This window comes from Lacticaseibacillus thailandensis DSM 22698 = JCM 13996, assembly GCF_001436135.1.
GTDB classification, from domain to species: domain Bacteria; phylum Bacillota; class Bacilli; order Lactobacillales; family Lactobacillaceae; genus Lacticaseibacillus; species Lacticaseibacillus thailandensis.
In genome coordinates this window covers 307,838-423,180 of record NZ_AYZK01000001.1, presented here as the reverse complement: position 1 = coordinate 423,180, position 115,343 = coordinate 307,838, and the positions used below count along the sequence as shown (strand labels likewise).

The 115,343-nt window shown below is 53.7% G+C and carries 101 protein-coding genes, 1 other RNA gene, 2 pseudogenes and 1 riboswitch (2 of these 105 running past the window's edge); of the genes and pseudogenes, 25 read left to right on the top strand and 79 right to left on the bottom strand.

Translation table 11 applies throughout. From position 1 onward, the window contains the following. Positions 1–453, top strand: partial view of a MalY/PatB family protein gene (locus FD19_RS01905; protein ID WP_056968993.1) — the end only. 732 nt of this gene lie to the left of the window's left edge; 453 of the gene's 1,185 nt are visible here — the last part of the coding sequence; the start codon falls outside the window, past its left edge; its stop codon occupies positions 451–453. A gap of 330 nt (positions 454–783) precedes the next feature. Here FD19_RS01905 and FD19_RS01900 read toward each other — a convergent pair whose 3' ends face one another. Both FD19_RS01900 and recU read right to left on the bottom strand, forming a co-directional pair. Continuing rightward, entirely contained in the window at positions 784–3,090 is a 2,307-nt protein-coding gene (locus tag FD19_RS01900) for a PBP1A family penicillin-binding protein (protein WP_056969144.1), read from the bottom strand. Between the two features lie 25 nt (positions 3,091–3,115). Continuing rightward, complete coding sequence (recU, locus tag FD19_RS01895) at positions 3,116–3,736, bottom strand: Holliday junction resolvase RecU (protein WP_054749418.1); 621 nt, start codon at positions 3,734–3,736, stop codon at positions 3,116–3,118. A gap of 124 nt (positions 3,737–3,860) precedes the next feature. On the opposite strand from recU, the gene FD19_RS01890 reads away from it, so the two are divergent. The 7 genes from FD19_RS01890 (at position 3,861) to FD19_RS01865 (ending at position 10,891) form a co-directional block, all read left to right on the top strand. After that, positions 3,861–4,433: an SLOG family protein gene (locus tag FD19_RS01890; protein ID WP_054749417.1), complete on the top strand. Its 573-nt coding sequence runs from the start codon at positions 3,861–3,863 to the stop codon at positions 4,431–4,433. A 50-nt stretch (positions 4,434–4,483) separates the two neighbouring features. Next, a complete protein-coding gene (gene gpsB, locus FD19_RS01885) occupies positions 4,484–4,870 on the top strand; it encodes a cell division regulator GpsB (protein ID WP_054749416.1) in 387 nt (128 codons plus the stop codon). A gap of 40 nt (positions 4,871–4,910) precedes the next feature. Next, positions 4,911–5,273, top strand: an RNA gene (gene rnpB / locus FD19_RS09545) — RNase P RNA component class B. A gap of 365 nt (positions 5,274–5,638) precedes the next feature. After that, positions 5,639–6,766, top strand: coding sequence for a THUMP domain-containing class I SAM-dependent RNA methyltransferase (locus tag FD19_RS01880; RefSeq protein WP_056968992.1), 1,128 nt, complete (start codon positions 5,639–5,641; stop codon positions 6,764–6,766). A gap of 91 nt (positions 6,767–6,857) precedes the next feature. Beyond that, positions 6,858–8,759 (top strand): M13 family metallopeptidase, encoded by a 1,902-nt coding sequence (locus FD19_RS01875; protein WP_056968991.1) that lies wholly within the window; start codon positions 6,858–6,860, stop codon positions 8,757–8,759. Between the two features lie 325 nt (positions 8,760–9,084). Next, positions 9,085–10,602 carry a helix-turn-helix domain-containing protein gene (locus tag FD19_RS01870; protein WP_056968990.1) on the top strand — a complete coding sequence of 506 codons (1,518 nt, stop codon included), beginning with the start codon at positions 9,085–9,087 and terminating at the stop codon, positions 10,600–10,602. Further along, a complete protein-coding gene (locus FD19_RS01865) occupies positions 10,559–10,891 on the top strand; it encodes a hypothetical protein (protein WP_156639584.1) in 333 nt (110 codons plus the stop codon). The genes FD19_RS01870 and FD19_RS01865 overlap by 44 nt, the downstream gene beginning before the upstream one ends. Before the next feature lie 46 nt (positions 10,892–10,937). Here FD19_RS01865 and FD19_RS01860 read toward each other — a convergent pair whose 3' ends face one another. Further along, on the bottom strand, positions 10,938–11,336 hold the full coding sequence (locus tag FD19_RS01860) for a ribonuclease HI family protein (RefSeq protein ID WP_056968988.1): 399 nt from the start codon (positions 11,334–11,336) through the stop codon (positions 10,938–10,940). A 31-nt stretch (positions 11,337–11,367) separates the two neighbouring features. On the opposite strand from FD19_RS01860, the gene FD19_RS01855 reads away from it, so the two are divergent. The 8 genes from FD19_RS01855 (at position 11,368) to FD19_RS01820 (ending at position 21,068) form a co-directional block, all read left to right on the top strand. Further along, complete coding sequence (locus FD19_RS01855; RefSeq protein WP_056968987.1) at positions 11,368–11,760, top strand: hypothetical protein; 393 nt, start codon at positions 11,368–11,370, stop codon at positions 11,758–11,760. A gap of 47 nt (positions 11,761–11,807) precedes the next feature. Continuing rightward, complete coding sequence (locus tag FD19_RS01850; RefSeq protein ID WP_056968986.1) at positions 11,808–13,481, top strand: formate--tetrahydrofolate ligase; 1,674 nt, start codon at positions 11,808–11,810, stop codon at positions 13,479–13,481. A 144-nt stretch (positions 13,482–13,625) separates the two neighbouring features. Beyond that, positions 13,626–14,084 carry a signal peptidase II gene (lspA, locus tag FD19_RS01845; RefSeq protein ID WP_054749412.1) on the top strand — a complete coding sequence of 153 codons (459 nt, stop codon included), beginning with the start codon at positions 13,626–13,628 and terminating at the stop codon, positions 14,082–14,084. Between the two features lie 4 nt (positions 14,085–14,088). Continuing rightward, positions 14,089–14,994 (top strand): RluA family pseudouridine synthase, encoded by a 906-nt coding sequence (locus FD19_RS01840; RefSeq protein ID WP_054749411.1) that lies wholly within the window; start codon positions 14,089–14,091, stop codon positions 14,992–14,994. 273 nt (positions 14,995–15,267) lie between these two features. Then, on the top strand, positions 15,268–15,816 hold the full coding sequence (gene pyrR, locus FD19_RS01835) for a bifunctional pyr operon transcriptional regulator/uracil phosphoribosyltransferase PyrR (RefSeq protein WP_054749410.1): 549 nt from the start codon (positions 15,268–15,270) through the stop codon (positions 15,814–15,816). Beyond that, positions 15,809–17,098 (top strand): uracil-xanthine permease family protein, encoded by a 1,290-nt coding sequence (locus tag FD19_RS01830; RefSeq protein WP_056968985.1) that lies wholly within the window; start codon positions 15,809–15,811, stop codon positions 17,096–17,098. The genes pyrR and FD19_RS01830 overlap by 8 nt, the downstream gene beginning before the upstream one ends. A 27-nt stretch (positions 17,099–17,125) precedes the next feature. After that, entirely contained in the window at positions 17,126–18,226 is a 1,101-nt protein-coding gene (locus FD19_RS01825; protein ID WP_054749409.1) for a carbamoyl phosphate synthase small subunit, read from the top strand. Next, on the top strand, positions 18,219–21,068 hold the full coding sequence (locus FD19_RS01820; protein WP_056968984.1) for an ATP-binding protein: 2,850 nt from the start codon (positions 18,219–18,221) through the stop codon (positions 21,066–21,068). Before FD19_RS01825 ends, FD19_RS01820 begins: the two co-directional genes overlap by 8 nt. A 95-nt stretch (positions 21,069–21,163) precedes the next feature. Here FD19_RS01820 and FD19_RS01815 read toward each other — a convergent pair whose 3' ends face one another. After that, positions 21,164–22,870: an NFACT RNA binding domain-containing protein gene (locus tag FD19_RS01815; RefSeq protein ID WP_056968983.1), complete on the bottom strand. Its 1,707-nt coding sequence runs from the start codon at positions 22,868–22,870 to the stop codon at positions 21,164–21,166. Positions 22,871–23,044: 174 nt separating this feature from the next. Between FD19_RS01815 and FD19_RS01810 the strand changes: the two genes are divergently transcribed. From FD19_RS01810 to FD19_RS01800, 3 genes are all read left to right on the top strand, one after another. Next, a complete protein-coding gene (locus FD19_RS01810) occupies positions 23,045–23,911 on the top strand; it encodes a DegV family protein (RefSeq protein WP_054749404.1) in 867 nt (288 codons plus the stop codon). 207 nt (positions 23,912–24,118) lie between these two features. Then, positions 24,119–24,688 carry an NUDIX hydrolase gene (locus FD19_RS01805; RefSeq protein ID WP_056968982.1) on the top strand — a complete coding sequence of 190 codons (570 nt, stop codon included), beginning with the start codon at positions 24,119–24,121 and terminating at the stop codon, positions 24,686–24,688. A gap of 32 nt (positions 24,689–24,720) precedes the next feature. Then, positions 24,721–25,014, top strand: a complete 294-nt coding sequence (locus FD19_RS01800; protein WP_054749403.1) for an ArsR/SmtB family transcription factor — start codon at positions 24,721–24,723, stop codon at positions 25,012–25,014. A gap of 1,500 nt (positions 25,015–26,514) precedes the next feature. Here FD19_RS01800 and FD19_RS01795 read toward each other — a convergent pair. The 4 genes from FD19_RS01795 to parE all read right to left on the bottom strand — a co-directional run bounded on the left by FD19_RS01795 (position 26,515) and on the right by parE (position 33,240). After that, positions 26,515–27,444, bottom strand: coding sequence for a manganese-dependent inorganic pyrophosphatase (locus FD19_RS01795; protein ID WP_056968981.1), 930 nt, complete (start codon positions 27,442–27,444; stop codon positions 26,515–26,517). Between the two features lie 45 nt (positions 27,445–27,489). Further along, the gene (locus FD19_RS01790; protein WP_054749402.1) at positions 27,490–28,452 is read right to left on the bottom strand and encodes a LysR family transcriptional regulator; all 963 of its coding nucleotides are present in this window, start codon (positions 28,450–28,452) and stop codon (positions 27,490–27,492) included. Between the two features lie 300 nt (positions 28,453–28,752). Beyond that, complete coding sequence (gene parC / locus FD19_RS01785) at positions 28,753–31,212, bottom strand: DNA topoisomerase IV subunit A (protein ID WP_056968980.1); 2,460 nt, start codon at positions 31,210–31,212, stop codon at positions 28,753–28,755. 6 nt (positions 31,213–31,218) lie between these two features. Then, positions 31,219–33,240: a DNA topoisomerase IV subunit B gene (gene parE, locus FD19_RS01780; RefSeq protein WP_056968979.1), complete on the bottom strand. Its 2,022-nt coding sequence runs from the start codon at positions 33,238–33,240 to the stop codon at positions 31,219–31,221. A gap of 212 nt (positions 33,241–33,452) precedes the next feature. On the opposite strand from parE, the gene plsY reads away from it, so the two are divergent. Beyond that, positions 33,453–34,076, top strand: a complete 624-nt coding sequence (gene plsY / locus FD19_RS01775) for a glycerol-3-phosphate 1-O-acyltransferase PlsY (RefSeq protein ID WP_054749401.1) — start codon at positions 33,453–33,455, stop codon at positions 34,074–34,076. Between the two features lie 92 nt (positions 34,077–34,168). Here the strand turns inward: plsY and FD19_RS01770 are convergent, their stop codons facing one another. The 9 genes and pseudogenes from FD19_RS01770 to FD19_RS09950 all read right to left on the bottom strand — a co-directional run bounded on the left by FD19_RS01770 (position 34,169) and on the right by FD19_RS09950 (position 43,854). Beyond that, positions 34,169–35,041 (bottom strand): aldose 1-epimerase family protein, encoded by an 873-nt coding sequence (locus tag FD19_RS01770; RefSeq protein WP_054749400.1) that lies wholly within the window; start codon positions 35,039–35,041, stop codon positions 34,169–34,171. A gap of 24 nt (positions 35,042–35,065) precedes the next feature. Next, positions 35,066–36,469, bottom strand: a complete 1,404-nt coding sequence (hslU, locus tag FD19_RS01765; protein WP_056968978.1) for an ATP-dependent protease ATPase subunit HslU — start codon at positions 36,467–36,469, stop codon at positions 35,066–35,068. A 10-nt stretch (positions 36,470–36,479) separates the two neighbouring features. Then, a complete protein-coding gene (hslV, locus tag FD19_RS01760) occupies positions 36,480–37,001 on the bottom strand; it encodes an ATP-dependent protease subunit HslV (protein WP_056968977.1) in 522 nt (173 codons plus the stop codon). A 100-nt stretch (positions 37,002–37,101) separates the two neighbouring features. After that, positions 37,102–37,998 carry a tyrosine recombinase XerC gene (xerC, locus tag FD19_RS01755; protein ID WP_054749398.1) on the bottom strand — a complete coding sequence of 299 codons (897 nt, stop codon included), beginning with the start codon at positions 37,996–37,998 and terminating at the stop codon, positions 37,102–37,104. A 302-nt stretch (positions 37,999–38,300) separates the two neighbouring features. Further along, positions 38,301–40,382 (bottom strand): type I DNA topoisomerase, encoded by a 2,082-nt coding sequence (gene topA / locus FD19_RS01750; protein ID WP_056968976.1) that lies wholly within the window; start codon positions 40,380–40,382, stop codon positions 38,301–38,303. A 94-nt stretch (positions 40,383–40,476) separates the two neighbouring features. Further along, complete coding sequence (dprA, locus tag FD19_RS01745) at positions 40,477–41,328, bottom strand: DNA-processing protein DprA (protein WP_056968975.1); 852 nt, start codon at positions 41,326–41,328, stop codon at positions 40,477–40,479. A 105-nt stretch (positions 41,329–41,433) separates the two neighbouring features. Beyond that, positions 41,434–42,198, bottom strand: coding sequence for a ribonuclease HII (locus tag FD19_RS01740; protein ID WP_054749397.1), 765 nt, complete (start codon positions 42,196–42,198; stop codon positions 41,434–41,436). Further along, entirely contained in the window at positions 42,185–43,042 is an 858-nt protein-coding gene (gene ylqF, locus FD19_RS01735; protein ID WP_054749396.1) for a ribosome biogenesis GTPase YlqF, read from the bottom strand. Before ylqF ends, FD19_RS01740 begins: the two co-directional genes overlap by 14 nt. A gap of 589 nt (positions 43,043–43,631) precedes the next feature. Further along, positions 43,632–43,854, bottom strand: a pseudogene (locus tag FD19_RS09950) (DNA-binding protein). 157 nt (positions 43,855–44,011) lie between these two features. Between FD19_RS09950 and FD19_RS09535 the strand changes: the two are divergent. Then, positions 44,012–44,236: pseudogene (locus FD19_RS09535) on the top strand (NAD(P)H-binding protein); the annotation flags it as partial. Between the two features lie 51 nt (positions 44,237–44,287). Here FD19_RS09535 and FD19_RS01730 read toward each other — a convergent pair. The 14 genes from FD19_RS01730 to FD19_RS01670 form a co-directional block, all read right to left on the bottom strand. Beyond that, positions 44,288–44,689 carry a TMEM175 family protein gene (locus FD19_RS01730; RefSeq protein WP_268872334.1) on the bottom strand — a complete coding sequence of 134 codons (402 nt, stop codon included), beginning with the start codon at positions 44,687–44,689 and terminating at the stop codon, positions 44,288–44,290. After that, complete coding sequence (locus tag FD19_RS09920; protein ID WP_268872333.1) at positions 44,673–44,819, bottom strand: TMEM175 family protein; 147 nt, start codon at positions 44,817–44,819, stop codon at positions 44,673–44,675. The genes FD19_RS01730 and FD19_RS09920 overlap by 17 nt, the downstream gene beginning before the upstream one ends. A gap of 814 nt (positions 44,820–45,633) precedes the next feature. Next, positions 45,634–46,500 carry a sensor histidine kinase gene (locus FD19_RS09780; RefSeq protein WP_162205156.1) on the bottom strand — a complete coding sequence of 289 codons (867 nt, stop codon included), beginning with the start codon at positions 46,498–46,500 and terminating at the stop codon, positions 45,634–45,636. A 26-nt stretch (positions 46,501–46,526) separates the two neighbouring features. Then, complete coding sequence (locus FD19_RS01720; RefSeq protein ID WP_054749393.1) at positions 46,527–47,186, bottom strand: response regulator transcription factor; 660 nt, start codon at positions 47,184–47,186, stop codon at positions 46,527–46,529. A gap of 12 nt (positions 47,187–47,198) precedes the next feature. After that, on the bottom strand, positions 47,199–47,969 hold the full coding sequence (locus FD19_RS01715; RefSeq protein ID WP_056968973.1) for a P-loop NTPase family protein: 771 nt from the start codon (positions 47,967–47,969) through the stop codon (positions 47,199–47,201). Then, positions 47,966–48,886 (bottom strand): ABC transporter ATP-binding protein, encoded by a 921-nt coding sequence (locus FD19_RS01710; RefSeq protein WP_054749390.1) that lies wholly within the window; start codon positions 48,884–48,886, stop codon positions 47,966–47,968. The genes FD19_RS01715 and FD19_RS01710 overlap by 4 nt, the downstream gene beginning before the upstream one ends. 686 nt (positions 48,887–49,572) lie before the next feature. Then, positions 49,573–50,208: a nitroreductase gene (locus FD19_RS01705; protein ID WP_054749389.1), complete on the bottom strand. Its 636-nt coding sequence runs from the start codon at positions 50,206–50,208 to the stop codon at positions 49,573–49,575. A 191-nt stretch (positions 50,209–50,399) separates the two neighbouring features. Next, positions 50,400–51,803: a hypothetical protein gene (locus FD19_RS01700; protein ID WP_054749388.1), complete on the bottom strand. Its 1,404-nt coding sequence runs from the start codon at positions 51,801–51,803 to the stop codon at positions 50,400–50,402. A 173-nt stretch (positions 51,804–51,976) separates the two neighbouring features. Then, positions 51,977–53,452 carry a S41 family peptidase gene (locus FD19_RS01695; RefSeq protein WP_225353405.1) on the bottom strand — a complete coding sequence of 492 codons (1,476 nt, stop codon included), beginning with the start codon at positions 53,450–53,452 and terminating at the stop codon, positions 51,977–51,979. 17 nt (positions 53,453–53,469) lie between these two features. Beyond that, positions 53,470–53,691: a YozE family protein gene (locus FD19_RS01690; protein ID WP_054749387.1), complete on the bottom strand. Its 222-nt coding sequence runs from the start codon at positions 53,689–53,691 to the stop codon at positions 53,470–53,472. After that, positions 53,688–54,212, bottom strand: a complete 525-nt coding sequence (msrA, locus tag FD19_RS01685) for a peptide-methionine (S)-S-oxide reductase MsrA (protein ID WP_156639602.1) — start codon at positions 54,210–54,212, stop codon at positions 53,688–53,690. Before msrA ends, FD19_RS01690 begins: the two co-directional genes overlap by 4 nt. A gap of 10 nt (positions 54,213–54,222) precedes the next feature. Continuing rightward, positions 54,223–54,894, bottom strand: coding sequence for a YpmS family protein (locus FD19_RS01680; protein WP_056968971.1), 672 nt, complete (start codon positions 54,892–54,894; stop codon positions 54,223–54,225). Continuing rightward, entirely contained in the window at positions 54,894–55,706 is an 813-nt protein-coding gene (locus FD19_RS01675) for an SGNH/GDSL hydrolase family protein (RefSeq protein WP_235804137.1), read from the bottom strand. The genes FD19_RS01680 and FD19_RS01675 overlap by 1 nt, the downstream gene beginning before the upstream one ends. A gap of 204 nt (positions 55,707–55,910) precedes the next feature. After that, positions 55,911–56,753 carry a DegV family protein gene (locus FD19_RS01670; protein ID WP_054749384.1) on the bottom strand — a complete coding sequence of 281 codons (843 nt, stop codon included), beginning with the start codon at positions 56,751–56,753 and terminating at the stop codon, positions 55,911–55,913. Between the two features lie 179 nt (positions 56,754–56,932). On the opposite strand from FD19_RS01670, the gene trhA reads away from it, so the two are divergent. Beyond that, positions 56,933–57,583 carry a PAQR family membrane homeostasis protein TrhA gene (trhA, locus tag FD19_RS01665; RefSeq protein WP_156639600.1) on the top strand — a complete coding sequence of 217 codons (651 nt, stop codon included), beginning with the start codon at positions 56,933–56,935 and terminating at the stop codon, positions 57,581–57,583. 74 nt (positions 57,584–57,657) lie between these two features. Here trhA and FD19_RS01660 read toward each other — a convergent pair whose 3' ends face one another. The 20 genes from FD19_RS01660 to FD19_RS01570 all read right to left on the bottom strand — a co-directional run bounded on the left by FD19_RS01660 (position 57,658) and on the right by FD19_RS01570 (position 81,279). Next, positions 57,658–59,568, bottom strand: a complete 1,911-nt coding sequence (locus FD19_RS01660) for an ABC-F family ATP-binding cassette domain-containing protein (RefSeq protein WP_056968969.1) — start codon at positions 59,566–59,568, stop codon at positions 57,658–57,660. An 18-nt stretch (positions 59,569–59,586) separates the two neighbouring features. Continuing rightward, on the bottom strand, positions 59,587–60,786 hold the full coding sequence (locus tag FD19_RS01655) for a CCA tRNA nucleotidyltransferase (protein WP_056968968.1): 1,200 nt from the start codon (positions 60,784–60,786) through the stop codon (positions 59,587–59,589). A gap of 65 nt (positions 60,787–60,851) precedes the next feature. Further along, positions 60,852–62,132, bottom strand: coding sequence for a tetratricopeptide repeat protein (locus FD19_RS01650; protein WP_054749383.1), 1,281 nt, complete (start codon positions 62,130–62,132; stop codon positions 60,852–60,854). 165 nt (positions 62,133–62,297) lie between these two features. Then, on the bottom strand, positions 62,298–62,573 hold the full coding sequence (locus FD19_RS01645; RefSeq protein WP_054749382.1) for an HU family DNA-binding protein: 276 nt from the start codon (positions 62,571–62,573) through the stop codon (positions 62,298–62,300). Between the two features lie 233 nt (positions 62,574–62,806). Continuing rightward, positions 62,807–64,114, bottom strand: a complete 1,308-nt coding sequence (der, locus tag FD19_RS01640) for a ribosome biogenesis GTPase Der (RefSeq protein WP_054749381.1) — start codon at positions 64,112–64,114, stop codon at positions 62,807–62,809. 70 nt (positions 64,115–64,184) lie between these two features. Next, on the bottom strand, positions 64,185–65,468 hold the full coding sequence (rpsA, locus tag FD19_RS01635) for a 30S ribosomal protein S1 (RefSeq protein ID WP_056968967.1): 1,284 nt from the start codon (positions 65,466–65,468) through the stop codon (positions 64,185–64,187). 99 nt (positions 65,469–65,567) lie between these two features. After that, the gene (gene cmk / locus FD19_RS01630; RefSeq protein ID WP_054749380.1) at positions 65,568–66,263 is read right to left on the bottom strand and encodes a (d)CMP kinase; all 696 of its coding nucleotides are present in this window, start codon (positions 66,261–66,263) and stop codon (positions 65,568–65,570) included. 93 nt (positions 66,264–66,356) lie between these two features. Beyond that, a complete protein-coding gene (locus tag FD19_RS01625) occupies positions 66,357–67,013 on the bottom strand; it encodes a LysM peptidoglycan-binding domain-containing protein (protein ID WP_056968966.1) in 657 nt (218 codons plus the stop codon). A 48-nt stretch (positions 67,014–67,061) separates the two neighbouring features. Beyond that, the gene (locus FD19_RS01620) at positions 67,062–68,516 is read right to left on the bottom strand and encodes a RecQ family ATP-dependent DNA helicase (protein ID WP_056968965.1); all 1,455 of its coding nucleotides are present in this window, start codon (positions 68,514–68,516) and stop codon (positions 67,062–67,064) included. Further along, positions 68,506–69,504: a helix-turn-helix domain-containing protein gene (locus tag FD19_RS09530; protein ID WP_082619489.1), complete on the bottom strand. Its 999-nt coding sequence runs from the start codon at positions 69,502–69,504 to the stop codon at positions 68,506–68,508. Before FD19_RS09530 ends, FD19_RS01620 begins: the two co-directional genes overlap by 11 nt. A 204-nt stretch (positions 69,505–69,708) precedes the next feature. Then, positions 69,709–70,299: an ECF transporter S component gene (locus FD19_RS01615; protein ID WP_054749378.1), complete on the bottom strand. Its 591-nt coding sequence runs from the start codon at positions 70,297–70,299 to the stop codon at positions 69,709–69,711. A 104-nt stretch (positions 70,300–70,403) separates the two neighbouring features. Further along, positions 70,404–70,529: riboswitch (FMN riboswitch) on the bottom strand. Positions 70,530–70,581: 52 nt separating this feature from the next. Further along, entirely contained in the window at positions 70,582–71,304 is a 723-nt protein-coding gene (locus tag FD19_RS01610; protein ID WP_056968964.1) for a pseudouridine synthase, read from the bottom strand. Then, complete coding sequence (scpB, locus tag FD19_RS01605; protein WP_156321810.1) at positions 71,305–71,910, bottom strand: SMC-Scp complex subunit ScpB; 606 nt, start codon at positions 71,908–71,910, stop codon at positions 71,305–71,307. It lies immediately after the preceding gene. Between the two features lie 2 nt (positions 71,911–71,912). After that, positions 71,913–72,641 carry a segregation and condensation protein A gene (locus FD19_RS01600; protein WP_056968963.1) on the bottom strand — a complete coding sequence of 243 codons (729 nt, stop codon included), beginning with the start codon at positions 72,639–72,641 and terminating at the stop codon, positions 71,913–71,915. Positions 72,642–72,644: 3 nt separating this feature from the next. Then, positions 72,645–73,007: a hypothetical protein gene (locus FD19_RS01595; protein ID WP_056968962.1), complete on the bottom strand. Its 363-nt coding sequence runs from the start codon at positions 73,005–73,007 to the stop codon at positions 72,645–72,647. A 31-nt stretch (positions 73,008–73,038) separates the two neighbouring features. Beyond that, the gene (xerD, locus tag FD19_RS01590) at positions 73,039–73,920 is read right to left on the bottom strand and encodes a site-specific tyrosine recombinase XerD (protein ID WP_054749376.1); all 882 of its coding nucleotides are present in this window, start codon (positions 73,918–73,920) and stop codon (positions 73,039–73,041) included. Between the two features lie 6 nt (positions 73,921–73,926). Beyond that, positions 73,927–74,808: a S1-like domain-containing RNA-binding protein gene (locus tag FD19_RS01585; protein WP_054749375.1), complete on the bottom strand. Its 882-nt coding sequence runs from the start codon at positions 74,806–74,808 to the stop codon at positions 73,927–73,929. Between the two features lie 264 nt (positions 74,809–75,072). After that, positions 75,073–76,839, bottom strand: coding sequence for a pyruvate kinase (gene pyk / locus FD19_RS01580; protein WP_056968961.1), 1,767 nt, complete (start codon positions 76,837–76,839; stop codon positions 75,073–75,075). Positions 76,840–76,900: 61 nt separating this feature from the next. Beyond that, positions 76,901–77,860, bottom strand: coding sequence for a 6-phosphofructokinase (gene pfkA, locus FD19_RS01575; RefSeq protein WP_054749374.1), 960 nt, complete (start codon positions 77,858–77,860; stop codon positions 76,901–76,903). A 113-nt stretch (positions 77,861–77,973) separates the two neighbouring features. Continuing rightward, positions 77,974–81,279 (bottom strand): DNA polymerase III subunit alpha, encoded by a 3,306-nt coding sequence (locus FD19_RS01570; protein ID WP_056968960.1) that lies wholly within the window; start codon positions 81,277–81,279, stop codon positions 77,974–77,976. A gap of 194 nt (positions 81,280–81,473) precedes the next feature. Between FD19_RS01570 and FD19_RS01565 the strand changes: the two genes are divergently transcribed. Beyond that, entirely contained in the window at positions 81,474–81,668 is a 195-nt protein-coding gene (locus FD19_RS01565) for a YjzD family protein (RefSeq protein ID WP_054749371.1), read from the top strand. A gap of 90 nt (positions 81,669–81,758) precedes the next feature. Here FD19_RS01565 and FD19_RS01560 read toward each other — a convergent pair whose 3' ends face one another. The 11 genes from FD19_RS01560 to FD19_RS01510 form a co-directional block, all read right to left on the bottom strand. After that, entirely contained in the window at positions 81,759–82,604 is an 846-nt protein-coding gene (locus FD19_RS01560) for a hypothetical protein (RefSeq protein WP_056968959.1), read from the bottom strand. 101 nt (positions 82,605–82,705) lie between these two features. Next, positions 82,706–83,272: a DUF1836 domain-containing protein gene (locus FD19_RS01555; RefSeq protein ID WP_054749369.1), complete on the bottom strand. Its 567-nt coding sequence runs from the start codon at positions 83,270–83,272 to the stop codon at positions 82,706–82,708. Positions 83,273–83,400: 128 nt separating this feature from the next. Then, positions 83,401–83,589 carry a 50S ribosomal protein L32 gene (gene rpmF / locus FD19_RS01550; RefSeq protein ID WP_054749368.1) on the bottom strand — a complete coding sequence of 63 codons (189 nt, stop codon included), beginning with the start codon at positions 83,587–83,589 and terminating at the stop codon, positions 83,401–83,403. Positions 83,590–83,665: 76 nt separating this feature from the next. After that, positions 83,666–86,269, bottom strand: a complete 2,604-nt coding sequence (clpB, locus tag FD19_RS01545; RefSeq protein WP_056968958.1) for an ATP-dependent chaperone ClpB — start codon at positions 86,267–86,269, stop codon at positions 83,666–83,668. A 172-nt stretch (positions 86,270–86,441) separates the two neighbouring features. After that, on the bottom strand, positions 86,442–87,233 hold the full coding sequence (locus FD19_RS01540) for an SDR family NAD(P)-dependent oxidoreductase (RefSeq protein ID WP_056968957.1): 792 nt from the start codon (positions 87,231–87,233) through the stop codon (positions 86,442–86,444). Next, entirely contained in the window at positions 87,233–88,165 is a 933-nt protein-coding gene (rnz, locus tag FD19_RS01535) for a ribonuclease Z (protein WP_054749367.1), read from the bottom strand. The genes FD19_RS01540 and rnz overlap by 1 nt, the downstream gene beginning before the upstream one ends. A 194-nt stretch (positions 88,166–88,359) precedes the next feature. Beyond that, positions 88,360–90,318 carry an acyltransferase family protein gene (locus tag FD19_RS01530; RefSeq protein ID WP_054749366.1) on the bottom strand — a complete coding sequence of 653 codons (1,959 nt, stop codon included), beginning with the start codon at positions 90,316–90,318 and terminating at the stop codon, positions 88,360–88,362. Between the two features lie 210 nt (positions 90,319–90,528). Beyond that, positions 90,529–91,827 carry a GTPase ObgE gene (gene obgE / locus FD19_RS01525; protein WP_056968956.1) on the bottom strand — a complete coding sequence of 433 codons (1,299 nt, stop codon included), beginning with the start codon at positions 91,825–91,827 and terminating at the stop codon, positions 90,529–90,531. Between the two features lie 68 nt (positions 91,828–91,895). After that, complete coding sequence (uvrC, locus tag FD19_RS01520; RefSeq protein ID WP_056968955.1) at positions 91,896–93,677, bottom strand: excinuclease ABC subunit UvrC; 1,782 nt, start codon at positions 93,675–93,677, stop codon at positions 91,896–91,898. 231 nt (positions 93,678–93,908) lie between these two features. Then, complete coding sequence (locus FD19_RS01515; protein ID WP_056968954.1) at positions 93,909–94,658, bottom strand: amino acid ABC transporter ATP-binding protein; 750 nt, start codon at positions 94,656–94,658, stop codon at positions 93,909–93,911. Beyond that, positions 94,648–96,105, bottom strand: coding sequence for an ABC transporter substrate-binding protein/permease (locus FD19_RS01510; RefSeq protein WP_054749365.1), 1,458 nt, complete (start codon positions 96,103–96,105; stop codon positions 94,648–94,650). The genes FD19_RS01515 and FD19_RS01510 overlap by 11 nt, the downstream gene beginning before the upstream one ends. A 149-nt stretch (positions 96,106–96,254) precedes the next feature. Here FD19_RS01510 and FD19_RS01505 point away from each other — a divergent pair, with 149 nt between their 5' ends. Further along, on the top strand, positions 96,255–96,440 hold the full coding sequence (locus FD19_RS01505; protein ID WP_054749364.1) for an SPJ_0845 family protein: 186 nt from the start codon (positions 96,255–96,257) through the stop codon (positions 96,438–96,440). Between the two features lie 105 nt (positions 96,441–96,545). Here FD19_RS01505 and FD19_RS01500 read toward each other — a convergent pair whose 3' ends face one another. From FD19_RS01500 to rpsO, 9 genes are all read right to left on the bottom strand, one after another. Then, positions 96,546–96,842: a nucleoside triphosphate pyrophosphohydrolase family protein gene (locus FD19_RS01500; protein ID WP_054749363.1), complete on the bottom strand. Its 297-nt coding sequence runs from the start codon at positions 96,840–96,842 to the stop codon at positions 96,546–96,548. Further along, positions 96,832–97,437, bottom strand: a complete 606-nt coding sequence (gene yihA, locus FD19_RS01495) for a ribosome biogenesis GTP-binding protein YihA/YsxC (protein ID WP_054749362.1) — start codon at positions 97,435–97,437, stop codon at positions 96,832–96,834. The genes FD19_RS01500 and yihA overlap by 11 nt, the downstream gene beginning before the upstream one ends. 94 nt (positions 97,438–97,531) lie before the next feature. Beyond that, positions 97,532–98,032: an NUDIX domain-containing protein gene (locus FD19_RS01490; RefSeq protein ID WP_054749361.1), complete on the bottom strand. Its 501-nt coding sequence runs from the start codon at positions 98,030–98,032 to the stop codon at positions 97,532–97,534. Between the two features lie 120 nt (positions 98,033–98,152). Continuing rightward, positions 98,153–99,403, bottom strand: a complete 1,251-nt coding sequence (gene clpX / locus FD19_RS01485) for an ATP-dependent Clp protease ATP-binding subunit ClpX (RefSeq protein ID WP_054749360.1) — start codon at positions 99,401–99,403, stop codon at positions 98,153–98,155. Positions 99,404–99,526: 123 nt separating this feature from the next. Continuing rightward, positions 99,527–100,867, bottom strand: a complete 1,341-nt coding sequence (tig, locus tag FD19_RS01480; RefSeq protein WP_056968953.1) for a trigger factor — start codon at positions 100,865–100,867, stop codon at positions 99,527–99,529. Between the two features lie 174 nt (positions 100,868–101,041). Beyond that, positions 101,042–102,232, bottom strand: a complete 1,191-nt coding sequence (tuf, locus tag FD19_RS01475) for an elongation factor Tu (protein WP_056968952.1) — start codon at positions 102,230–102,232, stop codon at positions 101,042–101,044. A gap of 198 nt (positions 102,233–102,430) precedes the next feature. Beyond that, a complete protein-coding gene (locus tag FD19_RS01470; RefSeq protein WP_056968951.1) occupies positions 102,431–103,363 on the bottom strand; it encodes a tetratricopeptide repeat protein in 933 nt (310 codons plus the stop codon). 23 nt (positions 103,364–103,386) lie between these two features. Next, positions 103,387–105,069 carry a ribonuclease J gene (locus tag FD19_RS01465; protein WP_056968950.1) on the bottom strand — a complete coding sequence of 561 codons (1,683 nt, stop codon included), beginning with the start codon at positions 105,067–105,069 and terminating at the stop codon, positions 103,387–103,389. Positions 105,070–105,460: 391 nt separating this feature from the next. Next, entirely contained in the window at positions 105,461–105,730 is a 270-nt protein-coding gene (rpsO, locus tag FD19_RS01460) for a 30S ribosomal protein S15 (RefSeq protein WP_054749357.1), read from the bottom strand. A 240-nt stretch (positions 105,731–105,970) separates the two neighbouring features. Here rpsO and rpsT point away from each other — a divergent pair, with 240 nt between their 5' ends. Then, complete coding sequence (gene rpsT, locus FD19_RS01455) at positions 105,971–106,225, top strand: 30S ribosomal protein S20 (RefSeq protein ID WP_054749356.1); 255 nt, start codon at positions 105,971–105,973, stop codon at positions 106,223–106,225. Positions 106,226–106,292: 67 nt separating this feature from the next. Here rpsT and holA read toward each other — a convergent pair whose 3' ends face one another. The 8 genes from holA to FD19_RS01415 form a co-directional block, all read right to left on the bottom strand. Further along, a complete protein-coding gene (gene holA, locus FD19_RS01450) occupies positions 106,293–107,336 on the bottom strand; it encodes a DNA polymerase III subunit delta (RefSeq protein WP_056968949.1) in 1,044 nt (347 codons plus the stop codon). Positions 107,337–107,391: 55 nt separating this feature from the next. Beyond that, positions 107,392–109,554, bottom strand: a complete 2,163-nt coding sequence (locus FD19_RS01445) for a ComEC/Rec2 family competence protein (protein ID WP_056968948.1) — start codon at positions 109,552–109,554, stop codon at positions 107,392–107,394. After that, positions 109,551–110,237, bottom strand: coding sequence for a helix-hairpin-helix domain-containing protein (locus FD19_RS01440; RefSeq protein ID WP_054749349.1), 687 nt, complete (start codon positions 110,235–110,237; stop codon positions 109,551–109,553). Before FD19_RS01440 ends, FD19_RS01445 begins: the two co-directional genes overlap by 4 nt. 232 nt (positions 110,238–110,469) lie before the next feature. Beyond that, positions 110,470–111,528 (bottom strand): SepM family pheromone-processing serine protease, encoded by a 1,059-nt coding sequence (locus FD19_RS01435; RefSeq protein WP_054749348.1) that lies wholly within the window; start codon positions 111,526–111,528, stop codon positions 110,470–110,472. Next, complete coding sequence (coaD, locus tag FD19_RS01430; RefSeq protein ID WP_054749347.1) at positions 111,525–112,022, bottom strand: pantetheine-phosphate adenylyltransferase; 498 nt, start codon at positions 112,020–112,022, stop codon at positions 111,525–111,527. Before coaD ends, FD19_RS01435 begins: the two co-directional genes overlap by 4 nt. Then, positions 112,019–112,579 carry a 16S rRNA (guanine(966)-N(2))-methyltransferase RsmD gene (rsmD, locus tag FD19_RS01425; protein WP_054749346.1) on the bottom strand — a complete coding sequence of 187 codons (561 nt, stop codon included), beginning with the start codon at positions 112,577–112,579 and terminating at the stop codon, positions 112,019–112,021. The genes coaD and rsmD overlap by 4 nt, the downstream gene beginning before the upstream one ends. Then, positions 112,566–112,892 (bottom strand): YlbG family protein, encoded by a 327-nt coding sequence (locus FD19_RS01420; protein WP_082619469.1) that lies wholly within the window; start codon positions 112,890–112,892, stop codon positions 112,566–112,568. The genes rsmD and FD19_RS01420 overlap by 14 nt, the downstream gene beginning before the upstream one ends. Positions 112,893–112,916: 24 nt before the next feature. Continuing rightward, a protein-coding gene (locus FD19_RS01415; RefSeq protein WP_056968947.1) for a pyruvate carboxylase crosses the window boundary here: on the bottom strand, positions 112,917–115,343 show its 3' portion. 1,002 nt of this gene lie beyond the right edge of the window; the window shows 2,427 of its 3,429 coding nt (coding positions 1,003–3,429); the start codon falls outside the window, past its right edge; the stop codon is at positions 112,917–112,919.

Here is a 115,343-nt window from a genome sequence, read left to right as displayed (position 1 = left end):
TCGTACGCCCTCATACCAAACTCACTAGATAGAGAGCTATTCTTGCACAGTTTGAAGCAAAAAAATGCCCTTTCTTCGGTACCATACCTCGGAATGTTAGCAACCATCGAATGTTATAACCATCAAGAAGACTGGTTGCGCCAACTGAATAACTATATTGACAACAACTTTGACTTCACCAAGCGGTTTTTGAAAGAAAACCTAGATTTGAATTATCAAATACCTTCTGCCACTTATTTGGGCTGGATCAATGTTTCGCCTTTAAATATCAGCATGAAACTACTTCAACACGAATTGGTTAAAAATCAAAAAGTAGCCATCATGGACGGCAGCGTTTATGGTAACGGAGGTCACAACTATTTGCGTTTCAATTTGGGCGCCCCCAAGAGCAAAATTGAGGACGGACTAAATCGATTGGCCAAAGCTGTCCATGCGATTCAGGACACACAATAAAAAGCTAACTCCGACAGAAAAAGCCGAAAGGTTTGAAGTTTGAAGGAAGAAGGAAAAAGCCGCCATTCATCATCCAATCATCATCTAAAAAAGAATTTATACTCACAAATAAATCGGTGGTCGTCTTGTTGCATGTTATTTTGGACTCTACAACTGAATAGAATCTGTTTCTATTTATTAATAAAAAGCTATCATTAACAAAAGCTATAATAAAAGCTATCAAAAAGACTACGCTGTTCATGCTAAAAATCATCTACCAGAACAACCCACAGAAAAACCCAAAATTACCCCCGGGCCAACTAGCCGGGGGTAATTGCTGTCTAAACACCATTATTGTCCTTGTTGCACGCTACTTGCTGCAGCTCCAGCACCGTTAGATGATTGCTGAGCCGCTGGAGTTGATGCACTACTACTACTGGAGTTAGAACTTGCGCTTGACCTTGTGCTTGACGATGACGATGACGACGATTCGCTACTGCTACTGGAAGAGCTCGAACTTGAAGAACTGCTTGAGCTCGAACTGGAGCTGGATGAGCTATGCGAGCTCGAGGAAGACGACTTGCGTGAGCTAGAACTGCTAGTGTCGCTCACCTCATTGGCACCACTGGCGGCGGAACTGCCCCGCACAAACAGCTCAGAACTCTTCTTGCCCAGTACCGATACCGTCTTGCGCAGAACCGTATCTGGCTTTGTCCAGTTGGTGTTGCTTACGCCTTCGTCCTGGTATACGTAACTCATCAGGTACTTGTAAATGTATGCGGCAATGCGGTCCTGCGTGCCGGTCACTCCGTACTTAGTCGACTGGTCATAACCAGTCCAAACCGAGATGACGCGTTGCTTGGTATAGCCAGTAAACCAACTATCCTTCACGGCATCTTCAGCCTTGAGCATGGGGTTCTCTGCCAATACCGTGTCGGAATAATCCGTGGTCCCGGTCTTGGCTGCCGCGTACAGTCCCGAAATGGCGCCGGACGTCCCAGTACCTTTGGTCAGCACACCCTTGAGCATATCCGTGATCATGTAGGCGGTGTAACCAGACATGGCCCGCTTCCCCGTGGAACCATAGTGAGTGGTTAACCCGTCGGACGTGGTGATTTTCCGAATATACGTCGGTTTGTAATACGTCCCGCCATTGGCGAAGGCGCCGTAAGCACCCGCCTCGGTCAGGGTCGACATGCTGGCACCAATGGCCGCCGAGTAATACTGCTCATTCTTCGGCAGCGTTACCCCCAAGCCGGAAGCAAAGGTGAGGGCTTTACTCAGCCCAACCTTGGCCAGCGTCTTGACCGCCGGAATGTTACGGGATTGCTCCAAGGCGGTGCGCATGGTCATCCGTCCATCATAACTGTTATCCCAGTCGTTAACGGCGGTATTCGTGCCAGGATAGTCATACGCGGAGTCATCCAAAATGGTGGCGGTGGATTCTTGCAGGTACTCAATGGCGGGACCATAGTCAAGAATTGGTTTCATCGTAGAACCATTGGACCGATCGGCCGCAATGGCCCGGTTATATGCGAGACGAACGTTACCGTTCTTGCGCCCACCAATTTGGGCCAGCACCTTACCGCTGTTAGGATTAGTCATCGTGACGGCCGTCTGAAACTTGTTGTCCGGGAAGGTGATGTACTCGTCACTATTAACCAAATTGTACAACCGGGTCTGGGCCTTCATGTCGAGGTTGGTGTAAATCTTCATCCCCGACGTGTAGGGGTTCTCCCCGGTCTTCTTCTTAACTTCCTTGATTACGCCAGTCACGTAACTATCAACGATTTTGTCGGTTTTGGTAGTGTTCTTCGTCGTCTGCGATTCGGACACCAACCCGCTACTAATGCTCGTGGCCTTGGCCTTTGCAGCCTCACTGGCGGAAATTTCCTTTTCCCGCAACATGGCGTTGATCACTTCGTTGCGCCGGGTCGTAGCAGCGGCCGGGTGTGCCACCGGATCGTACGAGGCCGGTGCTTGCGCGAGCCCAGCGATGAAGGCCGTTTGGGCCAAAGTCAGTTGACTGAGCGACTTGTTGTAGTAATACTTTGCCGCCGTAGCCATCCCGTACTGACCGTGGTTCATGTACACCTTATTGATGTAAAATTCCAAAATCTGGGATTTACTGTAGTTGCGCTCCACCTTAAAGGCCAACCAAGCCTCCTGGGCTTTCCGCTTGAGGGTTTGGTCCGAAGCTTTAGTGGAAAAGTACGACAACTTCACCAACTGTTGCGTCAACGTACTAGCACCCTGGAGGTTACCAGAGTGGGTGAGGTCAGAAACCGCGGCTTGGGCGATTCGCAGCGGGTCGATCCCCAGTTTTTCGGAGTAGAAGTGCCGGTCTTCAATGGCCACCACCGCCTGTTTGAGCTGCTTAGGAATCTTATTGCTGGTAACGTAAGTCCGATTTTCTAGCCCCAGTGTCGTGATTTCTTTGCCCTGGGCATCATATAAGATGGAGCTACCATCACTCTTGAGTTTGGATTCAGAAAGGGTGGGGGCATCCTTGGCGTACCAAGCAAAAAGCCCCACACCCAGCAAGAAGAGCACGGCGACGACGCCAACTAACCACTTGATCAATCGCCGCCAAGTAAAGCCGCGCTTAGTCGGGGATTGCTTGGGTGTTGCGCGTTTTTGTGCACGTTTGCGCGCCATGCGCGATGGTTCTTGTTCGCTATGTTTAGCCACGTGGGGCACCTACTTTCTGTGATATCAACCAATCTACGCCGTCGAGATAAGGAATGCGCGGCTGGATCTTGGGCGTGAGTTCAAAACCGTCGCGTTCAATCGTCGCGAGGGTAATCGATTTACGACCACCGTGAGCTTGCGCGTCCCACGCCGCAATAAGTGGGGTAGCGGGGTACACAAAGAGCCGTTCCAACCGCACAAACCGCATCACCACAAAGCAAATACCGTCTTGCTGCAGGCACGCCCGCATGTGGTCGACCTGGTGTTGGTGGAAATTTTTGAGGGGAAAGCTGGCTTTGTTCTTGGTTTCTTTGGCTTCAAAGTCTAGGTAGTATCCGTGATAAATGCCGTTATAGTCGGTCGTGGATGGCGTCTTAAAGTAGCCTTCACGAATTACCGCCTTGCTGCGCTGCGGATAGTCAACTTTGACAATCTGAATGGGTGTGGGCTTTTTATGCACGACGGCCCGCCCAGTTTGTAGATAATAACGATTACTACCATTTAACTCGTCTTCAAGGGTCATACCCCGGCCGCCATACATGGTCGTATGCGCGTGCGGGGTCGACGCCGCGTGGTGCTGGTACGCGCCACCATTCGGATAATGTATAGTCATGTGCGTCACACTCCATAGGCTGATTATAACAAAAATTCTTCATACAAAGGGCACAAAACCGCCAGTAATAGGCCCAACCTTGAGCTATAATAAAGTTACGAGAATAGCAAAGGAGTCAGCGGAAATGCGTAAGCGCGTATGGGTCACCGGATACAGAGCCTATGAATTGTCCGTTTTTAATGACAACGACCCCAAAGTTGCTGTCATTAAATATTCGTTAAAGAGCCAGCTAAACCAATTACTGGACGAGGGTCTAGAGTGGATAATTACCGGTGGGCAGCCTGGTGTGGAGCAATGGGCTGCTGAGGTTGGTCTAGAACTCAAGCCTGATTATCCGCAGTTGCGGGTTGCTATCATGATTCCGTTCACCGACTTTGGTAACCGTTGGCAGGAAGAGCGCCAAGCCCAATTAGCTGCGCTACGTTCGCAGGTTGATTTCTCCGCGTCGGTGAGTGGCGCGCCCTACTCACAACCGCGACAACTCGTGAACTATGGTCAATTTATGAGTATGCACACGGATCTGGCCCTCATGATTTACGATCCCGAGTTTCCCGGGAAGGCGCAGTATGACTACGCCCGGGTGCAGCAACAGGCAGCAAGGCGGGATTATCCGCTAATGTTAACGACCATGGACGATTTACAGGAAGCAGCGAATGAATATGGGGAACTGCAAAATGACCGTTCCCAAAACGAATAGTTTATGATAAGGTTATTGATGGCCTGATTGATTATGAACGGGGTGGAACGATGGATTCACAAAATGACGGACAAATGAATGTCCACTATACGCCACAGGATATCTTGAACAAGCAGTTTAAGAGTAAGATGCGTGGGTACGACCAGGATGAAGTAGATTCGTTCCTCGATGACATCATCAAGGACTATGAAGCTTTTGAAAAGGAGCTCACTTCGACTAAGGAAGAAAACGCCCGGTTGATCAGTCGTGTGGACGAGTTGACTAAGCAGCTGAATGTTTCAAAGGGTGTCGCAGCGCAAACGCCACAGGCGAACGTCGCGGCAACGAACTATGATATTTTAAAGCGCTTGAGTAACTTGGAACGCCACGTATTTGGTAGCAAGTTGAGTGATGGTGGGGCACACGCCTCGACGCCCAACAACCAGCGTCCAGAGTAAATAGGTAGTTAACCAACTTACTAATGAGCTGGTACCTGTAAGTCTTGAGTAATCGCGGTCTACTTTGGTAGGCTGAGGAAAGTCCATGCCCGCACAGGCTGTGATGCCTGTAGTGTTCGTGCCAGGCCCAATAAGCCTGGGTACCGTGCAAACGGTAACGGCGGCGGAAAGTGCTAAAGCTTCGGCCATGTGCAAGTACGTTTGAAAGTGCCACAGAGACGATGCCAACGGGAAACTGTTGGATTGGAACGCGGTAAACCCCGCGAGCGAGTAACCCAAACTTTGGTAGGGGCGCTTTGCCATGGGAATTGAACCAACGGCAAAGCAGTAGAAATACTGAGATAGATGATTACTGAAGGGTGACCTGCCTGAGGCCACCTGGAACAAAACATGGCTTATAGAGACTTACAGGCAGGCGGGGACCCAGTGATGGGTCCTCTATTTTTTTTACACAGCGAGTTGGCGCTTTAGCGCCTTACTCGCTGTTACTCGGAGGCTCCGCGCAGCTGAGCCGAGAGACTGTGGCCCGATACCAGTTAGTTGCCAGAACGAGAACAGTAACAGATCATATCCGCCCGGCTTGAGCACTTACTCTCCGCCACTCGGAGGCTCCGCGCAGCTGAGCCGAGAGACTGTGGCCCAATACCAGTTAGTTGCCAAAACAAGAGTAGCAATAGCTCGGGCTAGCGCTAATCGTCACCATAATTCGCGCCCCACCCAGAACACTGTTAAAATAGTCCATAGCATTAATAACGAGGAGAAAACAACATGCAATTTAAGTTGATGGCCACCATGGCCGCGGGGCTCGAAGCAGTCACCGCAAAAGAATTACAGCGTTTGGGCTACCAGACGCGCACAGAAAATGGGCGCGTCTACTTTGAAGGCGACGAAAGTGACATTGTCCGCACCAATGTGTGGTTGCGCTCAGCCGACCGGATCAAAATTATCTTGAAGCAGTTCAAGGTGCTCACCTTTGATGAACTGTTTGAAGGGGTTAAGGCTATTCCGTGGGCTGACTACCTGCCACTTGATGCCGCCTTCCCGGTCGCTGGCCGCGCCGTCCGCAGTAAGCTACATTCCGAGCCCGACGTTCAGGCCATCACTAAAAAAGCGGTAGTGGAAAGTATGGCGACCACTTACCACCGGCACGGACGTCTACCAGAAACGGGCAACAAGTACCAGCTGGAGGTATCCATCCTGAAGGACATCGCCACCATTACAATTGACACGACGGGTAGCAGTCTATTCAAGCGGGGCTACCGGGTCGCCAAGGGCCCGGCACCACTCAAGGAAAACTTTGCTGCCGCGTTAGTCCTTCTCACTAATTGGCACAACAACATGCCATTTTATGACCCGACGACTGGTTCCGGAACCATCGCCATCGAAGCAGCGATGATTGCGCGCAACATGGCGCCCGGTCGCACCCGAGACTTTGCCTTTAGCGGCTTTAGTTTCATGGACCCCAAACTACTGGACCAGGAGCGTGAGCGGGCCGAAGCCGCCATCACTAATCCTGATTTAATAATGATCGGTGGCGATATCAACCAGGATATGATCGATATTGCACGGGTCAACGCCCAAAACGCCGGCGTACTGCATGACATTCAGTTTAAGCAGCTGGCCGTGAAGGACTTCAAAACCGATTTGGAAGATGGGGTCATCATTGCCAACCCACCATATGGTCAGCGCCTTCAAGATGCTGATGCCGCTGCGAAGATTGCCAAAGAAATGGGCGCGGTCTACGGACCACTTACCACCTGGAGTAAGTATATTCTCTCGGGCGATGCCAATTTTGAACGGTATTACGGCCACAAAGCGACAAAACGGCGCAAACTCTACAATGGGGCCATCAAGGTCGACCTGTACCAGTACTGGGGTCACCGGTCCCGTCATTAATTGAGGGTTGCGTTTATCCTCATAAATAGTAAAATTATGTTAATCGCTATCTAATTTAGTTTTAATTTATGAATGATAAGGGGGAGACAGAATGGCTGCAAAGAGCAGTTTTAAGGACGATTTGTACCTAGCAGTTAACGGTGAATGGGAGGCCACCGCCGTCATTCCTGATGACAAACCCACAACGGGTGGATTTAGCGACTTAGCCGATGGGGTTGAAAAGCACCTAATGGCTGATTTTGCCGCATTTCGCGACGGCCAGGCCACGCCGCCAAACGAATTGATTCAGCGAGCCACCGATTTGTACCGCATTGCCGGTGATTTTGGACGCCGTGACCAAGAAGGCATGGACCCCCTGACACCACGACTAGCCAAAATTGAACGGTTGGCCTCGCTCACGGCGTTGAACCAGCAGGCGGCGGATTGGGATCGTGACGGCTTGCCGCTACCGTTTAATATCGGTATTGAACCCGACATGAAGGACACCGCCAAAAACGCCGTGTACCTGTACGCATTGCCGACCATCTTGCCTGACACAACGTACTACGCTGAGGATAATCCAGCCAAGCAGCCACTATTAGCAGCTTACCGGCAGACCGCGGCAGGCCTACTCAGCCACACGAATCTAGATGACGACACCCAGTCGGCGTACATTGAAGCCACGCTCCGATTCGATGCCACCATTGCCGTGCACGTAAAGAGTAACGAGGACAAAGCCGACTACCCGTCACAGTACAACCCACAGGACCGAGCGACCGTGGCCCAAAAGATGGCCCCATTTGCCTGGGACGAGTACCTGCAGGACTTACTACCAAGTGAACCGCAACAGATTATCGTGACCGATCCAGGGTTCCTGGACGCCTTTGCCTCAATATACAATGACGACACCTTTACCGATTTTCGCGCTTGGGCCTACGTTAATGAGTTGCTCAGTGACGCCAGCTACCTTAGTGAGGAATTACGCCAGGTTGCCGGTACTTACCGCCGTGCCTTAACTGGATTATCGGCGCTGCCGAACCAGGATAAGTCTGCCTACCGCATCGCTAATCAGGTATTTAGCGAACCCATCGGTATTTACTATGGGCGCAAGTATTTTGGCGAAGCCGCGAAGGCTGACGTGACCAAGCTGGTACAGCGCATGATTGCCACCTACAAACAGCGCATCAGTGACAACGCGTGGATGTCGCAGCCAACTAAGGATAAAGCCATCGTGAAGCTCAACACCATGGTGCTGAAAATGGGATATCCGGACAAAGCTAACGAGCGTTACGACCACTTTCAGGTCGACAAGGATGCCAGCTTGTTAACCAACTTGCTGGCCATCCACCGTGCTGGTGCTGCTTACGCAGTCGCCCAGTTGGATCAGCCCGTTGATCGCGGGGAGTGGGGCATGCCTGGACAATTGGTGAACGCATGCTATGACCCGTCACGTAACGACATTACGTTCCCCGCTGCAATCTTGCAGGCACCATTCTACAGCTTGGGACAAAGTAACTCGGAGAACTTTGGGGGCATCGGCGCCGTCATCGCGCACGAAATCTCACACGGCTTTGACAATAATGGGGCCAAATTTGATGAATTTGGCAACCTGAAAAACTGGTGGCAGGAATCCGACTACAAGGAATTCAAGCGCCTGACGCAGGCCATGATTGATGAATTTGACGGGCGCGATTACGCTGGCGGTAAGGTCAACGGCAAGTTGATCGTCAGTGAGAATATCGCCGACTTAGGTGGTATGGCGGCTGCGCTGTCGACGGCTCAGCAGGACGATAACGTGGACCTGAAAGCCTTCTTTACCAACTGGGGCCGTATTTGGCGGCAGAAAGCCCGGCCTGAATACGCCCAGTTGCTCCTGAGTAGCGACGTCCACGCACCCAACCGGTTACGGGCTAACATTCAGCCGCAGAACTTTGATGAGTGGTACACGACGTTTGATGTACAACCAGGGGACGGTATGTACCTGGAACCAGAGCGACGCGTGGCAATTTGGTAACTAACAATTGATTGTGGTTATCCCAATATGGGGTAGCCACTTTTTATGTCCGATCAAATTTATGTCCGATCAAAATGGGAGTAAGGTAATGGCGGCTAGATAGAAACTAGTTACGTGGCACAGGAATAACACTGCGCATGGATGTCTTGACACAATTTAGTCAATGTAAACGATAAGTTGAAGCCGATTTTTGCAGCTTTTGCAAATAAAATAGTCAAATACTGGAATTTTGGGCACTTTTGTTTGGCCTGTAGCACTGGGCTTCGTATAATCAAAGTACAGATAGTTAACGCTAGTGGGACAACCATTCACGAGGATGAGATACATGCCTGCATACGAATTGTTTTTGAGCCAAAAAGAACTAGCCAAGCTCAATTTCTACCAAATGGTGATGGACCTGCCACCAAATGAGCGCACGTGCGCGCGGTTTGCCGACCAGCTGCGCGTCAGTACCACCACAATTTACCGGAACTGGCAAACCATCACGAACGACCTACACCAGTTTATCCGGCCCAATGAACAGCCACCCAAATTATTGGAGGCGAGTAGTGCACCACCGGAACACGACATTCCCGCCGCGCGCTATGCGGTGTATTTGATGCGCCATTCACTTGTGGGGGACTTTCTGCGGTCAGTCCTCACGCACCCAGAACGCACCCTCGACGATATCGCCAAGGCGCACGAACTGAGCACCAGCACGGCTACCCGCCGATTGCGGCCATTACGCAATTTCTTAGCTAAGTTTGACGTTAACCTGACGTACTCGCCCATTGGCATTGAAGGTTACGAACCAGTCGTACGGTTGACCCTCAGTCAGTTGATCTGGCAAATTGACCAAGACGGGGTGACCTTGTTCCCGTACGTGGAAGCACAGGCCCAGAAGGTTACGCGGCAATTACGGACAGCGCACCTAGTGGTCAACAATTGCCCGTTCCTGCGCGTCCAAAACATGGTCACGATTGCCATCCTCCGCAACCAGCAGGGCCACGCCATGCCCGCGTTGCCACCACTACACAAGATCCTACAGGTGACGGGGTACAACGGTATCGTTGGGACCCGTACTGAATTTGTAGCCAAGCATCCGGCTGATACCGCACTAATTCACCTCGAAAGTCTGCTCATTGGTAACTTTCACAGCGAAGCCGATCCCGACCTGCAACGCTTGCTGCAGTACCATAACAAATCCAACTCGGCCAGTTGGCGCCTGGTATCGGGAATCACCCAGCGGGCACGTACCCTAGTCGGTTTTAGTGGCTCCCACCGAAATAAAGTGCTCCTGGCCAACATGCTGGCGGTTACTGTTGTCCTGGAAATAATTGACCACAAGGTCCCGACATTTGACCCATTAGCCCTCGGCGGTCAGCGGCCAACATCACCAGCCCTCGAGCGAATGCTCAGACAATACTTTGCAACCTTACCACCGTCAATGGCTCGCTTTCAGCATATTGCGAGCAGCCTAATTGTCCGCTACATTCCGCTCATGACTAGTGTCGTCAATCTCGGTGTACCTACGATTGGCATTGCCCTGGACCCCGAACAAGAGCAACAAGTTTATTCCGCGCTGATTGAAATTGCGCGCAGCGTGCCCAGCGTCCAGATCGTGGCCAACCCCCGGGATGCTGACATCGTAGTGACCACGCGTCTCAACGCCGATCCCCGCTACTTTACGTTGGCACCTCATAGCCGTTCGTCATGGCTAGCCCTCGAAAAACGGGTCCATGATTGCGTAGGTCACAAAAGTGGGCTAGCCAAGCGCCCCGAGATTGCCTATACTGTTATCGAACGGGGTGAGTATAGTAATGAGCAAAAAGACGAAAAAAATGGAGCAAGCAGTCCTAATTGATATGGACATCACGCTGATTGCGTCCGCTGAACGGCACGTTCAGGGGTTGGAAGGCCATAACGCCGTGTTGAACGCTGTCTTGGACGCTACTAAGAACGGGCTCGACGGGGTGGACGATTTGTTCCACGACGGTGGGATGGTTCGCGAAGATATTCGGGCCATCGCCACGGGCTTCTTGCGCGATGCCACTGACCTAGAGGGAACCGCCCTTGAAGACCGGGTGGACGAAATGGTGAGTGGGGCCGTCAAGTACCTGCACAGCCATCAAGGTGACTTTAAGAACATTTAATTACCACTGGCATAAAGGCCGGGCCCAACGGCCCGGCCTTTATTAGCTAAGATGCTGCTTCTGCCCGGTGCAACGCTGTTTGTGCGAGCTCATGAGCACGACGATTGACGTGATCATTTTGCCAGGTGGGAATCACCAGGGTGATCTGATCAGCCAGCGCCATAATCCGCGCCACTTCGGCGGCAAAGTGCTTGGCATAGCGTTTGTCCAGGGCGTCCACGACAATCTGGCTATCGGTAATCAGCGCCACTTGTTCGTGCTGCCAACCGCGATCAATCACGGCTTGCAGACCCAAGGCAGCAGCCTGAAACTCAGCTTGATGATTCGTCATGACGGCCAGGGGCGTACTCAGTTCAACAGTATCACCATGACCAACAATCAGGATACCAGCACCACTAGGCCCCGGGTTGCCTTTTGTAGCTGCATCTGTGTACAATTTAAGCATTGAAATCTCCTTGAGAATGGAAAGTGATTATTTGAAACACCAACTAGCATACCAACCAGCGCCGGTCGATTGCGTGATTTTTTGGGGACTCATCGTGGCGGGACTAGGTTTGACGGCCGTCGTCCAGTTGGAGCTCCTCGGTTTGTCACCCATCACGTTAGCCATTGGTGCCGTGACCGTCATTTGTGCTTTAGCCCAACTGTGGCGTTACCGTATCAGCGTTACCGCGCACACCATCAGGTTAGGCCGGGTCCTACCCGGCAATTCCATTATTTTGGATACAAACCAGGTGACTATTCAGGTCCAGGGGCCGCACACACTGATTTTTAACACTCAGCGTTATGGGGTGCTCACCATTTCTACGTGGCGGCGCTCCAGCGTGGTCGCCAGCCAACTACAGGCGTGGTTAACCACCACTAAATAAACCATCAAGTCGCAACGCAGTCAACTCACAGAGTGGAGGTATTTTCCGTGGAAGATATTGAAATTGCCCAGCGTAATGAAGCCAACGAAATTCAACCCATCACCAAAATTGCGGCCGACCTCGGCTTAACTGCCGACGAGGTTGAGCAGTACGGACCGTACAAAGCCAAAATCAGCACCGCGGCTTTGCAACGAATGCGGAAGCGCCCCAACGGCAAGTTGGTGTTAGTCACGGCCATTAACCCTACACCTGCGGGGGAGGGCAAATCAACCGTGGCTGTGGGCCTAGCCGACGCGATGCACCGTATGGGTCAAAAAGCTGTCCTCGCGTTGCGTGAACCATCCCTCGGCCCCGTTATGGGCATGAAGGGGGGCGCTACCGGTGGCGGCTACGCCCAGGTGGTGCCAATGGCTGACATTAACCTCCACTTTACCGGCGATATGCATGCCCTGACGAGTGCGGTCAACACGCTGGCAGCATTGATCGATAACCACTTGCAGCAGGGCAACGCGCTACACATTGACCCGCGACGTATCCAGTGGAAACGGGTGCTCGACATTAATGACCGTGCGTTGCGCCACGTGAACATTGGTCTGGGTGGCCCCACGTCGGGCGTGCCCCGTGAAGACGGCTTTGACATTACCGTCGCTAGTGAACTGATGGCCGTGTTGTGCCTAGCTGAAGACCTCGCCGACCTCAAACAACGCATTGCGCGTATCGTGGTGGCCTACACCTACGACCGCACGCCCGTGACCGTGGACATGCTGGGGGTAACCGGGGCAATCACGATGTTGCTCAAGGACGCCATCAAACCCAACCTGGTACAGACGCTGGAGCACACCCCGGTCCTGATTCACGGCGGCCCCTTTGCCAACATTGCGCACGGCTGCAACTCCGTCGTAGCCACGCGCACCGCGCTCGAATTAGGCGACGTGGCCATTACCGAAGCCGGCTTTGGGGCCGACCTCGGTGCGGAAAAATTCCTCGACATCAAAGCTCCGGTGCTCGGCAAGACGCCAGACGCCGTAGTCCTGGTCGCCACGTTACGTGCCCTTAAGTATAACGGTGGCGTCGCTCGGCGGGACCTACAAGCTACTGATCCCGCGGCGGTGCGGGCCGGCTTTGCCAACCTACAGCGGCACATCCACAACCTCCAGCAATACGGCTTGCCCGTGGTGGTGGCCATCAACGCCTTTGCCAATGACGACCCCGCAGAAATGCAACTGGTCCAAGACCTCTGTGCGGATCAGGGGGTCAAAGCCGTGCCGGTCACCGTCTGGGCGGATGGGGGCGCCGGTGGGGCCGCTTTGGCAACGGCCGTCAATGACGCCCTCAGTACCCAGCACCAATTCCAGCCACTGTACACCGACACCATGCCGGTGGAGGATAAAATCCAGACGGTGGTGCAGAAAATTTATGGTGGCCGCGACGTCGCGTACGCCCGCAAAGCGCAGCGCGCCCTCAAAACCATTAAGGCCAACGGGTGGGACCATCTTCCGATTTGCGTAGCCAAAACCCAGTACTCCTTCTCTGACGACCCCAAGCTACTGGGCGCCCCAACTAACTTCACCATCCACGTGAGTGATATCATCCCCAAAGTGGGGGCCGGCTTCCTGGTCGTCATGACCGGAACCGTGCTAACGATGCCCGGGCTGCCCAAGCACCCGGCGGCCAATGATATCGATATCGACGCTAACGGCCACATTACCGGTTTGTTCTAAACCAGGCCGTTAATAGGCTCGCAGCAACCCGCACGTACGGGGAAGTATGCTACAATCAATTCAAGCCGAAACGTCCCGGTCCGACTGACCCAGTGATGGTTGGACGGCCGGGACTTTTCTTTGCACTGTAGGAGGATTACCAGTTTGATTATCTACGTTTTGATTGCCATCGCGCTGATTGTTATCGACCAGTTAGTGAAGGCTTGGGTGGTCGCCCATGTCGCTTTAGGGGGCTACGCAACCTTCATTCCTGGCATTGTGAGCATCACGCACATCAAAAATACGGGCGCCGCATGGAGCATGTTCCAGGGCCAACAATGGTTCTTTTACATTGTGACCCTGATTGCACTCGCCGTCGTGGTATGGCTGTGGCGTGATAGCGCCCACAAGCCGTTTTACCGGCTTGGTCTGACCCTGATTACGGCGGGGGCGTTGGGTAACTTTATCGACCGGGTGCACCAACACTTTGTCACCGATATGTTCCAACTCGACTTTGTGAATTTCCCGATTTTTAACGTGGCGGACATGTGTCTCACGGTCGGGGTCGTGCTAGTCATCATCTACGTACTCCTGCTGGATGGCCGGGAACGGCGGGGGAGGTAAGCGCATGAAACTCACGATGATGGTTACCACCGAACATGGTCGCCTGGATCGCGTGATTACGGATTACTTCGACGACGTCACGCGGTCACAGGCGGACAAATGGCTTCACGCCGGGTTGGTCACGGTTAACGGCCGTCCCGCCAAGGCTAGTTACAAAGTGGCGGCAGATGACCAAATCGTCATTGCGGCGCCAGAGCCGACCGTACTCAGTGCCAAGCCACAAAATATCCCCCTCGACATCGTCTATGAAGATGACGACGTGCTGGTAGTCAACAAACCGCAGGGCATGGTCGTACACCCAGCTCCGGGGCATCCCGATGGCACCTTGGTTAACGGCTTGATGTACCACACCACGCTGTCACCCATTAACGGGGTATTGCGTCCCGGCATCGTACACCGCATCGATAAGGACACGTCTGGACTGCTGATGGTGGCAAAGACGGCGACGGCCCACCAAAGCTTAGCCGCACAGCTGAAGGCGAAGACCACGGACCGCGAATACCTTGCCATTGTCCACGGCAATATCAAGGAGGCCACGGGGACGATTGACGCACCACTGGGTCGGGACCCGAAGAACCGTAAAAAGCACGCGGTGGTGCCGAACGGTCGCCACGCGGTCACGCATTTCGAGGTCGTGGAACGTTTTGGTAGCTACACGCTGGTCAAGTGCCGACTGGAAACGGGGCGGACCCACCAGATTCGGGTGCATATGGCGTACATTAAGCATCCGGTAGCAGGGGACCCGTTGTACGGCCCCAAGCACACGCTACCAGGAAATGGTCAGTACCTGCACGCCGCGACGCTCGGGTTTACGCACCCCGTAACGGGTCAACACCTCGAGTTTAGCGCCCCGTTACCGGACTACTTTGAAGCGATGCTGACGCGGTTGCGGTATGGCGCCTTCAATTAGGCCTACCGCATAAACGTCCGGGAAACCGTTGACAAGGTGCCTTCACTCAACTAGACTTAAACCAATTAAATATTTGCCTTTAACTAAGTCCAGAGAGGCTTGGAAGGAATCGTGCCTCCGCGGGGGCAACTAGGTCGCAGAGCGCCTTCCATCCAGAATCGGGACGGGGGCGTTTTTTTATCGCGCGTTATCGCGCGGAGCCCCCAGGTTAAAGACCATACCATCAACTAGAGCAAGCACTTGTTCCAGGTTGGTCAAAGGAGGAACTATTTTATGTCCAAAGAAGTTGTCGACGCTGTCACCATGCAGCGCGCACTGACACGCATTACATACGAAATTATCGAACGCAACAAGGGTTTGCGGGACCTCGTCTTTGTAGGAATCAAAACTCGCGGGGTGTACTTAGCTCAGCGCCTGGCGACGCGCATGGCCCAACTAGAAAACGTGACCGTGCCCGTGGGCTCCCTCGATATCAGCAACTACCGGGATGACCGGGAACCAGCCGATGGCAACGCCGCCGTCGATACCAGCGAGCTACCCGCCAAAATTAACGGGCAACACGTCATTTTGGTGGACGACGTGCTCTACACCGGCCGCACCATTCGCGCAGCGCTCGACGCCTTGATGGCATACGGGCGGCCGCGCATGATCTCCCTGGCAGTACTGGTCGACCGCGGTCACCGCGAATTACCGATCCGTCCTGACTTTGTGGGCAAAAATATTCCGACGGCCCTCGATGAACAAATCAAAGTCAACGTCAGCGAAATCGACGGTCATGACGGCATCACCATTAGCAACGGCAAGGAGGCCCACCATGAGTAAAACTAACCCTAATGACGGCATCGTCCTAGGTATTCACGACCGACCGACTTTCGGCCAGTGGGTCGGGCTGTCCATTCAGCACCTCTTTGCCATGTTCGGTTCCACCGTATTGGTGCCGCTGATGGTCGGTATGGATCCGTCCATCGCGCTGTTTAGCAGTGGCGTCGGGACGCTCATGTACATCCTCATTACCCGTGGCAAGATTCCTGCCTACATGGGTAGTTCGTTCAGCTTCATCACGGTCATGGCTGCACTCATGAAGGGGGCCGGCTATCCGGCAATTGCCCAGGGTGTTGTGGCAGTCGGCGTAGTATACTTAATAGTGGCCTTGATTGTGAACGCCGTCGGCAGCAAGTGGATCGACCGGGCCTTACCACCAGTCGTGGTGGGTCCCATCGTGATGGTTATCGGGCTGTCGCTAGCATCCACGGCCGCAACCGACGCAACTATGCGGACCACGGCCAGTGGCGGCAGCGTGTACGACCTGCGCTACTTTGCCGTAGCTATGATCACTTTGGCACTGACGATTATTTACAACATGTTCCTCAAGCGTTTCATTAGCCTGCTACCGATCCTGTTGGGCATCATCAGTGGCTACATTGTGGCCATTTGTTTCGGTTTGGTCAATTTTAGCACGGTCGCCCAGGCACACTGGTTCAGCTTGCCACACTTTCAGATCCCCTTTGTGACGTACCACCCGCAATTTTATTGGGGAGCAATTCTGTCCATGGCACCAATTGCGTTCGTCACGATGACCGAGCACATGGGCCACATCATGGTACTGAATAAGTTGACCAACCAAAACTTCTTTAAGGACCCCGGCCTCAACCACACACTCGCTGGTGACGGGACCGCGTCCATCATTGCGGGCCTTGTTGGCGGTCCGGCCGTCACGTCTTATGGTGAAAACATTGGCGTTATTGCCATGACCAAGGTCCAAAGTGTCTGGGTCCTCGGCGGGGCGGGGTTCTTCGCCATCGTCTTTGCCTTTATTGGCAAGCTATCCGCCTTGATCGAATCTATTCCCGGACCCGTTATTGGGGGCATTAGTTTCCTGCTCTTTGGGGTGATTGCTAGTAACGGGCTGCGGGTGTTGATCGACAATCACGTCGATTTCAACCGTAAACGTAACCTGATGATTGCCTCGACCATCCTGGTTATCGGCATTGGTGGCGCTAGCCTGCAATTTGCTGGCTACACGTTCTCCGGTTTGGCCGTAGCGACGGTGCTAGGAATCGTGCTCAACTTTGTTTTGCCCGCCAAGGCCGCTAATGAACAATAAATTTTCCATCCAAAAGGGGTGAACCCCATGCAACGCTATCTTATTCTCGAAGACGGTACCGCGTTTGTCGGCACCGGCTTTGGTGCGTCCATCGTTTCGTCCGGTGAACTGGTGATTCAAACCGGTATGACTGGCTACCAGGAAACCATCACCGACAAAGTAAACACCGGCTGCATCATTGCCTTCACGGCACCGACCATCGGCATGGTCGGCATTAACCGTGATGATTACGAAAGCATTGACCCATCCGTGCGTGGTGTCGTCGTGAACGAACTTGCCCAGGTGACCGCCCACCAGGGAGGTAAAATGTCCCTGGCGGAGTTTCTCAGCCAACTGGGCATCCCTGGCATTACACATATTGACGTCCGGGCACTGCGTCGGCATATCGACGCGACCGGTCCACAAAAAGCCAGCATTGTGGACGCAGCTGACGAGCACGCCTTTGACCAGTTACGGGCGCTCGTGCTGCCCCACAACCAGGTGCAGCAAGTTTCCACCGAGCGGCCATACCCGTCACCGGGTACCGGCCGCAACATCGTGGTCGTCGACTTTGGCCTCAAACACAGCTTATTGCGCGAGTTCGCCGTTCGTGACTGCAACCTGACCATTGTACCGGCTACGACTTCCGCCGATCGCATTCTCACCCTGGATCCGGACGGGGTCGTGCTCAGTGACGGGCCCGGCGATCCGGAGGACACCCAAAACGCGTTGCCGATGATCCATGGCATTCAAGGACACTTACCGCTCCTCGCAATTGGTCTTGGCTACGAACTGTTCGCCATGGCCAATGGTGCCACCACAAAGCGGCTCGCACATGAACACCACGGCCTCAACTTTGCCGTGCGCGAAGTGGCCACCGGCCGTATCGACATCACGTCGCATGATCACAGCTTCACCGTGGACCCGGCTAGCCTAGAACACAACGACCAACTGCTGATTACGCACCTGAACATCCTCGACAAAACGGTGGAGGGGTTACGGCACCGCCAGTACCCTGCATTTGGTGTGCAATTTCAGCCAGAAGGTGCGCCGGGTAGCAAGGATGCCGATCACGTGCTGACCGAATTTATGGAATTAATTGACGCTGAGCAATCCAAAGCTGAGAAGGGGGCCAACCAGCATGAGTAATACCGTACAAAACATTCTGGTCATTGGGACTGGCCCCGTGGGTTCGGCCCAACCGACCTCCTTTCCAGCCGCCGTCGCGACCGCTTGTCAGGTTCTGACCGCCGCTGGGAAGGACGTAACGCTGGTGACCAGCGACCCCAACGCGCCACGGGACAACCACATCGCTAGTCGTATCTTTGTGGCGCCCTTAACGGTGGAATTCATCAGTCAGGTGATTCGACGTGAACGGCCTGACGCCATTTTGGGTACCATTGGGGGACAAAGTGCCGTGCACATCCTCCGGCAAGTGCAGCAAAGTGGCCTCCTGCGTCAGCTACACATTCCGGTGCTTGATACCACCGATACCATTCTTAATACACTGGAGGACGGCGAAGCCTTTCGGCACTTCCTGGGTGAACAACACCTACCCAACCCCGAATCGACATACATCAAGGTTGATAGCCAAGCCACTGAAGTTGCCGACAAGATCGGTTACCCCGTGCTGATGCGGCGGGGCGCCAACCGGGGCATTGCCAACAACGCCGACGAACTACGGCAGTTGATCAGCACGACCGACCACTGGGGCAGACTCCGTATTGAACGGGCCATCAATGGTTTGAAGGCCGTGGAGTGCGTCCTGGTGCGTGATAATAACAACACCAAGTTGCTGATTGGAACGAGTGAAAACTTTGACCCGGTGGGGGTAAACCCCGCCAACACGATCGTCTTGTCACCGGCACAAACCATTACCGACCGTGAACGCAACGTGCTACGAGCCGCCGCTTTCCGGGTACTAGACGCCCTGGATATCCGGGGGACGGCCACGTTTTCCTTTGCCCTGGATGAGACTAGCAACGACTGGTACCTACTCAAAGTGCGGGTGGGGACCACCTGGGCTACCGAACTTTCCCAGGCGGCGACGGCCTACCCCGTCACGGAGGTGTCCACCCAGATTGCGCTGGGTTTGAACCTGGACGATATCCGCATTGGGGCAGGAATTCCCGCTGTGATTGAGCCCACCCAGGACGCCATTATGGCGCGCTTCCCACAGTTTGGTGAAGACCACCTCAACGGAGCTACCCTCGGTCCCCAGTTGGTCGCCAGTGGCGCCATCTTGGGAGCAGGGGCCAACGCCGAGAGTGCCATTATGGAAGGACTACGTATCCAGTTGGGGCCTAAACTGACAGCGGACGTATTGCCCGCTACCATCACCAACTGGACGGATGACGAATTGACCCAGCACATTATTCGGCCTAATGGTCTCCGGTTAGCGACCATCTGGTCTGCTTTTGCTCGCGGTTATTCGCTCAGTGAACTGGTTGAATTGTCCCATATCAACATTGGGTTGCTAGCCATCGTGCAACACTTGGCCCAACTCCACCAGGCACTCAGTCAACACCCCGGGGACATGGACTTGCTTAAAGAAGCCAAACGCTACGGTATCACCGATGCCAGCATCGCGCAGCGTTGGGACATGACGGCCGATCAAGTGGCCGCTTTGCGTGATGAGTTGGCCGTTCAGCCGACATTTAAGGCCATCGACGGGGGCGGGCAGATCATCAACGCCTCGCGGTCGTACTACGCTAGTTTTGGTGCCGAAAACGAACCACGAGTGGGCACTAAACCCCGCGTCGTTATCGTTACCCCCACGAGTACGCACCTGTGGCTGAATGAAGCGCAGGGGGCCGTCACGGCCGCATTGGCCGACGCCATCGCCCATGCTGGTTACGCACCGGTCATCATTACCAACAGCACGGTCAAACAAAACGTTGCTGGTGTACGCCGCTACCTGGCAACAAGTAGCACGGAGGAAATTCTCAGCATTATCCATCATGAAGACCCCATCGGCGTAATCTGTCAGGCTAGCGGTAACGATGGCGCGGCCTTGGCGGGCCGGCTTCGGGCCGCTGGAGTTAACGTCTTGGGAAGTAACGCTGATTGCGTCACCACCTTTGACCAATCCCAAGCCGGCGCGGCCGTCGCTAATGAATCTGACAGCGACTGGCAGGTCAGCTTGGACTTTACTGCCGCGATCAAGCCCGACAGTACGCACCTGGCCGTGGATGCCATCAGTGACGGCGACACCGTGGCGGTGCTCGGTGTCATCAATAGTTTGGAGCGTAACGCTGACGTTGCTGGCACCGTGCTCGCCGTTACGCCACCACGTCGCGGGGTAGCCGCACTGACGCGTCGAGTCACCGCCATCACCGTCAACCTGGCCAAAATGTACGGACTGATCGGCTTTGTGCACACCGAGTTTGTCGTCAACGACCACCAGATCACCGTCCGCCGCGTCGCACCCACCGTTAACGCCACCGTGCCGTTCCTCGCCAAGACGACGACCGTGGACTATGGCTACCTGGCTGCCCACGTTTACTTAGGCAACAAGCTAGCGGACCTTGGCATCAGCTCAGGGCAGTTAGCCCAAGCAGACGGGGTGCACGTCCTCTTGCCGGTCGTACGGCAAGGACTGCCCACGCCGGGTACCGACCGCCCCGAAATGGTGCAGACTGGCGTGGTCATGGGCAGTGACAATTCACTGGGTAAAGCGTTGATCAAAGCCTTTGCGGCCGCCCACCAACCGTTACCTGATCACGGTCCAGTACTACTCGACCTGGGCACCGATAAGTCCCAAGCTTTAGCGGGCCGACTACGAGCGCAGGGCTTCCAGGTTCAGCCGGCGGGCACACGCATCACGCGTGCCAACGTGCGGTTGGTCATTACTGATAACCCATCGACGGACACCCGAGCGCAGGCCACGGCGCGGACAATTCCCATCATTAACAGTGTCTGTGCGGACGCGATGTTACGGGTGTACGAAGCTCGGGCCTTTTCGCTCGAACCACTTGCACCAATTTCGTAGTAAGCCAAAAAGGAGACGGTCAGTACGTTGCGTGTTGTCTACGCAGTAATGACCGTCTCCTTATTGTTATTTAGTTTGTTATCAGTGCATTTACTTTACATGGTTGGTTGGTGCCGTAACTTATCTACAAGCTCGACGGTCGGGGTGACCGCCAGGGTCCGCTGCCCCGTATACACGACAAAGCCGGGCTTGCTGCCGTTGGGTTTGCGAATTCGCTTAACGGGAATATAGTCCACCGGAACGTTGGCGGATTGCCGGGCTTTAGAGAAGTAGGCAGCCAGAGAGGCAGCCTCTTGCAGGGTCCGGTCGCTGGGATCTGCGTCCTTGATGATGACGTGGGAACCCGGAATATCCTTAGCGTGTAGCCAAATATCGTTCTTTGCGGCGGTGTGCAACGTCAGTTGTTCGTTTTGCAGGTTGTTCTTGCCGACCAGAATGACGGTGCCATCGCTAGCCCAGAAGCGTTCCGGTTGTGCCACTTTGGGCTGCCGTTGCTTCTTGGCTTTGCGTTGCTGGCGAATGTAACCTGCATTGGTAAGCTCCGTCTGGATGTCCACCAAGTCCTGCGGGGCGGCAATTTCCACCATAGCCTGCACGCCCTGCAGGTAGTGGAGTTCAGACTCGGCCTCCGCCATCTGCTCGTGCACGTGGCTGACGGCTTTACGCAGTTTTTGGTAACGGGTGAAGTACTTCTGCGCGTTCTGGTTTGGTCCCAGTTCCGGAGCAAGTTTGATCTTGATGGGTCGCATGTCGTCGTAAAAATTCGGTAGCTCCACCGACTTGGCGCCGCGCGGCACATCACGTAGGTAGGTCGTCAAAATTTCACCCCGGATGCGTAACTCGTCCGCCCGGTCACTCTCATCGAGGGTGTGCTGCAATTTCTTGAGCTTTTTGGACAACCGTTCCGTATTCGTCCGCAGCACCCGAATTAACTTGCTACCCACTTCTTGAACGCGGGCGCGCTCAGCCCGTTGCGCGTAGAACGCGTCGAGCAGGGCGGATAGCGTCGGGTAACTGTGCTGTTCGCCACTGATGGTGCGCAAGGGGGTAGCGGCAAACTGCGGTTTGGCCGCATCGATTAGCACCGGCTCAGGGTGATCAAACGCATCCATGAAGCCCGTCCACGCCGCTTGCGGCAAACCGTGTTGCAAGCGGGTTGCCATCTCGAGGGCAGCATCGCGGCCAAAACCCTGGTAACGGGTCTGAATGGCCTTGGCTAAACCAGCAGTGTCGGTGCCAAACTGCTCGACTAGGCTGGTATAGTCAGTTGCTTGCGCCATGAATGGGTCCAGTTTATCCTGGTAGGGTGGATCGACATATTCGGCTCCCGGAAGTAAGATGCGGAAGCGGTTCTCATCGGGGTGCACGTGGCGAATCAGTTCGAGAATTTTGTGTGTGCGCTGATCCACCAGAATGACGTTGCTGTGACGGCCCATGAGCTCGACCACGAGGCGCAAGGACACGGAATCACCAAGCTCATCCCGCGTGGCAAAGTCAAAGTAAATAATACGGTCAGCACCAACCTGTGTAATGGCCGTCAGGGTAGCCGCGGCCAGGTATTTACGCATGGCCATAGTAAATGGCGTCGGTACTTTAGGGTTCGCAAACGGAATCGTCGTGATCTGAACGCGTGCAAGTTCTGGGTTAGCCGACAGGAGCAGCGTCTGGTTATGACGATTAGCACGAATGCTCAGCATTAGTTCGTAAGGGTAGGGCTGTGAAACTTTCATCACCCGCCCAGATTGTAATGCGGCTTGCAATTCGCGCACCATTGCGTGGGTAAATAATCCGTCAAAGGACATAATATACCTCCTTAATTAGCTCATTCCATTGTACTAGTAGTTGCGCCCACGTGCAAAAGTATGTTTGGTCCGGCACACAGGCCTACCGAACGGAGTGAGCGGGGGCGTCATGGCCTTCACTCAGGTTATGTGTTATAGTATTTTGGTATAATTTTGAAGGAGCTGGTTCAACTTATGAAAATTGCCATTGTGACCGACAGTACTGCTTATCTTTCTGATGAAGAAGTACAGGCCAACAATATTACTGTCGTACCCATTCCCGTGATTCTTGACGGGCAAGTGTACGACGAAGGAAAGGACATTACGCCAACTGAATATTACGCGAAACTGCGGTCGGCCAAGACTTTTCCGAGCACGAGCCAGCCACCCGTTGGTGAAATGATTCATCTTTACGAAAATCTCCGCAATGAAGGTTACGACAAAGTCATTAGCATTCACTTAGCAAATACCATTTCTGGTTTTCAGCAAACCCTCCGGACCATCGCCACCGAAATTGATGGACTTGAGGTCACCGTGTACGATTCACAAATTACGGTCAAGCTGATGGGGTGGCTCGTACTGGAAGCCGCACGCATGGTGAAACAAGGCGCGGACGTGCCCACCATTGTCGCCCGTCTTGACGATCTGCGTGCCTCCATGGGTGAATACTTTATCGTCAACGACCTCCAAAATCTGGTTCGTGGGGGCCGTTTATCCAACGCTGCCGGCTTCATTGGTGGCATGCTCAAGATCAAACCGTTATTAACGTTCGACGATGAATCCCATAAAATCGTGGCCATCGAAAAGATTCGCTCCATCAAAAAGGCTTACGCGCGGGCAGAGACTTTGTTCCAAGCCGCCTTGGATAAAGTTGATTATCCAGTACGGGGATTGGTTATTCACGCGAACGATCCGGATGCAGCAGCTAAATGGCAGGCTGAACTGGAAGCCAAGTTTCCGGATGTTCCGTTTGAAACTTCCTATTTTGGCCCGGTCATTGGGACCCATCTAGGTGAAAAGGCCATCGCCATTGCTTGGATGAAGGACTTCACACGCGTATAATTGACGTCGGCAAAATTGACGTCGGCAAATGCAAATGGATGTAATTACAATTAACAATTACAACAATTACAATTAGTAGAACACTTAGTTGAACACTGGTTGGTAGGACACTGTTAAATCGCAATTATAATATTGTATAATGTAGGCGCAATTGTAGCGCCTATTTTTGTGCTCATAAAATTATCGAACTAAGGGGTAACCATCATCATGCTTAAGCGACCACAAACGACTGGCAACATTCTCAGCAGCAAAGAAGTCTACCGGGGGCCTATTTTCAAAGTTTTACAACAAACAATTCAAACACCAGACGGGCTGACGGTCAAGCGCGACTTCGTGGAACATGGTGCAGCCGTGGTCATGTTAGCCATGACGGCAGACCGACAGCAGGTCTTGGTCAACCAGGAATACCGTGTCGGCATCAACGGTGAGGCCATCGCGTTGCCCGCTGGATTGATCAATGATGGCGAAACGCCACTCGTGGCCGCCAAGCGTGAGTTGGCCGAAGAAACGGGGTACGTTGCCACCGAACTGCGGCCGTTTACCGTCATGATGGCTTCCGAGGGTTTTACCAACGAGCGGATCACCGCCGTCCTAGCGACCATCGATCCCCAACAGCGAACCGATCGCCACTTTGACCACGATGAGTTCGTCGCAACGAGTTTGGTACCGATGGACGACCTGATTGAGGCCGTACGTGACGGCGAAGTCACATCATCACAGACCATTGCAGCAGTGAGCTACTACTTGGCGTTTATAGCACATCGCGACACAAATTGATTGAACAGCAGCGTTAAACGAGGAGATTAGCCATGAACATTAAGCAGACCATCAGTAACGATGAACTACGCGTCAAAATCTTCAAGGCGTTGGCGGATGAAAGTCGGTTAGCCATTGTTCGGTTACTACACAGTGAAGGTCACGAATTAGACTCCACATCAATTGGCCAGCAATTGGGTATCAGCAAGTCAACTTTGTCATACCATTTGAAGCTCCTCCGCGAAGCTGGACTAACGAATACACGGCGTGCTGCGCAAACCCGGTACGTCAGTGTGAACAACCAAGTCTTTGCTGCGGTGCTACCAGGATTTCTGAACACATTGTGATGAGTATGCCATCAACAGAGTCGCAACACTTGCCGTACGTTATTAATGCACGAGTGATTAATGCACGAGTGGGGGGCTCGGCTGATGGCATGACTAATCGTTTAATTCTAGTTTACATAATATATATTATACGAAGAAAACACTGCGGAAGATTATTAAGTTAAATGCGATCAATCGCCGCGTTAACCTCCCGCCTACACGTGCACCAACATCTGGCGTCTAAGTTGCAATGCATGCATGAACTCTGTCGCTCATTGACTATTGCCAAACCGAGGAATTCCAACTACTCAATTAGGTTCTTGACGTTTACGTTGACTAGACTCTAAAACTCAGCACCAACAAACGCATGTCCTAACGATTAAAATCCCGACCAAACCAGTGCTTATTCTTCACGCCAGCAAGACTATATTTAGTTCAGGCATTGCACTTGATTTCATCATCATCATAATGATAATGCGCTTATGTCCAGCGACGATCAGCCGCGCACTGACGGTCAACTGACCGTCTATCAGTTTGAAATTGCACCAGAATCGTCCTCTGGGCACACCAAAATCCAACAATGTCTATTACCGGCAATTATCAGCCCCACGAATGACCTGAACTACGATTTGCGCGATCAATTATTTCAAACATCATGCAGCTATCGCGTAGCGCGCATCTTGTGTTCAGAACAATCCCAGCCCACGCCTTCATCCATTAAAACTATCTGTAACAACTAACTACGACTTAACTACAACTACTAACTAATAACTAACTAATAACTAACTAAAACTACGCTGTACAAAGAACCTGTGGCAGCTCCGTTTATAGTGACTTTTTATAGTGACTTTGCCGCACACAAATGTAATTTATGACAACAATCCAGACTCAGCAGTACGTTTTTACTAAATTTTTTACTAAATAACGTAGTGGCTGTTGTTCCGCAACGAGCAGTACATACATCAAAATTTCAATTTTGGCCCAATTTTTGGTTGCGTGCACACATATACCATACGCGCTTAAGCAACGAAATTCATCCTTGATAGCTGGCACATAATTGACCGTCAAGCCACATTTTCAATAACGCTAGCTCTTCCGACGATTTCAGCTCAGCATTACTTTTGTCCTTAGTGCCGTTGTCGTTATTGGTAGCATTTGCGTTCTTTTACCGATTAATTCACTAGATTTAAAACCTGATGACATTCAAAATTAATTCCATAAACCCTATAAAATCAGACTACAAGGTTTGGTTCCCAGATCCAACTGCTTCGCAATCTGCTTTTGTATTTACCCTGACTCACAAACCGTTTAGCTCATCAATTCCCCTTTTTAGCGTTTAAATAACGAGTAACATCAGATGTTTTCTTCCAGGTTACCCTTTATTTTCCTCCCATTTTGCGAGTGCCACTCCCCTATACCAATGCTAATGGGGCAGGTGACAACCACACCCATTTAACCAAAAAAAGCGATGTGCACCCCGTTCGGTACACACCGCAATAAGAATTCAAGTATCGCTGGACATTAGCCCTTGTAGGCAGCCGTCAATGGTGGCACAACCTGCTTCTTCCGGGAAACTACACCTGGTAGCGCAATCCGGTCTTGATCATCAAACTTCTTGCCAAAGGCTTCCTCAACCTTGCTACGGTCGCCAATAACAAACCCGACCGAGTTGCTGTTTAAGATATCAGTGGCGATAACGAGGAACAGGTCGTAGCCTTCCTTGTCTGCTTCAGCCTTCATGGCGTCCTGGATAGCTGACTGACGGTCGTAGATTTCGTTAAGGTCAACGGTGTTGATCTGGTCGATCCGCACGTTGGTACCGTTCATGTCGAAGCTCTTGGCGTCACCATCAATCAGATCCTGATCACTGCGAGCGCTAAGGTTAGTCCCGGCCTTGAGCATCTTCAGGCCGTATTCGTTCAAATCGATCCCAGCCAATTCCTGCAGCTCGGCAAAAATACGCCGGTCTTCATCCGTAGTCGTTGGGCTCTTCAGCAACAACGTATCAGAAATTAAGCCAGAAGCCATCAAGCCCGCAATCTGGGGACTGATCTTAAAGCCAGCTTCTTTGTACATGTGGAAGATTACGGAGTTGCAACTGCCCAGAGTTTCCATACAAATGTTTACTGGCGCGTCCGTCTCAAAGTTGGCGACCCGGTGGTGGTCAACCACGTACTGCACCGTGACCTGGTCACGGTCCGGCACTGACTGCTGGGCTTCGTTGTGATCCACCAGCATAACACTGTCCGTTTCGTTGGCCGCAGTCTTGATGACCCGCGGTACGGACTGCTTAAAGTAGTCGAGCGCGAACTTAGTCTCGGCATTAGGTTCGCCTAGCGCAACAGCCTCCACGTCGGTGTTACCAGCCTGGCGCTGGTATTCCGCAAAGGTAATGGCACAGGTAATAGCATCAGTATCAGGGCTTTGGTGTCCAAAAATCAAAGTTGTCATGAAATAATTGCTCCTTTATGTTTAATTAACGGCTTATGCAACCTTTTATAGTCTACCACGGGTCCCACTGATACGAGCGTAGTAATCCTCCTCGTCCAGATATTCTTTGAACTCATCCAGGAAGCCCGCAATCCGCGGAATCTGGTCCTTCCCCCGCCGGTAGACGTAACTTAATTCAAAGTGAATGCCCGGCTTAAACTGGGAAGCCTCCGCGTCGATGGCGTCCTTGTGGGCACCGTAAAAGCTGGGCGGCAAAGCGGTGTTGACGCGCGTCGCGTTCGAGAACTTTGCCAACTGGTACGGTGTGGTGAAGCGGGCCACGGGTTCCGGCATCGTCACCAGCTGGTTCTTGTACGTCTCTGCCAGTAAGTGGGACAGAAAGTAATCATCCGGGTAGGACACCCATGGGTAGCTAGCCGTTTGCTCAAAGCTGATTCGCTTCTTGCCCTCCAACTTGGCGCCGTGGTGCAGGTACAACAATTCTTCATCAAAAATCTTACGTGATTCGTACGGCTTCCAGTTCTTGATGGAGTCGTCAGGCAGATACATGACCGCCAAATCGATCCGGTTGTTTTCAAGGCTTTCCCAAATTTCGCGTCGAGTCATGATCCGGAAAGTCACGGTAATATCTGGATGCTCTTCGTAATATTTAGCGATGAAGTCCGCAAACACCGCATCCTCAATGGACGACAGAAAACCAATTGAAATTTCACCGGAATTAGCACTCGTCGTCCGCTGGATTTCATCCGTGGCGTTGTTCATGACCTGGTAAATTTCCTGAGCTGCCGTCAACATCGTTGCCCCGGCATCAGACAAGTGTAACTTCTTCCCCACAGAGAAAAACAGTGGGGCGCCAACGGACTGCTCCAGCTTTTTGATTTGCTGGGTCAACGCTGGCTGCGTAATGCCCAGCAACTGGGCAGCCTGCGTATAGTTCATCGATTCTGCTAGTTGCATGAAGTACGCCAAAGTCTTAGCTGAAAACAAGGCATCATGATTTGTAGCCATAAGCTAGTCTCCTCTAATTTTGTTTAGCCACCCCGGTTCCAGACTACCTCGCCACAACTACCACGGGGCATCCCGGCACGGCCCTTCCATTTACATTCTAATAGTTAGAATAAGTTATTCGGCCTTTAAAAACAATAGCTTACGATTATTTTCTTATAACTTTTTTGACTGTGCAGTTATATTTAGCCACTGGTGGTAACGCTAACACGCTGTGGCTAACAAAAAAGTCGCCAACGGTTCACCGTTGACGACAGTTCCTTAATTCTGGTACCAACCTACTTACTTAACGGCACGCGCCGCCTACTGCTGGTTATCATCATCCGTAGTCGGGGTCACCTGAGGCACTACGGCCACGGGCGTCCCCTGCGTGTCCGTATCGATTACAAACGACCCGTTACTATAGCGGTCACTCAACGGGTGGTCCATCGGGTTCAGGGTAATTTGCTGTCCCTGATCAGTCGTCACAGCCAACGTCATGCCACTACTCAGCAGCATCATCGCTACAATGCGGTGTGGTGACTTCTTCAGTTCCCGCAAAATCTGCAAGCCTCGTTTGGCCCGGCTAGTAACTGGCACCTCGCTGACCCGCATCCGCTTAAACGCCCCGCGCTGAGTCAAAATACCCACCACGGCGTTGTCAGGCTGTGTAAACACGGCAAAGTTGGCCACGTGGTCCGCCGGCTTGAGGTTAATCAACTTGACCCCCGCCGCCCGGGCACCGCTCACTGGCACTTCATCGAGCGCAAAGGTTAAGCCGTAACCACCATACGTGGCGACAAAAACGGTCAGAGCGTCCGCACCCGCTGCGTTGAAATACACGTTAGTGACGGTGGCATCAGCATCTTTGAGTTTGATCGCTACAATGGCCTTACTCTTGTACGTCCGCGTCGGCTGCAATTCGGACAGCAACGTCTGCTTGATGTAACCGTCGCTGGTGCCGATGGTGAACGCACCGTCACCATCCAGTTGGTCAAAGGCAAAGACCGACAGCACCTGTTCGTCTGGCGCCAAACCCACGGTCTGGCTGAGGTGTTCACCTGAGTCCTTCCACTTAGTATCAGCGAGTTCGTGCACCTGCCGGTAAATCATGTTGCCCTTGGTGGTAAAAATGTACAGGTGGGTCAAAGTCGACAACTGAGCCGTATAGACCGGCGCGTCCTCGTCCTTGAGCCCGTTACTATCCGGACTCACCGCCTGATAGCTACGCAAGCTACTACGCTTGACGTACCCATCACGGGAGACTTGGACCATTACTTGTTCATCGGCCACCAAAACCGTCGTATCTACCTGGAGGTTTTCCACCTCGGCTTCAATCTCGGTCAACCGGTCCGAACCGTACGTCTTACCGATGGCTTGCAGCTCATCGGTAATCACCTTGTCCCGCACAGCAGGTTTACTGATGATGTCCTGCTGCCGAGCGATAGTTTTTGCTAACGCGGCCGCTTCCGCCTGTAACGCGGTCACGTCAGTGTTGGTCAAACGGTACAACTGTAAGGAAACGATGGCTTCCGCCTGCGCAACGGTGAAGTCATATTCCCGCACCAAGTTGTTTTTGGCGTCAGCTTTGTCCTTGCTACCGCGAATGGTCTTGATCACCTGGTCCAAGATGGACAGGGCCTTAATAAGACCTTCAACGATGTGCGCCCGCGTCTGGGCCTTGGCCAAATCGAACTTAGCCCGTCGTACCACCACATCGCGCCGGTGTTCAAGGTACGCCGTGAGCATGGCCTTCAAACCTAACTGCTGCGGCTGTAAGTGGGCAATGGCCACCATGTTGAAGTTGTACGATACCTGCAAGTCAGTGTTCTTAAACAGGTACGTCAGAATACCCTCCGCGTTGGCGTCTTTTTTCAGCTCAACGACCACGGACAACCCGAAGCGGTCACTTTCGTCCCGCACCTCGGCAATGCCGTCGACCTTCTTGTTGATTCGTAGTTCGTCGATACGCTTGACCAATTCGGCCTTATTAACTTCGTACGGTAACTCCGTCACAACGATCTGCTGGCGGTGACCGCGCATTTCTTCAATATGGGTCTTGGAACGCACGACGATCTTCCCGCGACCAGTCTCATAAGCTTGGCGAATCCCCGCCAAACCCTGCACGATCCCGCCCGTAGGAAAGTCGGGACCCTTGACCTGGGTCATCAGGTCATCCAGCGTGGCATCGGGGTTGTGCATTAAAATCAGCAAGGCGCCGATGACTTCGCGCAGGTTGTGCGGTGGAATTTCCGTGGCGTAGCCGGCTGAGATCCCGGTCGCCCCGTTAACCAACAGGTTCGGAAATGCTGCAGGCAGCACGGTCGGCTCTTGCTCGGTGTCATCAAAGTTGAGCACCATGTCGACGGTATCTTTATCGATATCCTTCAGCAACTCGCCCGAAATTTTAGACAACCGGGCCTCGGTGTAACGCATGGCAGCCGGCGGGTCCCCATCCATGGACCCGTTATTACCGTGCATTTCCACGAGTGGTGCCCGCAGTTTCCAGTCCTGGGACAAGCGCACCATGGCTTCATAAATGGAACTGTCACCATGGGGGTGAAAGTTACCCATGACGTTACCCACCGACTTGGCCGACTTACGGAAACCGTGATCGTAGGTGTTACCATCCTTGTTCATTGCAAAGAGGATACGCCGCTGGACGGGCTTCAACCCGTCACGTACGTCCGGGAGCGCCCGTTCCTGAATGATGGACTTGGAATACCGGCCAAAGCGGTCACCCATAATGTCTTCAAGCGTTAATTCTTGAACGTTATTGGCCATAACTCACTACTTTCCTTTCCGTTTATTCAACTGCTTGGTAATGGCTTGCTTACCAAACTGCATGTCGGCGTGGTCCGTATCAGATTCCAGAATCGAACCCTCATCGTCCAGCGTGAACTTGACGTTGTGTTCGATCCATTCACGCCGGGGCTCAACGCGGTCACCCATTAAGGTCGTGACGCGCCGTTCCGCGAGCGCCGCGTCATCAATCCGTACCCGAATCAACGTCCGTGTTTCCGGGTTCATGGTGGTTTCCCACAGTTGGTCGGCATTCATTTCACCCAGCCCCTTGAACCGGGTCAGGGTGTAGCCCTTACCCATCTTCTTGGCTTCAGTTTCAAGTTCCTCATCAGTCCACGCGTACTGGATGCGCGTCTTGTCCCGTACCCCTTTGGACAACCGGTACAACGGCGGCAACGCGATGTAGACCTTGCCGGCTTCAATTAGTGGCCGCATGTAGCGGTAGAAGAACGTCAGCAACAAGATCTGAATGTGGGCCCCGTCGTCATCGGCATCGGTCATGATGATGATCTTATCGTAGTTCGAACTCTTCACGTCAAAGTCGCTGCCGACCCCAGCACCAACCGTGTAGATGATAGTGTTGATTTCAGCGTTCTTGACGATATCATCCAACCGGGCCTTCTGCGTGTTCAGTACCTTTCCCCGCAACGGGAGGATGGCCTGAAAACGGCGGTCACGCCCTTGCTTGGCGGACCCGCCGGCCGAATCACCTTCGACCAGGAACAGTTCGTTCTTGGCCGCATTTTTACTTTGGGCAGGGGTCAACTTACCAGATAATAGCCCCTGGTCCTTTTTACGTTTCCGACCATTACGGGAGGCGTCCCGAGCCTTGCGCGCGGCGTTTCGCGCTTCACGCGCCCGCATGGCCTTTTTGACCAACTCCTGGGCGGCATCCCCGCCCTCCATGAGCCAGTAAGTCAGTTGCTCGGTCACAACGCTTTCGACGACCGGTCGCGCTTCGGGGCTACCCAGCTTGGCCTTGGTTTGGCCTTCAAACTGCAACAGCTCCTCTGGCACCCGGATGGCGAGCACGCCGGCTAAGCCTTCACGCACATCGCTACCCTCCAGGTTTTTGTCCCGCTTCTTGAGCAGCCCCACCTTGCGGGCAAAGTCGTTGAAGGCGCGCGTCATGCCGGCACGCATCCCCGCCTCGTGGGTCCCCCCATCAGGCGTCCGAACGTTGTTGACGAACGATAGGATGTTTTCGGAGTAGCCGTCATTGTACTGGCCGGCAAAGTCGACAATGATGCCTTCCTTTTCCCCTTCAAAGTGCATGACCTGAGACATCGTGTCTTTGCCTTCGTTCAGGTACTCCACAAAGCTCTTCAGCCCCTCCGGGTAGTGGTACTCCTCGACCCGGGGTTCATCTGGCCGCTCATCGGTCAGTGTGATTTTAATATCTTTCAGTAGGAACGCCGACTCACGTAGGCGTTCCGCCAGGGTATCAAAGCTGTAGGTCGTCGTTTGAAAAATGGTTGGATCTGGCTTGAAGGTAATGGTCGTCCCGTTCGGTTCGTTGACCTTACCCAACTTTTGTAGCCCGTTACCGTCCGGGTGCCCGCCGTTCACGAACGTCTCCGTGAAGGCGTGCTTATCGCGAACCACGCGCACCGTCAGTGACTCACTAAGGGCGTTCACGACGGATGAACCCACACCGTGCAGCCCACCACTGGTTTTATAACTATCCTGGGAGAATTTACCCCCAGCATGCAGCACGGTCAGAATGACCTCAATGGTTGGGCGCCCACTGGCGTACATCCCCGTCGGCATTCCCCGTCCATGGTCCTTGACGGTGATGCTGTTATCCGGATGAATCGTCACGGCGATGACATCACCGTAACCGGCCAACGCTTCGTCGACCGCGTTATCTACAATTTCGTACACCAAGTGGTGCAACCCACGTGCGTCGGTGGAACCGATGTACATTCCGGGCCGCTTCCGTACGGCTTCGAGGCCTTGCAGCACCTGAATGGACGAATCATTATACGCATCTACTGGTTTCGCCATAAATCGACAACCTTTCCTTTTACACAATAATGTTACTTTACACCACTCGGACGACCCACTCCAATCATTTCGGTGGCGAAAGTATGTTCGTATTGACCTAACAATTTTACCCGGGTGCCGCGTAACTGTCAAAATAATCGCATCCGTTACACCCGGTGCGGTGCGCACCCACCCCAAACATGCTAAAATGTTAGCTTGAAAGGAGTGGCAGCATGCTACTTGTACTAGCTTTTATTCTCTCATACCTATTGGGCTCAATTCCGTCCGGGGTATGGGTCGGTCAAGCACTATACCACAAGGACGTCCGCACCGCGGGCAGTCATAATATTGGGACCACCAACGTGTACCGGGTCTTAGGCCCCGTCGCCGGCACCATCGTGCTGGTGATGGATATCCTCAAGGGCACGCTTGGCGCTAGTCTTCCCGTACTGTTTGGCTACCAACACCACTGGCTGGTGTTGGTCTGCGGGGTCGCCGCCGTGATCGGTCATACTGCCAGTATCTTTATCGGTTTCAAAGGTGGCAAGGCGGTAGCAACTAGCGCCGGAATCCTGCTCGCATATAACCCAGGCTTCTTCCTGATTGCCTCGGCCCTGTTCGTTTCGTTCATCCTGCTAACCTCCATGGTTAGCATTGCCAGCACGAGCGCCATCACCATCGTGACGATCATTAGCTGGTTTGGCTACCACGATCCGTTGCTGACGGCCATTGCGGGAATCCTCGCGGTGGTGTTCTTCATCCGTCACCGCGCCAACTTTGCCCGGATCCGGCGCGGTCAGGAAAACTTGGTCCCGTTCGGTTTGTACTACTGGTACCGTCAACGCCACCAATCCTAATTGAATTCCATGCTTTCCACGACAGCGATAGCGCTGCGTGGACACACCAAAAAACCGCGGTTGCCCGCGGCTTTTTGATTGTCTTCAAGGAGCTAAAAAGTCTTGATCGTGTAGCCCTGAACAAAGGTACCACCTGGGGCGAGGCGGTTAATGCCCCGCTTCTCCGTCAAGTCGCCGGAAGCGTCCGGCGCGTCGGCAATCCCCCACCACGGTTCGATGCAGCAGAAGTTGCCGGTAACAGGGTAGGCAGACCACACGCCGACGTATGGTGCGTCGCTGACAGTCAGGGACACGCCGTGACCGCCACGCTGCGACTTCAACGTCATGGTCGTTTCGTCGCCATTCAGTTCGTAGATCAACGCGTCGTCTTTGAACAACTCGTGCGTCAAGGACAACTGGTTCACGTCGCGCTGGTCGCGCTGGGCGTAATCCGCGTACTTACCAGCCAACGGAATGTGGGTCCGCTGCTCGGCGGGATCGAAACTCAGCGTGTAGTCCTCATACTGGGACTGGGCGTCTAACGGCAGGTGGAACGCCGGGTGTGCCCCGATACTAAAGTACAGGTCATCGCTGGCGCTCGGGTTGTTAACACTGTAACCAACCGTCAGACTCTTACCGGTCAACCGGTAGCTGATTACCAGCCGGAATGCAAACGGGAACTTTGCGCGGGAAGCATCATTATCGGTCAGTACCAGGTCGACGGCGTTATCTTCCTGATGCAGCACCTCAAAGTCCATGTCGCGAGCAAAGCCGTGACGCGTCATGTGGTACGTCTGGCCCTGATACTGGTACTGGTCGTCCTTCAGTGCCCCCACAATGGGGAACAATACGGGCGCGTGCCGGGCCCACACTTTGGGGTCGGCATCCCACATGTACTCCGTACCGTCCGTGCTCTGCAGGCTGGATAACTCCGCACCATGCAGATTGATCTCCGCCTGTAAGTTCTCGTTTGCAATCGTTACCATGAAAAAAGTCCTCCTCAACTATCGTTAAAAAATGTACTTGCTCATATCATCATCAGCCGCAATGTTACCGACCTTATCCAGGACGTACTGTTCGGTGATGGTGATGGCACCCATTTGCATGTCAGGCCCCTCGTACAGGATGTCCTCCAGTAGCTTTTCCAGGATGGTGGCCAGCCGCCGAGCCCCGATGTTCTCCTGGGTGGTGTTGACCGTCGCGGCAATGTGCGCAATGGCCTGCACGGCTTCCTGGGTGAACGTGATTTTGACCCCATCGGCCCCGATCAACGCCATGTACTGCTTGGTGAGCGCGTTGTCCGGCTCGGTCAGGATCCGGACAAAGTCAGCCTCAGTCAGGTCGGACAATTCGACCCGGATTGGGAAGCGCCCCTGCAGTTCGGCGATCAAATCGCTCGGTTTAGCGTCCGCAAACGCCCCAGAACCGATAAACAGGATGTGGTCGGTGTTGATCATACCGTACTTGGTGTTGACCTGTGACCCTTCAACGATGGGGAGAATGTCACGCTGCACCCCTTCACGAGAAACTTCGCCACTGCCATTCTTGGTTCCTTTGGCAATCTTGTCAATTTCATCAATGAAGATGATTCCAGAATTTTCGGCCCGCCGAATTGCGGCGGCGTAGATGTCAGCGTGGTTAACTAACTTGGCGGATTCTTCCCGAATAAAGGCTTCACGGGCTTCCCGCACGGTCATTGTGCGTTCAACCTTCTGTTTGGGCAACATGTTGCCCAGGGCCTGACCCAAGTCAATGCCCATCTGGCCGTACATATCGTTCATACCACCGTTGGCCTTCTTCTCATCAGTTACAGCCACAGTCAACTCGCGGTCTTCCAGTAGTCCCTTATCCAGCTGCTCAGCGACCGATAACCGCTCGTCACGGATCTGATCCGTGACTTCGCCTTCATCTTCATCTTCCTGCGGTGCCCCGCCGTTTTGCAGATTGTTGAACATCGCCATCAAGTCGGCCATGTTATTCTGCCGCTTTTCCTTCTTGATACCAGGCACCAAAAGCTTGACTAAGCGTTTATTCGCGGCTTTTTCGGCGCGGGTGCGGACCTTGGCGTACTGCGCCTTCTCTTCCATCTGGACGGCCACATCCACCAGGTCGCGGACCATGGACTCCACGTCCCGGCCGACGTAACCGACCTCAGTAAACTTAGTGGCCTCAACCTTAACGAACGGTGCGTCCACGATTTTTGCTAACCGCCGGGCAATTTCCGTTTTCCCCACCCCGGTTGGCCCGATCATTAACAGGTTCTTGGGGGTAATATCTTGTTGCATCTTCGGGCTCAGTTGCATACGTCGCCGCCGGTTGTACAGCGCCACGGCCACGGCTCGCTTAGCCTCGTCTTGACCAATTACGTACTGGTCCAGCTGGGCGACAATCTGTTTTGGTGTTAAATCGCTCATGGTCACCCTCCTATAATTCACTCACTTTAATGTGTTCGTTAGTAAAGATATCGATGCCGCTAGCAATACCCACGGCTTCTTTGGCAATCGCGCTGGCGTCCATCTCCGTGTGCCGAATCAGCGCGACCGCCGCGGCTTGGGCAAAGTTGCCGCCACTACCGATAGCAAGGACGTCCTCATCAGGCGCAATCACCTCGCCATTGCCGGAAACCAGCAACAAGTCCTTCCCGTCCATGGCAATCAGCATTGCCTGCAATTTTTGCATGGTCGAATCCTTGCGCCAATCCTGCGCCAAGGCAACCGCCGAACGCTGTAGGTTACCCTGGAACAACTCGAGTTTCTTTTCAAACCAATCCTGAAGCGTCACGGCATCCGCCACGCCCCCGGCAAAACCGACCACGACCTTGCCACCGTAAATGGGCCGAATCTTTTCGGCGGTGCCCTTCATGATGACCTTTTCGCCACCAGTGACCTGGCCGTCACCAGCAATCGCGGTGTGGCCGTTCCGACGTACTGCTACAATTGTTGTCATTACTTAATCTCCTTGTTGTTCGTGCTCACCCATTATCGATGGTGTGTTCATCATAACGGTGACACGCTGTCATATCATCATACTAAAGTCTGAATCTGCCTTATTGATGTTCCGGAAAGTACTTTTGGTAATCCTTCACCAGGTGCGCGGTCGTCACGTGGGTGTAGATCTGCGTCGTCGACAAACTACTATGTCCCAGAAGTTCCTGCACGGTCCGCAGATCCGCGCCGTGGTTCAACATGTGCGTGGCAAAGCTGTGACGCAGCATGTGGGGATGGATCTTAGTCGTCAGGCTCGTACGCTCCACCACGCGGTCCAACACGTACTCGATACCGCGAGGGGTGATCGGCCGACCATGCTGATTGAGGAACATCCGGTTCGTCCACAAGCCGCTGACGGCCATCAGGTCAGCCCGTACGGTGTCGACGTAACACTTGATGGCGGTAGCCGCCTGGTCACCAAACAGCACGTAACGGTCCTTGTTGCCTTTCCCGTGGACCAGGATGGCGTGCATTTGCAGGTCTACCTGTTCCACGGTGAGGTTAGCCACCTCGCTGACCCGCATACCGGTGTCGTACAGCACTTCGAGCAACGCCCGGTCGCGGATATCGGCGGGGTCGTCGCCCTCAACGGCTTTGAACAGCTGCGCAATTTCGGGCTCGTAGAAGAACTGCGGCAGCCGCCGATGCTCCTTTTTAGTCTCGACCATGGCAAAGGGATCGTGATCAGCCTGGCCGACGCGCATCAGGTAGCGGTAAAAGCTGCGCAAACTACTCAGCTTCCGCGCCGTAGTGGCTCGACTATAATGGTGATCGTTCATATCGGTCATGAAGGCGGCCACGGTCACGTTATCGACCTGGTCGTACCCATCAAAGCCGCCACTGTCCTCACAAAACTGCCGAAACGCGGTAATATCGTTACGATACGCGCGCTGCGTGGCGGGCGAGTAGTGGCGCTCAACGTTGAGATAATTAATAAACTCATCCAATGGTTCCATTTGCTCACCTCTGTCTCAATTATCGTATCACAGAACGTACGAATGCGCTTACGTAAATGTGCCAATGCCGCCATCCCTAAGTCAAGCAACCCGCTAAATATTTACGCCGTCAATGCAACTAGTACCGGATAAATTCCAACGGGGCATTGTGGTAAAAAATTGATTAATTGCCCACCAAAATAGTCCTGCAAGTCGCGGCAGTGCGGCACACTAACCACTCACTGACGCATAAGCGTTATCAACGTCACCGTGCGCAAACACAAAACCCCGGCTAACGTGGGTTAGCCAGGGTTACGTAGTCTTTACTTTTGCACTGCTTCTTCGTAGTCACCGGTGGGGCAAACGACCTGCACACCGCCGCGGCTGCGTTTTTCAACCAAGAAATGACCATCCTTGGGGCAGTTACGCCCAACCGGCTTATCCCAGGACACAAAGTCACAGTCGGGATAGCGTGAACAGCCATAGAATGTCCGGTTTCGCTTGCTCTTACGTTCAACAACCTGTCCCTGGCCACACTTTGGGCACACCACGCCAATTTCCTTGACGATGGCCTTCGTGTTGCGACAATCAGGGAACCGGGAACAAGCGTAAAACTTTCCGTAACGGCCCATCTTGATGACCATCGGGGCGCCACAGATGTCACAATTAAAGCCGGCCGGTTCATCCTTGAGCTGAATCTTTTCAATTCCCTCTTCGGCGTGGGCGACTTCTTTGGCAAATGGCTTGTAGAACTGGTCGATGACCTTGACCCAGTTAGCGTCACCCGTTTCGATGGCATCCAGCTCACCTTCAACGTTGGCCGTAAACTTAATGTCCACGATGTCCGGGAAGAATTCCACGATGAGTGAGTTGACGATTTCACCCAGCTCAGTGGGTTCAAAGCGCCGCGCGGTCAACTTCACGTAGTACCGCTTCTGAATGGTTTCAATCGTCGGCGCGTACGTCGACGGCCGGCCAACGCCATTTTCTTCCAGCGCCTTAACTAAGTTGGCTTCGGAATACCGGGCTGGTGGTTGTGTGAAGTGCTGGGCCGGATCGGTCTTGGTTAACTTCACCTGGTCACCTTCCGCTAGTTCGGGCAACTCACGGTCCTTCTGGTCGGAATCCCGAGAGGACACATACAAAGTTGTGAAACCCTGGAACTTCGTGTGACTACCGTTGGCACGGAACTCGGCACCACCTTGGTGCAGTTTGACCGACACTGTGTCTACCACGGCGGGCGTCATTTCACTGGCCACAAAACGAGACCAGATCAACTGGTACAACCGCATTTGGTCCTTGGTGAGCACCTTGGCCAAACTCTTGGGCGTACGGTACGTCGAACTAGGCCGAATGGCTTCGTGGGCGTCCTGCGCTCCTTCCTGAAGCTTACCCTGACGGATCTTGGTGGCGGCGTAAGCCTCACCATATTCTTCGTGGATAAACTTACTGGTTTCCGCTTTGGCCACACTAGAAACACGCGTACTATCAGTACGCATGTAGGTGATCAGCCCGACCGTCCCGGCCCGGCCACCAAGGTTGATCCCTTCATACAGCTGTTGGGCCAACATCATGGTCTTCCGCGTCCGAAAGTTTAGCTTCCGGTTAGCTTCCTGCTGTAGGGAACTAGTAGTAAATGGTGGTGCGGGGAACCGTTTGCGTTCTTTTTTCACTACGCTGGTGACGTCAAACGGCTTGCTCTTATCCACGCGGCTAAGCACGTGCTGAACCGCATCGTTGTCTGGTAGCTTGGTTTTCTTGCCGTCCAAACCGTAAAAGGTGGCCGGGAAGGCTTTGCCCCGCCCCTTTTTGAACTCGGCATCGATCGTCCAGTATTCTTCTGGCTTAAAGTCATTGATTTCTTGTTCACGGTCAATAATGAGCTTCAACGCAACGGATTGCACCCGTCCAGCCGACAGGCCCTTCTTGACCTTTTTCCACAGTAACGGGCTGATGGAGTAACCCACCAGGCGATCCAAAATTCGCCGGGACTGTTGGGCCTCAACGAGTTTTTCGTCAATGCTGCGTGGTTCCTTGAACGAGTTTTTCACTGCGTCCTTGGTAATTTCGTTGAACACCACGCGGTTCTTATCGTGGGGGTCCAAGCCCAACAGGTAGCTCACGTGCCAGGCAATAGCTTCCCCTTCACGGTCCGGGTCGGCTGCCAGGTACACGTGGTCGACCTTCTTGGCCTCGCGCTTCAAACTTTTGATGACGTCGCCCTTACCACGGATGGAAATGTATTTAGGGGCATAATCATGCTCAATGTCGACCCCCATCTGACTCTTAGGTAAATCACGCACATGGCCCAGGCTCGCAATCACCTTGTAATTTCGACCTAGGTACTTTTCAATTGTCTTGGCCTTCGCGGGTGATTCCACGATGACGAGATTCTTGGCGGACATAAACGTCCTCCTTTCAATAGTACGGTGCGTCGTCATCTGCGACACACAAAATCAAGGCCAATCTTAGGCCATTACGCGGGGCCCTGTCAAACTTTTACGCAAAATATTGTAATTCCGCCACAATATCCGCCGCCTGACGCACCAACGTTGCCCCTTGTTGGATCAACTCGTTGGGGCCCACCCCCAGCGGCGCGTCGATGCGGTTAGGGAGGACACAAACCGTCCGGCCGGCTTCCAAAGCCATGGTGGCCGTGATCAAACTGCCGCTCTTGTGGCGAGCCTCCGTGACTAACAGCGCGTGACTTAAACCCGCAATGATGCGGTTACGCGCCACAAAACGGTACGGTAGCGAACCCGTGCCTGGTGGATATTCAGATACTAATAATCCGTGCTGGGCGACGCGTTGTTGCAACTGCCGGTGCCGCGGTGGATAAAACTGGTCCAGGCCGGTCGCAATGACACCAATGGGTGGTAATCCTGTCGTCAGCGCCGCCTGGTGCGCAATGCCATCTGCACCTTTGGCTAAACCGCTGACCACCGCCACGTTCCGGGGCAATTCCGGCAACATGTAGGCGAGCGCTTGCTGCGAATACTCGCCGCCAGAGCGGGCGCCCACGATGCCCAAACACGCTAGCCGCAGTAACTCCGGGTGACCCGCGTAAAACAACACCAAGGGCGGTTGCTCAATCATGCGCAACCGCTCCGGATACATATTATCGGTCACCGTTAAGTACGGTTGCCCACACAAATGGTGCCACCATTCACGGTGCGCCGGGACTGCTAGCCAAGCAGTCAGCCGCGCGCGGGACCGGTCCGGGGCAGCTGCCACCAGGGTCGCCTCGACCGGCGGTGCTCCCGCCGCCAACGCTTGCATGACGTTCCGCGCCACCGTGGGACTAGCCCCCGTCGCCACGTGGGTCAGTAATAGGAACTCCCGTAAGTCCATCTGCGTACCTCCACTGTTTCTACAGGGAGATTTCGCGCAAACGGACCATTTGTCTACTACTAATAAGGGATAGGCAATTTCATGCCGCTCACCCGCTCATCCCGGTTAGCACATACCTCGCAATGCCGCGCGCACCGGGCTAAATGAGCGTCGATGAATCGGCGTCACGCCCAACTTGCGTAACCCGGCTAGGTGCTTAGCGGTCCCGTAACCCATGTTGTCCGCCAAATCATACCCAGGATAAACTCGGTCATAAGTCATCATGAGGCAATCACGCGCCACTTTGGCCACAATGCTGGCCGCACCGATACTAATGCTGCGCGCATCCCCTTTGATCAACTTCGTCTGCGGAATGTTCACCGGCACCGTCATTGCGTCGACTAGCAGGTAGTCGGGCCGCACCCGTAAACCGTTGACGGCGGCCGCCATCCCCAGCTCCGTGGCGTGATAAATGTTCTCGCGGTCAATGGTCGGGGCGTCTTCCACCCCTAAGCTAACCGCCACGGCTTGCGTCAAAATTTGGGCGTACAACTCGCTCCGCCGGTGTGCCGTGAGTTGCTTACTATCGTTGACGGGCACGTTAAAACGGTCATCAATGATGACCGCCGCTGTAACAACGGGCCCGGCTAGCGGACCGCGTCCCACTTCGTCGATACCAGCGATTCGCGGGTACTGGGGCCATAATGACCGTTCAAACTGTAACCGTTCCTCAAAGTTGGCCCGGGCCGCCTCCTGCCGGTCTTGACGCCGCTGATACTGGCGTAGGAGTTGCTGTGCCCCTTTGTGCGGGTCAGCCGCCAATGCCGTTAACACTTCGGGGGCCACGTTGCCCGTAGCCAATAATTGCCGGTAATCACTAAGCGTCGGCATGGTCCGCCTCCGGTACTTCGAGTGTGTAACGGCCCAGTTCACCTTTGCGTACATCGTTGATGAACCGCGTGGCCATGCGGTCGTACTCCTCACCAAAGCCGAGTTTATCACTCAGGTGCACCATCAAGTCGTTGGGCGCTAAGGCCAGATCAGCATCATTGAGCCCGTACGCCTTACGCAACCGCGCCGGATATTCACGCATAAAGTACTCCAGGCCCCACAGTGCCACGTCATCATCGTTAAACACCGTATCCGCGATCGCACCGCTGAGCGCCAGACGCAACCCGACCTGCTGGTTTTCAAACTTCGGCCACAAAATGCCGGGGGTGTCCAACAAATCCAGGTTATCGCCGGCCTTCAACCACTGCTGGTTTTTCGTGACCCCCGGACGGTTGCCGGTCACCGCAATGTTTTTGTGGACCAGGCGGTTCAAGATGGTCGATTTACCCACGTTGGGGATGCCGATGCACATTGCCCGAATGTGCGGGTTCTTAATCCCCCGCGCCTTTTTCCGCGCAATTTTATCCGCTAACTGTTGCGTTGCTAATTGCGCCACTTGCTGCAGTCGGTTGGCGTGCTGCGCGTCGATGGCTAACGCCGACTGACCAGCCGCTTGGTAGGCCGCCAACCACTGCTTGGTGCGGTTTGGATCAGCCAGATCCGCCTTGTTCAAAATGGCGATGCGTGGTTTTTGGTTCAACATGGACAATAGCATCGGGTTGCGGGAACTCTCGGGTACCCGGGCGTCAACCACCTCGAAAACAATGTCCACTTGCTTGATGCGTTCCGCGACTTCACGCCGAGCCTTTTGCATGTGGCCGGGGAACCAATTAATGTTTGTCATAGTTTGTAACTCCTTTAGTACCAAGGGTTTGAGACCCTCGGGTGATCATTTTTCGTTAACGTGGGCAAAACGTGGACAGCGTGGCTAAATTACCAAACACTACCGTTCAAAATCACCCAATTTTTTTAATGAACCGCGTGCTGGTCTCAACCGACTTGCCTTGATTGCCGTCAAGGGTATGGGTACAACCATCTGCGGTTGCGGTCCACACATGCCGGACTCGCTTTTTGCACTTCCTTAAGTGAAGTTGTCGGATCGTCGCGCAGCACCGCAATATGCATGTGATGTAAACCATGAGGAACCGCGTTCTTCGTCCATGCAAAGCCATACCATTTTTGACAGTGCTTCGTCAGCGACTGGTTGATTCGTGTCAGAATCTCACGGCAACCGTGCGAGGTGAGAAGAAAACTTGACGAATTCTTGTTTTGCTTTACCAGTCAGCGAATCAACATAACGATCCACTGCGTAATAAATTGACTTACCGTTCTTACTTTTTTCTTCTTCAAAATACATGCTTTACCCTTTCCGGGTAAGACAAAGGGCAAAACTGAGTCTTTATTAGCAGATTCTATTTTAACATCCAAACCCCTTATTTTCTGCGCAATTTTGAATGGCCGTGCGTCTTCCAGTACCAGAAGTCGGCGAATACTTCGAAATTAATGAAGACGAGCTTGTGCGTTGGGTTCAGGACCTCATCCCGCTACCGCCTGTTGTCGCGCATCTCACATAGCTAGCGATTTGTTCAAACCATCGTATCGGCTCAAAATGGCTGCCTTATTTTGGTCGTCGTGGTGTCCCCCAAGTCGGTGCATTCAGCGTCCGGCCCTTCTAACCAAAGCATCTTCGACTTCGCCTTGACCGATGATGAAATGGCAAGCTTGGTGGTACTAGATAAAGGGCAAAGGCACACGATCCTGACGCCCTTGGCACAGACGCTTTGAGCAATTCGCCATCAGTGTTCGAACAGCTGCCGGCCTGACCTACACGATACTGCGCCTACCGTGGTTCAGCGACCACCCAGAAGCGAACTACATGGTCACCAGCCGTGACGAACCTTACGTCGGCGTGTCCGGCTCACGCCAAAGCATCGCCAACGTCATGCTAAAAATCGTCGCTGATCCCACTGACACCGCCAACAACAGCATCGGTATAGCCGGCCCTGACACTGCCGGAGAAAACCGGCCGATCTACTAAATACAAAATCGCCGGCAAGGTTGTGTCCCTGCCGGCGATTATTTCGTATCGTCAGATCTCCTTGACGCTCATGATGGCCCAAAAAACGCCGGCAATCAGCGTGACAAACATGATCGTGGGTGGGTACAGGGCAGACAACCCAAGTGCCACGCATTTGATCACGATGTCCCAAACCAGCCAACGGTTGCGCCGTGCGGTCCGAATCACCGACCGGTAAAGAAACAGGTTGCTGACGGTCACGGCAATCACGACCATGCCATACAGTGCTTGCGCCTCAAAGTTCATGAAGTGACCAGAGACAATCTTGGTCGCATATGGAAAAAGTGAGCTGAAAAAAAGCAAGATCACGGCCAGCCAAGGCGTCGAACGCCGAATCGTCTTCACGGCATTCCAGTTGTTATGCAACCCAACCCACATAGTGCCTACCCAGAAGAAGCTAATGAAATAGGCCACAAATTGGTCCCGAAGCGCCCAAAAAACCTGCCATCGTCACTTGATCAGGTGCCTTCAACTCCAACACCAAAATCGTCATCACAATTGCCAACACTGCATCAATAAATACGGTCACGCGTTCTTTTGTCATTACATCATCTCACCACTGCACGTTTCACTTAATATCTTGAATAGCTTGATTATCTCACACTTCGAAATCAATATCGGATAACTGAAAATGCGGAATAATAGCCAGTTTACATAACAAAGGCACATGGCCAATCAAGACTCACGTAAATGCCCTGGAACCGATCAACGCAGTGTGTGGGCAAAAACATGGGCCAAATATGAGTATATTTGCCAAGATTGCCTTACGCATGGATGGCATTGTTTGCTGATTTGCCCAGTAAGCGCCAATCTCGAGGACCACTCGCTCCATCAGTGGAGCTTGCCTATCAATCCGCGCCCGTGTTCGGCTGCGGTCAAGCGATTCTGGAACCGCGGTGATGATCATGATCGGTACATCATTGCCAATTATTATTGGTTAGGCAGTCCCATCGCGGCTCACCTTTTTGAGCGTCCACAAAGCGCAGTTAGCGTTTGATGATGCCAAATATTGGGCATTTTTCATTACGGTAACTAAGCAAATCATTGACTGCTTTTTCATAAAGACAGAAGCACAACCCAAAGTATAACGTGATGCTCGTTTCATCACGTCGTTCATACCCAGGCAGTGTTTAAGCAATCATATCAGGTTGCACCCCTACTTGGCAGAATGATGTCCACTTGACGGCAGCCCTGCCCGTGCAGTTCTAGCCGCGTACCCAACTCCGCAACACCAATGGGACAAGGAATAAGGCTCACCGCTAGTTGTGCGCCTTATTCTTTGCCCCCGGGATAATACGGGTTTTATTTTCTGTTTAAAATATAGGCCCTAAACCCCCAATACCCTGCTACTACTTAGTTTAGTGATCAGTTCTCCGAAATACCAAGGTGACCGTGAACCAACCATCTTCGACGGACAGCCCCAAAGTTCCATTCAACCGGGTCATCAAATTTGCGACGATGCTTAAACCTAACCCCTTACTGTCGCTACGTGCCACATCATTCGTATAAAACCGTTCCACGAGATGGTCGATATTTTCGACGGGCACCGCGGTCTGATTGGCTAAGGTTAACTCAATATGAGTGGCATCTTTTTCCCGAAGTGAGACACGCACGTTTTCAGTCGCATATTTCAACCAATTGCCAATCAGGTTTTGCAATATGCGGGTAATCAACGAGGCATCACTAATTAACTTGATATTTGTACCTAAAGACGGTTTAAGCTGTAGATGCTTTTCATTGAGATCGTCGAAAACATCAAACAGCTGCTCTTGAACTAAGGTTGTTAAATTGATTTCTGCCAGATCAAGCTTGTTTGATTGCTCTTGAACCACGTCGAAATCCATTAGGTACCGCACATAGTAATTAACTGCGGTCAGATTATGAGCGATACGCACCAAACGTTGACTATCCGGCGCGTCTCGCTGCATTAACTGCACATACCCACTGGCCACCGTTAATGGGGTTTTAATGTCATGCGTGAGGTTGGTTAAGAGCTGATGTATCTGTGCCTCTTGCTGGGTCTGTTGCGCCCTTAAATTACGCGATTGTACAAGTGAGTGATTAACAGCCGCAACCAAACGGCGAATGACGGGCCAACGAGTGGCGCTGGTTAGCTCCGCATTTGTTTGCCGAGAGTTGATATACTCAAGTTCGTTGATCACCCGCAACAATTCAAAGATCAAAATAACTACCACAAGCACACACGCAATTACAATTGCGATCATGCCTAGTAAAAGCCACCCATTAGCACTCATACCAACCGGACTCCAATACCCCATACCGAGGTCACGTACTGCTTTTTACCAATATTCAGCTTACTCCGTAGATGGCTCAGGTGGACGTTCAATGTGTTCTCTGCGTCAAGATAGGGCTCATGCCAGATGGCCTGGTAGATATCTTCTTTTGCAAACACCTGATGTGGATTTTGCATGAGCAGTGCTAATAATTCAAACTCCTTGCGCGACAGCTCGATTAACTGCCCGTCTACTTTGACCGTATGCGTTTGGGGGTCAAGAACAATGCCCTCAACGTTTAATGCTTGGGTTGCGTGAGTATGCTGTGTGCGCAGTTGAACACGGACCCGGGCAACCAACTCATCAATATCGAATGGTTTAGTCAGGTAATCATTTGCGCCCGCATTCAGTACCGCCGCAATATGCTCCTTATCACGAATAGCCGTGAGCACTAAGACTGGTAAGTTAGATGTCTGCCGCAAAGTCTTTAGAATACTTTCGCCACTAACCCCCGGCAACATGAGATCTAAAATCATCAAATCAAACGACTGTTGCTTTAACAAAGGTAAGGCTTGTGCCCCATTGGTTGCAGCCGTTAATTGATAATCGGGCTCTAATACGGCGCGCAGTAACGCTTGAATATCTTGATTATCTTCTACAATTAAGAGCCTTTTCATTGAGTCCGCCTTTTACAATTCTTGTTTTCGCATGATCATGCTTGATGCAACTATGCTAACTATTAACAATACTAGACTAACAGTCACACTGCGCCAAGCATCATTTAAAGACAAAGTCCTTAAACTGATTCCAGTAGCAGCATTAAAAAAGTCCAGGTAAATTAACCAGTGCCACGCCGTCACCAAGCGCACAATTGATAAACCAACTGGCCACACCACAACAAACACTGCGGCAATTACGAGAGATTTGGTGGCAATCAGAACAATAATTGCTAAGCTAAATACGACGCTAATGAAGAAAGTTATTACAAATAGGCTCGTTCCGGTAAAGTTGGCTAATTGCCCAATTGTAGAGCCCAGCGTGCGTCCTGCAAGCATGCCGGTCACGAGCGTGACAGCAAAATACCATACCATCGCCGCCAATATATCAATCAACATCACCACATACTTACTCAGCACAAAACTCAACCGCGAAGCTCCCGATACTAGGGTGCTTTTGTACGTGTGTTGACTGAACTCGTAGCCGATAACGATCACAAAAAACGCAATGAATAAATACAACAAAATGGAACTTGAAAGGGTAGCACCGCGAACGCCATCATATATGCTCCAATCGTTTTCCGTCAGTTGATTCAACAATTTTGTTTGGCCATTAATCATAATGCCGCCGGGGGCCTGGCATCCGCAAGTTATCGCCGCATACACTGCGATCACAATAACCATTAATGCGATACCACGCGTATGCAGCTGCCGATAAAAATCGGCCCGAATTTGATTAATCATGCGCAACCGCCCCCCTTTTTAATCAGTTGTGTGAAGTACTCTTCCAACGATCTTGACTGTTGGGTAATACTTGTCACCGCAATACCGGCTTTAACCAACATGGCGTTTAATGCGGGGGCCTCAATTTGACCAGGTGCTACTGATATTTCATGATCGTTAATCACTGTAAATTGCTTGATACCTTGTACATCCAATAGTTCAGCGGCACCTTCGACCGAATCGACTACTAAGCGTAATCCACCCGCATTTTCTTGGTCCAGCGCCTGCTTGCTCAGCTCTTTAATAATCGTGCCATTTTTCAAGAATCCAAAAACAGTTGCGACTTGGTAAAGTTCGCCCAAAATATGACTGGAAATTAAAATCGTCGTCCCAAATTCGGCGTTAAGGCGGTGCAAAAGCTGTCGAAATTCGACGATACCTGTGGGATCAAGCCCGTTAATTGGCTCATCAAGAACCAGAAAGTCAGGGTGAGCCAAAATTGCTGTGGCCAGCCCCAGTCGTTGCTTCTGCCCCAAAGACAAATGACCGGCCTTAGTTTTACGTTTTTCCGTTAACCCAACAAAGGCAATTGCACGCCCAATTTCTTGATAGTCACTGAGACCGTGTTGGATTGCGGTGAGGTGCAAATTCTGAGTAACCGTTAGTTTAGAATAGGCAGCTGGGGATTCGATGATTGCCCCCGTCCGTCTGAGTGCCATGCGGTAATGCCGTGCATCTTCGCCCAACAACATGATTGCGCCCTGCCGTAGTGGTGACAAACCGCAGATCAAACGCATAAGGGTCGTCTTCCCCGCACCGTTTTCGCCAATTAAGGCATAGATGTCACCACGGTGTACCGTCAATGATAAATGATTAAGCACCTGGTAACGGCCAAATCGTTTGGATACATCTTGAACCGACAAAACTGTGTCTACCATTTTGAGGCCCCCTCTACATTTTTTAGTATAGTGGCCAATTCTTAACTGCTTCGTGAAATAAACCTTAATTCCTTCTTAATTGCAATCGTTTACTTTCATGAATACGAACTGCCGTTATTTTTGTAGACACGGTACTTGCCAAACCGAGTATTAACAACTCCATGACCGACGGTCGTTTAAATTGTGTTGTGCAGACTCACCTGGCCTTCTTGATAGTGGTAGTCCCTGGATACACCCTTAGGAATCAGATTCATTATATGCATCCTGTATTTGACATATTTTCCAGCAATTCACGCAACGGAGTGACAGCAAAGCGCACGGTAGATTCAACTGTGGAAAATAAGTATAAGCATGTGCGTATTCAAAAAGCCCGAATTAACGGACTTTTTGCTAATTATATTCAGATGTGTCAGAGGTGTCCTATCCAATACGAGTCGCATTGCCAACCGGCCTTGTTTCAATCATTTAATGTTTGCCAAGGCTAATACTCTCACAGTTAGTTATTGCGATAGTTGTACCGATTTTCGTCGGGACTGTAAAGGCAACGCGGGCGGGTTACCGCAACGGGGAAAAACTACCAAAAGCCCGCGTGGTGCGCCCATCAATCATCAGGACCCACCACGCGGGCGTGTATTAATTTTCATGGCTGTACGTAACACTACCTATTTTTTTGTCTCGAAGCCACGCTAGTCCTTAAACTGCGCGACCTGATCCAAAGTGTTACGCCCAGTAACGAACTTGTTGACGGGCGCGTCCACGGGGTAGCCCAAACCGATGCCCATCAAGATGGATTCATCATCCGGAATTTCAAACTCCGCACGGATCTCTTTGGGGTAACGGACAAGTTCAAAGGCGGGAATGCCACTCACACCGCGTTCCGCGGCTGCCAGTAAAATACCATAACCGTAAGCACCCGCATCATAAGCCGAGTAATTCGACGCGTCTTTGGCCACGGTGATATACACAATAGCGGGTGCGTTGAACAACTTGCCGTTCCAGCTACCTAACTGGTCGCCGTGCGGGTCTTGCTGCAAATGCTGCTGCCAATCGGCAATGTTGCTAGCAGGATACTTACCCCAGCTTTGCGGTGGGACAACTTCCGTCCAGCTCTTGGTGCCGTCCTTACGCGCCCGCTCGTGAGCGGCACGGATGCGCGCTGCCGTTGCTCCCATAGCAACATATGCCTTCCACGGTTGACTATTTTCCCATGACGGTGCTTGCTGAGCCTCCGTGAGAATTGCGTTCAAGACATCACGGTCAATTTGGCGGTCCGAGAACTGCCGCGCAGAGTGACGCTCAGAAATAAAACTTGCTTCAACCAAAATGATAACCCCCTACACACATTTTATTGATGCCCGTAAACTGGCAGGAAATATTCCTACCGTTGCTTACTAAATATAAGTATATACTACTATAAGAAAATTTGCCAATTGCTGACTTGACGGACTGCTGACACGCTAACACAAAAAACACCACCTACCACTAATCCTCGTTGGTAGATGGTATTGTGAGGTTACGATTGTTGGTTGCGCCATTCATTGACCACGCCCAGTGGATCCGCTTTGCGCAAGATTGCCTTTGTACGGTCAGGCGGAAACGGAGCCTCGCTCGGCGCGTAGTACTGTAAGTTAACAATGATACCATCGGCTTCTCCATCCCCACCGACCGGGACCACGACGCGGTCACCCACCACGTAATCGGTGGTGGCCAAGTAACTATACGCACGATCGCCATGGGGGAATAGGACCTGCGCATACAAAATTTCATCCTGCTTGGCTGTCGGCAGATTGATGACGTGCGGATCCAACATCGCCGGTGCTACCGATGACATCCAGGTACGCAAGATAGCGGCCACCTCGCCCCAGGCAGGTATTGGGTGATCCTGATTGAGGGTCCCATGGACCGACTTAGCCGCCTTATCTCGATAATTCCACGTGACCGTCAAGTTGTCCGCAGGGTCAGCCAATAGCGTCACTTCAGTGGCGGACGAATCTGCTAGTAAATCAAGTAGCCGTCCCACTGACTCATCCACCACGCGTGTTTGCACCTGTCGGGTCGGTCCTTGGTGCGTGAAGGACACCGATTGGTCACCCCGCCGCAGCACCAAGTCTTCTTGCACTTTCGCCGCAGGTTGATAGTGCGCACTAAACCGTTGCAACCGGTGCGGTGCCCCATCCATCAGCAGCAAGCCGGACACGTGGAGCAGGTCGCGCAACCGTTCAGACAATCCCTGATCCTCGCCCACGATTAAGGGACCCGTGCGGCGCTGACGCCCGGTAGTGCTGACCACCGTCAGTTCCCAGTTACCCGCATCCATGACCGACCAATCATCCGTGCCAGCACCAGCCAAGTCCGCCAGCGCCGTGAGTAAAGGGGCCAACGCCTGCGCATCCACCTGTCCGTGATGGGTCCGCGGCGGACCTTGCACGGGCTGGTCGACCTTCACCATACTTCCGTCGCGATTCACCGTTACTTTCTGAGCCACAATCGCGTCCTCAGTGCGGCGACCAAACGCACCATCGAACGACTCAATGATGATGGTGCGAATGTCGACCAAGGGCAACGTTAAAGTAGCCAGCCGCTGAAACGCCCGGGTTAACCACCACCAGGAAGAATGATCCAGTTCACCATCGGCAAGCCAATGACTAATTTGCTCCCACCGGGCCGCAATGCTATTGCCCAGAGCCAGTGGATCGTCAAAGGCGTCCAGGAGGGCCACGGCGGCGGGCCCATCATCAAACACTAAGTGCGCCCGAAATGCCACCGGCACTGACACAAAATTATCCGCCACCAAACCCGCACCCTGCAGTTCGTCCGTGAGGTTGATATTACTCACTGGCGCGTCCCGATTATCGCTATCCGCAAACCATGATGCCCACCGTTGCGCCAGTTCGTGTAAATCCTTTCGACTTAGCATTGGTCGTGCCCCCTCTAATCGTGTGATGACCCCACTACTCACGTTACTGGCATACTAACACATCAACCAGGCGGCAGGAACATTCTCGGGAAAGCTGGGGTTAACAATTTGCACGTATCAAAAAAGCCCTCCCGTTACGAACGGAAGGACTGTTTACAACCATGATCAGTGGCTTAGTGCATACTCTCGACTTTGGTCAACGCCGCCTTCATGACGATGTCGTTGGCACTAATTTTGGCGCTCAATTTGGTGACCAGCTCACTGATGGTATCTTCATTGGCGACCCCAGTGGCTGCCAATCCTGTTTTACTCTGGAAGGCTTTGACCGCTGCCGTGACGGTACTGCTGTAATAACCGTTGGCCGTCCCGGCGTTGTAGCCCAACGCATTCAGTGCCCGCTGGAGGGACTTCACACTCTTGTTGGCGTCTCCTTCCTTCATGCTCGTCACCGTAATGGCGGGGATGTTGGCGTAGCTAGGGTTGGCCACATGTTCAGTTGGCTGGATACCCTTATGGTTGATCCACGTGCCGTTTGGCGTTAGCCACTTGGCAATCGTCAGCTTGAGTTCGTTGCCGCCGCCCATATCCGCAACGGTCTGAACGGTCCCCTTACCAAAGCTCTTCTGCCCAACCAGCGGAATGTGGGCTTGCTCGTTGAGCGCGGCGGCCGTAATTTCGGCAGCGGACGCGGAATCACCGTCGATCAGTACGACGGTCGGCTCCGTGATCTTGAAGCCGCCATCGTACTTCTTGCCAGCCTTGTACACCTCCGCCTCGGCCCCACGTGACTTGACCTTCAGGATCGTCTGGCCATTCTTCAGGAACATCGAGTCAATCGCGAGCGCTTCGTCGAGCACCCCACCTGGATTGCCACGAAGGTCCAGAACAAACTTCTTTGCCCCCTCTTGGCGCAGTTTCTTAACGACCCGCTTCATTTCCTTACCGGAGTTATCCGTAAAGGTGGTAAAGGTGATGATCCCGACCTGCTTGTTGCTGCTATCGAGTTTACCCGTGATGCTGGCCACGGTCACTTTGGCCCGTTTCATGGTGAAGGTCATGGTGTGACCGTCACGCTTAACGCCCACGGTCACCTTGCTGCCGATCTTGCCACGCACCTTAGCCACAATTTTATTCAGGTCTTGTTTCGTGACCGACTGACCATTGACGCTCACAATCTGGTCACCAGCCCGGATGCCCGCCTTCTTAGCGGCACTATCAGCGTTGACCGATTCAACAAAGACGCCACTACTCCGCTGCTCCATGGTGGCGCCAATCCCACCGAAGGACCCGGAGATTTCAGTGTTCAAACTGGTCGCATCCTGGTTTTGCAGGTAGACCGAATAGGGATCCTTCAACGAGTTCACCATGCCACTAATGGCACCATTAACCAGCTTCTTGCTGCTGGTCGTTTGATAGTAATTCTGCGAAATCGTTTGGTAGGCCTTGACCACTTTGCTCATGTCGCTCGGGACGGCCGCCGTGGTCGTCGCTTGCTGCGCATTGTGGATGGCTGATGCACCGTAGCCAATGCCCCCACCTAACACGAGGGTCACGACCATCCCCACCGTGGCAGCCCAAACGGGCACGCCATGACGGTGTGGGGTATCTTGTGGTGCTGGTTGTTGCTGCTGTTCGTCTTCGTTACTCACGCTTGCCTCCGTCGCCCTTAGGAACGCCGTTCACGGTACAACTGGTATGCCGCGTCGAATACGTCCATGCTGGGCAGGTAATTACCATTTAGTTCGAGATAGTTACTCAATGTATCAAAATCCGTTTCCTGCTTGGGGAAGGCCTGATCCAAAAACGCGTTCTGGGCAAAGGTGGCCAGTTCCCCGTGATCGTTGGGATTACGCAACGTCATCAGGAAGCGATAAAACGGTTCGGTCATTTGTGCTCCTTCCAGTGCGCATCGACAAACTCCTGGCGCTGTGCGTGTTCGGCCGCATACCGCCGGGGATTCTTTGCGTAAAACTGCTGGTGTTCGGGCTCAGCCGGGTAAAATGGGCCCGCATCCTCGATTTGCGTCACGATGGGCTGATCAAACATCCCGGACGCTTCCAGCTTGGCTTTGGACGCCTCCGCAATCCGGCGCTGCTCCGGTGAGTTCACGTAAATGACCGGGCGGTAGTTGTCGCCACGATCCTGAAACTGCCCCATAGCGTCGGTCGGGTCAGTCTGCTGCCAGTAAATTTCCACCAAATCAGCGTACGAAATCACGTCCGGATCAAAGGTGATCTCCACTGCCTCCGTATGGCCCGTGGTGTGACTCTTGACTTGCTCGTACGTCGGGTTGGGTACGTGACCCCCAGTATAACCCGACACCACATTTTGGATGCCCGGCTGTTCCTCAAAGGGTTGCACCATGCACCAAAAACATCCACCCGCAAAAATTGCTGTTGCCATATGAATACCCTCCTGTCTACTTCGCGGCCTTGACCGTGTAGCCCGTGACGTCAATTTCGTCGTGGACCAGGTCGATTCGGTCCGCGCGTACGCGTAGCCCGTTGCCTAACTTGAGTTTGTTTAATCTTAGCACAATCATCTTACGCTTGGTATTAACTTCCACCATCCCCGGTAGCTTGTAGTTGTTCGCCACGTAACTCATGACGTAGCTAACCGGGACGCCTAGTTTACCAACGTTGATCTGGGTGACTTTCAGTAGCACGTTGCCATTCGTTTGCACGTACGGATCCAGTACCATGCCGAAGTGGACTTGGGTACCAAAGAATTTGAAGGTACCCTTTAAAACCGCGTGGTTACCAACTGAGAACGAGTACTTCACGTCACCCGCCTTCAACTGGTGGCTGAGGTAGGTGGCAATCAGGCGGTTGACCTCTTTCTTGGTCATACTGACGTGCATGACGTCGCCCGCCGACTTGACCGGTTTAACCGCAGTCGTCGTTTCGACTGGACGTGATGCTTTGTACACCAACGTGCCGCTGGCACCAACGACCAGTCCCAACAGAACGATAAACGCCCAAAACCACCAACTGATATGGCGCCGTGGCTTAGTACTGGTAGTCGCCGCCGTTTGCGCGCGATTGTGCTCTCGCCGTGATGCTTGCTTGGGTGTGTGCTCATTGTTTGCCATTATTCCCATTCATCCTCCGTTGCTGACATTGCTGACCATAACTTGGCCGTCATCTTGACGTAACCCGCGTTGTTCGGGTGGAAGTGATCCTTGGTGTAAATTAGGTGGTTAGTCAAGTTCGACTTACCCGCCTTCATCGACCGTTGATCGGCCGCCGTCCCCTTCGACAAAACCGCGTTAATATCCACAAAGTGGACCCGGTGAAGCGTGGCTGCCGTCTTCTTGGTCGCCGCGTTCCAATTATTGACGCTGGTCTGCATCTTCGTCAGATTCGGGAAGTACACGTAAAACGGGTTGTAAATACTAAACAAGTAAATCGGCGCATTTCCATTATACTTGCGAATAGTCGCAATTAACGTCTGCACGTGCCGCTGGAACAACTGAATACCATGGTTCACATCCGCCGTATTGATGTTGTTGAGGTTATTTTGTAGGATGTGCATCAGGTCGTTACCACCCACCGTTAGCGTAATGGCGTTGGCCCGTTTGAGCTGGGCCTGCATTTTGGTGTTGTTGCGGACCCGTTTGAGAATTTGCAGCGACGTGTCCCCGGTCACCCCATAATTACTGGTGTGCACCGTGGCCCCCGTCTCCACGCGAATATCCTCCGCAATTAGTGGCACGTAACCGCCTTGGCCGGTCGTATCGCCCACCCCATGAGTCAATGAATCACCCACGGCGACCACGTTCACCGCACCGGTCGTTGAGTTACCGCCACCAGTTGCTAATGGTTGCGCGTTATGCACGAATAGGGTAGTACAGCCAACACCGACCACTACGGCCATCGCTAGCACCACCAGCGCGCGTATCATCCGTTTCAATATCAAATTATTCATCCCTCGTTTACGCAAACTGTCCTCAAAACAGCTACTAATAATTATAATTTATGGTAGCACAAAATGGCCCCTGGCTCAGTGGTCACCTGCTGGTTTAAGAATTTTCTTGTCCCCAGTCTTAACACGCGAAAAAAGCCATTCCTCAACGGAACGACCCTCTTCACGCATTAGCTGCGCAATTTAATCTTCGTAATACATAATCGCAAAGGCGCCTTTGCCGGCGTGGGTAGCGACAATGGGGCCCGTCCGGCGTACCAAGACGTCAACCCCGGGCACCGCCGCCCGAATTTGTTCAGCAATAGCATCAGCCCCTGACGTCTCATCAACGTACGAGACCCCGATTGACTTGATGCCCGGTTTTTGACTCATCGTTTGCACCACGTCGTCCACAAACCGCTTAATGGTCTTCATGCCCCGGCCCTTTTTCAGGATGCCCAGCTCACCATGTTCCATGGTCAACGCAATCTTGATGTTCAAAACCGACGTAATCATGCCCGCCGCCCGGGATAGACGACCACCCTTAACGAGGTTGGTCAAATTGACGACGCCCATCCGTAAGGTTGTGTGGTCCTCAACGGTCTTGCACCGGGCCACAATGGTATCCACATCAGCACCTTGGGCCGCCAGTTTCGCCGCCTCAATGACTTGAAACGCCATTGCGCGGTCGGTCAGACCGGAATCAATCACCGTCACGTCACCATCCACCATTTCGGCAGCCTGGCGCGCTGCGTTCACCGTCCCGCTCAGGCTCTCCGCCAAGTGGATTGAAATGACCTGGCTTCCATCCGCCGTGAGCTGCTCGTACTTCTCCACGAACGACCCAATCGCCGGCTGGCTGGTCTGCGGTAGGTCCTTGGCCGTGAACATCTTGTTCACAAACTCATCACGCGTAATGGTTTCTCCATCAGTATAAACGGTGCCGTCGATCATCACGGTCAGCGGGATAATGGTTACCTGATACTGAGCGATTTCTTCGGGAGTCATCTGCACCGAAGAATCGGCCACAATTTTGATATTGGTCATCTGTACGCCACTCTTTCTGGTCTTTGCTTAGTTTGTACCATGTCAGTATACCGAAACCAGGGGCTAAAATCTAGCATAGATTAAATAGTTTTCAAAACTAGCTGTAGTTGACTTTGAAGTCGCAACCCGCTAGGATGTAGTTATGGGAACCAGTTAACCTTGGGGGTAGATGAATGCAAATGACCGCTAACCGTTTAAAGTCTCGCCGCTACTTAATCAAAAATGAAGTGTGGAGCGCCGTTACCCACGGTGTTGGCATTGCGTTGGCCATTACCGCCCTGGTCCTTCTGCTTGTGCGGGCCGTACCAACCGGTGATTGGACCCGTATCTGGTCGTTTGCCGGCTTTGGGATTGCCCTCATCGTGCTGTACACGTCCTCCACGCTGTTTCACGCGTTGTACTTTACGCGGGCACGCAAAGTGTTTCAGGCACTAGACCACTCCAGCATTTACGTACTGATTGCCGGGTCCTACTTACCCTACTGCCTGGTAGCCATCGGGGGGCCACTTGGTGTGGGCTTGCTCATCACCATTTGGGCCTTGTGCCTGACTGGCATCCTATTAGACTGCCTGGCGGCCAGCAAGCGACTACACAAAATTGAAGTGGCTATCTACGTGCTGCTCGGCTGGTTGTGCCTGATCGCGATGGTACCATTGTGGGAACACCTCGGCGTGATCGGCTTCTGGTTGCTGGTGGCTGGTGGCGTGGCCTACACGGTAGGGGCCTTGATCTATACCCGCCGTAGCATCCCCTATATCCACGTGGTGTGGCACGTCTTTGTCATGGTGGGCTCCGCACTCATGTTCGTGTCCATTTATCTGTTCGTTTAACCACTTACCGCACCCAATCAAAAATGCAGGTCGCATCCGTTCTGACAGATGCGACCTGCATTTTTGGGCTATTCTTAATCGTCTACATACTCATCGAGTGCTAAATACCGTTCCATCAGCTGGTCTTCCTGAGCGTTCAATTCATCCAACCGTCGTTGCTGACCCGCCAACGTCTGGTAGTCATAGCCATCCGTTGCGGCCATAGCGGCCTGCAGATCACTAATTTGTTGGTCTAGGGCATCAATTTGTGGCATCAAGCCCTCGTACTCCTTTTGCTCCGCGTAAGTGAGCTTGACCTTCTTCTTGGCCGTTGGGGCACTGGTCGTCGTAGACTCGCGCTTGCGCGGCTGGTCCGTGCTCTTCGTGGCGGGGGTGGCAGCATTTGCTTGTTCCTGCTGCCGCCGCAGGTAATCGGTGAACCGCCCCACGGCACGCTCGATGTGTCCCTCACCGCCAAAGATGAACAGCTGCTCCGCCACTTTATCCAGAAAGTACCGGTCATGGGACACGGTGATTACCGTACCCGGAAAACTATCGAGATAGTCTTCCAGGACGGTCAGCGTCGCAATATCCAAATCATTAGTTGGTTCGTCCAGTAACAGCACGTTGGGTTGCTGCATCAACACTTGTAACAGGTATAACCGCCGGAGTTCGCCACCAGACAACCGGTCGATCCGCTCACCGTGCATGGCGCGCGGAAACAGAAAGGCATCCAATAATTGCGTCACGCTCTGGTGCTCACCGCGATTGTTGGTCACCCCTTCACCGACAGCCTGAAGGTAACTAATGACCCGTTCATTCCCGTCCATTGGTGGCATCTGCTGCCGGTAATAACTGAACTTGACGGTCTCGCCAATATCCAAGGTTCCGCTATCTAGCGGAATTTGACCGGTAAGCACGTTCAACAGCGTGGACTTACCGGCTCCATTGGCGCCCGTGATACCGATGCGCTTACCGGGTTGCACTAGCCAGTTAAAGTCGTCCAGAATCACGTGCCCACCTAAGCGTAGGTTGGCCCCGGACATCTCGATCACCTTTTTGCCCAGCCGTTGGGAGCTGATGTCAATATCAACCTTAGCGGTCGGCCGCTCCTGCTGACCGTTACTCATGTCCTTGAAGCGGTTGACCCGCGCATTTTGTTTCGTCGTGCGGGCATGGGCGCCCTCGCGCATCCAGGCCAACTCGTGTTTATAGAGTTGCTGTTGCTTGTGCGCCATGGCGTCTTCGCGTTCATTCTGCTCAGCCTTTTGGGCAACATAATCTTGATAGTTACCAGTAAACGCCTGCAAGTGCCCGCGGTCGAGTTCCCAAATCTGGTTGGCGACGCGGTCCAGGAAGTACCGATCATGGGTCACGACCAGTAGCGCACCCTTGTAAGCCGCCAGATACTTTTCCAGCCAGGCTACGGAATCAAAGTCGAGGTGGTTCGTCGGTTCATCCAGCATCAAGAGGTCGGGCTGCTCGATCAACACCTGGGCGAGGCCGACCCGCTTAGCCTGGCCACCGGAGAGCGTGCCGATTTTCTGACTCAAATCATCCAGGTGTAATTGCGTCAAGATCGTCTTAATCTCGGTCTCGGCATCCCACCCATTAGTCTGGTCCATCTTGGCCATGGCCTTGGTGTAGCGTTCCTGTACCGCATCGCTCATCGGCGCATCACCGTACGCCGCCAGCGCGGCCTCGTATTCACGAATGGCCGCAAAGACGGGGGCGTCACCGCCGTACACTGCATCCATAATCGTGTCACCTTGAGGCAGTGCTGGCTGCTGGGCCAGATAGGCAATCCGGTAATTCTTGGGGGTGTCGACGGACCCCGCATCAAATGGTGCGGTGCCGGCTAAGCCCGCCAACAGGGTAGTTTTGCCCGTACCGTTGACCCCAATTAGGCCAATACGGGTACCCTCATTGATCAAAAAATTAACGTTTTGTAGTAACTGTTTGTCGCCATACGCCTTACTAATATCGGTGGCGGTTAATGTTTGCACTAATACTTACCCCTCTCACTAATCTGCTTGGTCCGCGGCCTGCACGTAGGCCAACAAGGCCGTACGCGTGTTGGCTACCGTCCCGGTCACCACGGCTCGTTCCGCTCGCCGTAACGCTTGGCCCATCGCGCGGCCAGGCTGCATGCCCGCCGCAATCAAATCACTGCCGCTCAACGCCAACTCATCTTTGTGATGAATACTAAGTCCATCATAGGCAGCACGAATGGCCGTCACGTCACGATCGGGGTGGGCACACCCATACGCCGTTAGGGCGACCGTAACACCACGCGTACCAGCAGCATACAACGTCCAGTTATCGGGCACCGTGCCGCCTAGCGCTGGCCACATGGATGTTGCCGCTTGCACCGCTTCAATCAGGTCGTTCGACTGCTTCCACGCCCGCAAAAACTTGCGCGGCGCAACACCCAAGGTGACCACCAAGAGCGTCCAAGCGACCGCGGCGTTAGGCCACTGACTAGCGGGCAGTGCCGCCAGTTGGGCCAACGCTGGTCCCGCCGCCGCAAACTGGGGGCAATACTGGTACAGACCGGAGTCAATCAGGGTGCGCAAACCCGCGCGCCGGTCAATTCCCAGTAGCAAGCGCGTAAATTCCGTCGCAATGCGCTCCACCGCAATGTGCTGTAGCAACGGCGCGTTGTCACTGATGCCCTGGGCCGTGGCTGGTTCCAAGGTAAACCCGAGCTGGCTTTCAAACCGCACCGCCCGCATCATGCGCAAGGCGTCTTCACCAAAGCGGTCATCGGGGTTGCCGACGGCGCGCAACACGTGGTCATGTAGATCGGCCAACCCGTTAAAATTATCGATGACGGTGCCGTCGTGCCGTGCAGCCAACGCGTTGACGGTAAAGTCCCGCCGTAACTGGTCCTCCTTGAGGGACCGCACAAACTGCACGCTGTCCGGACGCCGAAAATCCTGGTAGCCCGACTCCGTTCGGAAAGTGGTGACTTCATAGCCCGCGCCATGGTCGAGCACCGTCACGGTCCCGTGCTGGATGCCCGTGTCGACGGTACGCCGAAAAATCCCCTTGACTTCAGCCGGATAGGCAGAAGTCGCAATATCCACGTCATGAATCGGTAACCCTAACAGGGCATCACGCACACAGCCACCCACAAAGTAAGCCTCAAACCCCGCATCCTCAATACGCTGTAGAATTGGGATGGCCGCCTGAAATTGTGGGTTACTTAAATCAACCTGCATGAGTTACCTACCTCCGTTAATCATTCATTTCATCTTTGCGTTTGCGCAATGTAACTGCGCGCAAACTAAGCCTGCGTATCCGAATCATTTAAAACGTCCAACCGCTCCTGTGCGTCGACATCGTCGGGCTCCAGCTGCACGAGCCGCTGTAAGGCTGCCCGCTCTTCGGCCGCAGCCGCCGTTGTCCGAAAGAACTGGGCAATGTCCCGCAGGAATGCGGGGCGATCCTGAAAGGTACTAAACGCCAACAGGTAGTTAGCCCGCGCCTCGTCGTAACGTTCCAATTGCTCCTGCGAACGCGCCAGGTTCCAGTAGAGCTGTGGATCACTGTTGCCGTCCGCATCCAGGGCGCCGAGAAATTCAACGTTCTCTTCGTGCCGACCCTCATGTAACAAGAAGTTACTCCAATCCAACCGGTGTGCCTGGTTGTTGGGGTCGATCTTTAAGGCCGCTTGCAGGTACCGTTCGCCGGTCTCAGTGTCCTCCAAGTCCAGGGCTAAGGTGCCACCCAGCGCGTATAAATCGGCGTTGGTATCGTCCTGGGCGACCCCGGCCTGAACGGTTTGTAACGCACCACTGGTGTTGCCCGCAGCCTGCTGGGCCTGAGCTAGGGGCAGGTACGCACTAGTATACGTCTCGTCCTGGCCAACAACGCGTTGGAGCGCATCCACCGCGTCTTTGTATTCCTTCAACTCAATGTCCATCACGCCGAGTTGGAACGTCTCATCCAACGTTAACGCGTCGATCCCCACGTCGTCAAATACAGCCACGGCGTCCTCGTACCGACCCAAGTTGCCTAACGCTTCCCCGTAACGTCCGCGGACGTTCACTCCAGCAATCAACTCTTCGCCCTGGTCGAGCAAACGCAGGTAAGCAGCGGCGGCATCTTGCGTGTGACCCCAGGCTCGGTTCAGCTCTCCCTGAGCAAAGGTGATCACCGGTTCATCCGGCGCCAACTGGGCGGCTTCGTGCAACTTTTGGGCACTCACTTCATACAAGCCTTGCGTTTGGTACAAATCGGCCACGGCCAATAATGCCTGTACGTAGGCGGGATTGTCTGGCTTGACCCGGTCTAGGTAGTTTAAGGCCGCGTCGTTATCACCGTCAGCCACCGCAATGTCAGCCAACGCGGTCAACACGTCACCCTCATCGGGATACTTTGTGAGGAGGTCCGTGTACAGTTGTTTGGCCTCAGGTGTAAACCCGATACCATACAATTCCTCAGCTAGATTAAAGCGCGTTTCGTCGTCATCGTGTTTCCGTGCCAACTTGAACAAGTGGTGCGCCCGATCCAACTGGCCGCCCTCAATTGCGTCTAACATTTGTGCTGAATAGCTATCACTCATTATTATCCTCCTCATTCGTTACTGATCTGAGCCTGGTGGTACGGGTTGAAGCAGTGCTGTGCTGCAATTGCTTTCCACCCGCGGGGTACGGCTCTCGCCAAAAGAAAAGCCGAGTCCAAATCGCTTTGGGCTCAGCCGTTCTAAGTACTATTGCATCTCCGTTAATTACTTAACGGCGTCCTTCAAGGCCTTACCAGGCTTAAATGCTGGTACCTTGGATGCAGGAATCTGGATTTCAGCGCCAGTCTGCGGGTTACGACCCTTGCGGGCAGCACGTGCGCGGACCTCAAAGTTACCGAAACCAATCAGCTGGACCTTTTCGCCCTTAGCCAGACTATCCTGGATAGAACCGAACACTGCGTCAACAGCGGCCGTAGCGTCCTTCTTAGTCAAGCCAGTTGCGGATGCAACGCTGTCGATAAGTTCTGCTTTGTTTGCCATGTGTATTTCACCTCCGTGATGCAGTTAGTTATTCTAACCACAAAATCCACCATATTAGTGGTTTAAGAATGAGGAAATAATGAGCACCTAAGCAACACTATTTCACACGTAAATATAGCATGGAAAAGGCTTTATGCCAAGCGTTTTCGTGTTTTTAGCCAAAAAATCAGTATATTTAACACGCTGGTCATAAAATTTTTCACAATATCGCGACTACCGCCGTCAACCCGGTGTTATTGCCGTCTCCGGGCAATTAAATGAATTGGCGTCCCGTCGAAATCGAAGGTCTCCCGTAGCCGGTTAATGATAAACCGCTGATAGGAAAAATGAAGCAGGTCCACGTCATTGACAAAGACGATAAATGTTGGCGGCTTGATGGCCACCTGAGTCATGTAGTAGATCCGCAGCCGTTTCCCGTTAATGGTTGGGGTCGGCGTGACCGTAATGGCTTCATCGAGCACATCGTTCAGCACACTACTTTGGATCCGCCGCGACTGGTTTTCTGCGACCTGCATAATCAAGCGCGGCAGTTGGTCCAGCCGCTGCTTGGTCTTGGCGGACACAAACACGATGGGCGCATAATCCAGGTACTGGAACTGATCACGCACATGATTCTCAAAGTCCTGCATGGTGTGCTGATCCTTGTCCAGTGTGTCCCACTTGTTCACCACGATGACGATCCCGCGGCCAGCTTCGTGGGCATATCCCGCGACCCGCTTGTCCTGTTCGCGAATGCCCTCTTCGGCGTTGAGCACCATCAGGACCACGTCCGACCGGTCGATGGCCCGCATAGCCCGCAAAACGGCGTACTTTTCGGTGTTTTCGTACACTTTGCCCCGTTTACGCAGACCCGCAGTGTCAATCATCGTAAACTCATTACCTAGCGCTTCAAAGTGGGTGTCAATGGCATCCCGCGTGGTTCCCTCAATATTGGAAACAATCACCCGGTTTTCGCCCAAAATAGCGTTGACCAGGGAAGATTTGCCGACGTTCGGCCGCCCAATCAATGAAAACTTGATACTATCATCCTCAGCCTCTGCCTGATCCTCAGGGAAGGCTTTCATGACGGCATCCAAAACGTCACCCAGGCCCAACCCGTGGGTTCCCGACAGCGGTAGTGGCTCACCAAACCCCAAGCTGTAGAAATCGAAGATGTCATTGCGCCGTTCGGCGTTATCGACTTTGTTCACGGCCAGCACCACCGGTTTATCCGCACGGTACAAAATCTGCGCCACACGCTCATCAGCGTCCGTAACCCCGTTCTCAACGTTCACCAGGAACAGAATAACGTCAGCTTCATCAATGGCAATCTCCGCCTGCTGGGTAATCTGCTGCACCAGCGGCTCATCGCCCATGTCGATCCCACCGGTGTCGATGACGGCAAACTCCCGGGTCAACCACGTTGCGCGCCCGTATAGCCGGTCACGCGTGACACCAGGGGTATCCTCAACAATGGCCTGCCTGGTACCCACGATGCGATTAAAAATCGTTGATTTACCCACGTTGGGGCGCCCAACAATTGCTAGTGTGGGAATACTCATGTTGTCCTCCTATCAAAAAACGCTGAGCCGTTGGCCCAACGTTTACGTATCACTAATAACCTAGTTAAGACTACTTGTTGTCGTTGTCCTTACCAGCATCCTTAAGAGCATCACCTAAGATGTCACCCAGGGAGAAGCCAGAGTCATCCTGCTGGTATTCAGCCGGAATGTTCGTCCGACCACCATTACCGCCACGACGACCGCGGTTGTTGCCACCGTTGTTGTTACGACGAGGACGGTTGTTACCACGCTCCTCTTCGTGAGCACCTTCTGGGGCTTCAGTCAGGGCCTTGATGGACAAGCCCAGACGGTGTGCGGATGGGTCAACAGAAAGTACCTTGACCTGCACTTCTTGGCCTTCCTTTAGCACGTCAGCTGGAGTACCGATGTGTTCGTGAGAAATCTGGGAAATGTGAACTAGACCCTCAACACCAGGGAATACTTCAACGAAGGCACCAAAGTTAGTCAGACGACGCACAGTACCAGTCAATACAGAATCAACTGGAGCCTTTTCTTCAATACCATCCCATGGTTCAGGCAACGTGGCCTTGATGGACAGGCTGATCCGATTGCGATCTGGATCCAGGTTCAATACCTTAACCTTAACGTCCTGACCGACCTTCAGCACATCACTAGGCTTGTCAACGTGGTCAAAGGAAATCTGCGAAACGTGAACCAGACCATCGACCCCGCCCAAGTCAACAAAGGCACCAAAGTTAGTCAAACGTGCAACCTTACCGTCAAGCACATCACCAGGCTGAATCTTCGCAAAGATTTCCTTGCGGGCTTCGGCCTTCTGCGCTTCCAAAACGGCACGGTGCGACAAGATCAAGCGGTTGTCCAGTGGTTCGATCTCAATGATCTTGAACTCCAGTTCCTGACCTTGGTACTGCTTGAGGTCTTCGACAAAGTGATCAGCAACCATCGATGCTGGTACAAAGCCACGCACACCTGCGTTAACAACCAAGCCACCCTTAACTACAGAGGTGACAGGTGCAGTAATGGTCTCGCCGGCGTCCGACTTGGCCTTCAATTCGTCCCAAACCTTCTTCGATTCGAGGCGGCGCTTGGAAAGCAGGAACTGCCCGTTTTCCTTATCCTTACCAATCTTGCTAATAATAACCAGATCCATCACGTCGCCGACCTTGGCAACATCGTGGATATCTTCGATTGGCTGGGTACTTAATTCTTTAAGTGGCACAACCCCTTCCACGCCGGTACCTTGGATGCCCACCGTTAACTGCTTGTCCTCAATTGCCAGAACTTCACCCTTAACGGTATCACCAACATTGACCGTTTGAACGCTGTTCAGAGCGTCCGCCATGGTTTCTGGGTTTACGCTGTTTTCACTCATGCCAAAAAATCCTCCTTAACGACTATCATCAAATGCCAGTATACATGATACGCAGCACTTTTGCCAACTTTTCAGGGATAGTTTTTTAATTATTGTAATTTATTTTGGGGACCCGGACTGTTCACCGGCTTTTTGCCCCAAGCGTTCATCATGTAAGCGCAATATTTCGGCTACCACCGCGTCAATCGACATGTGGGTCGTGTCGATACGTACCGCATCCTCAGCCTGCTTCAACGGTGACGTTGCCCGGGTTGAGTCCTTGTGATCCCGAGCCGCAATTTCTTCTTCAAGCACTGACACTGGCACGTCAATCCCCTTAGCCTGGTTGTCCAGAAAGCGTCGACGCGCCCGTTCAGCCACGCTCGCGACCATGAACACTTTGAGTTCTGCGTGCGGTAGCACCGTCGTCCCGATATCCCGGCCATCCATGACGATGTTGCCCGCAGCGGCAATATCCCGTTGGCGTTGTGTCAGGTCCGCCCGCACTGCCGGAATTGCGGCCACGGCGCTAGCGTTATTAGTCACATCTTCTTGGCGAATGGCCAGCGAAACGTCCTCACCATTCATCAAGACCTGCTGACCGGTGGCAGTTGGCTTAAAGTCGATCCGTAACTGCGGTAAGCGCGCCGTAATCGCTGCAGCATCGTGGACATCGATGCCGTTACGCAAAGCCATCAGCGTAACCGTGCGGTACATCGCCCCCGTGTCACAATAAATATAGCCTAGCTTGGTCGCCACTAACTTCGCGATGGTGCTCTTGCCGGCACTTGCCGGACCGTCGATTGCAATCTGCATTTGTACTTACATTCTCCTTTAAAGTTAAAAAATACCCATAGAAATGGGCCGGGGCACACGGCCACAGCCCAGCAACGCCACTCATTGATTTGACTACTTGACTTTCAGCACCTGACCCGGCGTGACGGAGGTACTAGAACCCATGCCGTTCAACGCCTGAATCTGCGACAACGTCATGCCGTGGTTGGTGGCAATGCGGTAAAGGTTATCGCCAGCCTGAACGGTATAAGTACCCGCCGCGCTGCTAGAACTGCTGGAACTCGAACTAGCACTACTACTGCTACTCTGCGCGGTACTAGTACTAGAGGCACTGGTAGCTGCCCGGCTACTTGCCGCGGCAGCTTTACTACTGGACTTGGCCGACCGCGCTTTAGCTATGCTCGCCTGCTTGGCACTACTGCTCTTCTTAGCGGCTGCCTGGCTGCTCGCCCGGGACGAACTCGCGGCCTTGGCTTCACTCCGACTGCGCGCCTTGGTACTCGACGATACGGACAAACTAGTCGAGTCCTGCGAATCCGCCGAATTTTGCATCCGCTTATCGACCGCCATCCAAATGATCGGCACCAGTAGAATAACAATCAAACCCACCGTGATTGACCACGTCAAGACGGAGTTACCATGACTACGACGGCGTTTTTTTACCCGTGAGTAGTTACCCTCGTCGTCTAAATCGTCGTCAAACTTGGTGTTCCATGGTTCTTGGGGTTGGTTTTGCTGGTTATCGTGCTTATCCTTGGGTGTCTGGGCCACGGTCACCGCCTCCTCTTTCTCTTACTGCTATTGTCATTTTACCACAGTTTATTCTTGCGCCTGGGACTCAACGTTAAAAATCTCACTAAATACTGCCCGCCATCCCTGCGGTGCAGGCCGCGATAAGGACGCAGTTACAGGTGCCTGGCCCATCGCGTCAATCACTGCCGGCGTGACGGACCCACAACACCACTCGTCATCGTGCGCAACGCTGGGGCTATCAAAGTGCCGTAACCACACGCTACGGTGACAGTGCTGGTCATCAATAAACGCAATCATAGCGCTAAACCCAGCCACGCTTTCCGTTTTGCGGGCCTGTAGCTGCGCCCACACTTGCTCAGCCGTAAAGCCGAGGTGCTGATAAGACAAAATCAACTGGACCTGCGCGTCGTCCATCCTCATGAAGGCCTGCGGGTGCGCGTACACACTGGCAATGGTGTCCCGGTCGGGCATAGCCTCAACGTGCTGCCGTGCCGTCGCCAGGTCCGCAGGTGTCAGTAGCAATTCCGTCACGCTGCGTCGGCCATCCCGGCCCGCACGGCCAATGGCCTGCGAATAGTCCTCCAGAGATTCCGGCACGAACATGTGTACAACTAACCGCACGTTAGGTTTATCGACCCCCATACCAAAAGCACTGGTGGCGCATAACACGTCCAAATCACCCTGAATGAATTGCCGTTCACGCAACGTCCGGCTGTGAGCATCCAGCCCGGCATGGTAGAACGCCGCGTGGTAACCGGTCGTCTTGGTGATCTGCGCGGCTAGTTCCTCCGTCTGCCGTTTGGTACCGCAGTAGACCAAAGTAGGGCCGTGGACCGCATCCAGCAGCTCAATTAACCGGGCCACCTTTGCTTGTGGCCGCAAGACTTGCTCGACCCCTAAGAATAGGTTGGGCCGGTTCACCGAACCAATGTAGGTCCGCGCGTTTGGAATCCGTAACTGGGCCAAAATGTCCGCCTGCACCTGCCGTGGGGCCGTAGCTGTCAGCGCCAAGACCGCAGCGGGCTGCACCCGCGCGATCACGTCACCTAAACGCAAGTAGGCCGGGCGAAAATCCGGGCCCCACTGGGAGATACAGTGCGCCTCATCGACCACAAACAAACTCACAGCCAGGTTACGTAACCGTTGCACGACGTCAGGACGTTGCAACATCTCGGGTGCAATAAATAAGAAGCGGAACCGGTCTAAATCACGGAGTATCTCGTTAAAGTCTCGGGAATCCAGCGTCGAGTTTAATGCTACCACGCGGCGCTCACCCGCCGCCTGTAGCCGGGCGACTTGGTCACGCATTAACGCCAGCAACGACTCGACGACAATCGTCAGACCACCAAGCAGCCGGCCCGGCAGTTGGTAACACAACGTTTTGCCACTACCCGTGGGCAACACACCCAAAACGTTGTGCCCCGCCAAAACGTTTGTAATAATTTCACGCTGACCCGGACGAAATGTAGCAAAGCCGAGCTGCTGTAACGCTGCATTAATTTGTTGCTCGTCAATCACCATGACCCTGCTCCCTCCGTACACAAGCGACCTGCGCTAACCGAACTTGTAGAAATGACGCGTCTGGGACCAGCGCTTGCAGTTGCCGGTAATCGTGCGCACCGCCAGCCCAGGCAGACACCAATTGTTGGGCCAACGCCTCCGGCAGTAACACGTGCGTATTCACGGGTAGTCCCCAAATGGCAGCCGCCTGAATATGTTCATTAATGGTACTGTCCTTGCGCCGCAACCGGCGGGCGACCGTGGGAATATCCAGCCCTTGGTTGACTAATTCCAAACTCTTTTGACCTAGTGCCGGGAGCGGATTAATGGGCCCGCCCCACAATGCAGTTAACAAAGGAAAGTGATCTGGCTGACGGTGTAGCACGTGAATCAGGGTGCCCACAGCATCTAGTAACTGCCACCCCCATTCATCACTCGTTAATTCAGCACTCCCCGCAAAGTCGTGACCTACTAACCGGGCAGCCAAAAAGTCAGCTTGCGCCGGCGCCATGGCGGCGAAAGCGTCGGTCAACTCCGTCACCACCGCCTGATAATCGTGGCCATACTGGCGGTACCACCGCTTGATGGCCCGCTGCACGGACCACTCGGAACTGACGGGCACGTATGTATTATTGTCGAAGCTGGCCTCCGAAACCACCTGTACGGCCAAGAAAAGCCGGTCAGCAAACTCGGTGACATTTAGCCGAAAATCGTAGTGGCTCGGCAAGGGGTGGTGGTGCGCACTGGCCACCTGCTGCCGCGCGCCCGTTACCGTTATCTCCACATCGGGGCCGACTGCCCGCAGCCATCCAGCCGCCTGCAACCGCGCCACGGAGCGTAAAAAGTCGTCCCGTCGTAACGTGGGCATCAGGTTTAACCACTGCAATTGGTTGCTGACCAGAGCCGCGTACAACGTCGAAATCGTCTTCTTCCCCGTCAATAAACTCAGGACTGACAAGGGCCGACGCGCATGGTGATCAAAAAACTGGATCAAGTAGTCATTCAGCATGCCGGTAGCCTCCCTCCTAGCACCCAGTATACCGTAAATCCAGGTAGCTTCGGTAGAACCGTCGTCTGAGTAACACACTAAATTGCCACTACCGACTGCAAACCATCAGTATCACGACAATGGTTTTTCACCCCGCCAAGCAATTAAAAAAGCCGCTCAGTAGCGGCCTTGTCTTGCTATTCCGAAATTTTTAAAACTAGTAAACTATCGTACTACCGTCGAATCATGGCGATTATGCTGAATCCAACCGTTCAACGGCCGCGCCACGACAGCGGTAATCACTGCCAACAGCACCCCTTTGATCAGGTTAAACGGTACCACCCCAATGACAATGTACTGCGCCAGGGACACCCCCAGCTTGAAGTTCAATACCGCCATGTAGACCGGAATGAGCACAAAGTAATTCATGATCGACATCACCACGGTCAGCAACACGACTCCCAGGACCAAACCAGTCACGAGGCGCCGCCACGAAAACTGCTTGCGCACCGTCAATCCCACCGGAATAACCAGCGCACAGCTAGCGAGGAACGCCGCCACGTCGCCCACCAAGTTGACCGCGCCACCGCCGGTCAGGACGAAGTGCACCAAACTACGAATGAACGCCACGCCTACACCACCAACCGGCCCATACAGCAAGGCACCAATTAGTACCGGCACATCGCTACCATCCAGCTTCAGGAACGGAAAGGCCGGGATGATCGGCACCGCAAAGTTCATTAATACGAACCCAAACGCCGACAGGATGGCGATACCCGCCATCCGGTGAATACGGGTACTGGCAACATTATTCATCAGAAAAACCTCCAGGCGGTTCGCCCCGGAGAGACCGCCATGCTGACAAAGAAAAACCGCCATCACAAGGATGACGGGTCTTTTTGTCAGGACAGCAAAAAGAGTCCCATCTTCTTCCATCTAGACTTTCACTATCGGCCTTGGAATCACACCAAGTCGGTCGCCACAACCGTGACGAGTAGCGGGCTATTACCGCCGGTCGGGAATTGCACCCTGCCCTGAAGACGAACCAGTTTATTTAATTACCAATTAATAGTAACATGTCGCAATATAATTACAAGCCTATTTAGCTAACTCTTTCAGTTTGGCCACTTCTTGGTGGGTCAACTTGCGGTAATCGCCTGCTGACATGCCCGCCAACGTTAACGGGCCAAAGGCTTCACGCGCCAATTTAATGACGGGGAAACCAACCTGCTTCAGCATCTTCTTCACCTGGTGGTTTAACCCCTGGTGAATCGTTAACTCCACAATGGCGGTCCGTTTACCGCCGTTATCGCGGGACAAAATTTTGACCTTCGCCGGCGCCAATTTACGCCCGTCCACCGTCACGCCTTCACGTAGCGGTTGCAACTGCAGGTTAGTTGGAATTCCCTCCACTTTGGCCACGTAACGCTTATCGATGTGGTAGCGCGGGTGCATCATCAAATTGGCAAAATCACCGTCGTTGGTCATGATCAGCGCGCCCGAAGTGTCGTAGTCTAAGCGCCCGACCGGGTAGACCCGTTCACGCACATCCTCAAAGAAGTCCGTCACAACTTTGCGCCCCTTGTTGTCTGTCACCGCAGTGATTACTCCACGCGGCTTGTACAGGAGAAAGTACTGCAGTTTCTCCTTGCTTAACGGCACGCCGTTGACGGCCACCTGGTCGCCGGTATCCACCTTGGTGCCCAACGTGGTAACCACCTGTCCGTTGACCGTTACGTGACCCGTGGTAATTAGCTCCTCAGCATGGCGCCGGGAAGCGACCCCTGCATGGGCAATCACTTTTTGTAGTCGTTCAGCCATTTACTTCTCCTCCGTGGGCGTACCGTCCGTACTAGTCACACTGGTAGGCTCACCATCAATATCTTCGCGTCCAAACAAGTCCAACGTTTCTGGATCCGGTGTCCCCGTCGTTGGTAATGGCGGCAAATCATCCAGGCTGCGTAACCCAAAGTAGTCCAGGAACACGTCCGTGGTCCGGTACATGATCGGCCGCCCCGGTGCATCTTTGCGCCCCGCTTCAGCAATAAGCTGCCGGGTCACCAGCGTTTGTAACGAACCCGAGCTCTGCACCCCGCGGACCTCATCAATATCGATCCGTGTGACCGGCTGCTGGTAAGCAATGATTGCCAGACACTCCAGCGCGGCTTTTGACAGGCCAGTTGCTGGCGGACCCTGAAAGTACTTCTTGAGGGCCGAGGCCGTCGCGGGCTTCGTCAGCATGTAAAACCGCTCTCCCGACTGCTGGATGAACAACCCTCGCTGCTCATCGGCCGCCATCTGGTCAGCCAACGTGGCCACCTGCTGCCGCGTGGCCGCCACACTGACACCAAGAATCTCGGCCAAGGTGTGTAGGTCCACTCCGTCTTCACCAGCAGCATACAATACTGCCTCTATTACTCCCAGCAAGCTTATGCCGCCCCCTTCAAGTACACGTGAATGGGCTCCGTGGGCCCGGCTTGCGTACAAATAATCGTGTCCGTTTTCATCATTTCTAGTAAGGCTAAAAAGCTCGTAATCACCGCAGCCACGTTATGACCATCGATCAACCGGGTAAACTCACAATCACCAAGTTCTTGCAGCTGATTATTCATCGCCGCGATAGTCTCCTCAATGGTCGCACTGGCCTCCGCTTCAATGTGGCGCACGGCAGTAGCCTGCCGTTGCACCCGCTGGACGACCGCCGCCACGGCGCGCTGAAAGTCAATCAGCTTGACCGCACCGGGCGCAAGTGGGGCCGTCACGTCGGCTGGGGGTAAGGAAGCGGGTTTGGCAAACGAGGCACTCCGCTCAACTTCCAAATCACGCAACTGGCCCGCAGCTTCTTGATAAACCTGATAATTAAGCAGTTGCTCAACCAACTCCGTGCGCGGATCGTCAACGACCATGTCGTCACCAGGCTCTGGCTCCGGTTCGGGCAACAACATCCGACTCTTGAGGGCCATCAAACTGGCGGCCATCACAAAATAATCACCAGCAATATCCAGGGCATTATCCTGCATGGCCTGCAGGTACTCCAAATACTGACCGGTAATTTGGGCGATGGGAATATCGTAAATATCCAGTTTGTCTTGCTTAATGAGGTGCCACAATAAATCAAGTGGCCCCGCAAAATCCTTCAATACAATCGTTAACGCCATGCGCTATTGTTCCCTTCTGTGCTCCTCCCACCGCATAATGAGCGGCGTAGTCTCTAGAGAGCCCATGATGCGGCGCGCCCCCACGAGGGCGGCCAGTTCATCCAACACTGTGTTGATGGTCTCCTGATTCCGCAAAGCCGGGGCTAACTGCAGGTGGCGGACCAACACGTAGCCATCACCATCTTCGATCCCCACCACACCAGAAAAATCATCATCCGCGTCTTTGTACAGGTACAATTGGTGCCCCGCATCCTCAGCGAATAACTTCAATTCGGCCTGCAAATTGCTCAGGACCTTCAAGTCAGGTTCAAACGACAAGAAACCCATCGCAATTTTTTGGTAGTCGCGTTTATACTTTACTAACATAATTTCACCTAAACCTTACTGTTATCCGCCGTTAGCCGCGCGGATGGGTGGCGTGATAGACCTCCGCCAGCCGGCCGTTCGACAAGTGCGTGTATAACTGCGTGGTACTAATGTCGGCATGACCCAAAATTTCTTGGACCACCCGTAAATCGGCGCCATTCGCAAGCAAATTAGTCGCAAAGCTATGGCGTAATGTGTGTGGCGTCACGTCTTTGTCGATCCCCAAATCAACAATGTACGCCTTCAGGTTCTTCCAAATTCCCTGGCGTGTGAGTTGACGACCATGAAAGTTAAGGAAGACGACGTGGGGATCGGTCCGACGAAGTAATTGCGGTCGGCTGTCCTCGAGGTAACGCCGCAACCAGGTAGCGGCTTGCTCACTGATGGGCACTAACCGCTCTTTATCGCCCTTGCCGATAACCTGGATCAGGTGCATGTCCAAGTGTAACTGGTTCATGCTCAGGTTGACCACTTCTGACACCCGCATCCCGGTCGCATACATCACCTCAAAGATGGCGCGGTCACGCAACCCCAGCGGTTTGTCCACGTCAGGAGCGGCCATCAGTTGGTCAATTTCCGCCATGCTCAGGACGGTCGGTAGGTGCCGGCCCGGCTTGGGGGCATCGATCAAGTCCATGGGGTCGTTAGTCACGACGCCCTGGCGCCCCAAGAACCGGTAAAACTTGCGCAGCGCTGATTGTTCGCGCGCCATACTGGTCGCAGCGAGCGTTTCGGCTTCTGACGTCAGGAACGCCACCACCGTGGTCCGTTCTTCCGGCACGGTGGTGATGTGCTGTTGGGTTAACCACGTGGCGTACCGGTGTAAGTCATTGCCGTAACTGATGCGGGTATTGTCCGCCAAGCCACGTTCCACGGCCAGGTAGTGTAAAAAGTCGGTAATCAAATCATCCATGACGCATCACTCCTTGGTGGCCGTGTCGTCATGTGGTAGTAGTTCCACGTAACCATCCGTTTCGCGCACGCGGCGAACCTTTAACAGGTGTCCCAAAGCCCGCTTGAACGCCCCCTTACTGATGTCGAGATGCTGACGAATGACCGCCGGATCACTCTTATCAGTCAGTGCCAACCGTCCATCATGACTGTGTTGCAGGACCGCCAGCAGCATCGCCGCATCATCATCGATGGCTTCGTACGCCCGTGGACGCAATGAGAGGTTCAAACCGCCATCCTGGCGGATACCGATTACGCGCGCGTGCAGTACCTGGCCCAAGCGCGGTTCCGCATCACGTTCACTCGGATGGATAAAACCCAAATAATGGTCATCAGTGAACACCAACGTGCCCGCCAACTTCAAGCGGTAAACGGTGGCGGTAACGTCTTTATTCTTCATGTCATCATGGGCAATGTGTGCCAACTGCGGGAAGAAGTCCGGTGAAGCCAGCTTGCCCCACATACGGTGCTTTTTGTCCAGTTCCAACCGGACCATTAACTTATCGCCACGGGCTGGCCACAAGCGGTTCTCCAACGGGAGGTCGTCCAAACTGACCACCACGTCCTTGTCCGGTAAACCGACATCCACAAACACTCCCAGATCCCGCCGCACCTGCACGACGGGGCAAAAAGCATACTCCGACTCACTGATAGCCAACGGCTTGGTGGTCATCCGGGGATCGCGATGCTCGTTTTCGTAGGCAAAGCCAGTCACATCACTCCCCAGCGTGGGCACGTCAGTAAACTCATCGCGCGCCACCGCCATCGTGATGCCCTGATACTGCACATACACGTACTCGTCATTGCTATCCGTCACTTTACCAGTAACTGTCTGTCCGTTAAAATCCATTATTTTCTCCTTATTTGGCCAGGGCTTACGGCCACCCTTGGTTGCCCCGACGCACTGCAGGATGCGTGCGTCGTAAGGCTTTCTTAATTGTTAGTTTACCACCCCTGCCAGCCATTGACCATGTCAACGCACCGGAAAGGGGTAATGGCCATCCTGGGGACTCACCCGCTACCCCAGAACTGCCTATGTATAACCCAAAGGGGTGCAACACACCAAGTGTGTCACACCCCTCGAGTTTGAAAACATTATTTGATGGTTACACCATTAGATGGCGTTCGTAGCACCCTTGTAGACGATACCACGACGGGAATCAACGGTGATGACCTGACCATCGTTGATGACAGTCGTTGCGTCATCGGCGCCAACAACCACTGGGATACCCATAGCGATACCCACAACGGCAGCGTGACTAGTCAAACCACCGGCTTCAACAACCACGGCAGCAGCCTTTTCGATTGCTGGCAGGTAGTCCTTGTCGGTCGTCTTAGTAACCAGGATGTCACCCTTCTGCATCTTCGAAACAGCTTCGCTTGCAGTCGTAGCAACAACAGCCTTACCAACAGTAGTCTGGTCACCAACGCCAGAACCCTGGGTCAGCTTAGAACCAATCAGCTGAACCTTCATAACGTTGGTCGTACCAGTTTCACCAACTGGCACACCGGCAGTGATCAGGATCAGGTCACCTTCTTCAGCGAAGCCCAATTCCTGGGCCTTCTTCGTGGCAACATCGAACATGTCGTCAGTAGAAGATGGCTTCTCGATGATTTCTGGGACAACACCCCAGTTGATCATCAAACCACGCTGGGTCTTTTCGCTGAAGGTCAAAGCCAAGATGTCAGCCTTTGGACGGTACTTGCTGATCATACGAGCCGTGTAACCGGAGTTAGTAGCGGCAACAATGGTCTTAACGCCCAAGTTACGAGCGGTGTGAGCCACTGCCTGGCCAACAGATTCCGTGACGGACTGGTTGGAGTACTGCTTCAAAGCGTAAGCATCCTGGTCAACCATGGCCTTTTCAGTGTACTCGTCGATCCGGGCCATTGCGGCAACGGATTCAACGGGGTAATCACCGTTAGCGGATTCACCGGAAAGCATCGTTGCGTCAGTACCATCGAAGACGGCGTTAGCAACGTCGTTAACTTCGGCACGCGTTGGACGAGGGTTTTCCTGCATGGAGTCCAGCATCTGGGTAGCAGTGATAACGGGCTTGCCCAAGGCGTTGCACTTCTTGATCAAAGACTTCTGCACTAATGGCACGTGTTCGAATGGAATTTCGACACCCATGTCACCACGGGCAACCATCAGACCATCGGAAACCTTCAGGATGTCATCAATGTTGTTGATACCTTCCTGGGATTCGATCTTAGGGAAGATCTGAACCTGTTCCTGGTGCTTTTCTTCAAGCAGTTCACGAATGTCCAGAACATCCTGTGGCTTACGAACGAAGGAAGCAGCGATGAAGCTGATACCGTTGTCCAAACCAAAGCGAATGTCGCTGGCATCCTTTTCAGTGATACCAGGCAGGTTGATAGCAACACCAGGGGCGTTAACACCCTTGCGGCCACCCAAGACACCATCGTTCTGAACCTTGGTAACCAGTTCACGGTGTTCGTCATCCTTTTCGGTAATCAGAACGTCGATCAAACCATCGTCAAAAAGCACGTGGCCACCAACATGGGTGTCATCGTACAGACCAGGGTAAGTAACGGCAATCTTGTCCTTAGTACCTTCCAGAGATGCATCCATGGAGATACGAACCACATCACCGGTGTGGAATTCAATCTTGCCATTAGGCGTGTTCTGAACGGTCGTACGGATTTCGGCACCCTTAGTATCAAGCATGATACCAACGGTCTTACCAGTAATCTTCTCGGCTTCGTGAACCATGTTCATGCGGGCCAGGTGTTCTTCGTGGTCACCATGAGAGAAGTTGAAGCGGAAAACGTTGGCACCAGCCTCAATCAACTTAACGATGATATCGGTCGTGTTGCTAGCAGGTCCAAGCGTGCTGACGATCTTGGTCTTTTTCATAAATGAAAAATCTCCTTTTTTGCAAAAATGTTTTTAAACAGTGTTACCAGAATTAAGTTAACTAAAACGCGAGCTCTTTTGCAACCTTGTAAACGTCCATTTCGGGCTCGTGCTTAGCGTCGAACAAATCAAGCATGTTGTGGGTAACCAGCTTGTTGTTCTGAATACCGATGGCCAGGCCACCCTTGCCCTCCATCAGGAGTTCAACGGCGTAGCTACCCATCCGCGAAGCCAATACCCGGTCAAAGGCAGTTGGGCTCCCACCACGCTGCACATGACCAATGGTCGTGGCGCGTAGCTGGAAGTCTCCATATGGCTTCAACTTGTCGGCAAACTCAGCAGCGGTCATGACGCCTTCAGCCAGCACGATAATGGCGTGCTTCTGGCCGCGGGCACGACTACTCTTGAGCTTAGCGGCCACTTCAGCGACATCAAAATCCTTTTCAGGAATGATCACGTCCTCCGCGGCACTCGCAACCGCTGCCCACATAGCGATGTCACCAGCATTACGACCCATCACTTCCACGACGAAGGTCCGTTCGTGGCTAGCAGCCGTATCGCGCAGGTTGTCCATCGCGTGGACAGCAGTGTTCAAAGCAGAATCGAAACCAATCGTGAAGTCCGTGTACGGAATATCGTTATCGATTGTCCCCGGCAGACCCATGGCGTTGAAACCATGCTCGTTCAGGCGCAGTGCACCATGGTAGGAACCATCACCACCGATAACAACGATTGCGTCAATACCAAACTTCTTGAGTTGCTCCACACCCTTTAACTGCACGGGTTCCTGAGCAAATTCAGGGAACCGTGCAGAATAAAGGATGGTCCCACCACGGTTGATAATGTCATCAGCCGTGCGGGAATCGATCCGGAAGATATCACCAGCCAGCAGGCCGGCAAAACCGTAGTTAATGCCGTATGCTTCTAGGCCTTCGTGCTCAGCCTTACGCGTTACGGCACGCACCGCGGCGTTCATGCCCGGAGCATCCCCACCGCTGGTCATAATACCAATGCGTTTCATCTTTCCACCTCACGTGAATTTCTGTGGGTCAAAAACCTCAACCCCAAACAAAATCAGTCTACCACTTTTCAGAAATAAAGTCGCCAGCAACCGACACTTTTCTCAAGAGAATCTTACTTTTGTCGTAACGGTCGGGTGACCACCGCATCCGTACCCAGAACAGTCCGCAATTGGTCTAGCACGGCAGCCGTAACCGCTAATGATTGGGGCCGTTTAGTTGGCAGCCGGTGTCCATCAGCTACGAGCACCACTGGACTAGGTCCGCGGTGAGTGGCGATGATTTCCGCCACCTCCGCACGCAACGCGACGTCCGGTTGCTGTCCAAGGTTCAGAAACACAATTTGGGGTAAGGCAGCCCGCGCCGCAGCAATCGGAGTGAGCGAATTGGCAATGATGGCGGGTCCGTCGTCGCGCTCACGCCGCTCACCTTTGCCCCGTAACAAGTACACCGCGTTAGTGGTCAGTGGCTGCGACTCCTGGTAAGTGCGCGGAAAGACGGTCACGTCCGCACTCCCGGTGCCGTCCTCGACGGTCAAAAAAGCCATCGTCAACCCTTGTTTGGTTTTGATTTGCCGCACAGCCGTGATTAGCACCACCACGGCCACGTTACGCCCGATGCCCACTTGGTTCAGCGCAACCGCATGAGTACCCGCAACCACATCAGCGTACTGGCTGGTAGGATGGCCGTTCAGGTAGTAACCCAAAACGCTAGCGGCCATTGCATCATCCTCGGCGGTCGTGCTGGGCGTTACCGCCACCGGCTTAGGCCATAAGTTTTTGAGCAGGTCCGCATCCCCCGCGGCCAAGTCTACCGCGGTCAGGACGCCCTCCAGCTCGGCCAAGGCCACGGCCCGGTTAGTTACCAGCCGGTCCAACGCTCCCACCTGAATCAACGGCGCAAGCACTTTGGCGTCAAGCCACTGCGCGGGTAGGCGTAGTAGCAAGTCTGCATATGACTGGAACTGGCCGTGCGCCTGCCGCTCGTCAACTAGGGCCGCCACAAAGTCACGGCGCAACCCACGGACGTTGCTGAGGCCCACCCGAATCGCCCCTTTGCGGTTCAGGTGGAACCCCCGTCCAGACCAGTTGACATCTGGGCCCAGTACGGTGACCCCAGCATGCCGCGCCGCGTTGATCAGCGTCCGCAACTTGGTAGTATTACCCAAATTACGGTTACATTGCGCCGTGTAAAATGCTGCGGGGTAATGCACTTTGAGGTAGGCCAACCAAAAAGCCAGCTTACCATACGCCACCGCGTGACTGCGATTGAAGCCGTAACCGGCAAAACGCTCAATGTCGGCGTACACCGCAGTGGCGTCGTCCGCGCTCAGCCCGTGCGCCTCCGCTCCCTGAATAAACCGGGTACGCCCAGCATCGATTTTTGCTTTATTTTTCTTACTCATCGCCCGCCGTAAATCGTCGGCGGCCGCCATATCAAAACCGCCAATAGCGCTGGCCACCTGCATAACTTGCTCTTGGTAGACGATGATGCCATAAGTGGCATCCAAAATTGGCGCGAGCAGTGGCGTTACGTAAGTTACCGGCTGTTCCCCGTGCATGCGGGCCGCAAAGTCGTTGATGTACTCCATTGGTCCCGGCCGGTACAAAGCCGTCGTGGCGACCACGTCTTCAAAGCCGCGGGGCCGCACTTGCCGAAGCACGCGCCGCATCGGCGCACTTTCAAACTGAAAGACGCCGAGAGTATCACCCTCCTGGAATAATTTCAGTGTGTCGGGATCATCGAGGGGAATCTGCTCTGGGTCAAAGTCGTCGCCGGCTTGACGCCGCACGTACAACAAAATCTGCGCCAATAACCCCAACGTACGCAGACCCAGTAGGTCGATTTTTAACAGTCCCAGGCGTTCGACCACCTCTTTGGTACCCTGTGTCTGCTCACCCGAGCCCGTTGGCAACGTCTGCACAGCAATGGTCTCCACCAGCGGCGGCCGGGACAGCACTACGCCGGCCGCGTGGGTCGTAACGTTCCTGGGAATCCCCGTCAGACGACTAGCCAGGTTCAACGTGGTCGCCACCGTCGCACTATCCGCCCGCATGTTGGCAAGTTGCTGGGAACCTTGGAGCGCGGCGTCAATGGTCTCGGCACCACTAGGTACTGCACCCGCAATAGCATCCACTTCGTGTTGGAGTCGCCCGAGCACGCGTCCGACGTCTCGAATGGCCTGCTTAGGCCCCAGTGTCCCCAACGCCATAATTTGGGCAAAGTGGTCAGTGCCGTACCGCGTCCGGACGTAATCAATCATTTCGTCACGCCGATCATCCTGGATGTCCAAGTCAATATCGGGCATTTGGCCCCGGTTCGGGTTCAGAAACCGTTCAAACAGTAAGTGGTAATGCAGCGGATCCACGGTGGTGATGCCCAAGGCAAAGGCGACCAAGGACCCGGCGGCGGACCCACGCCCTGGGCCGGTCAAAATGCCCCGCCGGTGAGCCTCCTGAACAATGTCTCCCACAATCAGAAAATAATCATCGAACCCCATCGAGCCAATCACGGCCAATTCGTGGTGCATGCGCTCCTGGTAGTCACCAGGAATATCATCCCGACTGCTGACCTGCAAACGACTTTGCAATCCGGTCCACGCTAGGCGCGCCAAGTATTCACCCGCCGGTAACCCATCCGTGTCCGGAAAAGCTGGCAACTGAGTGCGCACGACGGGAATATCTACCGTGCACTCTCCCGCTAGTGCCACCGTGGTCGCAACCAGTGACGCCATGTCTGCGGCAACAAATGGTGCGGCCGCCGCATTCATCTCGGGCAGGTCGTACGCACCCGGACCACCGTCGGCCTGCAGGTCCACTCGCTCACCGGCACCAATTGCCTGCAAGACCCGGGCCGCCAAGGCATCATCAGGATCGCGGTAGCGGACGTCACCCAGAGCCACAGCGGTCAGGTGGTGCACCCGCGCAAAGGCGGGCAGGTCGGAAGCCAAAGCGGACGCCGGAATGCCGACAAATACCTGGTCAGGATGGTGGCTTTGTAGCGCACTGACGACGTTCCAAGCGGTGTTACCATCACCGGCAGTTAACGCGGCCATCATGCGCCCCGTGGCGGTCGTCACGGCCACTAAACCGTTCAGGTCACCAATATCGTCAATACCAGCGACTTGGTTCGTCATGACCTGGCTACTGAGCCGCATGAGTTGGGCGTACCCCGCCTGGGAATGGATCAGCAAGATACAATCAGTCCCATCCCCTAACCGTAGTGTCATACCTAAAAGCGGTTTGAGCCCCCCCTTTTTGGCGGCATCATAAAACGGCACCAGATTATACACCACGTTGACGTCGGTGATCGCCAACGCGTGATAACCCCGCGCGGTTGCTGCTGAAATATACGCCTGGACGCTGGTCGGGCTCTGCAAGATACTACCGCTCGACACCACTTGTAGTTGTACAAACTCCATGTTGCCACCTCAACCATCATTATAACGAACCCCACGCTGGCCTGCACTACGCTGGGTTAAATGGTGGCCCTAGCTAACGATTATTAACAAGACTCATGACAAAGGTCGACTTTCACACCCCATTTTCAAAGTTGTGCTTGCAACGACCAGACGCAGTGCGTTAAGATAGCGACAGTTAGAAAAGAGGGATTGACATGCGCTTTGTAACAGCCATTTTCTGGGGCGTGATTTACGGTGAAATCACCGGGTTTTTAGCCGCCTCATTGACGAGTTCGACTTTCCAGCCCGTCCAGTCACTGATTATCAGTGCCGTGTTTGTCGTGTTGTTGGTCTTCCTGCCACCATTAATGGAACATTTTTCGGGCACCAGTAAGAGTACGACTAAGTAATGCGTGCTGACCAACCGGCCGTGAGCCGGTTTTAATTTACCCTGAAACACCAAAAAAGCGGCTCATCACTGAGTCGCTTTTTTTCATAGTCTATTTAGTGATATATACGTAGATATCGCTCGTCGAGAACCCGACGTTAAACTTCACGCCGTTACTCTTGATCGTCTTCATCGTCGTTTGACTATCCCTCTGGTCCTTAGTTTCCTTGGCAAACTTTTTCATCACCGTTTTGGCGTTGGCACCAGCTGATGTCCCCAGCAGGGCCAACGTTGTCCCAAATTGCTTAGCGTCAGCCTTGTTCTTCATCGCCTTAACGGGAATGATCATGGTGTAACCCATCAGGTGCTTACCATCTACGTTGGCCCGGACGCGCACCACACCGTGTTTCATGACTTGGTGCACGCCGTCGCTCACGTGACTAGGCAGCTGCTGTGACTTAGTCGCGTTGGTGGCCTTCGTCATCAGGGCCTTGACCGTAGCGGCCGCCTGCATCGTGCTGGCCTGCTCAGCTGGCGTCATCGTGGCTAGGCTGGCTTTGGTTGGTGCCTTAAAACTGGTCACCTGCTTCTGCTGGGCCGTGGTCAAACTGCTCAAGGCCACCGCCATGTTATACTTATTGGCCGCCTGCTGGTAATCAGCCAGTGGCGTCGCGGCCGTGACCGTAACGGTCCGCTTCAGGTCGCCCGCCGTAATGCGCACGCGCTGCTTGCTGGCGGTGATGGGAACGGAAAAGGCAAAGGTACCGCTGTTAACCTTCTTGGTGCCCTGCTGGTTAGCTGCACGGTAGTGAATGTGCTTGCTGCTAGCCTCACCCTTAATGACTGCGACCATGCCACTCTGGTGGTACGTGCTTTTGGTGGTGGTCAACTTATTTCCGCAAGCAACCAGCACCATGCTCAAGGCCAGGGCGCTAATTGCGGTTAATATTTTTTTCATGAGTGAAATCATCCTTTATTAAAAAGTTACGCACCTTAATGTACCCCACCTCAACACCCACGACAAGTGTAATGTGACTCATTGTCACAATTCACCTGCAACTACTTGGCTTTTTCCTTCTTGGCCTTCTTCGATACCTGCCGGGGCGACACAATTTCAGTCATCGTTTCCACTAACATTTTCTGCAAAACGGCGTTGATTGCTAGTTGCACCATCGCGTTCTGCACGTTGGTGGTGTCCTCCTTGTTCACGGCATTGATCACTACCTCACCGGTGAAATCGGAGTTGGCCTGCTGAATTGCCCCCGCAAAGTCCAAGATGAAGGCGTCGTATGCCTGACTAGGCGTCCGGTTGACCAGCTGGTAGCGGATCCCGTCCGCAATCGTATCCAGCGCAAAGACAGGTTTGAGAATAGCAATCACGATGATGTTGGCCACCTGCGCCCGAGTATATTTCTTCTTGATTGGCGCCTTAATGACGCCCTTCTTCACGTAATTATTAACCATGGTGGCCGTCAGTTCTCCCATCCCCGTCGGCGCCGTCAAGTCATTGACAAACTGCAAAACCTGGTCCATGTACAAGTCAAACTGGGGCAGGTCCGCCCACCGGGGCCAATTGGCCCGCGCCAACTGGTTCAAATAATCGGAAAACGCTTTGTTGTCGGTCATAATAATCCTCCCAAAAATGACACAAGCACTGTTACACCTCGTCTCTAATACTAGCACATGTCATCATCACTGGCAGAAATTTGCGCAACAAAAAAGCCAACCTCACAGAAGTTGACTTAACTGTTTAATTACGCGTTGGCGTCACTCTTGGTATCAACAACCTGCTTGCCCTTGTAGTAACCGTTGGGGGAAACATGGTGGGATACACGGTATTCACCGGTCGTGGCATCAAAGTGCAAGTTAGGAACACTCAACTTGATGTGTCCACGACGCATGCGCTTCTTCGTTTTGGAAGTCTTACGTGCAGGAACTGCCATGATTATAAACTCCTTTTTATTGGTATTCCAATATACTATACCGGAAAACCATTATTTTGCAAGGCGCAGCGCTCAATTACGCTGGGTTTGGCGCTGTCGCTGAGTCCTCGAAAGTTAGTTTACCATCTTTTACACCCACTGTCACCGTGCTTTCAGGAACAATTTCACCAGCAATCAGTTTTTTGGCCAGTGGGGTCTCCACTTTGGTCGTAATTAACCGCTGGAGTGGCCGCGCCCCAAATGCTGGTTGGTAACCTTCATCACCCAACAAATCGACAGCCGCCTGACTCAACTTCAACTGCAAATCCTGTTCAGCCAACCGGGTCCGCAACCCGTCAATATCCTTAACCACGATCCGCTTAATATCGTCCGCACTCAGTGGGTTAAACATGATGATATCGTCGATCCGGTTAAGAAACTCTGGCTTGAACCGGGTCTGAATCAGCTTCCGCACCGCCGCCCGGGTCGCATCCGTGATGCCGCCCTGGTTGGCCGCGTCCAGCAAAATTTCGCTGCCCAGGTTCGAAGTCATAATGATAATCGTGTTCTTGAAGTCGACCGTGCGGCCCTGACCATCCGTCAGGCGCCCATCATCAAGGACCTGTAGCAAAATGTTAAACACGTCTGGGTGGGCCTTCTCAATTTCGTCCAGCAAGACAATCGTGTACGGATTCCGCCGCACCGCTTCGGTCAGTTGACCGCCCTCCTCGTAGCCAATATAACCCGGAGCTGCGCCGACCAGCCGCGACACGTTTTCTTTTTCCATATATTCGGACATATCGATCCGCACCATGTGCTTTTCGGAGTCGAAGAGGTTCTCGGCCAACGCCTTGGCCAGTTCCGTCTTCCCGACCCCGGTAGGACCGAGGAACAAGAAGCTCCCCAGCGGACGGCTAGGATCTTGCAACCCGGCACGAGAACGGATCACGGCATCGCTCACCGCGGTCACGGCGTTATCCTGCCCAATCACCCGCTGGTGGAGGTTGTCGGCTAAGTGTAACAGCTTCTCCCGGTCACCCTGCACCAACTTCGCCACGGGAATGCCCGTTTGCCGACTAATGACGGCGGCAATTTCATTCGGGGTCACTGATTCCTGCACCAACCAGGTATCGGGCCGCTCCCGCTGCTCGAGCTCCGCCAACTCCTTTTCCAGTTGGGGAATGGTACCGTGCTGTAACCGCGCCGCCTTTTCCAAATCGTACTTAGCTTGCGCATCCTCCAACTCGTGCTTGGCGTGCTCCACCTCAGACTTCTTGGCGTTGAGGGCGTTGATCTGCTGCTTCTCGGACTGCCACTGGGCGTTCAGCCGACTGGTCTGTTCCTTGACCTCGGCCAAGTCCTTTTCCGCCTGGGCTAAGCGCTGCTGGCTGGCCTTATCGGTTTCCTTTTTCAGCGCCGCTTCTTCAATTTCCAGTTGCATTTGCTTACGCTGCGCCACGTCCAGTTCGTTCGGACGGGAATTCATCTCCACGTTGATGTTGGCACTGGCTTCATCGACCAGATCGATGGCCTTGTCCGGCAAGAACCGGTCGGTAATATAGCGGTTCGACAACGTCGCCGCGGCCACCAGCGCGGCATCATGAATCCGCACCCCGTGGAAGATCTCAAAGCGTTCTTTGAGTCCCCGCAAAATGCTGATGGTGTCCTCTACGCTAGGTTCCTGAACCAAGACCCGCTGGAACCGCCGCTCCAAGGCTTTGTCCTTCTCAATGTTTTCGCGGTACTCATCCAGCGTGGTCGCACCAATGAGGTGTAGCTCCCCACGAGCGAGCATGGGCTTGAGCAAGTTGCCGGCATCCATGGAACCCTCGGTCTTGCCGGCGCCCACGATGGTGTGAATTTCGTCAATGAACACGATGATTTGGCCATTAGCACGCTTGACCTCGTTCAGCACCGCCTTGAGGCGTTCCTCAAACTCGCCCCGGTACTTGGCGCCAGCAATCAGGCTCCCCATGTCTAAACTGATAATGGTCTTGTCCTTGAGGTTATCCGGGACATCCGCCTTCACGATTCGCTGGGCCAAGCCTTCAACAATGGCCGTTTTACCAACCCCAGGTTCACCAATTAGCACCGGATTGTTCTTCGTTTTCCGGGAGAGAATGCGGATCACATTCCGAATTTCCTCATCACGACCAATAATTGGGTCCATTTTACCGCTGCGCGCCTCGGCGACTAGGTCCGTCCCGTACTTCTTCAAGCTCTGGTAGGTATTTTCGGCACCCTGGCTGTTGACGTGCTGACCACCGCGCACCTGGTCAACCACCTGGCGCAACTTTTTCGCCGTAACCCCGTTCTTGGTCAAGTACTCCGTGATGGGAGAATACTTTTGCTGCATCAGGGCGAGCAGCAGCGTGTCCGTCGCAATGTACTGGTCACCCAATGCCTGCCGTTCACGGTCGGCGTCCTGCATTAACTGGCTGAGGTTCTGACTCATACTTTGCCCGTAATTAGCCACACCCTCGACCACTGATTCTGCGTCCAGCGCTTGGTCAATTACCTGGTTCAAGCCGGTCACATCCACACCGGCCTGCTGGTAGATCTGCGTAGCTAATTCATTTGGCTGTACCAACACCTTCCACAAGTGGGGAATATCGATATCCTGGTGGTGCCGGGTCTGCGCCACCTGCTGTGCAGCGCCAATTGCCTTCGTCACGGCTTCAGTTAATTGTTCTGGATCCAAACGTCTCGCCCCTTTCGTTGAGGACATTTTACCACGCCCAGCCCCCAAAGGTCAAAATTGGTCAAAACACAATATCACCGCTCGCCAACCTACTCACCCGCCAGGCCATCAACGCAAAGTGGCGAGCGCCGCCAGCTACTGACGGACAACTCACCACTGTCACAAACCTATTCTATTTACGGTTGAACACCGTGGCCGTGAGCCAATCTCCCAGCCGCGGGACGAGCGGGTACAATACCGCGCCCAGCTGCATAATGGCTGGCGCGTTCACTTCCCGGACCGGCCGGTGAAACGTCCGCACGATGCGGGCCGCTAACTTATCCGCGTCCAAGGTGAACGCAGCCACGGCGCGTGCATAATCCTGCGCGTGGGCGTGCATAAAGAAGTCCGTGGCCACCGGCCCAGGGTTGACCGTCGTGACGTACACCCCGGTGTGCCGTAGTTCCAGTCGTAAGGCGTTGCTGTACGCAATTACTGCCGCCTTGGTCGCAGCATAGACCGCCGACTGCGGAGTAGCAATCTTGCCCGCCATCGAAGCGATGTTAATGATGTGCCCAGTACCTTGCCGCATCATCTGGGCACCAGCGAGCCGGGTCATGTAGATCAGCCCCAGCACGTTAACCCGAAACATGCGGCTCGTGACCGCTGCATCGGTCGCCAGTGCGGGCAGGAACTGCCCGAAGCCAGCTGCGTTCACCAAAACGTCCACGTGACCACCCACGTCTGCGAGCAGTTGTGCCCATACCGCGTCAATCTGGACGGGGTCGGAAACATCCAGGCGGTACGCGTACGCTGGGGTTCCGGCCAAAGCAGTGGCTTCAATCCGCGCACTGCGCAATGCATTGACCCGCCGCGCCAAGAACACCACGGTGGCTCCCTGTCGCGCGGCATCCATCCCAATTGCCCGGCCTAAACCGCCAGAGCCACCGGTCACAACAACTACTTGTCCCCGTAAATCAGCCATTATTTCACCTTCCGAAAAGGAATATCAATTTCATCCAAATCACTGACCACCCGCGTGTTCTTAAAGACCGTGCGGGCCTCTTTTTGCAATTCCCGGGCGACTTTGCCTACATACCGAGCCGAAATATGGTTCAACAGCAACTGCCCCGCATGCGCCCGCTGGGCGAGTTGCGCCGCTTCTAAATCGGTCGAGTGGAAGTAGCGCCGGGCAAGCTTAGCGTCCGCACCGTCAAAGGTACTCTCGTGCACAATGACATCGGCGTCCTGAGCCAGCGCCAGTTCGCGGTCTACCTGGCGCGTGTCACCAAAGATGGTCACCGTCCGGCCGGGCTGGGCAGCCCCGATGAAGTCGGCGCCATTGAAGGTCCGGCCATCGGGCAGCGTCACGGTCTTGCCCGCCTTGAGTTGGGCGTACACCGGACCGGACGGAATGTTGGCCGCCCGCACCTTATCGATCAACAGTTCACCCGGATGTGGCTTTTCAAAGACCCGGTAGCCAAAGCAGGTAATGCGGTGATCCAGATAGTCCGCCGTGACCGTGAACGTGGCATCATCGAGCACCACCCCGGGTTGTACCGTTACGAAGTTGATGGCATAAGCCAGGTGCGTCTGCGTGATCCGCAGGCTGGTCTTCACAAAGTCGGCAATACCCTTGGGCCCATATATCGTTAACGGCTCGGTGCCCCCCTGGTTAGACCGACTCGCCAACAGGCCCGGTAGCCCAAAGATGTGGTCGCCATGCAAATGGGTAATAAAAATTTTGCTAATTTTACGGGGCCGAATGGCAGTGCGCAATATCTGGTGTTGCGTCCCCTCACCACAATCAAAGAGCCACACCTCGTTGCGCTCATCCAACAACTTTAACGCCAGGCTACTAACGTTCCGACTTCGCGAGGGCGAACCTGCCCCCGTACCTAAAAATTGAATCTCCATGCGTGCCATCCAATCTGTTTACGTTGTATCAACGGGCCGCCGTTCGCCGGGGCGACCCACAAATCATCGCCACCGCGCCGTAACGCCGGCACCTTTCCGTACTATTGTAGCATACGCCCGAAATTGTCTCTACGAAAACTAACGGCATCAGAAAGGGGCCACCGTTAAGTGGCCCCTGGATACATAAACCGGAGTTACTGTTGCCGCAACGTGTCCACGATCTGCTTGGCTACAAACGCCGCGTACCGCGGATTACCTTGCTGGTTTGGGTGCACGTTATCATTATAGAACCATTCGGGATGGCCGTTGGCATAGCCATACCAGTCAATCACCGTCAGGTTGCGGTAGTGCCGGGCGGCCTGGGCCAACGTGCGGTTGACCTGGTTTTGCCACTGACGCGTCGGCACGTGGGTGTTGACCCAAAACACGTGCCGCTTACGCCCAACTGTCCGCATCAAGTCGGCAATCTCGCCGTTAGTCACCGGTCCGTTGGTCCCCAGGCCCACCAGAACGTTACGGGCCAGCGTACCCGATTGCTGGTACTGCTTCAGAATTTGGATGCCATCCGTGGCTTGCCGGCTCACTGCGGCATCAATAAAGGACTCCGGAAAAATCTTTTCCAGTAACGGCTTCCCGTCCGCCATGACTGAATCCCCCACCCCGGTCAGGCTGACCTTAGCGGCAAACTTAAACTCCGCGTCGGTCAACCCATAACGGGCAAACGCATTCTTGCCTAGCGGCCGCCGGTGCTTGGTGCCACCTTTGCTCTGGGCGTGCAGTGAGGACTTGTATGCCGCGTACCGGCGCTTATCCGCTGCCTTGGCCCGGGCAGACTCGTGGAGATGCTTTTGCAGCGCCGTACGTTGAACCTTCGCTGATGGTGCTTGGACCACCCCCGTCATACCGACGGCAAAGGTGACCGTTAATACCACCACCACCGCCATCTGCACAGGCTTCAGGCTACGCCACCAAGCTTCTAGGCGGTCACGAACTGGCCGCTGTGACTGTGACGCCACGGGAGCTTGGCCCGACAATTGCCGCCGAAATAACCAGTGCGCCGCGGGTTGCTCCACGAGGCGGTAGGACAACTCTGTCAACACCAAGATAATGATTACTTCCGCAATGGGGTACGCCCACGGGTGATCGGCCACGTGTGTAAACCGCTGCTCAAAGAAAATCATCACCGGGAACTGGTATAGATAAATGCCGTAACTACGGCTACCGACCCAACTAAAGAGTGGATTGGATAGCCACCGGTTCAGGTGTGACGCCGGGTGCGCCACCACCGCCACCAAAATTGTGACGAAGATGGAAAATAGCAACATGCCGCCTTCATACAAAAAGACCGACTGGTCCCCCACAAAAATGACCATCAGCAACATCGATAGTAACGCCACGACCCCAGTACCATCAAGCGTCCGGCGGGCATTGTCAGTGACGTGGCGAGCTAGGTGCGCACTGGGCCACACAAACGCCAACGCCGCACCCAAGAGGATTGAGAACACCCGGGTGTCAGTCCCGTAATACAAGCGACTAGGATCAAAGTTGGGTCCTTTGGCGCTCAACCAGTACAGCACCGCCATCCAAATTGCTGACAGTCCGGCCAAGCTGAGGGTGACCCCGCCGACCTTGGCTCGACTTAGGTGCAGCCCTCCTAACAGAAGCATGACGAGCAACGGAAAGATGAGGTAAAACTGCCCTTCAATCGACAGCGTCCACAGATGGGTGAACGGACTCTCCCCCGCCGCAAACCGCGCGAAGTACGACTGCCCGTTGCCAATTTGCCACCAGTTGTAAACGTACAGCAAGTTAGTGACCACGATGGCGTGCAGATTGTGTAGCAACGCCCGCGCAAACAAAGTAATGTAGGCAGCGGTCCCAAATAAAACGACGAGCAAGGCCGGATACAAGCGCCGAATTCGCTTCATCCAGAAGCGCTTGTAGTCAAACCGACCCGTCCGGTTAAATTCCATCACCAAACCGTCCGTAATCAAGTAGCCGGAAACCACCATGAAAATGGGCACACCCAAATAACCACCTTTGAAAATTTCTGGTCGCAGGTGGTACAAAATGACGCCCAGCACACCAATCGTGCGCAGGCCATCAAACCCAGTAATATAACGACGTTTTGGCGTCTTCTTCTTCACGTCCATCGGATATCCCCATTCAACAACCTGGAATAATCTAGTTCTGTGGTGTGCTCCCCACACACCGCGTACACGTCTATACTATAACAATTACCACCTAAGCAAAACCCCGGGTGCAACAACATCGCCCCCATATGAAAAAGCGCCACCCGTGCGGATCAGCGCCACAACCATTCGTGGGCCACCCAACACCGTGCGCTTTCTCAACGTAACATGCTAGTCTTCGTATATAAAGGTCAAATCACCAATCGTCACGGAGTCACCCTCCTTGGCGCCGGCCTCACGCAACGCGGCATCGACCCCCATATGGCGGAGCTTCCGGGCAAACCGAAGCACACCATCATCGTGGTCCAGGTTGGCCATTGCGGCCACCCGCTCAACACCGGCACCGACAACGGTAAACCCGTTCTCATCCTCGGTCACCTTAAACTGGTCATCCGCATTACCTTGGTATGCGTAGTCCACGTTCTGTGCCGCATCAGTATCCGTGGCCTCCTCGAAGAAGGACGGCGCGTCCGCTAACAACCGCGCGGTCGTGTACAACAGCGGCTGCACATTATCGTGGGTCACACTCGAAATCGCCATGATGTGGTCTGCCGCTACCCCTTCAGCCAGCAACTGCTGCTTGAAAGTGTCAAAACGTTCCTGTGCTCCAGGCATATCCATCTTGGTGGCCACCACAATCTCGGGCCGGGCCAACATGTTGTCATCGTAGGTGGTCAATTCCTTTTGAATCTGATGGTAATCAGTCAGCGGGTCACGCCCGCTATCAGGGTCCATTTCGACTAGGTGCAAGATGACCCGGGTGCGCTCAACGTGGCGCAGAAACTGGATGCCCAGTCCCACACCATTCGACGCACCTTCAATGAGCCCCGGTAAGTCAGCCATGACAAAGTCAGTACCGTCATCCAGCCGCACCATGCCTAGGTTTGGTACCAAGGTAGTAAACTGGTAGGCGGCAATCTTCGGCTTGGCACTGGTCACCGTGGCCAGAAGGGTCGACTTACCGACGGAGGGAAACCCAACTAAACCAACGTCCGCCAGTACGCGAAGTTCCAGCTTGACGTTGCGTTCAACCCCCGGTTCACCGTTTTCGGCGATTTCCGGTGCGGTGTTTTTAGGGGTCACAAAGTGGATGTTACCGCGACCACCACGGCCACCTTTGGCCACCACCAGCTCATCACCAGGGTGAATCAGGTCACCGATCAACGCGCCGGTATCGGCATCCGTGACCGTGGTCCCCGCCGGTACGGGCACCCGCGTATCTGCCGCTGCACGCCCGTACATGGCTTTGCTCTGACCATTACCGCCAGCCGCCGCCTTAAACACGTGCCGGTACCGAAAGTCCATCAACGTGTTTAACCCGGTGTCGACATAAAAAATGACGCTACCACCGCGGCCACCATCACCACCGGATGGGCCCCCAAACGGCACAAATTTCTCGTGGCGAAAGGCAACGACACCATCGCCACCCTTGCCAGCCTTAACGGCTACTTTGACTTGATCTACAAACATAAAATCCTCCACTACGTCCGTTGTTACTCTGCCCCTAAGCATACAGGACACACAGCCCCAATGCTAGTTTAGAGTGACAATTTAATGGTTTGCGCGGTGGTTTTACTGATTCCCAAAGCGCGAATCTCATCCACCGTGGCACCCTTAATGTTGTTAATGGTCTTAAATTCGCGTAACAATTTGCCCCGCGTTTTAGGACCCACGCCGGGAATTGATTCCAAATGGCTACTCAAACTGTTCTTGGAGTGCCTCTGCCGGTGGAACGTAATCGCAAAGCGGTGCACTTCGTCCTGAATCCGTTCCAGCAGGTAAAAGCCCTGGCTCCGCGGATCCAAGTTGATTGGCTGGTCCGCATCACCAAACAGCAACGCGGCCGTCCGGTGCTTGTCGTTTTTGACCATCCCCGCAACCGGAATGTCCAAATTCAACTCGTCGGCCAGTACTTCCTTGGCAGCATTCATTTCAATGGCACCACCGTCCATCAAGATGAGGTCAGGTAACGGGTGGTGCTCCTTCAGCAGCCGCGTATACCGCCGCCGAATCACTTCACGGGTGTTGGCGTCTTCGTTCGCACTGTGTTGGCCCTCATCTTGGGCCAACTTGTACTTACGGTAGTTACTCTTGGCGGGTCGGCCGTCGACAAACTGCACCATGGCGCTGACTGGTTCTGACCCCTTAATATGGCTGTGGTCAAAGGCCTCGATCACGTGTCCCGACTTGGGCAGGTGCAAAGCCGCCATGATTTCTTCCTGGGCCCCCGAAGTCTTGCGGTTGTCCAGCTCCAACAACCGGAACTTTTCCTCCAGCGTAATGCGGCTGTTCTTCGCCGCCAGATCCAGCAGCGCCCGTTTTTCACCACGCTGGGGGGTCCGGACGGGTACACCCAAAATGTCACTGAGTACCTGGTTGTCCATGCCCTTGGGCACCAAAATCTCGTGCGGCTTGACGTTGTTTTTACGGTTATAGAACTGTAAAATAAACGATTCAAACTCTTCGGTAGCCGTGTTCACAATGGGAAAAAGCCGCTTTTCACGCTTCATCAAGCGCGCCTGACGGATAAAGAACACCTGGATGGACATCCAGCCTTTGTCCCAGTAGAAGTTAAACAGATCGCGGGTCGTCCGGTCGTTTGAAATAATCTTTTGTTTCTCCACGGTTGCTTCGATGTACTTAATTTGGTCACGAATATCCGCAGCCCGTTCAAACTCCAAGTCGGCCGCGGCGTCTTCCATCCGCTTAGTCAACTGCTGCTTGACCTTCGCGGTGTTACCGTTCAAAAAGCTCTTGATGCGCTTAATCTGCGCTTCGTACTCCTCTTGCGGTACTTCCTTGAAGCACGCACCCAAACACTGCCCCATGTGATAATACAGGCACGGGCGCCCTTGGTATCCGTGGCACCGCCGTAACGGGTACACCCGCTGAATAAACTGCAACGTCTCTTCCGCTGCGTAGACGTTAGGATACGGGCCAAAGTAGTAACCGCCATCCTTCTTCACGTCACCCGTAATCAGGATCTGTGGATCACGTTCATTGGTGATCTTGATGTACGGATAGCCTGTGCCCTTCTTCAGCTTGATGTTGTAGTAGGGCTGGTACTTTTGGATCAACGTAATTTCCAGCAGAAAGGCTTCCTTGTCGGTGCTAGTAACAATAAAGTCAAAATCCGCAATTTCGGAGACTAACTTAGCCGTCTTACCCTCGTGGCTACTCTTGAAGTAGGAACGCACACGGTTCTTAAGGTTTTTGGCCTTACCAACGTAAATAATTTTGCCGTTAATGTCCTTCATCTGGTAACTACCCGGTAAGTCGGGCAGTAACGCTAATTTAGCCTCAATGTGGGCTGATGCCATCGGTGTGCCTCCTCTCTGCCAAAACATTTGTTCGCTAGTGTTATATTCTAACGACATTTGGGGCTCGGCGCAAGTTGCAGTGACCGGATCATAGTTGGTGGTGCAAGTTCGGAGTACAGGGAATGACTGCGGCGCTGCGGAATTACCGCCAAGTCTGGTCACCCCCGCCGCCGTCCACATACAAAAACACACTTACGTCCGGCTCCAAGCCAGACATAAGTGTGTTGGTCATTACTGTGCTAATACCTTGCTCAAGAAGTCCTGGGTCCGGGCTTCCTTGGGGTGATTGAAGATGTCTTCCGGTTTGCCCTTCTCAACAATCTGGCCACCATCCATGAACCAAACCTGATCGGCCACCTCACGGGCAAAGCCCATTTCGTGGGTGACCACGATCATGGTCATCCCCGACTTGGCCAAGTCCTGCATAACCTTCAGAACTTCACCAACCATTTCGGGATCCAATGCACTGGTTGGCTCGTCAAACAGCATCACGTCTGGCTTCATTGCCAGCGCCCGGGCAATGGCCACCCGCTGCTGCTGCCCACCAGACAGGCTGGCCGGATAAGCGTTCGCTTTATCACCCAAGCCAACTTGATCAAGCAACTGCTTGGCTAACTTTTGTGCTTCAGCCTCATCCATCCCCTTCACCTTTTTCGGGGCCAAAGTAATGTTGTCCAATACCGTCATGTTGGGAAAGAGGTTAAACTGCTGGAACACCATCCCCATTTTTTCACGGACCTTGTCCAGTTCCTTCTCGGACAGGCCCACAAGGTTGGTCCCTTCAAACTCGATTTCACCGGATGTTGGCGCGTTCAGGCAGTTCAAGCTACGGAGGAAGGTACTCTTACCACCACCAGATGCCCCGATGACAACGATCACGTCGCCTTGGTGGACGGTTTCGCTGATACCAGTCAACACTTCGTTGTCGCCAAACGACTTCTTGAGATCCTTAATCTCAATTAATGCTTTGCTATCCTTCATGTTTCATCTTCCCTTCAAAGTGGTTCAGAACCTTGGACAACGTAAACGTCATGATGAAGTACAAGACCATGGCGACAGCAATTGGTGCCACCCCTTTGTACGTATCCGTCTGCACAACCTTTAACTGGTAGATCAAGTCGGAAACCCCGATGATGGAAACAATAGAACTTTCCTTGATCAGGGAAACAAACTCGTTACCTAACGCCGGCCAGATGTTCTTCAAGGCTTGCGGCAGAACCACACTCTGCATGGTCTCACGCTGGGACAAGCCGAGTGACCGCGCGGCTTCCGTCTGCCCTACCGGAATACTGTTGATCCCACTCCGGAAGATTTCGGCCACGTACGCGGAGGAATTGATGGCCACGGCGATAATCCCAGAAACCAGGGCGGGGATGCTGACAACCATCCCAATCCCGAAGTAAACAAACATGACTTGAATCATCAATGGGGTGCCCCGGATAAACTCGATGTAGGCAACCGCGATCCCGTGCAGGACCTTACTCTTGGACAAACGCATCAGGGCAAAGATAATCCCACCAATGACCCCAAAGATAACGGAGATGGCAGAGATGAAGATGGTGTACCAAACCCCTTTACCAAACACCTTCCAGTAGGCCAGCATCGACGTGTTCTTCGTGTTGGTCTTCATGTACTTGGCAGCGGTCTTTAGGTACCCTTCCGTCAGGTCATGCTTATCCATTTGGTCAATACTCTTATTCACCTTGTTGACCAACGCGGTCGAACCCTTGGCAAAACCAATGGCCGTCCCCTGCATATCACTACCCAAATTAAAATGACCATCAATTGAAGTGAGCGACTTATCGTTTTCAGCATAGGCATCAGCAACTGGCTTTTCCAAAACAACTGCGTCGACCTTGTGGCTCTTCAGGTCTAGCAGCAGGTCGGTCGTCTTGGCTAAACCGGTCACCTTACTGTTCTTGATCTGCTTTTTGGCCAACTGTTGCTGCAAACTACCAGTTTGGGCCCCGATCTTCTTACCGGCCAGGGACGACTTCCCCTTGGCGTACAACTTAGCGTCAGCCTTGTTGACAATAATGTTCTGACCGCCTTTATAGTAGACCTTGGAGAAATCGACGTGCTTAGCGCGCGTGGACGTTGGCGACATCCCGGAAATGACCATGTCGACCTTCCCGGTTTCCAGGGCGACCAGCAGTTGGTCAAAGTCCATCTTCTTGATCTTGAGCTTGACCCCTAAGTCGTGAGCAATCTTTTTACCCACCTGGACGTCCATCCCCACAACCTTGTTCTTGGACAAGAACTCGTATGGTGGGTAATCGGGACTAGTTCCCATCACTATGTAACCCTTCTGTTGGATCTTTTGCAGGCTGTCATCCGTAGCGGCGTGTACGGTGTGACCCCCAGTCAGACCCACCACGGTGATAATGCTGATTAATAGTGCTAAAAGCACGTGCGTTAACTTCTTCATCGCTCGTTCCTCCGTTTCTATGTGGACTACTATACATGGAAATAGATATTTATGCAATATTTAAGCACATTTTTTTGCAAATTAATTCAATTCTTTTGTCTGAGTGAGCATGGTATAATACGGCCAGGAACTGAAAGGAGGCGGCATTAATGGGTTTAAAGGTCAACCGCCAGAACGATATGGATAAACTGTTCGACAAATTCGCCAGTTTGCCCGACGTCGACCTCGGCCATGACGTCATTGATAGCAAAAAGAAGGCCGAGGAGGCCGCACGCAAACGCGCGTACGAGCAGATCGACCGGCACGCAAAGCAGAATCAGGACAAAAAGGTTTAAGCTAAGCATAAAAAGTGGGGCAGCCACCAATGGCGACTGCCCCACTTTTTGTATATCGAGTTGTATATTTACCGTCAATATGCATGTATAAAATGCATAAACGCCTTATTCGTGGCGACTAGCGTTAGGGTACCGCTTCTTGAGCTCGTCAATGTTCCGCTGGGCAACATCGTCAAAATCAATGTTGGCCCATAGCGCCACCTGGCTCAGATACCACAGTACGTCACCCAGTTCGTGTTCCAACTGCGCGTTATCCAAGTCCGCCCCCTGGAAGGTGTACTTTTTGATCAACTCAATGACTGAACCCGTCCCGCTGGCTAACCCTAACGACAAGTTGGTCAGAACGTGTTCGTTACCCTCAAGCGTCCGGTTTGCTAACTGCTGATATTCATTAAAGTCCACGATGATTTTCCCCCGTTGCGTGCTCTGCGATCCACTGCCAGACGGTGTCCTGACCAATTTTGTTTAGTGCCGAAAACGGCACCCATTCATCGCCCGGTTGCATGCCCAATCCCTTGCGGTGACTGGACTCACTCTTATTCCACTGACTCTTTTTGACCTTGTCGATCTTCGTACCCGCGACTAATACGGGCACTTCGTAGTACCGCAAATAATCGTACATCGAAATATCTAGCTCGGTCGGTTCGTGCCGCGCATCGACTAACTGAACGACCCCACCGAGCTGTTGGCGCGTCTGCAGGTATTCCTCGATCATGGCTGCAAACTGGGCCCGGGCCTTCTTGCTGACTTTGGCGTACCCAAATCCGGGCACATCCACAAAGTATAGGGCCTGGTTAACTAGGTAAAAATTCAGCGTCTGCGTTTTCCCCGGCGTGCTCGACGTCCGGGCCATCTTGTTCCGCTGCAACAGCGTGTTGATCAACGAACTTTTGCCGACATTGCTACGCCCCACAAAGGCGATTTCGCCTAGCTGGGTGTCAGGATACTGTGCGGGCGACAACGCACTGATGGTTAACTCCACATCGTTTACTTGCATGTGGCACCTCACTCTCTTTGACTGCTATTAGTGTAGCATACGCACCCGGCGCACACACAATTAGTCGGCTAAATTTAACCAAGGCGTCACGCACTCACGCGTCCCGGCGATCAACCCCATAATGTACTTGATCATCCGTACCCAGCAGTGCACCGACTGCAGTGGGCCGGATGCTGGCACGTACTTGCGCTAACGGTAACCACGCTAACCGCGTGTGGGCTGGCAGATCCACTTGTTCCATGTCCAAACTTTGAACGTGGGCGTACTGGTCGGCGGACAACGTCGCCATCATAATCATCATCAGCTGGTGTGCTTGCACTTCCTGATTCAGTGGCCAAAAGTTTTCGGTCACCCCGACCATGCGTAAATCGAGGTCGTCCAGTTTTAATTCTTCGTGCATTTCCCGCGCCCCCGCGTCCACCGCCGACTCGTTAAACTTGACCGCACCACCCGGAAGTAAAATGCCAGTCTGACCCTGCGGCAACGACATTACGCGTACCAACACGTCCGTACCGTGGACCAACAACACGGCAGCCCGCACGCTGAACCACTTATCCGGTGCCACCAACAACCGTAAATCGTCTGCTTCCTGCATCACGACGCCTCCTTGTGATTACTCCGCTATGTAAAAAGGAGACACCCCCCCCGCCCCGAAAACCGGTGCGGCGTACGTCTCCTATCCACGGATCATACCACCCGTGAATAATGATTCATGTTATGAAGCTTCCTTACCGCGTAAAACAAGTTCAGGCTTGCCCTTACCCGTTACGGCCGCTTTGTTGATCACAGCCTTCTGCACGTCATCACGACTTGGTAGATCAAACATGATGTCCTGCATGACGGACTCCATGATCGACCGTAACCCCCGGGCCCCGGTATCACGCTCAATGGCTTCGTGCGCAATAGCGCGCAGTGCGGCCGGCGTGAACTCCAAGTCGATGCCATCTAGGGCCATCAACTTGGTGTATTGCTTGACCAATGCGTTCTTCGGCTCAGTCAAAATACGGACCAAATCATTTTCCGTCAATTTTTCCAGCGCCGCGAGGATCGGAATCCGACCGATAAATTCAGGGATGATCCCAAAACTCATCAGGTCTTCCGGAATGATCTGCTGCATGAGGCTTTCATTCTTATCAACTTGGACGTTCTTCGAGTCCGTGCCAAAGCCGATGGTCTTCTCGCCCAACCGGTTCTTCACGATGCTCTCGATGCCATCAAAGGCTCCCCCAACGATGAATAAAATGTTGGTGGTATCAATTTGAATCAGTTCCTGCTGCGGGTGCTTCCGTCCACCTTGTGGCGGCACACTGGCGATGGTCCCTTCAAGGATCTTCAGCAACGCCTGCTGCACCCCTTCACCAGACACATCACGCGTAATCGAAACGTTCTCGCTCTTCTTGGCGATCTTGTCGATTTCATCAATGTAGATGATACCCTTTTGCGCCCGTTCAACGTCAAAGTCGGCATTCTGCAACAACTTGAGCAGAATGTTTTCCACGTCTTCACCGACGTAACCAGCCTCAGTCAGGGTGGTGGCATCCGCAATGGCAAACGGTACTTTCAGGATCCGTGCGAGGCTTTGCGCCAGGAACGTCTTCCCACTACCGGTCGGACCAATGAGCGCGATGTTACTCTTCTGCAACTCAGTCTCGTCGTCTGAAGCCACCGCGTTCTGGTTGATCCGCTTATAGTGGTTGTACACCGCCACGGCCAGCGCGCGCTTGGCTGCATCTTGACCAATCACGTAGTTGTTCAACACCTGCAAAATTTCCAACGGCTTGGGTACTTCCGTCAGGTTCTGCATGGATTCGTCACGAAATTCGTCATCAATAATTTGCTTACACAAATCAATGCATTCGTTACAAATATAGACGCCGGGGCCGGCGACAATTTTCTTTACCTCGTCCTGCGACTTGCCGCAAAACGAGCAGGTCACAGGTCCGTTGGTCTCAACGTTATCAAACATTTAGCATTCAACCCCTTCTTGCACCCATCATACCAGAAAAACGAAGGGATGACCCGGATTAAAACCTGGTCATCCCTGTTTACTCCCCAGGGGGAGCGAATTATTGGTGCTGATGGGGCAAAATTACTTGTCGGAATCGGTGTCAGCGTCGTCAGACTTCTTGTCGTCGTCCTTCTTCGCTACCTTTTCCTCAACCGCGTTATCCTTAATCAACTTGATGGCCTTCTTGACGGCAATGTCGTGCGTCAACATGTCATCAGTCAGGGCACGACGTACCGCGTCCTTTTCCATGCCGTAATCGTTAGCCAAATCAGCTACTTCAGCATCGATTTCGTCGTCAGTAGCCTTAATACCTTCAGCAGCTACGATGGCTTCCAATACCAGGTTGGTCTTGACCCGAGTCTCAGCATCCTTGCTGAACTGCTTACGCAGATCATCTTCAGACGTACCCGTCAACTGGTAGTACATGTCAGGGTTGATGCCCTGACGCTGCATGTTGCCCAGGAACTGCTGCATCTGGTTGTCAACGTCCGACTTCATCATGGCGTCAGGAATTTCTTCAACGGTGGCGTTGTCCACAGCACCCTTGATGGCAGCTTCTTCAATTGCGGAGTCAGCTGCGTCTTCCTTCTGCTTCTTCAGGTCAGCCTTGATCTTGTCCTTCAACTCGTCCAGGGTCTCGACACTGTCGTCAACATCCTTGGCAAAGTCGTCGTCCAGTTCAGGCATTTCCTTAACCTTAACTTCGTGTACCGTAACGGCAAATTCAGCGTCCTTACCGGCCAAATCAGATGCTTGGTATTCCTTCGGGAACGTGACCTTCACCGTTACTTCATCGCCGGTCTTGTGACCAACCAACTGGTCTTCAAAGCCGGGAATAAAGGCACCCGAGCCCAATTCAAGGCTGTGGTTCTTGGCGGAGCCGCCATCAAATTCCTTGCCGTCTACAGTGCCGACGTAGTCAATGACAACGGTGTCACCCTTCTTGGCGGCCTTGTCAGTTACGACCAGCTCAGCCTGCTGCTCACGCTTCTTTTCCAGTTCCTTGTTCACGTCAGCCACGTAGACGCGCTTGTTCTGCTTAGGCACCTTGATGCCCTTGTAGTCGCCTAACTTAACTTCGGGCTTTACCGTAACGGTAGCCTTAATTGACCAAGGCTTGCCTTCGTCCATGCTTTCAACGGACAACTGTGGTTGGTCCACTGGGTCGATGCCAGCTTCGTCCACAGCGTGCTCGTAAGCATCTGGCAGTAAGATGTTCAGTGCGTCTTCGTAAAGGGCACCCTCACCGTACATCTGATCAAAGATGACGCGCGGTACCTTGCCCTTGCGGAAACCAGGTACGGTCAAACTCTTACGTACCTTGATGAAGGCCTTGTCCAGCCCCTGCTTAATTTCGTCCTGTGCGATATCAAAAGTCAATTCGCCAGTTACGGCGCCTTGCTTAGTCCATTTTGCGGTCATGCTAATCCTCCGACTTTGGTATTTTCAGTATCCATTTGTTCTGAATACCGCTATACATACCGTATTATCATACCTGAAACGGGTATAGTTGTAAAACAATTTTCACTAATAATCCGTAATAATAAAAAAAAGACACCCGTAGGCATCTTTTCTTCGTCCTAATTAACGTGCTAATTAGTCCAAGATTTCCGTAACAACACCGGCACCAACGGTACGGCCACCTTCACGAACGGTGAACTTAGTACCAAGTTCAATGGCAACAGGTGCGATCAGGTCAACTTCGAAAGTGACACGGTCACCAGGCATAACCATCTCAACGCCATCTGGCAATTCGATGACACCGGTAACGTCAGTCGTGTGGAAGTAGAACTGAGGACGGTAGTTAGAGAAGAATGGCGTGTGACGGCCACCTTCATCCTTTGTCAGGATGTAAACTTCACCCTTGAACTTGTTGTGCACCTGGATCGAACCTGGCTGAGCCAAAACCTGGCCACGTTCAACCTGATCGCGGTTAATACCACGAAGCAGCACACCAACGTTATCGCCGGCTTCACCAAGGTCCAGCGTCTTACGGAACATTTCCAGACCCGTAACGGTGGACTTCAGAATGTCTTCCTTCAAACCAACGATTTCGACTTCGTCACCGATCTTAACCGTACCACGGTCGATACGACCAGAAGCAACAGTACCACGACCAGTGATAGTGAAGACGTCTTCAACAGGCATCAAGAAAGGCTTGTCGTTTTCACGAACAGGGGTTGGGATGTATTCGTCAACCGTGTCCATGAGTTCCATGATAACCTTTTCCTGTTCTGGGTCACCTTCAAGAGCCTTGAGGGCAGAACCACGGATAACAGGAATGTCATCCCCAGGGAAATCGTATTCGGACAAGAGTTCCCGAACTTCCATTTCAACCAGGTCAATCAATTCTGGGTCGTCAACCAGGTCAGTCTTGTTCAAGAAGACAACGATGTGTTCAACACCCACCTGACGAGCAAGCAGAATGTGTTCACGCGTCTGTGGCATTGGGCCGTCAGTTGCGGCAACAACCAGAATCGCACCGTCCATCTGGGCGGCACCAGTGATCATGTTCTTAACGTAGTCAGCGTGCCCTGGTGCATCGATGTGGGCGTAGTGACGCTTTTCCGTTTCGTATTCAACGTGGGCAGTGTTGATGGTAATCCCACGTTCCTTTTCTTCTGGCGCAGCGTCGATACTTGCGTAATCTTGCGCCTTTGCCAGACCCTTTTCGCTAAGCACCTTAGTGATAGCAGCGGTTAAAGTGGTCTTACCGTGGTCAACGTGACCAATAGTCCCAATGTTTACGTGGGGCTTGGTACGTTCATAATGTTCTTTTTCAGCCATGAAAAAACGAACCTCCTGAATTATTTGTAAGAAACCAGGACAGAACGCCTATCCCGTGAATTCTTTACGTTTAAGTGTACTACATATAGCGGGAAACGCAAACCCGTTTCACTGGAATTTAATTTCCGAAAGTGATTATATCGAGTTTTCAGGTTCATGTAAACCATAAATTACGTTTTATTCGCACTATTACCTAAATTACTGGTCCAAACTAGTCCCCGCGTCATTCAATTGTTGTGCCGCCGCCAGCAACCACTCAATAAGGCCGCTGTACGCTGACTCACGCTGCGGATTTAGCGCTGCGCGGGCAAACTCATCCGTATCAGTAATGATTTCTGGCACCGCCGGATACAAGAAGCCCAGCAAAACGTAAAACGTGGGTAGAACCGACTCCAGCATGTCCTCTTGCTCAGGCAGCTGGTCCACGATAGCTCCTAAGACGGCCTGACTCGTGGCATCCTCAACGGGCATATCCAACTCGGCCGGCGTAATCGTCACCAACCGGTCATACACCCAGACTGGGAATGGCGTGGTCGGCACCGCGACCCGCGCCCACGTGACCAACGAACTCCGCACTGCCGGATGGACATCACGATCAACCAAGGCAGCAGACAACGGGTCCACCACGTCGTTAAAAGGTAGACGCGCCAACTCCGTGGTGATGAAACGCTCTTGTTCCAAAACCGTCATCCCGCCCAAATGGCGTAGGTGCCGCTTAGTGACCGCAACCTCGTGCGCGTGAGTCTCGTCATAATCCGCCATGGTTTGAGTCATAGTCATCAAATTATCCTCATGCTCGGTCGGATCCGTGGTGGCATTGATCACATAGGCACCTAGCGGAAAATCGGGCTGTCGCGTAGCAATTTGCAACAACAGGTACCGACCATTAGCATCCTGTACCAGATCATCGCTGGCATCGCGCACCGTATCGGCCGCCTCGTCCAACTCATCCAGTTGTAGGTAAGCCCCCGCTAACGTACGCACATCCCCGGGGGTGACACTATCCGGAAATTGATGGCATAACTGGTCGAGATGCTGCACCGCCTGAGTAAAGTTGCCGTTGCGAAAAGCTTGTAGGCCCAATTCGCGAAGTTGCTTGGCCGACTGCGGAAAATTTACAAGGTCGCCCATTTCGTTCACCCTTTCGCGTTGGTTTACTGCCGCTTGGCGCTATTTTGGTTAACTTCCATAATGACCGGTAAAATGACCGGACGGCGCTTGGTTTGGTCAAAGAGGTAGCGAGAGAGCTTGTCGCGGACGTCCTGTTTCAGGTCGCCCCAATCAAACTTTTTCTCATCAAGATTATGCTGGATGGTATCCTTCACAATCTGACCACATTCAGCTAGTAAATCCTTGCTGGTCTTGATGTACACAAAACCACGACTTTGAATCTTGGGCCGGGCCACTACGCGCTTCTTACGCCGGTCAATCGTCACGACCGCAATGAGGATCCCGTCTTCTGACAGCATCTTCCGGTCGCGCAACACGATGTTACCAATATCGCCCACGCCAATACCATCAATCATGGTGTTACCAGCTGGCACGGTTCCGGAAATGTTCATCTTCCCCTTGGCGTAGCTGATGATGTCACCAACCTTAGGAATGAAGATGTTCTCAAACGGGACGCCAATTTCGTGCAGCGCCTCCGCGTGTGCGGACAAGTTGCGGTACTCGCCTTGCACCGGAATCAAGTTCTCCGCGTGCAAAAGATTTTGCATCAACTGTAAGTCCGTGCGGGTACCGTGACCCGAAACGTGGAACTTGTCCGTCACGGTCTTGACCTCACCATCAGCGCGGTAAATGGCGTCTTTGGTCCGCGCTACGGCTGTTTCCATTGCGTGGGACGGCGTCGTGACGATGTATACTAAGTCGCCAGACTTGATGTGCACCAAACGGTGGCGGGAAGTAGCCATCCGGTCCAGGGACTTTAATGGTTCACCCATCTTACCCGTTTCCAGGATGACCGTTTCTTCCGGCTTCAACTCCTTGAGTTCCTTAGTCGTGGCTAAAATGTCATCTTTAGGCAGGTGCAAATAGTCCATCTTGATGGCAGTCTGCACGATCTTCTGCACGTCGCGGCCGGTTAAAACAACCCGGCGATTCGTGGCCGCCGCCGCATCCAGCACCTGCTGGATACGCATAATGTTGCTAGCAACGGCCGCCACCACGATACGTCCTTCATGGTACTTAAAGTTTTCTTCAATTGTGTCAGCAATCTCGCGTTCACTGGCAATTTGGTAAGGCGATTCAGCGTTAGCGGAATCAGATAGCAGCGCAAGAACCCGCTTGCTACCAATTTGGGCCAGACGCTGATAGTTCGTCTGGTACATTGGGGTCGCGCTTTGATCAAACTTAAAGTCCCCAGTATACACGATTTGACCTTCAGGGGTATCGATGTCAATGCCCAACGAACCCGGAATGGAGTGCGTGGTTTTGAAGAAGCTGACCGAAACGTTACCAAAGTCGATGACGGACTTGTCGTCAATCACGTGGTAGTCCTTAAACTTTTTGGCCCGCGGGTGCTGGTTCATGAAAATCTTGGCAATCGCAATGGTCAGCTCACTACCAAACACTGGTACTTGGTGTTCAGCCAGGAAGTAAGGCAAAGCCCCTACCGCATCGGCGTGACCGTGCGTCAGAAAGATTCCGGCAACTTTGTCAATATTATCTTCTAGGTACGACAAATCAGGAATCACAATATCAATCCCCAGCAAGTCGTTGTCCGGGTATTTCAACCCAAAATCACATACAAAAATCTGGTCGTCAACTTCGACGGCGTACATGTTCTTACCATTCTCACGTACACCCCCGAGTGCGACTACGTTAATCTTAGTCATTAGTTCACCTCAGAGATTTTTCTAGGTTGCAGACTGAGCAACCAATCCGTACACAAAAGCACTTATTGCAAGTCTACCACATCTGCCTGTAAATAAATAATGCCACCGCCCCGGCAAAGCAGACAATGTGCTCAACAGTGGGAGTTACGGCGCGTGCAAACCCAATTGTGATAACAGCAAGGTATTATGGTCGCTGGGAAGCGGCGCTGATGCGAACTTACTGAATTTAATTTAAGTAACGTACAATCGTACAGTAGCGTAGAGTAATAGTAGATTTAGTCGCTAGCTGTAAGCATCCAGCAGTGACGGAGAGCACGCATGCAGCACTGACGCTCCACACAAAAAAAGGCCACGACAACGTAACGTCGCGGTCTTCCCATAAATTTTGCTTTTAGTGACGCAGACCCAAGCTCTTGATCAGCTCACGGTACCGGACAACGTCCTTGTTCCGCAGGTAGCCCAACAGGTTACGGCGTTGACCAATCTTCTTCAACAGACCAACGTATGAGTGGTGGTCCTTCTTGTGCACAGCCAGGTGCTCGTTGAGTGCCAGGATGTCAGCCGTCAATACGGCGATCTGCACTTCTGGTGAACCAGTGTCACCATCATGACGTGCATACTGCTTGATAATTTCGTTCTTGCGTGTTTGTGAAATAGCCATTGTTATTTCCACCTTTTCTTAGTGTTATTGCCACTAACTGAGTAAGACGCCGGTGAGTCGCCAAACCAAGTCAGGGTTCGCAATACAGTTGTTAAGTGTACCGGAGCCCACCCTAATTTGCAAGTTTTTGCCGAATTCACGTGTAAACGTTGCAACCTTGACGGCTTTTGGGTATAATTTATTCCTGTTGAAACTAGGAGTTTGCAACTAACCAAATATTCCACCCCGGAGGTGAATTAAATGCCACAGATTAAGTCCGCAAAGAAGCGCGTCATTACTCAAGAAAGTGCACGTCAGCGCAACGCTGCTCAGCGTAACGCTCTTCGTACTACTATTAAGAAGTTTAAGACGGCTAAGGCTACCGGCGCCGACAACAGTCAGGAACTGTTCCAGGCTGCTACCCGGGCCATCGACATGGCTAAGAGCAAGGGCCTCATCCACGCTAACAAAGCAGCGCGTGACAAGTCCCGTCTTGCAGCTATTAACAACAAGTAATTAAATACTTACTGTCAAAAAGCACCCCTTACTCGTGAAGGGGTGCTTTTTTGTTATCACCAACTAATCAAAATTGCCGTGCATAACGTTTGCCCCGGCCGGCAAACTGTAACACAAACAGCTCAAAACCCAACTCCTTGTCCACGGTACCCCGCTTCATGGCCACTTCAGTCCGAACCAGCATGTCGTATGCCGTAGTCAAATCGTCGTGCGCCAACTGCCGCACTGACCGCCAGGCCAACTTCACCCGGTACGGATGGACCTTTAACGCATCCGCGGCGGCGCCCTGCGTATAGCCACGAGTACTAAAGATCTGTACTTGAATCAGGAGCCGAAATTGCGATTCTAGTAGGCTGATCAACCGCAGGGGCTCCTCCTGCTGCTGCAACAGTTCCCGGTACTGGCGTAATGCCGCGGCCACATTGCGTTGCATCACGGAGTTGACCATATCAAAGACACTGTCCGTCAATTGCCGCGGCACCAACTGCGTGACTGCCTGCGCATCGACCTTGCCTGTATTGTGGGCGTACATGCTGAGTTTAGGGAGCGCCGCCACCATCGCTGAATAATCCGACTGGGTACGGGCAATCAGCGCGTCTAGCCCTTCATGGTCGATATCCACCCGTTGCTTGGACAGTTCGGCCCGAATTGCCCGTCGCGCTTCGGCCTCACTTAGCGGCTTGGTCGCGACCATCGTGGCGGCTTTCTTGAGCGCTTTGACTACCCGCTTCCGGGCATCCAGCTTGGGGTAGTTGGCCAGCAATACTAGCACCGTCGTCGGTGCCGGCTGCTGGAGGTAGTCCACCAGGTCGTTAATGGCACTTTCTTGCTTGGCCACACTGCCACTACCGGTCAAAAAATCCGGATTGTCGAGCACAATTTCCCGATAATCACCAAAGAATGGTAATTCGTCCACTTCATTCATGACGGCGTCCAACTCCGTTTCGTGGAGATCAAAGCGGGCGTAGTTCATTGTTTGTTGATCAGCGGGAATAATATCCCGTAGCACCGCCAATGCTTGCTGGTTTAGCGCCGACTCCGTCCCGGTCACCAGATAAACCGGCGCAATTTGCCCGGCCTGAATACTTTGTTTAAGTTGATTAACATCCATTTAATTAAACCTCACATCTTGGCCGGACGCACAGCACGTCCGCACAACGATTTGTCTAGTGGAGAAAGGTATGCACCCGGTGCCCCCGGACCGTTGCGTCCACCCAGATCATGCCCGCGTCCTTGGTCACCAGTAACGGAATTCCCAACGTCTTGAACGTATTCACCGTTTCTGCGTTGGGGTGCCCGTAGCGATTGTTGACCCCAGCGGACGCCAACGCATATTGCAGGTGCAGCGCAGCAATGAACTGCGGGTTGGACGCCGACTTTGAACCGTGATGGCCCACCTTTAAAAAGTCGACCGCTAAGTTTTGCGGCAATAGCTGCTCAGTTTCAACCGCCTGATCCGCGTCCCCGGTCAGTAGCCAATTACTATCACCAATTTTACCATACAGCACCACGGAGTTACCGTTGGTCTCCCCCGCATCGTGGTCGGGCGCCACTACCCGCAAGTGCAGTGGCCCCACCGTCAACGCGTTGCCGGCCATCACCGTGGCAACGGCGGGCCGACCGTTGATCTGGGCGCCGGTAATCAACTCATCCCCCGCCGACATCGGTGTCGTCACCATGCGCCGCACCCGGATGCCATGCGTGATGACCGCTGCATCCCCCACGTGATCCGCATCCGGATGGGTCAAGACCAACATGTCGATGTGCGTCAGTCCGCGGGCGGCAAGATAGTTGAGCGTCACGCGCTTCGCCGGGGGACTGCTCGTGGTCCCAAAGGCGCGGCCACCGGTGTCAATCAGAACGGTTGCTCGCTTCCAGGGTGCCTCAATCAAGATTGAATCCCCCTGACCTACATCGATCATGGTGACGCGCCAATACGGATGAAGGTTCACGCTGGCGTACATCGCCGCGGTGGTCACCAGCACCAACCGCCAACGCCCTACCACCACGGCCCGCAACACTAGCACCAGCAGTATTATGCCCGCTACCCAGGGTAACGCCCCAAACTGCCAGTAGCCCGGCAACGTACCCAACCAACCTAGTCCCGCTTCAAACCAGCCTAGGACCTGGTTACACGTCGGCCACAGCGGGCACTGCGGCCAGAGACAGGCCACAATGAGGAGTGGCATTAAGATCCGTTCAAAGATGGGCATGAGTAGGCAGTTGTAAGCAAAGGTCAGCAAGTGCACCCCGTATAAGGCCACGACCAACGGGGGCATGCTGACTGCCGCCATGGTGGCAGCGCTGCGCCACCGCCCCGCCACGGGCTGCACCACCAGGAAAAAAGTGAGCAAGTACGTCAACTGACCGCCCAACGTCGTGAGCACGCGTGGCTGCCACAACAAATTCCCGCCCAGCACCAGACAGAAAATATCGAGCGTGCTCAAGTGCCAGGACCACCGTTCGTTGACCACCTGTGTAAACCGCATCCACACAGAGCGTACGATTCCCGCTCCGGGCGGGATGATCACTAGCAAAGTCGGCAATAGCAGTAACAAGCCCCAATCGACCCATTCATGGGGAATGCGGCAGCGGTCGGTCAACCAGTACAGCATCCCCACCAGAGCAAAGATGTGTAGACCCGATACCGAAAACAGGTGGATGATTCCCAGCCGACTAAATACGTCACGCATATCGTTCATATCACCGTCCATCAGCCCCAAGATCAGTGCTCGTGCGTAAGTGTTCATTTTGTCTGGTAACTGGTCCATCCGCATGAGCAACGCCATCCGCACACCAAACAGCCAATCACTCACACTCTGGCGGGGACGCACCATTACCCGCAACTTTTGACTGGGCAACCGGTATGCCTGGTGGTATTGCGCCCACGCAAACGCCCGGTAGTCAAACTCGTACAGGTTGCGGGGGCCACTAATGCGTGTGGGGTCACCGTGCCACTGGACGGTCATGGGGGTACGCGCATTATCAATTTGGCGCGCGCCAACTTCATCGACCGTCCCACCACCAGAAACATACACGCCGTTAGTGGTTCGACCGCTAAAACTGTAATAATGGTCGCTGCCTGGTTGCCAACTTGTCGGCTGGACCACCACGGCCCCGACCGGTACTGATGGATGCTGTGTCCGGGCTACCTCAATGGCGGCACTCACGAGCCCCAAAACACAGCCTAATAACAACCACCGCCACCCCAACAACCGGCCACGCCATACCGCCACCGTCAGTAAACTGGCTCCTAACCACACTGGCCCTAGCAATAATAACTGGCAGGCTAATAACGGCACCAGGATGATTAGTACCCGTTGGCTCATGGCGTACTCCCCACCGTGACGTGTGGCTGCAAGTCAGCAAATATTTTGTCGCCGATGCCACTAATATCTTTGAGCTGGTCCACGGATTGAAAGCCGCCGTGCTCGGAACGGTAATCAATAATGTCCTGCGCGCGCTTCGGGCCAACGCCAGAGATAGTTTGCAGTTGCGCCAGCGTCGCCGTATTCAAATCGATCTGGTCGGTATCCGCTGCGCCGCTAGCTACACCACTGGCTCCAGTTGCCGCGGCATTACTCACATCAGTGGCACTGCTGCTACTGACCACCAAGGCCCCCTGCACGGGGATGGTCAGGTTCTCCTGGTCACGGGCAAAGCGGGCAAGGTTCACTTGACTAGCATCAGCGTCGTCAGTCAAGCCCCCAGCGGCCTGTACCACGTCAGCCCACCGCGTAGTGCTACGGACATGATACAAACCAGGATGACGCACCGCCCCCGCAACATATACGTACCCAGCGGCACCGGTACTGGCACTGGCGACGGTCGTGACGACACTGGCACTATGACTGCTAGTGGTCATTAAGTTAGTGGAAGCCACGACTGGGTCAGTGATCTGGCTTGATTGTCGCCATTGTGCCCAGCCCCAAGTACCAAGAACCAGGGCGGCCAGCACCCCCATCGCAACGTACTGCCAGTAATCGCGGACTAGTGACCAAACTTTGTCCATGCTGTTCACCCCCTTTGCAATGACATTTCGCCAAGCGGGTATCCACGACTACGCCAGTGAACAAAAAATTATTGAGCACCGTCAAAACTGACTGTGGGCAGACCACAATCAAAACGGCCGCACCTGCCGCTGATTTCCAGCAGACGTACGGCCATTTTCGGATTTAAAATATTCAATAATGGCACCAATGATTACGTTTAGGCACTCAGCACGGACCAACATCTAGCCCGTGCTATGGATGCATGCGTAAGTACCGAATGGCTTGTTGCAAACTCCGCACCGGCACGATCCGCATGTGCGTTCCAATCTTCTTGGCCGCTCGCTGCGCCTCGACGTAATTGTTCACGTAATCAGGGTCCTCACGCCGTAGGGTCTTGGTGGCGGGGATGTTCGGAGCAAAGAAGACGCGCGCTCCCGCCTTGGCCGCCGCGTACACCTTCTTATCGATACCACCAATCGCCCCGACCCGGCCGTTCGTACTGATTGTCCCGGTGCCAGCAATGATTCGTCCGTGACGTAAGTTCTGCCCGGTTACCTGCTGATAAGTCTCCAAAGCAAAGATCAGGCCCGCACTCGGACCACCGATTTGACCAGCGTTGATCCGTACCCGTGGCTGGCTGACCACCCGCGTGTGGTCAGTCAACGTGATGCCAATTCCCGGACGGTGTGTTTGCCGTAACCGCACCAATTTGACCGTCACGTGCCGCGTGCGCCCACGGTGGGTATAGGTGATGCGTACCCGTTGGCCCACCCGGTGCCGTTGAATGGCGCGGGTATAGCCTTGTGCGCGGGCATACCGCTGACCATCGACGCGTGTGATGATATCACCAACGTGGATATGCCCCCGCAAGGGTGAATTGCTTAGTAGCGACATGACGTAAATACCCTGGCCATGGATGCTAACGGGGCGGTGGGCCGCCCGCATAGCTGCCACCACGGCATCGTTGGCGGCACTCTTGATATAGTAACGCTGCAGGGCAGTATACTCGGACGTAGTGGCAGAACCCATCAGCTCGGCTTTGCTATCCACCTCCGCAAAGGGTTGCCAGTGAGCCCACAGCAGCACCGCGGGACTAGCTGGACCGATCACGGAGACCGTCATCAAACGGTAACTGCCCCGCTGACGGTCCCGCTTACCGGCAACGTGGACAAACTTACTGGTCACACTGGCCGAACCGGGTACCTCGACGTACTTGCCGGTGGGCATAAACAGAAAGGTAGCCACCACTAACGTGATGACTACCGCTACCGCTATGACCAACCGGCGTCGTTGTTGACGCTGTTTGCTCACTGAATGGTCCCTCCTAGCTTCTGCTGCAAGGCGCGCGCCACGTTTGCGGGCACCATGGTACTGACATCACCGCCAAACGCGGCGACTTCCTTAATAATCGACGACGAAATCGCTGCATATTCCGGCTTGGCCGGCAACAGCACCGTCTGAATGTCAGGCGCTAACCGCGCATTGACTGCCGCGATATCGTTCTCATAGCTGAAATCCTGCACGTTACGCAAACCACGGACAATGAACTGCGCGTGTAGGTGGCGCGCAAAGTCAACGGTCAAAGCCGCCGACTGCGCCACCACCGACACATTAGGCAGCCCCACAAGCGCACCCGCGATCAACGCCGTCTTTTCGGACGCGCTAAACAGCGGTTGCTTACTCGTGTTGGTCATCACGGCGACCACGACCCGGTCAAAGATGGCGCTAGCCCGGCGCACCGTGTCCAAGTGCCCGTTCGTGAACGGGTCAAAGCTGCCGGGAAAAATGGCGATACGTTCAGTCATGCGTCCTCATTCCTTTCCAGTACCAACACCTGGGCAACTTTGTAGGTTTGCAACCGGCGAATTCGGTAACCAGTAATCGCGTCCGGATACTGTACGTCCATGCCCGTTTCAACCACCACGGTGGCACCAGGTTTGAGTAGGTCGAGCTGGACGAAGTTAGCCAGTTCAGTCAACACCCGTTGCTGGGTGTACGGTGGATCCATCAACACGAGGTCAAACTGCTGGTGCTCCGCGGCCAGGGCTGTACAGGCCGCCTGTACCGAGCGTTTGATGACCGTAAACCGGTCCGCCGCTTTGAGTAACTGCACGTTTTGCTTGATGGTCTTAACTGCTTGGTAGGCCGAATCCACCAAAGTTGCGTGGTCCATGCCGCGCGAAACGGCTTCGATGCCCAAACCACCAGTGCCCGCATACAAGTCCAACGCCTGGCCACCCTCAAAATAAGGGCCAACCATGTTAAAAATGGACTCCTTCACCTTATCGGCGGTGGGCCGGGTGGTGTCCCCTGGCACCATGTTGAGCCGGCGACCACGAAATTCACCACTAACGACCCTCATGCTGCGTCTCCTCTTCGTAACCATGTTCATCCGGCGGGAACTCATCGGCGTAGCGCCGCGCCTCCGGATCACCCAAGGAACCACTAAAGGTCAGGTCTAGCTCCGGCCGATGGGAAACTTCGGCGTCCTTGACGAACCGTAAATGCTTTAACTTATCGACCGTGGCGTCCGCCTGATCACGATCCACGTATAGAACCGCATACTTCAGTTTTTTGGTGGTGTACATCACCGTGCCGTAGCGGCGTAACTGCCGCACCTGCCGCATGGAATATAACCATACTGCTATTCCTAGTCGGTCCTTTACTGTGAGCATCTTCTCATTCCTTTAATTACAAAATTATTGTGCTTGAATCCTAGCCAGTAACTGGCCGGATGCCACCGTGTCGCCACTATTGACGTACACGTGACTGACCGTACCCGCAACCTGCGCGTGCACCACGGTCTCCATCTTCATGGCTTCGGAGACAAACAGTTCATCCCCCTCGGCCACCTGGTCACCGGACTGGACTTTGACTTCCAGTACCCGACCACCCATGGGGGCCGCAACTTGGTGCTTATCGACCGGGTCCGCAAACTGAACGCTACCAGCTGAATGTCCGACCGCCTCGTCACGAACCGTGATCTGACGCTTTTGACCGTTAACGGTGAAGTACAACATCCGCAACCCAGCGGCGTCGGGGTCACCGATCGTGTCCAGCCGAACCACGTACGTCCGCCCCGGCGCAACGGTCACCGCCGTCTGCTGACCGACGTGTAACCCCTGGAAGAATACCGGGGTGTCCAGCGCCGTGACCGGACCAAACTCAGCCTGACGTTTCCGGTAGTCGGCATAAACCTCTGGGTACAAAATCGCACTCAGAATCTGTTGTTGATTCGGGTGCGCAACACCCTCATCCTGCAACTGCTTGGCCACCTTGTCAAAGTCAGCTGGAGGTTCGACCTCACCTGGCCGTTGTGTCAACGGCTTGGCACCGTGCAGAATAATTTGCTGCAACTTCTTGGGGAACCCAAACGGCGGTTGCCCCAATTCGCCACGGAAGAACGCCACCACGGACTCTGGGAAGTCGATGTGGTCGCCGCGCTCCATCACGTCGTCCGGCGTGAGGTGTTGCTGCAACATGAACAGGGCCATGTCACCCACTACTTTGGAACTCGGTGTTACTTTGATCAGGTCACCAAACATGTCGTTAACCTGTTCGTACATATCCATGACGGTATTGAAATCGTCAATGCCCATGCTCTTCGCCTGCTGCTGCAGGTTAGAGTACTGCCCACCAGGCATTTCTACCTGATAGACCCGGGTCAACGGACCAGTAACGCGGTTGGCGAAGTTGTTGTAGTAGGGCCGCACGTCCCGGAAGTAATCGTCAATCAATTCTGCATGCTGAATGTTCAAATCAGGCTGCCGTTCGTTGCCGGCCAGCGCGTAGTACAAGCTCTCCATGCTTGGCTGGCTGGTAGTACCAGCCACTGCCGATTGGGCCACGTCAACGACATCGACACCGGCCTTAGCGGCGGCAACATAAGTTGCCACCCCGTTACCGGTCGTGTCGTGCGTGTGCAGATGAATTGGCAGGTCCACCGCATCTTTCAAAGCACTGATCAAGACACGGGCGGCTTCTGGCTTCAGCAAGGCTGCCATGTCCTTCACGGCGATAATGTCAGCCCCAGTGTTCGCTAACTCTTTGGCTAAATCAACGTAGTATTTCAGGTCGTAATGCGGGTGCGCAGAACCGAGAATATCCCCGGTATAACAAATCGTGGCCTCCGCAATCTTGCCCGTTTCCTTGACGGCCTCGATGCTGGGCTGCAACTGTGGTAACCAGTTGAAACTGTCAAAGATGCGGAACAAGTCGATCCCCGTGCGGGCCGCTTCAGCAATGAAGCTCTTGATCACGTTGTCCGGGTAGTTCTTGTAACCAACCGCGTTACTACCCCGGAACAGCATCTGTAAGAGCGTGTTCGGCATGGCTTTACGCAAAGCGGCCAGACGGGCCCAGGGGTCCTCAGCCAGGAAGCGGTAGGCCACGTCAAACGTCGCCCCACCCCACATTTCAGCGGAGAAGAGGTTCGGGAAGGCGCGCCCGTAATCAGGGGCGACGCGCAGCATGTCAGCCGTGCGCATCCGCGTGGCAAAAAGCGACTGGTGCGCATCACGGAACGAGGTGTCCGTGAGCAGTAATTGTGGCTGTTGCTGTACCCACTTGGCGACCGCACCGGCCCCCTGGTCGTGCAACATAGCCACAAGGTCTGGTTGCGTCGGCTTTGACGCCTCCACGTGAGCCCGGTACTGCAGCTTAGGAAAGCTTTGCTGGGCCTTGTGCTCCTGGCCAGGGAACCCGTTGACGGTAATCTTGCCGACGTAATTCAAAACCTGGTTAGAAATATGCTTTGGCGCCTCAAAATCAAACAGCGCTGGCGTCTCGTCAATGAAGGTGGTCGTTGCTTGGCCACTCGTAAACGTTGGGTGTGTGATCACCTGCTCCAAAAACGGCAGGTTGGTCTTGACGCCAATAATCTTAAATTCGTGCAGGACGCGGTGCATCTTGGCACACGCTTGTTGGAAGTTAAATCCGGACACGCTGACCTTCACCAGTAATGAATCAAAGTACGGCGTGATCTCGGCACCCGCGTAAGCATTACCGCCGTCCAACCGCACACCAAAACCACCCGGTGAACGGTACGTCAAAATCGTCCCGGTATCCGGCAGGAAATCGTTCTGCGCATCTTCAGTCGTGATCCGGCACTGGATGGCCGCTCCCCG

What these genes read in the sequence shown, in the direction of transcription:
- FD19_RS01900 (WP_056969144.1), bottom strand. Translation starts at nt 3,090, where the DNA reads ATGGCGCGCAAACGTGCACAAAAACGCGCAACACCCAAGCAATCCCCG.
- recU (WP_054749418.1), bottom strand. Translation starts at nt 3,736, where the DNA reads ATGACTATACATTATCCGAATGGTGGCGCGTACCAGCACCACGCGGCG.
- FD19_RS01890 (WP_054749417.1), top strand. Translation starts at nt 3,861, where the DNA reads ATGCGTAAGCGCGTATGGGTCACCGGATACAGAGCCTATGAATTGTCC.
- gpsB (WP_054749416.1), top strand. Translation starts at nt 4,484, where the DNA reads ATGGATTCACAAAATGACGGACAAATGAATGTCCACTATACGCCACAG.
- FD19_RS01880 (WP_056968992.1), top strand. Translation starts at nt 5,639, where the DNA reads ATGCAATTTAAGTTGATGGCCACCATGGCCGCGGGGCTCGAAGCAGTC.
- FD19_RS01875 (WP_056968991.1), top strand. Translation starts at nt 6,858, where the DNA reads ATGGCTGCAAAGAGCAGTTTTAAGGACGATTTGTACCTAGCAGTTAAC.
- FD19_RS01870 (WP_056968990.1), top strand. Translation starts at nt 9,085, where the DNA reads ATGCCTGCATACGAATTGTTTTTGAGCCAAAAAGAACTAGCCAAGCTC.
- FD19_RS01865 (WP_156639584.1), top strand. Translation starts at nt 10,559, where the DNA reads ATGAGCAAAAAGACGAAAAAAATGGAGCAAGCAGTCCTAATTGATATG.
- FD19_RS01860 (WP_056968988.1), bottom strand. Translation starts at nt 11,336, where the DNA reads ATGCTTAAATTGTACACAGATGCAGCTACAAAAGGCAACCCGGGGCCT.
- FD19_RS01840 (WP_054749411.1), top strand. Translation starts at nt 14,089, where the DNA reads ATGAAACTCACGATGATGGTTACCACCGAACATGGTCGCCTGGATCGC.
- pyrR (WP_054749410.1), top strand. Translation starts at nt 15,268, where the DNA reads ATGTCCAAAGAAGTTGTCGACGCTGTCACCATGCAGCGCGCACTGACA.
- FD19_RS01830 (WP_056968985.1), top strand. Translation starts at nt 15,809, where the DNA reads ATGAGTAAAACTAACCCTAATGACGGCATCGTCCTAGGTATTCACGAC.
- FD19_RS01825 (WP_054749409.1), top strand. Translation starts at nt 17,126, where the DNA reads ATGCAACGCTATCTTATTCTCGAAGACGGTACCGCGTTTGTCGGCACC.
- FD19_RS01820 (WP_056968984.1), top strand. Translation starts at nt 18,219, where the DNA reads ATGAGTAATACCGTACAAAACATTCTGGTCATTGGGACTGGCCCCGTG.
- FD19_RS01815 (WP_056968983.1), bottom strand. Translation starts at nt 22,870, where the DNA reads ATGTCCTTTGACGGATTATTTACCCACGCAATGGTGCGCGAATTGCAA.
- FD19_RS01810 (WP_054749404.1), top strand. Translation starts at nt 23,045, where the DNA reads ATGAAAATTGCCATTGTGACCGACAGTACTGCTTATCTTTCTGATGAA.
- FD19_RS01805 (WP_056968982.1), top strand. Translation starts at nt 24,119, where the DNA reads ATGCTTAAGCGACCACAAACGACTGGCAACATTCTCAGCAGCAAAGAA.
- FD19_RS01800 (WP_054749403.1), top strand. Translation starts at nt 24,721, where the DNA reads ATGAACATTAAGCAGACCATCAGTAACGATGAACTACGCGTCAAAATC.
- FD19_RS01795 (WP_056968981.1), bottom strand. Translation starts at nt 27,444, where the DNA reads ATGACAACTTTGATTTTTGGACACCAAAGCCCTGATACTGATGCTATT.
- FD19_RS01790 (WP_054749402.1), bottom strand. Translation starts at nt 28,452, where the DNA reads ATGGCTACAAATCATGATGCCTTGTTTTCAGCTAAGACTTTGGCGTAC.
- parC (WP_056968980.1), bottom strand. Translation starts at nt 31,212, where the DNA reads ATGGCCAATAACGTTCAAGAATTAACGCTTGAAGACATTATGGGTGAC.
- parE (WP_056968979.1), bottom strand. Translation starts at nt 33,240, where the DNA reads ATGGCGAAACCAGTAGATGCGTATAATGATTCGTCCATTCAGGTGCTG.
- plsY (WP_054749401.1), top strand. Translation starts at nt 33,453, where the DNA reads ATGCTACTTGTACTAGCTTTTATTCTCTCATACCTATTGGGCTCAATT.
- FD19_RS01770 (WP_054749400.1), bottom strand. Translation starts at nt 35,041, where the DNA reads ATGGTAACGATTGCAAACGAGAACTTACAGGCGGAGATCAATCTGCAT.
- hslU (WP_056968978.1), bottom strand. Translation starts at nt 36,469, where the DNA reads ATGAGCGATTTAACACCAAAACAGATTGTCGCCCAGCTGGACCAGTAC.
- hslV (WP_056968977.1), bottom strand. Translation starts at nt 37,001, where the DNA reads ATGACAACAATTGTAGCAGTACGTCGGAACGGCCACACCGCGATTGCT.
- xerC (WP_054749398.1), bottom strand. Translation starts at nt 37,998, where the DNA reads ATGGAACCATTGGATGAGTTTATTAATTATCTCAACGTTGAGCGCCAC.
- topA (WP_056968976.1), bottom strand. Translation starts at nt 40,382, where the DNA reads ATGTCCGCCAAGAATCTCGTCATCGTGGAATCACCCGCGAAGGCCAAG.
- dprA (WP_056968975.1), bottom strand. Translation starts at nt 41,328, where the DNA reads ATGGACTTACGGGAGTTCCTATTACTGACCCACGTGGCGACGGGGGCT.
- FD19_RS01740 (WP_054749397.1), bottom strand. Translation starts at nt 42,198, where the DNA reads ATGCCGACGCTTAGTGATTACCGGCAATTATTGGCTACGGGCAACGTG.
- ylqF (WP_054749396.1), bottom strand. Translation starts at nt 43,042, where the DNA reads ATGACAAACATTAATTGGTTCCCCGGCCACATGCAAAAGGCTCGGCGT.
- FD19_RS09920 (WP_268872333.1), bottom strand. Translation starts at nt 44,819, where the DNA reads ATGACAAAAGAACGCGTGACCGTATTTATTGATGCAGTGTTGGCAATT.
- FD19_RS09780 (WP_162205156.1), bottom strand. Translation starts at nt 46,500, where the DNA reads ATGATCGCAATTGTAATTGCGTGTGTGCTTGTGGTAGTTATTTTGATC.
- FD19_RS01720 (WP_054749393.1), bottom strand. Translation starts at nt 47,186, where the DNA reads ATGAAAAGGCTCTTAATTGTAGAAGATAATCAAGATATTCAAGCGTTA.
- FD19_RS01715 (WP_056968973.1), bottom strand. Translation starts at nt 47,969, where the DNA reads ATGATTAATCAAATTCGGGCCGATTTTTATCGGCAGCTGCATACGCGT.
- FD19_RS01710 (WP_054749390.1), bottom strand. Translation starts at nt 48,886, where the DNA reads ATGGTAGACACAGTTTTGTCGGTTCAAGATGTATCCAAACGATTTGGC.
- FD19_RS01700 (WP_054749388.1), bottom strand. Translation starts at nt 51,803, where the DNA reads ATGCTAAGTCGAAAGGATTTACACGAACTGGCGCAACGGTGGGCATCA.
- FD19_RS01690 (WP_054749387.1), bottom strand. Translation starts at nt 53,691, where the DNA reads ATGACCGAACCGTTTTATCGCTTCCTGATGACGTTGCGTAATCCCAAC.
- FD19_RS01680 (WP_056968971.1), bottom strand. Translation starts at nt 54,894, where the DNA reads ATGGCAAACAATGAGCACACACCCAAGCAAGCATCACGGCGAGAGCAC.
- FD19_RS01675 (WP_235804137.1), bottom strand. Translation starts at nt 55,706, where the DNA reads ATGATACGCGCGCTGGTGGTGCTAGCGATGGCCGTAGTGGTCGGTGTT.
- FD19_RS01670 (WP_054749384.1), bottom strand. Translation starts at nt 56,753, where the DNA reads ATGACCAATATCAAAATTGTGGCCGATTCTTCGGTGCAGATGACTCCC.
- trhA (WP_156639600.1), top strand. Translation starts at nt 56,933, where the DNA reads ATGACCGCTAACCGTTTAAAGTCTCGCCGCTACTTAATCAAAAATGAA.
- FD19_RS01655 (WP_056968968.1), bottom strand. Translation starts at nt 60,786, where the DNA reads ATGCAGGTTGATTTAAGTAACCCACAATTTCAGGCGGCCATCCCAATT.
- FD19_RS01650 (WP_054749383.1), bottom strand. Translation starts at nt 62,132, where the DNA reads ATGAGTGATAGCTATTCAGCACAAATGTTAGACGCAATTGAGGGCGGC.
- FD19_RS01645 (WP_054749382.1), bottom strand. Translation starts at nt 62,573, where the DNA reads ATGGCAAACAAAGCAGAACTTATCGACAGCGTTGCATCCGCAACTGGC.
- der (WP_054749381.1), bottom strand. Translation starts at nt 64,114, where the DNA reads ATGAGTATTCCCACACTAGCAATTGTTGGGCGCCCCAACGTGGGTAAA.
- rpsA (WP_056968967.1), bottom strand. Translation starts at nt 65,468, where the DNA reads ATGAGTGAAAACAGCGTAAACCCAGAAACCATGGCGGACGCTCTGAAC.
- cmk (WP_054749380.1), bottom strand. Translation starts at nt 66,263, where the DNA reads ATGCAGATTGCAATCGACGGTCCGGCAAGTGCCGGCAAGAGCACCATC.
- FD19_RS01620 (WP_056968965.1), bottom strand. Translation starts at nt 68,516, where the DNA reads ATGGTGATTGACGAGCAACAAATTAATGCAGCGTTACAGCAGCTCGGC.
- FD19_RS09530 (WP_082619489.1), bottom strand. Translation starts at nt 69,504, where the DNA reads ATGCTGAATGACTACTTGATCCAGTTTTTTGATCACCATGCGCGTCGG.
- FD19_RS01615 (WP_054749378.1), bottom strand. Translation starts at nt 70,299, where the DNA reads ATGAATAATGTTGCCAGTACCCGTATTCACCGGATGGCGGGTATCGCC.
- FD19_RS01610 (WP_056968964.1), bottom strand. Translation starts at nt 71,304, where the DNA reads ATGGCTGAACGACTACAAAAAGTGATTGCCCATGCAGGGGTCGCTTCC.
- FD19_RS01600 (WP_056968963.1), bottom strand. Translation starts at nt 72,641, where the DNA reads ATGGCGTTAACGATTGTATTGAAGGATTTTGCGGGGCCACTTGATTTA.
- FD19_RS01595 (WP_056968962.1), bottom strand. Translation starts at nt 73,007, where the DNA reads ATGTTAGTAAAGTATAAACGCGACTACCAAAAAATTGCGATGGGTTTC.
- xerD (WP_054749376.1), bottom strand. Translation starts at nt 73,920, where the DNA reads ATGGATGATTTGATTACCGACTTTTTACACTACCTGGCCGTGGAACGT.
- FD19_RS01585 (WP_054749375.1), bottom strand. Translation starts at nt 74,808, where the DNA reads ATGGATTTTAACGGACAGACAGTTACTGGTAAAGTGACGGATAGCAAT.
- pyk (WP_056968961.1), bottom strand. Translation starts at nt 76,839, where the DNA reads ATGAAAAAGACCAAGATCGTCAGCACGCTTGGACCTGCTAGCAACACG.
- pfkA (WP_054749374.1), bottom strand. Translation starts at nt 77,860, where the DNA reads ATGAAACGCATTGGTATTATGACCAGCGGTGGGGATGCTCCGGGCATG.
- FD19_RS01570 (WP_056968960.1), bottom strand. Translation starts at nt 81,279, where the DNA reads ATGGAGTTTGTACAACTACAAGTGGTGTCGAGCGGTAGTATCTTGCAG.
- FD19_RS01565 (WP_054749371.1), top strand. Translation starts at nt 81,474, where the DNA reads ATGCGCTTTGTAACAGCCATTTTCTGGGGCGTGATTTACGGTGAAATC.
- FD19_RS01560 (WP_056968959.1), bottom strand. Translation starts at nt 82,604, where the DNA reads ATGAAAAAAATATTAACCGCAATTAGCGCCCTGGCCTTGAGCATGGTG.
- FD19_RS01555 (WP_054749369.1), bottom strand. Translation starts at nt 83,272, where the DNA reads ATGACCGACAACAAAGCGTTTTCCGATTATTTGAACCAGTTGGCGCGG.
- rpmF (WP_054749368.1), bottom strand. Translation starts at nt 83,589, where the DNA reads ATGGCAGTTCCTGCACGTAAGACTTCCAAAACGAAGAAGCGCATGCGT.
- FD19_RS01540 (WP_056968957.1), bottom strand. Translation starts at nt 87,233, where the DNA reads ATGGCTGATTTACGGGGACAAGTAGTTGTTGTGACCGGTGGCTCTGGC.
- rnz (WP_054749367.1), bottom strand. Translation starts at nt 88,165, where the DNA reads ATGGAGATTCAATTTTTAGGTACGGGGGCAGGTTCGCCCTCGCGAAGT.
- FD19_RS01530 (WP_054749366.1), bottom strand. Translation starts at nt 90,318, where the DNA reads ATGGACGTGAAGAAGAAGACGCCAAAACGTCGTTATATTACTGGGTTT.
- obgE (WP_056968956.1), bottom strand. Translation starts at nt 91,827, where the DNA reads ATGTTTGTAGATCAAGTCAAAGTAGCCGTTAAGGCTGGCAAGGGTGGC.
- uvrC (WP_056968955.1), bottom strand. Translation starts at nt 93,677, where the DNA reads ATGGCATCAGCCCACATTGAGGCTAAATTAGCGTTACTGCCCGACTTA.
- FD19_RS01515 (WP_056968954.1), bottom strand. Translation starts at nt 94,658, where the DNA reads ATGAAGGATAGCAAAGCATTAATTGAGATTAAGGATCTCAAGAAGTCG.
- FD19_RS01510 (WP_054749365.1), bottom strand. Translation starts at nt 96,105, where the DNA reads ATGAAGAAGTTAACGCACGTGCTTTTAGCACTATTAATCAGCATTATC.
- FD19_RS01505 (WP_054749364.1), top strand. Translation starts at nt 96,255, where the DNA reads ATGGGTTTAAAGGTCAACCGCCAGAACGATATGGATAAACTGTTCGAC.
- yihA (WP_054749362.1), bottom strand. Translation starts at nt 97,437, where the DNA reads ATGCAAGTAAACGATGTGGAGTTAACCATCAGTGCGTTGTCGCCCGCA.
- FD19_RS01490 (WP_054749361.1), bottom strand. Translation starts at nt 98,032, where the DNA reads ATGCAGGAAGCAGACGATTTACGGTTGTTGGTGGCACCGGATAAGTGG.
- clpX (WP_054749360.1), bottom strand. Translation starts at nt 99,403, where the DNA reads ATGTTTGATAACGTTGAGACCAACGGACCTGTGACCTGCTCGTTTTGC.
- tig (WP_056968953.1), bottom strand. Translation starts at nt 100,867, where the DNA reads ATGACCGCAAAATGGACTAAGCAAGGCGCCGTAACTGGCGAATTGACT.
- tuf (WP_056968952.1), bottom strand. Translation starts at nt 102,232, where the DNA reads ATGGCTGAAAAAGAACATTATGAACGTACCAAGCCCCACGTAAACATT.
- FD19_RS01470 (WP_056968951.1), bottom strand. Translation starts at nt 103,363, where the DNA reads ATGGGCGACCTTGTAAATTTTCCGCAGTCGGCCAAGCAACTTCGCGAA.
- FD19_RS01465 (WP_056968950.1), bottom strand. Translation starts at nt 105,069, where the DNA reads ATGACTAAGATTAACGTAGTCGCACTCGGGGGTGTACGTGAGAATGGT.
- rpsO (WP_054749357.1), bottom strand. Translation starts at nt 105,730, where the DNA reads ATGGCTATTTCACAAACACGCAAGAACGAAATTATCAAGCAGTATGCA.
- rpsT (WP_054749356.1), top strand. Translation starts at nt 105,971, where the DNA reads ATGCCACAGATTAAGTCCGCAAAGAAGCGCGTCATTACTCAAGAAAGT.
- holA (WP_056968949.1), bottom strand. Translation starts at nt 107,336, where the DNA reads ATGGATGTTAATCAACTTAAACAAAGTATTCAGGCCGGGCAAATTGCG.
- FD19_RS01445 (WP_056968948.1), bottom strand. Translation starts at nt 109,554, where the DNA reads ATGAGCCAACGGGTACTAATCATCCTGGTGCCGTTATTAGCCTGCCAG.
- FD19_RS01440 (WP_054749349.1), bottom strand. Translation starts at nt 110,237, where the DNA reads ATGGACAAAGTTTGGTCACTAGTCCGCGATTACTGGCAGTACGTTGCG.
- coaD (WP_054749347.1), bottom strand. Translation starts at nt 112,022, where the DNA reads ATGACTGAACGTATCGCCATTTTTCCCGGCAGCTTTGACCCGTTCACG.
- rsmD (WP_054749346.1), bottom strand. Translation starts at nt 112,579, where the DNA reads ATGAGGGTCGTTAGTGGTGAATTTCGTGGTCGCCGGCTCAACATGGTG.
- FD19_RS01420 (WP_082619469.1), bottom strand. Translation starts at nt 112,892, where the DNA reads ATGCTCACAGTAAAGGACCGACTAGGAATAGCAGTATGGTTATATTCC.